Consider the following 113,849-nt stretch of genomic DNA (forward strand, 5'->3'; position numbering starts at 1 on the left):
CCTAGGCGCGCGGGCCGCCCCCACCCGCACCGCCGCCGTCTGCCTGTCGGTGGTGCTGTCCGCGGCCGCGGTGAGCGTGGCCGGTCCGATCGCTTTCGTGTCCCTGACCGCGCCGCAGATAGCGCGTCGGCTCTCCGCCGCGCCGGGACCCAACATGGTGCTGTCGGCCCTGGTCGGGGCCCTGCTGCTGGTGACGGCGGACCTGGCCGTCCAGCAGTCCCCGGTCGGCGACGGGCTGCCGGTCGGCGTCTTCACCATGGGGATCGGCGGCGTCTACCTGGGCTATCTGCTGGTTCGTGAATGGCGAAAGGGTGTGCTGTGAGTCTGGTGCTGTCCGCGGAGGGCCTGACCCTGGGGTACGGGGCCGAACCGGTCGTGCGCGACCTCGACCTGGGGGTGGCCGAGGGCGAGTTCACCGTCATCGTCGGCCCCAACGGCTGCGGCAAGTCCACGCTGCTCAAGGCCCTGGGGCGGGTGAACAGGCCGATCTCGGGGCGGGTGCTGCTGCACGGCAGGGACGTGCGGGGCCAGCGGGCCAAGGCGGTCGCGCGCCAGATGGCGCTGCTGCCGCAGAGCCCGACCGCCCCCGAGGGCATCACCGTGCGGGCCCTGGCCGCCCGGGGCCGCTTCCCGCATCACACGCTGGTGCGCCAGTGGAGCCCCCAGGACGAGACGGCGATCGGGCGCGCGCTGGAGATGACCGGGCTGGCCGACCTGGCCGACACCCAGGTGGGCTCGCTCTCGGGCGGCCAGCGCCAGCGCGCCTGGGTGGCGATGGTCCTGGCGCAGGACACCGGTGTCCTCCTGCTGGACGAGCCCACCACCTACCTGGACATCGCCCACCAGTACGACCTGATGGAGCTGTTCGCCGACCTGCACCGCCGGGGGCGCACGGTGGTCGCGGTCCTGCACGACCTGGCCCAGGCCGCCCGGTTCGCCACCCGCCTGGTGCTGATGGAGTCGGGCAGGGTGGTCGCCGACGGCCCTCCGGAGGAGGTCGTGACCGCCCGTCTGGTGGAGGAGGTGTTCGGGCTGCCCTGCGACGTGGTGCCCGACCCGCGCACCCGCACACCGCTGGTCATCCCGCACGAGAGGGGGTGCCGCGCCGGAGGCGTCGGTTGAGGGTGTCCCGCCCTCCGCGAAGCGGCTCCCGGGCGGTGGCGGGCGACGGGCGGGCCCGCCCCCTCAACCCCGCCGGGCCTTGTACTCCTCCCAGGAGGAGAGCAGGGTGTCGTGGTAGTCGTCCAGCCAGGTCATGTAGTCGTGCATGTTGCGCAGCCGGGTGCGCGCGGGCGGGCTCAGGCCGGGCAGGCGCTCCAGGGCCGATGCCGCGAGCTCCCTCTGCCGCCGCAGGTAGGAGCGCTCGTTGCGCAGGAACCCGCCCCAGACGTCCTCGTCCATGGCGACCAGCCGCGAGCGGCGCCCGGGGGAGGCGACCAGTTCCACGAAGCCCATCTCGCGCAGGCGGCGCACCGACTGCGACACCGAACCCCGGCTGACCCGGGCGCCGTCGGCGATCTCCTCGGCGCTCACGGCCTCGCGGTCGGCGACGAGCAGGTAGCCCACGATGCGGCCCTCGGCGCGGGGGCGGCCCTGCGACTGCCAGTACTCGGAGAAGCGCCCGACGAAGTCGTCGCGGAACTGCGTGTCCTCGTCCGTCTGCGCGCTCTCCGCCATGGGGGCCACGATAGCGCCTGAGACGGGGCGTTCCGGGCCCGCCCGAGGGCTTGGACCGCACCCCTCCGCCCCGCCCGGCGCCGGGCGGGGCGTTCGCGGTTCAGGTGCGGCGCAGGGACTCCAGCATGCGCGACAGCGCCGCCCACACCTGCTCCAGGTCCCCGGGGTCGTCGCTGTCGGCCAGCCACAGCGCGGCCTCGTTCATCGCCCCCGAGAGCAGGTGGGCCACGGGCGCGACCGGCCGCGGCTCCAGGACGCCCGCCTCGACCAGCGCGGAGAGCGCCTCGGCCAAGTGACGGGCCGACGCGGCCTCGTCCAGGGCGCGCCAGGCGCTCCAGCCCAGGACGGCGGGCCCGTCCACCAGCATGATCCGTCGCACGTCCGGCGCTGTGCTGGCGGTGAGGAAGGCCCGGCACCCGGAGGTCAGCCGGTCCCACGGGTCGGGGTGCGCGTCCGCCGCCCGCGCCACGGCGTCGCCGACCTCGGACTGCACCTCCTCCAGGACCGCGCGGAACAGGTCCGGCTTGCCCTCGAAGTGGTGGTACAGGGCGCCCTTGGTGACCGCGGAGTCCGCCACGATCCGGGCCAGCCCCACCCCGCCGTACCCGTACGCGGTGAACAGCCTGCGGGCCTCGCGCAGCAGGACCCGCCTGGTGCGCTCCCGCTGCCGGGCGCGGCTTCCCGGTTCCGCGGCCATGTCCGGACCCCCTCCTTGTTGACATACCGAAGGTATGCCAATAGCGTACCTTCACATACCGAAGGTACGTGAAAGGTGGGGCCATGCGGCTCAACAGCTTCTACCCGGTGGTCGGGACGCCCCGGCTGGCCGAGTCCCGGGACTTCTACGTCGGCCTGTTCGGCTTCGAGGAGACCTTCGCCGCCGACTGGTACGTGAGTCTGCGCAGGCCCGGCCCGCCCGAGTACGAGCTGGCCCTGCTCGACCCCGGGCACCCCACCGTGCCCGAGGGCTACCGCAGGCCCGTCCAGGGTCTGCTGCTCAACTTCGAGGTGGAGGACGTGGACGCCGAGTGGGAGCGCCTGGTGGTGCGCGGCGGCCTGCGTCCCGAGCTGGGGATCCGCACCGAGGACTTCGGCCAGCGGCACTTCATCGTCGCCGACCCCGGCGGGGTCCTGGTCGACGTCATCACACCCGTCGCGCCCTCGGAGGAGTACGGGGACAACTTCGTGCGGGGCTGAGGGCCGCCCCGCCCCGCGCGCCCGGTACGGTCGGCGTGACAGAGGAGGGGCGAAGGCTGTGGCGATGACGCTGGAACAGGCCTCGTGCCTGGCGGAGGAGGCCCACGCCGGGCAGGTCGACCGGGCCGGCCGGCCCTACGCCGAGCACGTGTTCGCGGTGCGCGACCTGCTCGCCGGGCACGGGGAACGCGCCCAGGCGGCCGGGGTGCTGCACGACGTGCTGGAGGACACCCCGCTCACCGCCGACGACCTGCGCGCCAGGGGCTGTCCGGAGGAGGTCGTGCGCGCGGTGGAGTCGGTGACCCGGCGCGCGGGCGAGCCCTACGAGGAGATGGTGCGCCGCGCCGCCGCCGACCCGCTGGGCAGACTGGTCAAGCTCGCCGACAACGCCCACAACTCCGACGAGCGCCGCCTGGGCCTGCTGCCCGCCGAGCAGGCGCGGAGGCTGCGCGCCAAGTACGCCCGCGCCCGGCGGATCCTGGAGGAGGGCACGGAGGAGGACCAGCTCTCCGGGACGGCGCTCCCGCGCGCCACGCTCCTGGTCCTCTACACCGACCGCGTCGAGGAGTGCCGCGCCTTCTACGCCGGGCTCGGTCTGCGCTTCGTCCGCGAGCGGCACGGTTCGGGGCCCGAGCACCACGCGGCCGAGCTGGCCGACGGCATGGTCGTCGAGATCTACCCGGCCGCCGCCGAGCGCTCCACGGGCGCGGTGCGCCTCGGGTTCACCGTGCACGGGCACCGCGCCGTCCCGCCCCTGGAACCGGGCCGCCGCGTGCTCACCGACCCCGAGGGGCGCAAGGTCGACCTGCGAGTGGTGTGACCAGTGGCACGCGTGTGCGTGGCGTCGGGTACCAGCCGGTCGGTATGCTGTCCCAGCCGGTATTTCCGGGACTGACGGGGCACGAGGTGGGGCAGCACATGGCGCGAGGACAGCAGACGGCCGAGGCCGACACACCGACCAGGTCGGTGCCCGAGCGCCTCCTGGGGGCGGCGACGCGCCTGTTCGCCTCCAACGGCTACGAGGGCACCTCCGTGCAGGAGGTCGTGGCCGCTGCGGGCGTCACCAAGGGCGCCATGTACCACTACTTCGGCTCCAAGGACGACCTGCTCTACGAGGTCTACGCGCGCGTGCTGCGCATGCAGACCGAACACCTGGTGCGGATCGCCTCCCGGGACGAGCCGGTGGCCGACCGCGTGCACGCCGCCGCGGCCGACGTCATCGTCACCAGCGTCGCCAACCTCGACGACACCGTCATCTTCTTCCGCTCCATGCACCAGCTGAGCGAGGACAAGCAGCGCGCCGTGCGCGCCGAGCGCCGCCGCTACCACGAGATCTTCCGGGACATGGTCGCCCAGGGGCAGGACGAGGGGGTCTTCCGCACCGACGTCTCCGCCGACCTGGTGGTGAACTACTTCTTCGGCTCGGTGCACCACCTGAGCACCTGGTACCACCCGGGCGGAGCGCTCAGCGGCGAGGACGTGGGGCGCCACTTCGCCGACCTGCTCGTGGCGGGGCTGCGCCCCGGGGCCTGAGTGCGGTGACCCGACCGCGAGGGGGCCGGACGCGTAGCCCGCGTCCGGCCCCCTCGCACGCTCCCGGTGCGGAGCCCCGGAGAGAGGCGTTACCGGCGGTACTTGCGCAGCTCCGCGCGGCCCAGCGAGCGCAGGTGCACCTCGTCGGGCCCGTCGGCCAGCCGCAGCGACCGCACCCCGGCCAGCCATCCGGCCAGGGGCAGGTCCTGGCTGACTCCGGCCGCGCCGTGCGCCTGGATCGCCTTGTCCAGGATCCACTCCACCGTGCGCGGGGTGGCGATCTTGATCGCCTGGATCTCGGTGTGCGCGCCCCTGTTGCCCACCGTGTCCATCAGGTAGGCGGTCTTGAGCACCAGCAGCCGCAGCTGCTCGATGGCCACGCGCGCCTCGGCGATCCACTCGCGGACCACGCCCTGGTCGGCCAGCGGCCGCCCGAAGGCCACGCGGTCCAGCACCCGGCGGCAGGTGAGCTCCAGGGCCCGCTCGGCCATGCCGATGCCGCGCATGCAGTGGTGGATGCGGCCCGGCCCCAGCCGGGCCTGGGCGATGGCGAACCCCTCGCCCTCGTCGCCGACGAGGTTCGAGACGGGCACCCGCACGTCCTCGAACACCACCTCGGCGTGGCCGCCGTGGTCGCTGTCGTCGTAGCCGTACACCGTCATGCCCCGCCTGACCGTCAGCCCGGGGGTGTCGCGTGGCACCAGCACCATGCTCTGCTGCTTGTGCCGCTCGGCGTCGGGGTCGGTCTTGCCCATCACGATGAACACGGCGCACTCGGGGTTGAGGGCCCCGGTGATGTACCACTTGTGCCCGTTGACCACGTACTCGTCACCGTCGCGGACGATGCTGGTGGTGATGTTGGTGGCGTCGGAGGAGGCCACCGCGGGCTCGGTCATCGCGAACGCCGACCGGATCCGGGCGTCGAGCAGGGGCTCCAACCAACGCTCGCGCTGCTCCGGGGTGCCGAACATCGTCAGCACCTCCATGTTCCCGGTGTCGGGTGCGGCGCAGTTGAGCGCGATCGGGGCCAGACGCGGACTGCGCCCGGTGATCTCCGCCAGCGGCGCGTACCGCAGGTTGGGCAGGCCGCCGTGCTCGGGGTGGCCCGCCAGGAACAGGTTCCACAGCCCGCGCTCGCGCGCCTCGGCCTGGAGTTCGCGCACCACCGGCGCGGTCGACCAGTGGTCCCCGCGCGCGGCCAGCTGCTCCGCCAGCACCGCCTCGGCCGGGTAGACGCGCTCGTCCATGAAGGCGAGCAGCCGCTCGCGCAGCTCCTCGGTCTCCTCGTCGTGGGCGAAGTCCATATCAGTCCTCCTTGAGCATGGTGTGTGCGCGCGCGACCAGGGGGGCGACCATCTCGCCGACCCGGTCGAAGCCCGACCCGACGGTCAGCCCCTGGCTGTGGCGGAAGTGGATGCCCTCGGCGATCACCGCGAGCTTGAAGCAGCCCAGGGCCACGTACCAGCCCAGCCGGGACACGTCGCGGCCGGTCGCGGCGGCGTACATGCCCACCAGCTCCTCGGGGGAGGGGTAGCCCTCGGCGGAGGTGGCGGGCGCGGCGCCCACGCCCACGGGCTGCGCCTGGTAGACGAGCATCAGGCCCAGGTCCACGAGCGGGTCGCCGAGCGTGGCCATCTCCCAGTCCAGGACCGCGTTGATGCGGCCCTCGGAGGTGACCAGCACGTTGTCCAGGCGGTAGTCGCCGTGCACGATCGCGGGCGCCGACTGCTCGGGCAGTGTCGCGGCGAGCCTCCCGTGCAGCTCGTCGATGCCGGGGATGTCCCGGTTGCGGGAGGCCTCCAGCTGCTTGCCCCAGCGGCGCACCTGGCGCTCCAGGAACCCCTGCGGGCGGCCGAAGTCGCCCAGCCCCACCTCCTCGGGCGCCACCGCGTGCAGCTCGCCCAGGGTGGCGATCAGCGCCTCGGCGACGCCGCGGACGGCCCCGGCGCCCAGCGGGGCGATCTCGTCGCGGGTGCGGAAGGGGGTGCCCGCCACGTGCTCCATGACGTAGAACGGCGCGCCCAGCACCCCGGTGTCCTCGCACAGCACGTGTGTGCGGGGTACGGGCACGGCGGTGTCGCGCAGCGCGCTCATCACCCGGTACTCACGGGGCATGTCGTGCGCGGTGGCCAGCACGTGGCCCAGCGGCGGGCGGCGCACCACCCAGCTGCCGGTGCCGTCGGTGACCACGTAGGTCAGGTTGGACTTGCCGCCCGCGACCACCCGGCCCTCCAGCGGGCCCGCGACCAGGCCGGGCGCGGCCGCGTCCAGGTGGGCGCGCAGGCTGGTGAGGTCCAGGCCCGGGAGCTCGTCCGTGTGCTCGCCGTTCACGCCTGCCCCTCGAAGACCCTGGCCTGGAGACGGCGCATCCCCGAGAGCCAGCGGTCGGTGTCGTCGGCCCGGGCCGCGTAGTGGTCGGCGACCTGGGGGTGCGGCAGGATCAGGAAGCGCCCGTCGGCGAGGCCGACCATCACCGCGTCGGCGACCTCCTCGGGGGTGATCGCCTCCGGGGACAGGATGGCCCTGCCGGTGTCGCCGCTGCTCTCCAGCAGGTTGGTGCGCACGCCCATCGGGCACACGCACTGCACGGTGATCCCGCGGTCGCCGTAGGTGGCCGACATCCACTCGCCGAAGGCCAGCGCGGCGTGCTTGGTCACCGAGTACGGCGCGCTGCCCAGCATCGTGAGCAGGCCCGCCGCCGACACGGTGGTCAGGAAGCGGCCCTGCCCGCGCTCCAGCCAGCCGGGCAGCAGCTCGCGGGCGGCGCGCACGTGGGCCATCACGTTGACCTGCCAGGCCAGGTCCCAGTCGGCCTCGGGGGCCTCGGGACCGCCGCCCACGCCCACGCCCGCGTTGGCCACGTACAGGTCGATGCCGCCCAGGTGCGCGCCGGCCTCGGCCACGAGCGCGGTGACGCCCGCCTCGCCGGCGGCGTCGCCGGGGACGGCCACCCCGCCGATCTCGGCGGCCACGGCCTCGGCCGCGCCCGCGTCCAGGTCGTTGACCACCACGCGCGCCCCGGCTCCGGCGAGCCTGCGCGCGATCGCGGCGCCGATGCCGTTGCCCGCGCCGGTGACCACGGCTCCGGTGTCGTTCAGCTCCATGTCACACACCTCCGGTGAGGGTCACGCCGCCGTCGAGGACGAGGGTGCGGCCGGTGATCCAGGAGGCGTCGTCGGAGAGCAGGAAGGCCACCGCGCCCGCCACGTCGCCGGGTTCGCCCAGGCGTCCCAGGGGGTACTGGGCGGCGACCTTCTCCTCGCGGCCCTCGTAGAGGGCGGCGGCGAACCTGGTCTTGACCACGGCCGGGGCGACGCCGTTCACGCGGACCCCCGGGCCCAGCTCGACGGCCAGTTCCTCGGTGACGTGGATGAGCGTCGCCTTGGTGGCGCCGTAGAAGCCGATGCCGGGGGCGGGCTTGGTCCCGGCCACGGAGGAGACGTTGACGACGGCGCCGCCGTGCTCGGCCATCCAGGCGTGGTAGGCCTTCTGCGTCCACGAGATCGCGGACAGCACGTTGACCTCGAAGATCTTGCGGGCCGCGTCCAGGTCGAGGTCGACCATCCGCCCGTAGACCGGGTTGATGCCGGTGTTGTTGACGAACATGTCGACGCTGCCGAAGGCCTCCAGGGTGGCGGCCACGGCCGCGTCCTGGTGCTCGGGGTCGTCGGCCCGGCCGGGAACCCCGATGGCGTGCTCGGGTCCGCCCAGGGCCTTGACGGCCTCCTCAAGGGGCTCGGGCTTGCGCGCCGTGACGCACACGCGCGCGCCCTCGTCGACGAGCCGCTGGGCGATGGCCAGGCCGATGCCCCGGCTCGCACCGGTGACGATGGCGGTCCGCCCGCCGAACCGGGATGTCATTCCGTTCTCCTTAGACCGACTGGTCGGTATGCCATGGCGACTCTATGTCGGGGGAGGCGCGTGCCGCAAGGGGCGAAGGGGGCGCCGAGGCGCGACAATGGCGTCGCGGGCCGACGACGTCCCCCCGCGGACCGGAAAGTGAGGGCTTCCATGACGACCGAAGTGGTCGACGTACGGGAACGGAAACGCTACGAGATCAGGGACGAGGGGGAGGTGGCCGGATTCGCCGAGTACATCCTCACCGACGAGCTGGTGACCTTCACCCACACCGAGATCGACCCCGCCTACGAGGGGCGCGGCCTGGGCGGAACTCTGGTCAGGGAGGCCCTGGACGACGTGCGTCCGCGGGGCCTGGCGGTGCTGCCCCTGTGCCCCTTCGTCAAGGGGTGGATCCAGCGCCACCCCGACTACGCCGACCTGGTCTACCGCGCCTCCGGCGAGTAGGGCCGCCCGCGCGGAGCTCCCCCCGGGGGGGTCTCGCGGAGAGGCCGCGGCGCCTGCCGTGGCGGACCGGCGGGGGCGCGGTGGGCGCCGCGCCGGTCCGCATGGGGACCGCTTGAATCCGACACGTCGGACATTTAGTGATCTACAAGGTAAAGATGGCGCTTCTCTACACAGTGGTGTCGAGGGTGAGTTTGCCGATGGTTCCCCGGGAGCGCAGCGCCTCGTGCGCCCGCGCGGCCTCCCCCAGGGGATAGGCGCCGCCCAGGACGGGCCTCAGGTGTCCCTCGGCCACCAGGGTGAACAGCTCGGCCATCGCCCGGCTCATCACGTCGCCCGGCAGCGTCCACACGTGCGGCAGCCACATGCCGCTCACGCTGGTGGAGAAGCGCATGAGGTTGGCGGGCTGCACCGGGCCGGGCAGCTCACGCGAGGCCATTCCGTAGAAGGCCAGGCGCCCGAACGGGGCCAGCGCCCGCACACTCTGGTCGGTGACCCGGCCGCCCACCATGTCCAGGACGGCGTCCACGCGCCGACCGCCGTTGGCCTCGATCAGCGCCTCGGTCATGTCGGGAGCGGCGGAGTCCACGACGGCGTCCGCGCCCAGTTCGGTGGCCAGCGCGCGCTTGTCCTCGCTGCTGGCCACCGCGACGACCCGTCCGGCGCCGAACCGCTTGGCCAGTTGGACGGCGAGCGTGCCCACGCCGCCGGCCGCCGCGTGCACCACGACCGACTCTCCCGGGTCCATCCGCACGGACCTGCGCAGCAGCACCCAGGCGGTGGCGCCCTGCACGATCAGGGCGAGCGCGTCCTCGTCCGAGACCCCGTCGGGGATGTCGAAGGCCATGCCGGAGGCGGCGGTGGCCTTCTCGGCGTAGCCGCCGCTGGTGGTCAGGGCGACCACGCGGCGGCCGTCGGGCGTGCGTCCGGCGATCTCCATGCCCGGGACCAGCGGAAGCGTGGCGGGGGCCAGGTAGCTGTTCTCGGCCTGGTGGGTGTCGGCGAAGTTGACCCCGGCGCGGGTGACGCCGACGAGGACCTCGCCGGGCCCCGCCTCGGGATCGGGCAGTTCGGTGAGGTTCAGGACCTCGGGTCCGCCGAACTCGGTGATCTGGATGGCGCGCATGGGCGACCTCTCCTTCGTCTGTTCATACCGACCAGATGGTATGTTACCGGTCGGTTGGGCTCCGGTGTCCGCGTTGTCCCGGCTGTTCGGGCGGGTGTCGCGGGCGGGGGTGCCGTCGTGCGGCCGCCACCGGGGTCTTGCGCCCGTCTGCCTAACGTTGTTAGGTGTGGGGTGCCGCGCACCGATGGGGAGGACGCACGTGGACGCCGAGTACACAGTGACGACAGCAGCCGGACGGGTCCGGGGCACCGCCTCGCCGCGCTCCGAGAGCGGCGGGGTCGCCGTCTACCGGGGCGTGCCCTACGCCGCCGCGCCCTTCCGGGAAGAGCGCTTCGCCGCCCCCGCGCCCCCGGCCCCCTGGGACGGCGTCCGCGACTGCACCTCCTTCGGCCCGCCGCCCCCGCAGGGAAACCAGATCCTGGGCGCGGCGCCCTGGACCCCGCGGACCTCCCTGGACTGCCTGTCGCTCAACGTGTGGACCGCCGCCCGCGAGGGCGACCGCGCCCCCGTGCTCGTGTGGATCCACGGGGGCGCCTACATCGTCGGAGCGGCCTCCGAGGTCACCTACGACGGCACCCGGCTCGCCGAGAGCGGCCTGGTCGTGGTGGGGGTCAACTACCGGCTGGGCTTCGAGGGTTTCGGCCACGTACCCGGACGCCCCGACAACCGCGGCCTGCTCGACCAGGCCGCCGCCCTGCGGTGGGTGCGGGAGAACGTCTCCGCCTTCGGGGGAGACCCCGACAACGTGACGGTGGCGGGGGAGTCCGCCGGTGCCGGATCGGTCGCGTGCCTGATGGCCTCTCCGCGGGCCAGCGGGCTCTTCCGGCGCGCGATCGCGCACAGCGTTCCGGGGGACATGCTCACCGTGGGCACCGCGCGGCTGGTCTCGGAGCGGATCGCCGCGGCCGCGGGTGTGCCGCCGGAGGCCGACGCCCTGGCGGCGCTGGCGCCGGAGAAGCTGCTGGAGGCCACCGACGCGGTGCTCGCCTCCGCCCCGGCCAGAGGTTCGGGGGGCGTGCGCACCAGGCCCTTCACCTGCTTCGCGCCCGTGGTCGGCGGGCCCGAACTGCCCGAGGCCCCGCTGGAGGCGGTCGCGCGCGGCGCCGCCTCGGGGGTGGACCTGCTGGTCGGCCACAACGCCCACGAGTACCGGCTGTTCACCGAGCTGGGGCAGAGCGTGGAGATCGACGACGAGTCCTCCCTGGCGGTGACCGCCTCCCGTCTGGGGCTGGGGGAGGGCGCGGTGGCCGCCTACCGGTCCGTGCACCCCGGGGCCACGCTGCGCGAGCTGTTCGCCGCGATCCAGGGCGACGCGCTGTTCTGCGAGTACACGGTGCGCTTCGCCGAGGCGCACGCCGCGGCCGGGGGCCGCGCCCACTTCTTCAGGCTGACCGCGGAGAGCCCCGCCATGGAGGGGCGCCTGGGGGCCTGCCACGCCTTCGACCTGCCGTTCGCGTTCGGCAACCTGGACACCGACTTCGGGCGGTTCCTGCTCGGCGGCGAGCCCACCGAGGCCCACCGGGCGCTGTCGGGGCGGATGGTCGCGGCCTGGCGCGACTTCGCCGCCACGGGGGACCCGGGCTGGCCCGCGGTGACGGCCGAGGCCACCGCGGTCAAGGTGTGGGACACCGACGACCTGCTGCACGCCAGTGACCCCTCGCCGGTGCGCGGGCTGTGGGCCGGGGTGGCCCTGGCTCCCCGGTAGGCGGGCCCTCCGGGGGCGGCAGGGCGTCACTCGGCCCAGGGCAGGGGAACGGACCGCTCCTGGCCCACGACGGTCGCCCGTCCCTCGGGCACCATGCACACCAGCGCCTCGCCGGGTTCGTCGGTGGTGCGCACCCTGCGGAGCGCCCCTGCGGGGATGTGGGCGGCCTGGCCGGAGGTCACGGACGCGTTCCGTCCGTCGACGCTGACCTCGAACCGCCCGGAGACGGGCATCCACACCTGGTCTCGGTCGATCACGTGCTCGGGGGAGGCCGATCCGGGATCCATGCGCACCCGCCAGGTGCTCAGCTGCCGGCTGCCCTGGCTGGGTCCGGCCAGGGCCGACATGGTCCCGGCGGGTGTCGTGGTGGTGCGGGCTTCGGTCTCGTCGATGATCCTCATGCGTTCCTGTCCTTCTCGTGCGGGTGGAGCGGGTCGACCGTCGGGTCCGCGCGCCCGGGGCGCGGGGGAGAGCCGGCGCGCGTCTGGCGGCGCCTTGTGAGTAAAGCTCCTTTACTCAGCGAGTAAAGCTGGTTTACTCAGGTGTGTCAAGATGGGGTCATGAACGACGATCCCCTGGAGCGCGCCGAGCTGACCTTCCTCCTGGGCATGGCCTTCCAACTGGTGCTGGGCGAGTTCGTGCGCGGAGTCGGCGCCGCGGGCTACCAGGAACTGCGGCCGGTCCACGGATTCGCGTTCCAGGTGCTCCGGCACGGCGGCGCGACCAGCACCGAGCTGGCCGAACGCCTGGGCGTCACCAAGCAGGCGGCCGGGCAGATCGTCGCCTACCTGGAGGAGCGCGGGTACGTGCGGCGCGTGGAGCACGCCGAGGGCGGGCGGCGCCGCCTGGTCGTCCTCACCGACCGGGCCCACGAGCACCTCGCCGTCGCGGGCCGGGTCCTGCACGCGTTGGAGGAGAGGGTCGGCGAGCGCCTCGGTACGGGTGGGCTCGCCCACCTGCGCGGCGAGCTCGCCGAACTCGTCCGGGGGCTGGCGGGGGAGGAGCTGCCTCCGCTGCGTCCCGTCTGGTGAGGCGGAGGGCGGGGCGGCGCCGCCCCGATTTGACCCGTAGCCGGTAAAGGTTCGCAAAACCCCCCGCCGTCTGACCGGGACCTGGGGAGGAGAGGGGCATTCTCACAGGTAGGAGTGGGTGGCGCCGGTGGCCGGGGCGCATCGGGTCCGCGGTGCGGGGGCGTGGCCGCCGGCTGGCACCACCCCGCCGGAGGTGCCCGATGACCACGAACGTCTTCGTCCTGGGGCTCGACGACCAGAACCGGGAGGTCCTGCGCTCGCTGCCCGCCGAACGCGGCTACCGCTTCCTCCAACTGCTCGACCTCGACGAGATCGGCCAGGACCGGCCGGTAGACCTGCCCGCGGTCCTGGCCCTGGCCGCCGGGAGGCTGGACTCCTTCGAGGCGGGGGTCGACGCGGTCATCGGGTTCTGGGACTTCCCGGTCAGCTCGCTGGTGCCGCTGCTGTGCCGGGACCGGGGGCTGTCGTGCGCGCCCCTGGAAGCCGTCGTCCGGTGCGAGCACAAGTACTGGAGCCGTCTGGAGCAGCGCGCCGTCATCCCCGAGGCCGTTCCCCGGTTCGCCGAGGTCGGCCTCGACGCCACGGTCAAACCGGAGGGGCTGTCCTACCCGCTGTGGGTCAAGCCGGTGAAGTCCTGCTCCTCCGAACTGGCCTTCCGGGCCGCCGACGACGCCGAGTTCCGTGCGGCGATGGACCGGATCAGGGCGGGCGCCGGGCGCTTCGGCACGCCCTTCCAGTGGGTGATGGACCTGCTGAGACTGCCCCCGGAGGTCGCCGGGTGCGGCGGTACGGCCGCGCTGGCCGAGGAGGAGGCCACGGGCGACCAGCTCACCGTCGAGGGCTACGTCCGCCGGGGCGTTCCCCACGTCTACGGGATCGTCGACTCCCACCGCTATCCGGGCACGTCGAGCTTCCTGCGCTACGAGTACCCGTCCACGGTGTCCGAAGAGGTCGGCGCCCGCCTGACCGAGCTGTCCGAGCGCGTGGTCTCCCGGATCGGCCTGGACGACGTCACCTTCAACATCGAGTACTTCCACGACCCGCGGAGCGGCGACCTCCGGCTCCTGGAGATCAATCCGCGCCACTCCCAGTCGCACGCCAGGCTGTTCGAGCTCGTGCGGGGGGTGTCCAACCACGAGATCTGCCTGAGGGTCGCGCTGGGGGAGGAGCCCGAGCTGGAACGCGACGGGCGGTACGCGGTGGCCGCCAAGTGGTTCATACGCCGTTTCCGCGACGGCTTCGTCGCGGCGGTGCCCACCGCCGAGGACGTCGCGCGCGCGGAGAAGACGGCGCCGGGGACGAAGGTGGAGATCGTCGCGCGCCAGGGCCAGTGGCTCTCCGACCTGCCCCTCCAGGACAGCTACAGCTTCGAGCTGGCCCACGTGTTCGTGGGCGCCGGGGACAGAGCGGAGTGCGAGCGCAGGTACCGGGCCTGCGTGGCGGAGCTGCCCTTCACGATCCGTGACACCGACGACGAGGACCGACACGAGGGGATTTGGCGATGAGGACCGTCAGTGACCTGCCCCACGAGATCCTCGAGGACGAGTACGTCCTGATCCCGATCAGTGACGGGGTCCGGCTCGCCGCGCGGATCTGGCGTCCGGTGGGGAGCGAGGGGGCCCCGGTGCCGGCGGTCCTGGAGTTCATCCCGTACCGCAGGCGCGACCTGACCGCGCAGCGCGACTCGGTGCACCACCCCTACATGGCCGGGCACGGGTACGCGTGCGTCCGCGTGGACCTGCGCGGCAGCGGCGACTCCGAGGGGGTGCTCACCGACGAGTACCTGGAACGCGAGCTCGTGGACGCCGAGGAGGTGCTCGCCTGGCTCGCCGACCAGCCCTGGTGCGACGGCCGCACCGGCATGATGGGCATCTCCTGGGGCGGGTTCAACGCCCTCCAGGTCGCCGCGCGGCGGCCGCAGAGCCTGCGGGCGATCGTGACGGCCTGCTCCACCGACGACCGCTACTCCGACGACGTGCACTACATGGGCGGGTGCCTGCTGGGGGACAACCTGTCCTGGGCCTCCACGATGTTCGCCTACAACTCCTGCCCGCCCGATCCGGCCCTGGTCGGTGAACGCTGGCGCGACATGTGGCACGAGCGGCTGGAGCGCAGCGGCCTGTGGCTCGACACCTGGCTGCGCCACCAGCACCGGGACGCGTACTGGAGGCACGGTTCGGTGATCGAGGACCTGGGCGCGATCCAGGTGCCCGTCATGGCCGTCAGCGGCTGGGCGGACGGCTACTCCAACTCGGTCTTCCGGTTGCTGGCGGGTCTGGGGGTTCCCTGCCTCGGGCTGCTGGGCCCCTGGTCGCACAAGTACCCGCACCTGGGCCAGCCCGGCCCCGCCATCGGCTTCCTCCAGGAGATGGTGCGCTGGTGGGACCGCTGGCTCAAGGGCGTCGACAACGACGTGATGGACGCACCCGCCCTGCGGGCCTGGATGCAGGAGAGCGTGATCCCCTCCACCGCCTACGAGGACCGGCCCGGGCGCTGGGTCGGTGAGCGGGAGTGGCCGTCACCGAACATCGTGTTCGAGTCACGCTCGCTGGGGGCCGGCCGGGTGCTCGGAGAGGGGGAACGGGAGAGGAGGGAGGACGCCCTGACCCTGTCCTCTCCGCTGTCCACGGGACAGCACGCGGGCAAGTGGTGCTCCTACAACGCCCCTCCGGACCTGCCCTACGACCAGCGCGAGGACGACGGCGGCTCCATCGTCTTCGACAGCGTGCCGCTCCCCGAACGGTTGGAGATCCTCGGCTCCGCGGTGGTCGAACTCGAACTCGCCGTGGACCGGCCCGACGCGATGGTCGCGGTACGGCTGAGCGACGTCACGCCCAAGGGGCAGGCCACGCGGGTGACCTACGGGCTGCTGAACCTCACCCACGCCAGCGGTCACGAGAAGCCGCAGAGGCTGGTGCCGGGGCGCAGGTACCGCGTCTCGGTCCCCCTCAACGGTGTGGCGCAGGCCTTCCCGGCCGGGCACCGGGTGCGGATCTCGGTCTCCACCTCCTACTGGCCGCTCGTGTGGCCCTCTCCCGAACCGGTGACCCTCTCCGTGTTCCAGGGCGAGCACACCCGCGTCCACCTTCCGGTACGCCCCGCCGAAAGCGGGGGCGACGGGCGCGAGGTGGCGCCCTTCGGCGAACCCGAGGGCACCGCTCCCGTCACGACGAGCCGGATCGAGGCGGGCGAGGAACGGTGGGACCTGAACCAGGACCTCGTGAACTACGAGTCCTCGCTGAACGTGGTCAAGGACCTGGGGACGGTGCGCTTCGACGACATCGACCTGGAGGTGACCCGTCGCGCGCAGGAGTGCTACAGCCGGGTCGGCGACGACCACGACTCGGTCCGGGGCGAGGCGGTGTGGACGATGGGTTTCGCACGCGGCGACTGGTCCGTGCGGACCAGGACCCACACGGTGCTCACGTCCACGGCGACCGACTTCCACCTGCACGCGACGCTCGACGCCTACGAGGGCACGAGGCGCGTGGCCACGAAGATCTACACCTCGGTGATCCCGCGGGACTGCGTCTGAGCCGGGCGGGGACCGGCCGGGGATGACCGGTCTCCGTCGCCGGACGCCCGAGGAGGGGCCGGTGCCCGTGTCGTGACCGGGCGGCGGGAACGCTGTTCCCACGGGCCCGTGCTGTGCGACCCCCTGGGACCGCCCGGCGGTGACCGGGGCCCGGCGGTGCGTCACCGCCGGGCCCCGGGTCCGGGGGCTACTTGCCCAGGCCGGCGCGGCGCAGCGCCTCGGCCATCGCGCCCTGCGGGGCGGCGCCCTCGCGGCTGTCCCGGCCGCGTCCGCCACCACCGCCGCTGCCGTTGCTCCGACGGCCGCCGCCACCGCCGCCGCTGCCCCGGCGGCGGTCGCTGCCGCCGCGGTCGCCGTTGCCGCCGCGCTCCTCGCGGCCGCCCCGGCCGCCGCGGGCGGGGGCCTCGTCGTCCAGGCGCATGGTCAGGGAGATGCGCTTGCGCGGGATGTCGACGTCCTGGACCTTGACCTTCACGATGTCGCCCGGCTTGACCACGTCGCGGGGGTCCTCCACGAACTTGTACGACAGCGCCGACACGTGCACAAGGCCGTCCTGGTGCACGCCCACGTCCACGAACGCGCCGAAAGCCGCCACGTTGGTGACCACGCCCTCCAGGAGCATGCCCGGGGTCAGGTCCTGGAGCTTCTCCACGCCCTCCTTGAAGGTGGCGGTGGTGAAGGCCGGGCGCGGGTCACGGCCGGGCTTGTCCAGCTCGGCGAGGATGTCGGTGACCGTGGGCAGGCCGAAGGTGTCGTCCACGAACTCCTGGGGGCGCACCCGCGACAGCAGGTCCTTGTTGCCGATCAGCGACGGCAGGTCGGTCCCCACCCGGTCCAGGATGCGCCGCACCACCGGGTAGGCCTCCGGGTGCACCGCCGAGGCGTCCAGCGGGTCGTCGCCGCCGGGCACGCGCAGGAAGCCCGCGCACTGTTCGAAGGCCTTGGGGCCCAGGCGCGGCACCGAGCGCAGCGCCTCGCGGGTGCGGAAGGGGCCGTTGGCGTCGCGGTGCGCGACGATGTTGCGCGCCAGGGTGGAGGTCACGCCCGACACCCGGGTCAGCAGCGGCACCGACGCGGTGTTGACGTCCACGCCCACGCCGTTCACGCAGTCCTCGACCACCGCGTCCAGGGAGCGCGACAGCTTGGTCTCGGCCAGGTCGTGCTGGTACTGGCCGACCCCGATCGACTTGGGGTCGATCTTGACCAGCTCGGCCAGCGGGTCCTGGAGGCGGCGGGCGATGGAGGCGGCGCCGCGCAGCGACACGTCCAGGTCCGGCAGTTCCTCGGAGGCGTAGGCCGAGGCCGAGTACACCGACGCGCCCGCCTCCGACACCATCACCTTGGTGAGCTTGAGCTCGGGGTGGAGCTTGATCAGGTCGGCGGCGAGCTTGTCGGTCTCGCGGGAGGCGGTGCCGTTGCCGATCGCGACCAGTTCCACGCCGTGGGCGGCGCACAGCCTGGCCAGGCTGTGGATGGCGCCGTCCCAGTCGCGGCGGGGCGCGTGCGGGAACACCGTGTCGGTGGCCACGACCTTGCCGGTGGCGTCGGTGACCGCGACCTTGACACCGGTGCGCAGGCCCGGGTCCAGACCCAGGGTGGCGCGGCTGCCGGCGGGGGCCGCCAGCAGCAGGTCGCGAAGGTTGGCGGCGAACACGTTCACGCCGTCGTCCTCGGCCCGCTGCCACAGCCGCATGCGCACGTCGATGTCCAGCCGCACCAGGATGCGGGTGCGCCAGCCCCAGCGCACGGTGTCCTGGAGCCAGCGGTCGGCGGGGCGGCCGCGGTCCACGATCCCGAAGTGGTGGGCGATGGCGTTCTCGTAGGTGCTGCGGGGCGTGGTGCCGTCGGGGTTGTCGGCCGGGGCGTCCTCCGGCTCCAGGGTGAGGGTGAGGACCTCCTCCTTCTCGCCCCGGTACATGGCCAGCACGCGGTGGGAGGGCAGTTCGGTGAGCGGCTCGGAGAACGCGAAGTAGTCGGCGAACTTGGCGCCCGACTCCTCCTTGCCCTCGCGCACGGCCGAGCCCAGACGGCCCCTCTCCCACAGCCGCTCGCGCAGGACGCCGGTGAGGTCGGCGTCCTCGGCGAAGCGTTCCACCAGGATGGCGCGGGCCCCGTCCAGGGCGGCCTTGACGTCGGCCACCTCCTTCTCGGGGTCGACGTAGGCCGCGGCCGCCTCCTGGGGGTCCTGGGTGGGGTCGGCCAGCAGTCCCTCGGCCAGTGGTTCGAGCCCCGCCTCGCGGGCGATCTGGGCCTTGGTGCGCCGCTTGGGCTTGTAGGGGAGGTAGATGTCCTCCAGGCGGGCCTTGGAGTCGGCCGCGTGGATGCTGGCCTCCAGCGCCTCGTCCAGCTTGCCCTGGGAACGGATCGACTCCAGGATCGCGGTCCGGCGTTCGGCCAGCTCACGCAGGTAGCGCAGGCGCTCCTCCAGGGCGCGCAGCTGGGCGTCGTCCAGCGCGCCGGTGGCCTCCTTGCGGTAACGGGCGATGAAGGGCACGGTCGATCCGCTGTCAAGCAGGCCGACGGCGGCGGTGACCTGGTGCGCGCCCACTCCGAGTTCCTCGGCGATGCGCTGGTCGATCGTGGGTGTCACAGGCGTCGTCACTGGTTAAACGTCCACTCTCTGGCTGTTCGGTGCGGGGACATTCTGGTGGCGGGGAAGGACATTGTCATCCCGTTGGCCCCGTGTCCCAGGTTCGCGCACCGTGGCGGTGCTCTCGTACGCGCTCCCATGTCGGCTCCCGCGCGGGGAGCGGCGGACGCGGCGCGGGGCCTTCGGCGGGGCGGCTCCGCAAAGAACGGGGCGGAACGGTCCCCGCGCACGGGGCCGGTCTCTGCGGTCGGAGGCGGGGAAGGCGGTCGGAGACGGTCGGGGCGAGGGAGCCCGGGGGTGGCGGCGCCCGGGTTCCCCGCTTCCAGGAAAGCCGAAGGGGCCGGTCGGCGCCAGCCCCCGTCACCGCCTGTGGACAACCGCGCCGCGACCCCCGCCGGCGGGCACGGGAGGTGCCCGTGCCGGGTCAGCTGTCGGTCTCGTTGAGGTAGTCGGGGGCGTAGTACTCGTCGAGGGGGAGCGGGCCCCGGTAGCCCTGGCACATGCACTGGCGGTAGGTGGAGCTGGCCTGTCCGGTCCAGCGGCCGGGGATGACCACCTGGGTCTGGCACCTCTTGGTCTGCTGGTCGTGGAAGACCAGGTGGTGGCCGCATCCGCAGAGGGGCTGGGGGTTCTGCGGCGAACCCAGGGCCCTGGCCTGTTCCTGTCTGCGCTGCTGGTCGAGCGCCTCCCTCGTCTGGCGCTTGGTCAGCAGGCGGCCGAACAGGAACCCGCCGAGAGCGATCGTGGCTCCGAAGACCATGGAGACCGGATCCATCCGGCGACACCTCATTCCTTGAGCCGGAACCCGCCCCGGAGCCCGGGGCGTACGTCCTCCATTGTCGCTCATGACGGGCTTCCGGTGGCGGGGAGGTTCCTTTCCCGCGTTCCTGGCGGTATGTGACGGCGGTGCTCCAGAAAGTAATGCAGAGAAATGTTTGCACGTGGATCTTTGCAAAGAAAGCTTTGTCTTACGGTGGTGGCACCCCGAATCCAGGAGAACCTCCATGGCAACCGAACCCTCCGCCGCACCCCCGCGCACCGAACGCCTCGGCGGGGTCTTCCACCGCTTCTGGGCGGCCGGAACCCTCACCAACCTCGGCGACGGCATGCTCGCCACCGCCCTGCCGCTGATCGCCGCCACCCTCACCCACGACCCGCTCGCCGTCTCCGGGCTGGTGGTGGCGCGGTTCCTGCCCTGGCTGCTCGTCGCACCGTTCTCGGGCGTGCTGCTGGACCGGGTCGACCGCCTCCGCGCCATGACGGTCTCCAGTACGGTCGCCGCGATCGCCGTCACCGCCCTGGCCGTGCTGGTCGCCACCGGAGGCGCCACCCTCTGGGCCCTGTACGCCACGATCTTCGTGGTGATCTGCTGTGAGACGGTCACCGACCCCGTCACCCGGATCACCGTGTCGCGGATCGTGCCCGGCCGCCTGCTGGACCGCGCCAACAGCAGGCTGGAGGGCGGCCGCCTGGTCGCCCAGGACTGTGTGGCCACCCCCGTCGCCGGGGTGCTCTTCGCGGTCGCCGCCGCCCTGCCCGTGGCCGGGACGGCCCTGTCCTACGCCCTGTGCGCCGTGCTCGTGGTGACCGTCGCCCTCATGCTGCGGCGCGTTCCCGACCCGGCCGGGCCCACCGGCGCCACGGAGGGCGGTGAGGGCACGGAGTCCGGCCAGGGCGTACTGCGCTCCCTGCGGGAGGGCTTCGCCTACGTCTTCGGACAGCCGCCGACGCGGGGCCTGGCGTTCAACAACGCCGGAATGATGATCGGCAGCCAGATGGCCACCTCGGTGCTGGTCCTCTACGCCCAGGACGTGCTGGGCGTTCCCCCGGCCCTGTACGGGCTCTTCCTGGCGTCGATCGCGGTCGGAGGCGTCCTGGGGGCGGTGCTGGCCTCCCGGCTCGTCGCGGGCCTCGGCCGCAGGACGGCCATGATGGGCGGCTACCTGGGGATGGGGGCGTGCCTGTTGGCGGTGGGCCTGGCGCCCAACGCCTGGTCCGCCGCCCTCGCCTGGGGGCTGATGGGCCTGTGCCTGACGGTGGCCAACGTGTCCGGTTCCCTGTTCTTCCAGGCCGTGGTCCCCTCCCACGTGCGCGGTCGGGCGGCCGCCGCCTTCCGCATGGTCGGGTGGGGACTGTCCCCGGTCGGCGCGCTGCTGGGCGGTCTGCTGGGCCGGATCGACCTCGCCCTGCCCTTCCTGGTCGGCGGGCTGGTCATGGTGGTCACACCGCTGGTCTTCCGCGGGTCCGTCGCCGAGTGCGCGAGGCTGTCCGACGAGGCCGCCGCGTCCGCCGCCGACGACCGCTGACGAGCGCTGATCCCGCCGCACCTCAGGAGGGCGACACGTGTGCCAGCAGTGCCAAGAAAGCTTTGCAGCGAACTGTTTGCGGAAGGGTTCCCGCAGTACGGTGAGGGCCATGACCGACGACGACCCCGACATCCCCTCCGACTCCCATGAGCAGATGCGGGTCAGCGCCCAGGCCCTGCGGGGGCTGGCCCATCCCCTGCGCGCCCGCCTGCTGGACGAGCTCAGGCTCAACGGCCCGGCCACCGCCACCATCCTGGGCCAGCGCCTGGGGGAGAGCAGCGGCGCCACCAGCTACCACCTGCGCCAACTCTCGCGCTACGGGTTCATCGAGAACGAACCCGGTCGCGCGGGCGGACGCGAGCGCTGGTGGCGGATGCGGCCCGGCGGCTGGAGCATGTCGGGGCACGAGTTCCTCAGCAACCCCGAGACCCGACTCGCCGCCCAGGCCGTCCTCGGCCGTCTCTACCAGCAGAAGCAGAAACGGTTCCGGGACTGGGCCACGCTGGTCCGTGACAGCCCGGACCTGCCCGCGGTACGGCGCTGGAAGGACGCCGCCAACGACTCCACGAGCCACGCCCGGATGACCCCGGAGGAGGCGGCCGAGTTCGCCGACGCGCTCAACGACTTCCTCAGCTCCTGGGGGAAACGCTTCCAGGGGCGGACCCCCGAGAGCCACCCCGACACCGACGTCGTCCAGGTGGACACCGCCCTCTTCCCGGTCCTGCCCGAGGCGGAGAACAGGTCGGACGGGACCGCCGCCGAGGGGGGCTGGCTGTGAGGGTGCGTGGCGGCTTCTCCGGCGCTGCTCAGGCTCCGCGCAGCCTCTTGAGCGCGGCCACGTCGGCGGCGTGCGGACCGGCCGGGCCCGGGGTCTCCAGGACGAGCGGCACCCCGGCGCTCACCGGGTGGCGGAAGAGCTCGCCGAACGGCTCCGCGCCGATGTGCCCGGCGCCGATGTTCTCGTGCCGGTCCCTGCAGCTGCCGCACGCGGCCTTGGAGTCGTTGCAGTGCACGACCTTCAGCCGGTCGGCGCCGACCGCCTCGCCGAAGCGGTCCAGGGCCGCGCGCATGCCCTCCACCGTGGAGATGTCGTGCCCGGCGGCGAACATGTGCGCGGTGTCCAGGCACACGCCCACGCGCGGGTGCCACTCCAGCACCTCCAGGTAGGCTGCCAGGTCGTCGATGGTCGCGCACAGCACCTGGCCCTGACCGGCCATCGGCTCCAGCAGCACCGGCGGCACGTCCTCGCCCAGCCTCTCCAGCAGCGGCATCAGCCGTTCGCGGGTGCGCGACAGGCCGACCTCGCGTCCGCCGGAGACGGCCGAGCCGGTGTGCACGACCACGCCCAGCGCGTCGATCTGGGCCGATCGGCGCAGCGCGTGCTCCAGGGAGCGCACCGACTTCTCGGCGGTCTCCTCGCTGGGGGTGCCCAGGTTGATCAGGTAGGGGGCGTGCACGAACACGGGCAGGTCGGTGCGCTCGCGCATCCGCGCGTCCTGCACGGGGTCGCCCCCGTTGGTCGCCCACCCGCGCGGGTTGGACACGAAGACCTGGACGGTCTCGGCGCCGATCTCCTCGGCGTAGGCCAGGCCCTTGTCGGCCATGCCGCCCGCGACCGGGACGTGTGCGCCGACCGGGGACGGGGGCCGCTGCTGCTCGCTCTTCTCCATAGCCCAACAAGCCTAGAGGCCGGTCGGAGCCTCCCGTCCGTGCCGGTGCTCACACCGGTCCGCCCACTGGGGACGGGCGGAGGGGGGCGGCCGCCGTCCGGTCCGCCCGACCCCGGCGACGGTTCCGGTGCGGTTTCGGCCGGGTCACCAGCCCCCGGGCGGGATCGGCCGGTTGGAGTGGAACACCGCGCGCGGGTCGTACTCGGCCTTGACCCGGGCGAGCCGCGCGTGGTCGCGCTCGTCGAAGGCCTCGCGGACCTCGGCCTCGTCCATCGGCCCGAAGCCCAGCGTGAACGAGCGGCCCACCGTGTGCGGCTCGAACAGCGCCGCGGCCCGCTCGCGCAGGTCGCGCATCCCCTCGGTGTCCTCGGCCTCGGCGAAGGTCAGGACCGTCAGCGCGTAGGCGGCGCCCCGGTGCCCGACCGCGTTGGCGACCCGCGGCTCCCGGGCCAGCGCCCCGCCCAGGTGGCGCAGCCAGACCACGCAGAAGAACGGCGCCTCGCCCGTCATCCGGGCCAGCTCGGCCAGCGCCTCCCCGTCCAGCCGGTCCACCAGCACGCTGCGGCCGCGGAAACCCGCCTGGTCGTGGTGCTCGTCGAAGACCGCGCCCGACTCGCCGTAGGGCAGCTCGCGCAGGGTGTCCGCCAGCACCGGGGCGGCCGAGCGCAGCGGCTCCACCACCTTCGCCCCCTCCTCGACGGGGCCCGACCAGGCCACCGACACCTGGGCCACCTGGCGCCCGCGCATCGGCTCGGGCACGCCCGCCATGTCCGGGTAGACCATGAGGGAGGCCCCCGAGGTCATCTCCTCGGGCACCGTCTCGGCCCACCGCCGCCAGGTCTCCAGCGCGCCCGGTTCGGCGCCGGCGTCCAGGAGCAGGCTTCCGCCGTAGATCCGCGGAACCGGGAACAGGTCGATCTCCATGCCGGTGACCACGCCGAACGCGCCCGCGCCGCCGCCGCGCACCGCCCAGAACAGGTCCGGGTCGCTGACCTCGGTGATCTGCCGGAGGCGTCCGTCGGCGGTGACCAGGTCCACGCGCCGCACGTGGTCGGCGGCGAACCCGTACCGGCGGGCCAGCAGTCCCACCCCGCCGCCGAGTGCGTAGGAGACCGCGCCCACCTCCGGCGAGCTGCCCGACAGGGGTGCCAACCCGTGCCCGGCGGCCGCCTCGACGACCATCCGCCAGGTGGCCCCGGCCTCCACCCACGCCGTGCCCTGTTCGGGGTCCACCCGCACTCCGTTCAGGCGGTGGGTGGCGACGAGGACGCCGCCCACCATGCCCGCGCCGAGTCCGTGCCCGGTGAGCTGGGCCGACACCCGCAGCCCCCGTTCGGACGCCCAGGCCACGGCGGCGCGCACGTCCTGGGCGCCGACCGCCTCCACCACGGCGTCGGGCCGGTGCCGGTCCAGTAGCTGCATTCCCGTGCGGGCCCCGTCGTAGGCGTCGGTCCCGGGCGCGTGCACCGGCCCGCTCACCCGTCCGGTCAGGTCCTCCAGCATGTCCGTGTCACTCGTCGTGTTCTTGGCGCTCGTGGTCTCGTCCATGTCGGCCACCGTAGGAACCCATGCGGTCACAACACGGCCGCGATCTCTGGCAGTCTGCGTCCATGGGCGGATCCGTACGCGGGGAGATGCCGCAGCGGCTGCTGCGGCTGCTGTCGCTGCTCCAGGTCAGGCGCGAGTGGAGCGGCGCGGAGCTCACCGAGCGGCTCGGCGTCAGCGCCCGTACACTGCGCCGCGACGTCGAACGGCTGCGCGGGCTCGACTACCAGGTGGAGGGCACGCCCGGGGCGGCGGGAGGTTACCGCCTGGCCTCCGGGAGGGACCTGCCCCCGCTGCTGCTGGACGACGAGGAGGCCGTCGCGATCGCCCTGGGCCTGGTCACCGCGACCGGGGTCCAGGACAGCGCGCTGCGCGCCCTGGCCAAGCTCGAGCGCGTCCTGCCCGCCCGCCTGCGCCCGAGGCTGGCGGCCGTGGGCGGGGCCGCCAGCGCGGTGCCCCACCCCGACGTCCCCGGTGTGGACCCCTCCGTCCTGGGGGTGCTGGCCTCCTCCTGCCGCGACCTCGCCGTCACCGACTTCGACTACCGCGACCGTGAGGGCAACGCCCGCGAACGCCGGGTCGAGCCGCACCACCTGGTCTCCCACGGCGGGCACTGGTACCTGGTCGCGCACGACTCCGACCGCGACGACTGGCGCACCTTCCGGGTGGACCGCGTCAGCGGCCCGCGGCCCACCCACCGGCGGTTCGAACCGAGGCCGCTGCCCGCGCCCGACCCGGCGGCCTTCCTCACCCGCCTCTTCGCCGCGGGTGTCTACAGCCACACCGCGCACATCGTCCTGGAACTGTCCGCCGAGGCCTTCCACACCCGCTTCCACGGCCCCCTGCCCGGCCGGGTCGAGCCGCTGGACGGCCACCGCTGCCGGATCCGGATCAGCGCCGACTCCCTCGACCTGGTGTGCCAGTACACGGCGGCGGTCCTGGCCCTCGGCGCCCCCTTCGTCCTGGAGGCCCCGCCCGAGGTCACCGAGCGCCTGCGGGGGATCGGCGCGTGCCTGGACCCGCCGTGAACCGCGGTCGGCCGGAGGAGCGCTAGGGTCGGGGCCGTGAACACCGATTCCGCGCACCTGACCCTGTCCGACGTGACCGCCGCCTTCGAGCGGGTCTATCCGCCCGCGTGGGCCGCCTCCTGGGACGCGGTCGGGCTGGTGGCGGGCGATCCCGCGCAGCCGGTCGCGCGGGTCCTGTTCGCCGTCGACCCGGTCGACGCGGTCGTCGACGAGGCCCTGACCTGGGGCGCCGACCTGATCATCACCCACCACCCGCTGATGCTGCGCGGTGTCACCAGCGTGGCCGCCAACACCCCCAAGGGGCGGATCGTGCACCGGCTCATCCGGTCGGGCACCGCCCTGTACACCGCGCACACCAACGCCGACACCGCCTCGCCCGGCGTGTCCGACGCGCTGGCCCGCGCGGTCGGCCTCACCGGGCCGCTGCGGCCCCTGGACCCCGACGCCACCGACCCCGAGGGGCGCCGCGGGATCGGCCGGATCGGCGCCCTGGACCGGCCGGTGCTCCTGCGCGAGTTCGCCGAGCAGGTGGCCCGAGGGCTGCCCGCCACCGCCGCCGGGATCCGTGTGGCGGGGGACGCGGACCGCCTCGTGAGCACGGTCGCGGTGTCCGGGGGAGCGGGGGACTCCCTGCTCGGCGCGGCCCGGGCCGCCGACGTGGACGTGTTCGTCACCTCCGACCTGCGCCACCACCCCGCCTCGGAGTTCGTGGAGGACCCGGGCGGCCCCGCCCTGGTCGACACCGCCCACTTCGCCAGCGAGTGGCCCTGGCTGGCCGACGGTGCGCGCCACCTGGTCGACGCGCTCGGGCGCGCGGGCGGCCCGGATGGGGCTAACGTGGAGGTCCGTGTCTCGACGACGGTCACGGACGCCTGGTCACAGGCCGTCTCACACGTCTGAGAGAGCCCACAGGCCCCGCCGGGTCGCCGACCAAACTGGACAGAGCAGAGCGCGGGCGGCGTACTCGCCCTCCCCAGCCATCACAGGAGACGTCACACGTGAAAGCCGAACCCGCCGCACAGGCCAGACTCCTCACCCTCCAGGACCTGGACACCGACCTCCAGCGCCTGGACCACCGCGCGCGTACCCTGCCCGAGGTCGCCGAGGCGGCCCGGCTCAAGGAGCGGGTGGACCAGATCGACAGCGAGCTGATCACCGCCCAGACCGGGGTATCCGACGTCGAACGCCAGCAGCGCAAGGCCGAGAGCGACGTCGACCAGGTGCGCACGCGCGCCGACCGGGACGCCAGGCGCCTGGAGTCCGGGCAGATCACCAACGCCAAGGAACTGCAGAACCTCCAGTCGGAGATCACCTCGCTGGGCCGCCGCCAGGCCGAGCTGGAGGAGATCGTCCTGGAGGTGATGGAGCGCGCCGAGGAGCTCAACGCCGAGGTGGCCCGCCTGACCGCCGAGCGCGAGCGGGTCGTGGCCGAGCACACCGAGGTGGTGGCCCGCCGCGACACCGCCGCCGCCGGGATCCAGTGGGACCGCACCCGGGCCACCCAGGACCGCGAGCGCGTGGCCGAGGAGATCCCCGCCGACCTGCTCGCCCTCTACGACAAGATGCGCGCCCAGTACGACGGCGTGGGCGCGGCGCCGCTGCGCTACGGCCGCTGCGGGGGCTGCAAGCTCGCGCTGAGCACCGTCGAGCTCAACGAGATCCGCGCCCAGGCCGCCGACGAGGTCGTGCGCTGCGAGGACTGCCGCCGCATCCTGGTCCGTACCGAGGAGTCGGGTCTGGGCGGCCGGACCGAGCAGTGAGCACCGGCTGGGGGGCGCCGCCCGACACCGCACCGACCCGGCTCGTCCTGCTGCGGCACGGGCAGACGCCGCTGTCGGTGGAGCGCCGTTTCGCGGGCCGGGGCGACATCCCGCTGACCGAGGACGGGCACGCGCAGGCCAAGGCGGCAGCGTGCCGCCTGGCCCCGCGGCCGTTCGACGCGGTGGTGTCCTCGCCGCTGCGACGCACCAGGGACACCGCGGCCCACGCCGCCGAGGCGCTCGGGCTGCCGGTGGAGATCGACGAGGGGTTCGTCGAGACCGACTTCGGCGTCTGGGAGGGGATGACGTTCGCCGAGGCGCGGGCGCAGGCCCCGGCCGAGGTGGACCGGTGGCTGGCCGACCCGGAGACGGCGCCGCCCGGCGGGGAGAGCTTCGCCGCGGCGTCCCGCAGGGTGGCCGCCGCCCGCCGGGCCCTGGTCGAACGGCACCGGGGGCGCACCGTCCTGGTGGTCACCCACGTGACCCCCATCAAGGCGGTGGTGCAGCAGGCCCTCCTCGCCCCGGTGGAGGCGCTGTACCGGATGCACCTGGACACCGCGTGCCTGACCGAGGTGGACGTGTTCGCCGACGGGCCCATGGTGGTGCGCTCCCTCAACGACACCGCCCACCTGGTGTGAGGGTTCGAGGGGGGACGAGGCCGCTGCGGCGGGCGTAGAATGGGCGGCGAGGGGAGTCGGCCAGGCGGTCGCGGACCGCGCCTGGTGCGCGTGTTCGAGGAAAGTCCGGACTCCACAGGGCAGGGTGGTCGGTAACACCGACCCGGGGTGACCCGCGGGACAGTGCCACAGAAAGCAGACCGCCACCGCTCGCGGTGGTAAGGGTGAAACGGTGGTGTAAGAGACCACCAGCGGCCGGAGTGATCCGGTCGGCTCGGTAAACCCCACCCGGAGCAAGGTCAAAAAGGGAACCTCCGGGTTCCCGCGCGGATGTTCGAGGGCGGCCCGCCCGAGTCCGCGGGTAGACCGCACCGAGGCCGTCGGCAACGGCGGTCCCAGATGGATGGCCGCCCGGTTCCTCGGAACCGACAGAATCCGGCTTACCGGCCGACTCCCCCTCACACACCCTCCTGACCAGGCGCGCAGCGCGGGGGAGACGGCCGTGTTCCGGTTCTGTTCCGGACTGCGGATCAGCCGGAGCGCAAGAGCAGGTCGATCGCTCCGCGCCCGAGTTCCTCGTGATCGGGGAACAGGTGCCCGTAGGTGTCGAAGGTTTCCGTGATCGAGGCGTGCCCCATCCGGTGTTGGATGGCCTTCGGGTTCACTCCGGCGGCGATGAGCGCCGAGGCGTAGAAGTGCCTCAGATCGTGGAAGCGCGTGCCCTGGGGAAGGCCAGCCTTGGCGACCGCCTTGGACCAGGCCGAGTTGAAGGCGGAGGGCTTGGCCACAGCCTTCCAGGTGTTGCTGATCAGTACTTGTCCCGGTGCCGGTTCGTAGAGCTCCATGTGCCGCTGGACCTCTTCGAGCACCAGGTCGTCAACGGGCACCATGCGCCGGGAGTACTTCGTCTTGAGTTCCACGAGCTTGCCCTTCTGCGCCTGGAGGCGCACGTCCACATGGCGCTTGGTGAAGTTGATCCGCGGAACCGTGAGGCCGAGCGCTTCACCACGTCGCAGCCCGGCACCAGCACCGAGGAAGACCGCCACGCGGTAGCGCGGACTGATCTCCTCCGCCAGGGCGAGGACCGCATTCACCGGAAGCGGGTCGATCACCCGGTCACTGAGCTTGGGAAGCTTCACCCGCGAGCACGGATTAGCGGTGATGATCTCGTCATCCACGGCGGCCTGCATCAGGATGCGCAGTGTCGCGAACGCCGTGTGCACCGTACTCGCCGACAGCCCTGGGTCAGCCGTCATCCGAGCCACGAAGGACTTGGCGTCAGCCCGTGTGATGCTCCCGACCTCACGACCGCCGAACGCCGCGTAGACCCGGTGTCGAAGGTGCCGATCGTACGTCTCGCGGGTGTTCTCGCTGACATGCACCAACTGGGGCAGCCAGCGCGTCTCCGCGTACTCGCTAAGTGTGATCCGGCCTGCCCGAGGGTCCACGTAGACCCCTCGGAGCCGGTCCGCCTCCATGACCGAACCGTGGTTCTCCGCGTCGATCTTGCGGCGAAAGGCCTCCGTGGCCTCCTTCCCGTCCGGGCCCATCCACACAGCTAGGTAGCGCTTGCCCTTGCCGTAACGCGTGGTCTTCTTGCCGTCGCGTGTCTTCCATAGGTCTCGCACACGAGCCATCAGTGCACCTCAGTCCTGTTCCAGGACCCAGGCGCGGACCTCGGTCGGTTCGTAGCGGACGTGGCGGCCGACGCGGTGGGACGGTGGTCCGGTGCGCAGGTAGCGCCACTGGTAGAGGGTCTTGGTGGGGACGCCGAGGTAGGCCGCGGTTTCGTCCAGGGTCCACAGCCGGTCGAGGGTCTTCATCGAGCCGCCCCCGCGTCTTCGGTGGAGCGGCCCATCCCGGCGACCATGGACGCCAGCGCCCACTCTCCCGGGGTGAGGCCCTGCCCGAGGTAGTGCCAGTTGCCCAGGGTCAGCGTCGAATCCTCTTCGCCCTGGACCACGAGCGGGGTGAAGGTCTCGGTGTCCCATGGGCGTCCGGCGGCGTAGTCAGAGCGCACCTGACGCAGCTTGCCCAGGGTGGTGGAGTAGCGCCGGGACTTGGTGGAGAAGTGGCCCCGGAACCCGAGCATGTGCGCCCACTGGCGCAGCTTGAGGTCTTCGAGCTGGGGGTACAGGCGCGTGTTACCAAGACGCCAGCAGGTGTAGATGAGCTTGCCCGCGTGCGCGCGCACCTGCGTCATGTCCACGTGGTCGATGTCGTGGATACGCCGGTCCAGGGTGCCGGTGTCCTCAGCGGCCTTGGTGGCGTACTTGGCGATGTACCCGGCCACGGCCGTGTCCGTCAGCGCCCGGTCGGGGCCGAAGTCCTCGATGGGGCGCACGTCCACCTGCTCACCCCACGCCAGAGTCCAGGTGCGGCCGTTGATCTCAGGAGAGGTGAGCGAGACCGTGCGGGCGGCCGAGTCCACGGCGGCGGTGAGCATGTCCATGCTGGCCCACACCGGAGGCGGCGGCCAGCCGGTGGGGTCCTTGGTGTAGCCGTCCAGCCGGATCACGGCGTGGAAGTGCACCGCGCCTCGGGACTGGAACTCCGCGACCTTGGCGTAGGAGATGCGCACCCGCTTGGCGAAGGCCGTGCGCGAGAGCTCGGCGGCCGAGGCGAGGTGGTTGCGCAGGTACAGGGTGAAGCGCCGCCACAACTCCCCGGTGTGGGCGTGCCAGAGCACGTGACCGACGTAGTCGTAGGCGGCCGGGTCGAGCGGCTGGCCGATGAGGGGGTCTTCGGCGCGGTGGTGGGTGAAGCAGGCCGCACCGGTGCGGCGAGGGTGGCACACCCGGGTGCGGCCGTCCTTGCCGGGGCCACGGTGGACCGCCCCGAAGGAGGGAGCGGTCAGGGTAACGAAGGCCCGGGGGTGCACGCCGACCGATGTGGGCACGCCCTTGTCCCCGCCGACGATTCCGGCCTTGACCAGGTGGTAGGTGTCGGCCCGGTACTCCTCCGAGCAGGAGGGGCAGCGCGAGGCCCGGCGGTTCTTGCACCGCATGAGCAGTTCGTTGCCGGGTTCGGTGGCGGTGGAGTAGCGCGAGAGCAGTTCCCCGGTGGAGGCGTTCACACGGGTGGTCTCGCCGGTCAGGCGCACGGGGCAGGCGCAGCCGCGCAGGGCACGGGTGCGGGTGATCCACCGGTCGAGGTGGTTCTCGTCCAGGGCGGTGATGCGGGCCAGGGCGGGGCCGAGAAGACCACCGATGTGTTCGGGTTCGGGCATGGCGAAGAGGCCTTTCGTGGATAGGTGAGGCCCCGGCGCGGCTGGTGTTGTGGAAGCAGGGCCGTCGCCGGGGCCAGGAGAAGGGGTTACAGGTGTGCGGAGGTCACCACGTCTGCTCGCAGTCGCGGCACTCGTAGCCGGTGACGGTCTTGCCACCGTCGTAGCTGTATTCGGTCATGTCGTTGCCGTGGCAGTTCGGGCACCTCATCGGGCGTCCTGGGAGCCGCTGGTGGCGATGAGCGCAGAGGCGAACAGGGCGGCGTGGTGCATGGCCTGGTCCACGTGCGGAGCGCCCCCGGCCTCGTAGAAGCCCTTGGAGCCGGTGCGGGTCATCCACCAGCGCACCGGCCAGCGGCGGTCGATCACCGAGTGCGTCACCCAGGACACCGCGACCCCGGCGGCCAGCCGGGCCGGGGAGAGCCGCAGCCCCAGGACGCGGGAGGTGAGGCCGACAGCGGCGAGCTGGGCCAAGTGGTAGGTCGCTACGTGCGCCTGGTTCGCGGTCCAGGACTCCATCTTGTGCTGGGCCTGGTGGTCGTTTTGGAGCAGGTAGTCACCCACGTGGTGCGCGGCCGTCATCGCGGCGAGCACGGCGGGGAAGGCGTGGGATGTCATAGGCTGATCGAGCCCCTTTCGTTCCTTGCATTCGCGTGTTGGGTTCGTTGGGTAGGTGAACCGGGGTGCGGCGGGTGTGTGGAAGCAGCGCCGCACCCCGGACTTGGTCTCAGGCACTGGGGCACTGGTCCGGGTGGTAGTCGGACGTGCCGTCGCGATAGACCAGGTCACCGCAGTTGCTACAGATTTCCAGCCGTCCCATGAAGAGCCTCCTGTTCGTTTCAGGCGGACCCGGTTGGTCCCCACACCGCCCCGTAGGGCGGCATGGCCATCAACCGGATGGCCGGGCGGGTTCTAGGCCGACTTGGGGCAGCTGTAGCAGCGCTCCGGAACGGTGCCGAGGGGGCCGCTGTAGCTGACCGGGTGTCCGCAGTGGCGGCAGGTCTCGGTGCGCCTCATCGGGTCGGCCTCCCCACGGTCAGCTTGTCGTTGTCGCCCTTGGTCGGCTTCTCCCAGCAGTTCACGGTGATCTCTCCTTCGTTCGGTCTCGCGTGTTGGGTTGGTTGGTCAGGCGAAGCGGGTGGCGGGTCGGCGGGTGTGTGGAAGCAGGCCGCCCACCGGGTCAGGTCGGGGTATGGCCGTAGCCGGAGCACCCGGCGCAGGTGTGGCCCTCGCTGGTGATGCCGTGGCCGTAGCAGTTCGAGCACAGGTGGCTGTCAGATGCGGTCATCGCGGGTCAGGGCCTGTAGACGACGGTCTTGCCGGAACCGTCGCACTTGCCGCAAGTCCCGTACCGGCGTCCGCCGAGGATTCCCAGCTTCTCGACCACGACTCGGCCGGTGCCGTTGCAGATGATGCAGGTCTCGTACTTGGTGTTTGCCATGGTGTTCGGCCTTCCTTAGCTCAGTTCTCGTTTGCGGGGGTCTTGCCGGTACCTATGCAGGACAGGCACCAGGCCTGCTGTCCGGGCAGGTCCTTGCGTCGCATAGGCACCTCTTCCACGACCTGTCCGGTCCCCGTGCACTGCGGGCAGTCCTTCACAGCGGCACCGTTCCGGTTCCCTTGCAGGTGGGGCAGGTGCTGTACTTGCGAATCAGGAGCCCGATCTTCTGAGTGAGCACGCGCTTGGTGCCGGAGCACTCCAGGCACATCACGGTCTTGGTCTTCATGGCGTTGGCCTTTCAGGTCGTGCCGGTTCCGTGGCAGTTGGTGCAGTCCCCGGTGCGGCTGACGCCGGTTCCCGCGCAGGTGTGGCACTGCATCGCTTCGCCTCCTCTCAGGTGGTGATCTGGTCTCGCAGGGTCGCGGCCACCGTTTCGGAGACCCCCAGGCGGGAGCGCAGCGCGGTCACGGTGATCTCGCGGCCGTGGGTGACGCGGTAGTCCTGCGCCAGTTGGGCGGCGTAGGAGGCCAGCGGATGCCCCTGTTCCACGGCGGCCGGGGCCGGTTGTGGGACGGGAGCCACCGGGGCCGGTGGGGGTTGGGGCGCGGGGGCCGGAGCGGGTTCGGTGTGCTGCCAGTGCACCTCGGTGACCCGGAACTCCTCATGCTCGGAGGTCACCGGTTCAGCAGGCGCAGGCTCCGGAGGTTCCGGGGCCGAGTGGGCGGCGCGGCGTTCCAGCATCGAGACCGCGACCAGGAACGCGGCGGCCGGAACGGCGGCCATGATCCAGCCCCACACCGTGGGTTGGGCCGTGGCCAGGTTCGCGGCCAAGGTCAGCACCACCGCGCCGACCAGGACCACGGTCGGCCAGGTCACCCCGTCCTTGACGCCCCGAGCAGCGTCACGCTGGCGTTCCCGAGCGGCCATGACGCAGGTCAAGTCGATGGAGACCGCCACGGCCCAGGCCATCCACCCGTGCTGTCCGGACTTCTCGGCCAGGTCACGGATGTGGGTGAAGGAGCCCGCGGCTGCGATTCCGGCCAGGACCAGGATCGGAGCCCAGTCCGCCGACAGCGACGCCAGTCGCTTCACCGTTCACCACCCCCTCTCGATCTCGCGGTAGTGGTTCTCACACACCCACTCGTTCGTGCTGGTGGTCTTGGTGTACGCGGGGTTGCAGCACCGCGAGCACCAGTAGGAGAGGCCCATCAGGACAGCTCCTCTTCCAGCCGGTCCCAGTCCACGGCGTCCACCGGGACGAGGTCTTCGGTCGTGCGGACCTCACCTGCAACCAGCAGGTCCCAGGCCGGGGCCATGTGGGCGAACTCGGCAGAGGCCTCTTCGGCCATCTGTTCCGTGGTCAGGTCCGACCGTCCCCGGTACCAGCGCCCGTCAGATCCCACCGTCACGGCGACCCCGGGCATCTCGGCGGGGATCTTCAACGCGGCCGACAGCGAGTCCGGGGCCAGGTCACCGAGCGCCATCTTGGCGGTCTCACCGTCGTTGACCCGGTGGCAAATGCGGCCGGTGATCTGAGCGCGCAGCGCCGTCACACCCGGGCCGAGGTCGGATCCGACCCGCTGTCCGGCCACGACCAGGTACAGGCCGAACGCGCGGCCGAGCTGGGCGTTGCGCAACAGCAGAGTCGAGGTGCGCGCGATCTCGTCCTTCTCGGACTTGTCCGTCATCAGGTACAACTCGGCGACCTCATCGACCACGGTCACCACCGGCGTGGGCCGGGCCTTTTCGGGGAGCTGCCAGATGTTGCGCACCCCAGCCTCACGGCACAGCGTCATGCGGTCGGTGAGCATGGTCATCAGGTCATCGAGCAGCCCCGCGCACTCGGTGCGGGTCGTGGCCAGCTTGGACATGCGCCGGACGTAGGGGGTCAGTTCAACCCCGCCCTTGAGGTCCAGTCCGGCCAGCGCCACCGGCTGTGGTGCGAGTTGGTACACCAGAGCGTTGATGTCGGTGGACTTGCCCGACTGAGTGGCGCCCATGATCAGCCAGTGCGGGACCGCCCGGAAGTCGATGATCCACGGGTCGCCGGTTTCCAGGGTGCCCATGCGGACCTTGAGCAGCTCCCAGTCCGCCGCGAGCGGACCAGGGTTGGTCACGGTGCCCAGCGGGTCACGTCGGGAGGCGGCCAGTTCCACCCACCCGGGGCCGGAGGTGCGCAGCCGGACCGAGTGCACCCGCCAGGCGTGCGCGAGCCGAGTGAGGGCCTGGGCGTAGTCGTCGGGGGTCTGCCCGTCGTGCAGCCGGGCGCGGACCCGGAACCCGAACGGGGTCGGACGGAACCGTGACAGACGCGGCTTCTTCTCCACGCTCACCCGCTGGATACCGCCCTTGACCTTGGTCTTGCGGCGGGTGTGCGACAGGCCGCATCCCTGGGACACGTGCTCCCAGGTCAGGTAGACCCGCAGCGCCGAGCCGACCAGTCCGGGGCCGTAGGACCAGGTGGTAGGTGACCAGTGGTGCCAGGCGGCGGCCGAGAGCGGCACCGCAGCGGCGGCCGGAGGCACCGCCCACAAAATCTCGGGGAACATCTACCGGCCCTCCCACAGCGTCGTCATCCCGGAGTTCACCGCGTCCGGCGCGTACCCGGACAGGTACGCCATCAGGTCTCGGAGTTCTTCGTAGGTGCGCTTGTCAAAGTTCAAGCGCTCCCACACGTCCTTGGGGTCCATCGGTGGTCCTTCCTCTCAGGGGGTTTCGCCCTTGCCCTTGCAGGTTGGGCACAGGGTGGTTTGGTAACCGGGCATGTGCCGGACCTCCCCGGTACCCGCACACACCGAGCAGGCGGGCATTACTCAGCGGCCTTGCGCAGGTCCATGGGCGCGACCGAGGAGGCCGCGAAGGCCACGCCGTGGCGGCCGTTGGTCTCCCACGGGATCGCGGTCAGGCCCTGCACGGTCAGCGGGGTGCCCAGGCGGGCGGTGATGGCGTGCGTGGCCGGGAAGCTGACCAGCAACGTCTCGGCGTCGTTGTCCTCCACCTGCGCCAGCACCTTGAGCTGCCACATCGGGGAGCCGTCGGCGTTGTACTTGATCTCGCCGGTGGTGCGGTCCTTGACCTTGGGGCGCGGGGAACCGGCAGCGATGAAGACCATCTGGGACGTGTCCACGGGGATGCTTCGCATCAGGAATCTCCTTAGTGCACTTGGTGTTCTAAGTTGTGAGTACTTTGTACACCAAGTTGGAGTGGGGGGCAAGGAGATCAAGGCAAGCCGCACGTCGCTTAGAGACCTAAGTGCACTAAGCTCGCAGGTCAAGGAGGGATACATGAAGTTCGCAGAAGACGAGGTCTTCTACCGGCGCATCGTGGACGACATCCGCGCGAAGATCCAGCGTGGGGACCTGAAGCCGGGAGACAAGCTGCCCTCCTTCGCTGAGATCGCCAAGGAGTACGAGGTCTCGTCCACGGTCATCAAGAACGCGGTCCAGGCGCTCAAGACCTCCGGTGACATCTACGGCCGGCAGGGCAAGGGCACGTTCGTCAGCTCTCGGAAGAAGGCACAGCGTGTCCGGCGCATCCCGTTCGACCGGGGCAAGAGCACAGGCAGCACCTTCGCCCAGGAGATGGAGAAGCTCGGGCTCGAACCGAGCGCGCGTCTGGTGAAGTGCGAGGTGGAGCCAGCGTCACCCGAGATCGCGGATCACCTCGGGGTACCTGCGGGCACCGAGGTCCTAGTTCGTCAGCGCCACATGAGCGCTTCCGGCCGCCCGGTCCAGCTGGCGACCTCCCACATTCCCATGACCGTCGCTGGAAGCATCGACATCGCCTTCCCCGATGTCGGTCCCACGGAGATGTACCGGCGCCTCGGGGAGCGAGGACACAGGCCGGTCAGGTTCACCGAGGAGATCACCATCCGCCGGCCTCTTCAGGAAGAGGCGGAGTTCCTCGGAGTCGACGGAGGGCTTCCGGTCATCGTGGTGACCCGGACGGGCATTGACGCACAGGGCACGAACGTTGAGGCGACGGTGAACGTCTTGGATGCCTACGCCTGGTCACTCGTCTACGAGTGGGAAGAGAGCCAGGATGACTGAGGCTCCACGACACTCAGTGAGCGTCACGGGTGTGGTGTTCAACGATGACGGCCAGGTCCTCGCGATCGAGCGCGACGATGATGGCCGATGGGTTCCACCCGGCGGCGTTCTGGAGCTTCACGAGGACCCGAGAGACGGGGTTGTCCGCGAGGTTTTCGAGGAGACCGGGGTGAAGGTCAGGCCGGGGCGCCTGGTCGGGATCTACAAGAACATGCCACTCGGCGTGGTGAGCATGGCCATCGCTTGCACGGTCGAATCCGGAGAACCCCAACCGTCGGATGAGGCGAAGGTGGCCCGCTGGATCAGCGTCGATGAGGCCCGTCAACGGATGCCTGAGGCGAGGTTGGTTCGTGTTCTGGACGCGCTACGAGACGACGGCCCGTTCATCCGCTGCCACGACGGCACGAACCTGGTGTGAACCAGGGAAGCGACCCGGAGGACCTTGAGTCTTCCGGGTTTCTTCATGCCCGGAACCGGGTGATGAGAAGTTTCCTTACGTCTTCAAGCCCGCACCTGCGGTGCGGGGCAGCCTGCGGCTGAGCTGGGTGGTCGGGTGCGGGACGCGGCCAGGAGGGCGGATGGCCGGGCGCGTTGCTGGCGGCTGCGGCCCTGCGGTCGCCACGGCGAGAACACTGCCTCCGGCGGGGACTCCGGGCTCCAGGAAGCGGGGGTGGCTGCGCACGGTGCAGGTCTGCTGTGGTGGTGCGCCCCTCTCCCCTTTCACCCGTCGTCCAGTCAAGGACCTACCACACCACCCAGGGGCCACAAGGTCGTTCGTACAGTGGGGCGCTCCACCTTGTGGCCCCTGGGTGGCGCGGTTGCGCTGCGCGTGGACGAAGGGTGACGGGAAGAGGGGCGGGGCGGGAGCGTGGTGGGGGAAGGGGAGGCGGGGGGTGGGCCTGGTTCCTTTGCTGGTTCGACCCGGACGGGTCGAAGCGCGAAGCGGACGAGGCAGGCCGGGCCGGGATGTGAGGGAGCGGACGCGAGAACAGGACGCGGGGCCGGCGGGGTGTTTCAGGGGACGGGCGCGAGGACCAGGGCGTGAGGCACGCGGGTGTCGCGGGGCATGAACCACCGGGGATTCTCTCCGGCGGATCAGTGCGAGCGTTTTGATGTACCGAGCAACCAAGAGTGCGCAAGCGCGGTTGCTGGACACCCTGACGGGTGTCCGGCGGTAGGCGCGCCGCGTCCGCGCTCGCCTGCGTCCCGCGCGGCGCGTCCTCGCGCGCCCCGCCGTGCCCAAGAGGTCGGGCACGGCGTTCGTCCCAGGGGGTCGAACCAAGGGCAGCAAAAGTCCAGGGACCAAGGGGTGGACTGGACCGACAAGACGGCAAGGCCGGGGCGTGCGGGTTCCAGAGGACCAGGCCAGGGCAGCGGGTGACGTGCGCAGGACACCAGGAAGCAGGGCCTCAGAGGAGCGCAGAAGGCAGAGAAGAGGGGAAGGGCGGGGGAGCGGTCGGAGAGAGGACAGGAGGGCCAGTGGGTCTGTTCCGGCTGTGTTCCGGAGTAGGCCGGGGAGCACTGAGGAACAGCGAGAAGCCGCGAGACCTGTCATCGCAGGTGACGCGGCTTCTGGTGGTATCGGTCGAGGCCAGCAGGCCGGGGGTAGTGGAATCCGGCTTACCGGCCGACTCCCCCTCACACACCTCCCTGACCAGCGGCGCAGCGCGGGGGAGACGGCCGTGTTCGCTCTCCGCTCGCTCCGGGGGACCAACCGGACCGCAGGAGCAGGTTGGTCCCCCGTGCCCGGCCCCCGCATGAGCCGGGCCGGTGCGGTCCCGTCCGCGGCGTTCCGGCGGGTGGGGACCCCCGGGCGGCGTACCGGGGCCGCGTCCTTACCGGGGCGGTGCGCCGGGACCGCCCGGGGGCCGCTCCCGGCGCACGGGTACAGTCCTACAGCCCGCCGGTGATGGCCCCGGGCCCGTGCGCACCGATAGATTGGCCCCTGCGCTCCCTATCCCGGGCGAGCTCCGGAGCGCGTACGCCCGTGGGCCGACGTCCGGGGTCGGGCCCAGCGGGCATCCGCGTTCACGGGAATGGGTGACTCTTGTTCGACTCCACCGCCTTCTGGGTGGCTCTCTTCGGTCTGCCGGTCCTGGCCATCGTGGTGATCGTCCTGCTCGCCTCCTACCAGGCCTCAGGCGTTCAGCAGGACGGACGCGACGACGCGCCCGACGAGGACTCCTCCACCAGCTGATCCCCGTGGTCCGCATCCGGCCTCGGATGGGGCACGGGGTCGTCCACGTCCTGGACGCCCTGCACGGGGGCGAACTCCCCCGTCTCGGCGTCCAGAAGGTGCACCCTCGCCGTCTCCAGGTCGTAGTACATCCCCGTCAGCGTCAGCTCGCCCGCCTCCACCCGCTCGCGGACCACCGGGTAGCTCATGAGGTTGCCGATCTGCGCCTCCACGTTGGCCTGAGCCAGGCGGCGCAGCGCCTCCGCCGTGGGCAGGCCCGCCAGGGCGCCCGACTCCTCGCCCGCCCGAACCAGGCTCTCCGAGCCGTTGGACAGCCAGCGGCACATGTGCGATGCCGCCTCGTCCGCCTCCAGGTGGGCCTTCTCCAGCAGGGCCTGCATCGCGCCGCAGTGGGAGTGGCCGCACACCACGATCGAGGGCACCCGCAGCACGTTCACCGCGTACTCGATCGCCGCTCCCACCGACCCGTTGTCGGGGGTGTCGCGCGGCGGCACCAGGTTGCCGAGGTTGCGCACGGTGAACAGGTCTCCGGGGCCGCTCGCGGTGATGAGGTTGGGCACCACGCGCGAGTCGGCGCAGGTGACGAACAGCGCGGTCGGGTTCTGGCCGTGCGACAGGCGGCTCATCACCGACCGCATCCGGTCGGTGGTGCTGGCGTGGTACTCGCGGGCGCCGGCCGCCAGCAGGCCCAGCGCGTTCACCCCGCGGTCGCCGTCACCGCGCATCCTCCAGGGGGCCCACCCGCGGGCCAGTCCGCCCGGCGCGGTCTTGGCGGCGGGCGCCGACCGCGTGGAGCTGCGCGTGTACCACTGCTCGTGCACCTCGTCGATGTCGACGCTGCCGCCGGTGCGCTCGTGGTCCACCCGCCAGGCGTGGATGGCCTCGAAGGCGGCGTGGTCCATGAAGTCCACGTGCAGGTCCAGGTCGACCCGGGAGCCCGAGGGGACGGTGCGCAGCACGTGCGCCAGCCGGGGCACGCCCAGGAAGGTGAGCGAGCCGTGCACGGTGATGTGCACCCGGTCGTCGCGCTCCTCGGTGGTCACGGTCAGCTTGGTGAGCCTGCGCAGGGAGACGATCATGGCCAGTCCGAAGCCGATGAACACGCCCTCCAGGAGCCCCAGGAACACCACGCCGAACAGGGTCACCAGGTAGACGCTGGCCTCGTGGTGGCGGCGCAGGTCGCGCAGGTGGGCGACCGAGACCATCTGCACGCCGATGAACACCAGCAGCGCCGCGAGCGCGGGCATCGGGATCAACTCGACCACGTGCGCGAACAGGGCGACGAAGAGCAGGATCCACACGCCGTGCAGGATGGTCGAGAGCGGGCTGCGCGCCCCGGCGCGCACGTTGGTGGTGCTGCGCACGATCACACCGGCCACCGGCAGCCCGCCCAGGGCGCCGCTGAGGGTGTTGGCCGCGCCCTGGCCGCACAGCTCGCGGTTGAGCATCACCCGGCGGCCGCTGTGCATGCGGTCCACGGCGATCGCGGCGAGCAGGGACTCGACGCTGGCGACCATGGCCACGGCGGCCACGCTCAGGGCGATGCCGTCCCACTGCCCCGCCTCGGGCAGCATCGGGCCGTTCCAGGCGTCGGCGAGGGAGTCGGGCAGGGCGACGGTCTGCACCTGCCAGCCGCTCGTGGTGGAGATGAGGGTCGCGGTGGCCACGGCGACCAGCGCGGCGGGCACCGCGGCGGGCCGCAGCCGCCCGAGTGAGGGCAGCCTGTTCCAGGTGAACATGATCGCGATGGTGATGACGCCGACCGCGACGGCCGGGGTGTGGTTGTTGGCGATCTGGTGGGGCAGGTCGGCGATGTTGGCCATCGCCGAGCTCTGCGGTTCGCCGCCCAGGACCACGTGCAGCTGGGCCAGGGCGATGGTGACGCCGACCCCGGCGAGCATGCCGTGCACCACGGCGGGGGAGACGGCCAGGGCCGCCCGGGCGATGCGGAAGGCGCCGAGGGCGAGCTGGACCAGCCCGGCCAGCAGGGTGATCAGGCAGGTCACCCGCCAGCCGTAGGTCATGATCAGGTCGGCGACGATGATGGTCAGACCGGCGGCGGGGCCGCTGACCTGGACCACGGACCCGCCGACGAGCCCGGCGACGATCCCGCCGACCACGGCGGCGATGATCCCGGCGATGAGAGGGGCGCCGGAGGCGACGGCGATCCCCAGGGACAGGGGGACGGCGACCAGGAAGACCACCAGTGAGGCGCCGACGTCGGCGGCGATCCCCTTGTGGCGGTCGGGACGGTGCCCGGGTGAGGCCGTGGGCGGCCTCTCGGGTGTGACTCCCTGGGCGTCGTTGCGCATGGTTACTCCGTTCGGGTTGGACCAGGCAAGTGATGCGTGGGCGCACGGGGACTGCGGTGTCCGGATCGGGGGGTGTGCGTGGATACGCGGGATGAGAGGACGTTCCTGAGGGTGTCCCCAGCATCACCAACTGTAGCCATTCTCGGCCACGGAGTGTTACGGTCTGTTGTTCGCTTGGTAACCATTTTCCTGTCTTCACATGTCCCGGGGACAAACCCGGACAGATAAAACCCCGAGGTGGCGGGATCTCCCGCTGCCTCGGGGTGTGAAGTGATGTACTTCTCGTGTGGCCTGAGGTCCGGAAAGGGCCACTACCGTGTGTTACGGACGTCCGGAAGGTCAGATGAAGCGGCCGTCCTCGTACCCGCCCTCGTAACGGTTGCGGTCGTGGCCGTGCGGGTCACGGGAGTCGGCCGGGTACGGTCCCGGAGCCTGCGGTCCGCCGGGGTGCCGCTCCTCCTCGCCGGACTGCCAGTCCCGCGCGGGCGGGAAGCCGCCGTAGCCGGGATGCCGGGGTTGCTGGGGCTGGCCGCCGGGCGGGTAGCCGGCCGGGTCCCCGGGGTAGCCGCCGGTGCCCGCGGCCGGGTAGCCGAACGGGGGCTGTCCGCCGTAGCCCGCGACGGAGTCCCCGCGCACCTGGTCCACCGGGTAGCCGCCCGTCGGGTAGCCGGGAGCCTCACCGGGGAACGCGGACGGGTGGCCGGGCTGGCCGACCGGCCCCTGGCCGAACGGCGTCGGCGGTCCCGGGGTTCCCGAACCGCCGGTCCCGCCGGGGAAGCCCGTCGTACCGGAAACGCCGTGGACGCCCGGGGCCCCGAAGGCGCCGCCGTCCTCCTGGCCGCCCCACAGCGGGGGGTTGGGGTCCGGCTGGGCCGGACGGCTGTGGTTGCCGGTGTCGTAGGAGGACCGCTGGTGTGCCCCGGTGTCGTAGGGGGAGCGGTGGTGGGTTCCGGTGTCGTAGTCGTTGCGGTTGAAGGAGTCGGTGTCGTAGGAGGGGCGGGTGTGGTTGCCGGTGTCGAACTCGGGTCGTCCGGTGCCGGGCATGCCGTAGTCCGCGTGGCTGTGGTTGCCGGTGTCGTAGGAGGACCGCTGGTGCGCTCCGGTGTCGTAGGGGGAGCGCTGGTGTGCCCCGGTGTCGTGGGACGCCTCCGACCGCGACCGGTAGCCCCCTGTCAGGGGGTCGACGGGGTCGCCCGCGCCGCCCGGGGACGCCTGGCCCGCGCCCGGTGCCGCGCCCGCGCCGCCCTGCCCGCCGCCGAAGCCGAGCTCGGAGCGCTGGTGCGCGCCGGTGTCCATGCTGGACCATATCGGCGAGCTCGTGCTGGTGTCCGGTGCCGGTGCCGGTGCCGGTGCCGAGGGCCGAAACGTCGGGTCGAGCGGGTCGCCGGGGGACGCGCCCCGCGCACCGGCGGTCCCCGGGTAGTCCGAGCGGCTCATCGACCCGCTGTCGTAGAACGATCTGCCCTGGAACGGATCTCCCGAGAACGGGACGGGGCCGGACCCGCCGAGCGGGTCGCGCCCCGAGGGGGACCCCAGCGGGTCACTCCCCGAGGCGGACCCCAGCGGGTCGTGCGCACCTGTGGAGGACCCCAACGGATCGGTTGAGGAGGGCGAGTAGGAGGAGGCGCGGGGCGACCACGAACCGGTGCCCAGGGGATCGTCGGCGGCCGAGGCCGCCGGTGCGGCGGGCTGGGAGGGCTGGGGAACCCCCTGCGGGGGTGTGGCCTCCCGCGCAGGGGGAAGCGCGGAACGCGGCGGAGCCCCCGGCGGCAGGGCGCGCTCGTCATCACCGGGCGCTTCGGCCCCGCGCCGCCTGCGGCCCCGGCTCCGCGACGGCTCCTCCTCGTTCTCCACCGGCTGGGGCCCGCTGCCCTGGCCCAGGCTGGCCAGCATGGCCAGGTCCGCGGAGGGGTCGCTGTTCCTGCGGCCTCCGGCGGCGGGCAGGACCGTGGTGGCTCCGGGAGGCCCGGACGGCTCCTCGTCCTCGTAGTCCCCGTACCCGTCGTCGTAGTCGTCGTCCTCGTACTCGTGCGCGGTCACGGTGACGGCGGAGTCCCGGTCCCCGCGCCCGTCCCGCGCCCCGGAGGGACGCTGGGCCGGGCCGTCCTCGCCCAGGCTCGACCAGAAGTCGTTGTCGGAGAGGGAGTCGTCATCGTCGTCCCAGTCCGCGTCGAGCTTGCGCCTGCCCCGGGGACGCCGCTCCGCCCTGGCGCCGCCGCCCTGGCGGGACCGGCGGCTGCGTCCGCGCGGCTCCGGTTCCCCGTCGTCCTCGTCCTCGTCCTCGTCGGGGTCGCGGCCCCGACTCCGGTCGCGGGCCCGCTCCCGGCCGCGGGCGCGGCCGCGAGGCCGATCCTCGTCGCCCTCGGCGTCCTCGTGCTCGTACTCGTCGTCGTAGTCGTCCTCGCGGGAGCCGGAGCTCAGCGCGCGCATGCCCAGCAACAGGAGTACGAGCACGGCGAGCACGACGATGACGGCGATGATGATGATGACGGTGACGGTCATGGTGTACGCACTACCTTGGGGAGGTCGGCCGCGCCCGGGTCGCACCGGTGACCGGCCAGGAGAAGGCCGGTCGAGGGGAGGCGGTGACCTCCGGGGACCGCGGTGATCCGGTGGGTTCGGCCTGCGCTTGCGGGGGGACGCAGGCGGTCCGGTGCGGTTTCGGGTCAGGGCGCCGCGCGGCGAGTGGACGAGTATCGGTCATCTGAAATGGGGCGGGGGGCACAGACCCACTGTATGCGTTGTCGTGCTCCGTGTGCAGAGGGCGACGGGAGCTTCCTCCAGGAATCACCGTGACCCCGGATCCGTCGGGTCATCCGGGGCCGATCCGGAGGGAACGCCCGCGGTGAACTATGTCACTCGCTGCGTGTGACCAGCGAACCGCGGGCGACGGCCTGCTCCGCGATCGCCTCCAGGGAGGCGCTCAGCGTCGCGCCCTCGGGCAGGTCCAGCTGGCTCCGGAGGGCGTACACGGTGAACCGGTACTCGTAGGCCTCGTCGGGTTCGGGGCAGGGCGGGTCGTAGGCGGACTCGCCGATGCTGTTCTGGCCCTGCTTGGCGTCGGCCGGCACGGTGTTCTGGCGCAGCTCGACCAGTTCCGGGTCCAGGTCGTAGACCACCCAGAACACCTGCGCCACCTGCGGGTCGTCCATCACCAGCGCGATCGACCCGGCCTCGTCGGGAAGCCCCGACCAGCTCAGCGGCGGCGAGTACGCCTGCTGGGCCTCCTCGGGGTCCTCGGAGCCGCCCGTGTCGCCCTGACCCTCCGCGGCGGTCTCGGCCGCGCCCTCGCAGGAGTAGGCCGCGGGAAGCGGTTCGCCCTCCTGCATCAGCGGGCTGGTGACGTTGATGTCGTCGGGCATGTCGCCGTTCTGCGCGGGGGAGAGGATCCCGCAGCCCGTGGTCAGGGCCACGACGGCCCCGGCCGCCACCGCGCCCGCGCGCGTACCGGGGGACGGGCGGGCCGTACGCGGTGCACCGGTGGTCCGGGGGAAGGGGAGGGCCGGGAACAATGGGACTCCTGCTTTTCGGGCCGTGGAGGCGAGCATCTCGGTGACACGGGCGCGGCGCTCGGAGGAGACCCGGCGCCGGACCGGCGGGGAACGGGCGGCTCCTCGGGCGGGCGCCGACGACACGTTCCCCAGCGAACCTTACTGCGGTCAGGCGGGCGTTCGGTCTCCCGTCCGCACCCGTGCGGTCCCTCACGGGCCGCGGACACCCGCGCCCGCGCCCCCGCGCTCCCGTCCGCGCCCCGCCGGTTCCAGCCCGGTGGGAACGGGACGCGGGCAGTGCCGTAACGGAGAGCGTTCGTCCGTACGATCGGTGATCATGGGTCGGTGCGGTTCTCCATCCTCGGGCCCCTGGCGGTCCACGACGCGTCCGGGCGGCCCGTCGCCATCGGCGGCGCGCGCCTGCGCACGCTGCTCACCCTCCTCCTGCTACGGCCCGGCCAGCGGATCGCCAACGACGAGCTCACCGACGCCGTCTGGGCGGGGAGCCCGCCCGCGTCGGCGGGCAACGCCCTCCAGGCCCTGGTCTCCCGTCTGCGCCGCGCGCTGGGGGAGGGCGTGCGCATCGACGGGGACGCCTCGGGCTACCGGCTGGCGGTCGAGCCCGGCCAGGTGGACCTGGCCGAGTTCGAGACCCTGTTCAGGCGGGGGCGGGCCGGGCTCGCCGCGGGAAGGGCCGCCGACGCCGCCCGCGACCTGGGCGAGGCCCTCGCCCTGTGGCGCGGACCGGCCCTGTCGGACCTGACCGCGCACGGCCTGGCCGAGGACACGGCGCTGCGCCTGGCCGAGACCCGCCGCGCGGCCCTGGAGGACCGCCTGACGGCCCTGGCCGACCTGGGTCTGTACACCGAGGTCCTGCCCGAGGCGGAGGCCCTGTGCCGACGCGAACCGCACCGCGAGGGCCCCCTCGTACTCCTGGTGCGCGCGCTGGCCGCCACCGGCCGCACCGCCGACGCCCTGGCCGCCTACGAGCGCTTCCGCTCCCACCTGGCCGACGAACTGGGCCTGGACCCCTCACCCCAACTGCGCGACCTGCACCTGAGGCTGCTGCGCGGCGAACTCGACGCGCCCCGCTCCGCCGAGCCCCCCGCCCCGCCCCCGCCCCCGGCCCCGCCTCTGCGCCTGCCCGCCACCCTGACCAGCTTCGTGCCGCGCGACACCGAGGTGGACACCGCCGTCGACCTGCTCACCCGCGAGCGCCTGGTCACCCTGCTGGGCCCCGGCGGCGCGGGCAAGACCCGCCTGGCGATCGAGAGCGCCTCCGCGCTGGCCGAGCGGGCGCCCTCCCTGCTCTCCCGCGGCGGCTGGTTCGTCGAACTCGCCTCCAGGACGGCGGCGGACATCCCCCAGGCCCTGGCCTCCGCGCTGGAGCTGCGCGAGCACGCCGTGCTCCAGGCACGCTCCGCGACCCCCGCCGCCCCCGCCGCGCTCGTCCCGCTCCTGGAACGGGTGGTCTCCTTCGTCGGCGACCGCCCCGTCCTCCTCGTCCTGGACAACTGCGAGCACGTCGTCGAGGAGGTCGCCCCCACCGTGGCGACGCTGCTTGCCCGGTGCCCCGGCCTGCGGATCCTGGCCACCTCCCGCGAACCCCTGGGCGTGCCCGGCGAACAGCTCCTGCCCGTTCCCTCCCTGGACCTGCCGCCCGAGGGCGCCGACGCGGACCGGGCCGCCGACTGCTCCTCGGTCATCCTGTTCGCCGAACGCGCCGCCGCCGCGCGCCCGGGCTTTCACGTCACCCCCGACAACGTCGCCCACGTCGTCCGTGTCGTCCGCGAGCTGGACGGCCTGCCACTGGCCCTGGAACTGGCCGCCGCGCGCCTGCGCTCCATGAGCACCGCCCAGCTCGCCGACCGGCTCCGCGACCGCTTCCGGCTCCTCACCGGGGGCACCCGGTCCGCGCTGCCGCGCCACCGCACCCTGCGCGCCGTCGTCGACTGGAGCTGGGACCTCCTCGACGAACCCGAGCGCCGCCTGCTGCGCCGCCTGTCGATCTTCGCCGGGGGAGCCACCCTGGAGGCCGTCGAACGGGTCTGCGCGGACCCCGGCACCGAGGGGGAGATCGGCGGCCACGACGCGTGGACCGTCCTGTTCACCCTGGTCGACAAGTCCCTGGTGGTCGCCGACAACCCCGAGCGGGACGACACCCCGCCCCGCTACCGGCAGCTGGAGACCGTGCGCGCCTACGCCGCCGAACGCCTGGCGCACAGCGGGGAGGAGGAGCGCGTCCGCGACGCCCACGCCCGCCACGTCCGCGACCTGTGGCGCTGGGCCGACCCGCTGCTGCGCGGTCCGCGCCAGGGGGAATTGCTCGCCCGCCTGGCCGCCGAGGCCGACAACTGCGGCGCCGCCGTACGCTGGGCCGTCGAGCGGCGCGACGCCGGACTGGCCCTGGACCTGGTCGAGTGCACCCAGTGGTACTGGACCCTGTGCGGCTCCTGGCGCCAGCTCCACCAGTGGGCCGTGGACGTCCTGGACATGGTCGGCGACCGGGCTCCCGAGGGGCGCGCCGTCGCCTACGCCAGCTGCCTGTTCCAGCGGGCCGACACGACCACCGACCACGGGGCGGTGCTGGAGCGCATACGCGAGGCCGAGGCCGTCCTGGAACAGGCCGGGCATCGGGCCGAGGAACACCACATGCTCGTCTACGGCCTGGTGTACAAGGCGCTGCTGGAAGGGACCACCGGCGCCGCCCACGAGCGCCTCGCCGCCGCGGCCGACCAGCCCGACCCGTGGATGCGGGCCCTCGTGGGACTGCTGCTGTCCCTGTTCGACGCGGTCAACGGGCGCATCGGACGCTCCACCGAGCGCGCGAACGCCGCTCTGGAGCAGTTCCGCGCGTGCGGCGACACCTGGGGCGAGTGCCAGGCGCTCGTCCAGGTCGTGGACGTGTACCGGTTCGAGGACCTCGACCGCTGCCGCGACCTGCTCTCCCTCGGCGTGCGCAGGGCCGAGGAGTCGGGGTTGGAGGCGCTGGCATGGGTGTTCCGCGTCCGCCGGGCCCAGGTCCTCACCGATCTCGGCGACCTGGAGGCCGCGCGCGAGGACCTGTGGGAGCTCCTCGGCTCCGAGCGGCCCGTGGAGAAGGAGCGCATGGTGCTGCTGCGCCTGGCCGAGGGCCAGTGGCTGCGGGACGCGGGGGAGCCGGACGCGGCCCGCGAGGCCCTGGACCGGGCGGGCGAGGACCTCAAGGGCCTGGGCGGGTTCTCCCCCGTCTACGTGGAGGCGGGCTGGCGGACCCTGTACACCACCGTCGCCTGGAAGGCCGGTGACACCGGGGAGGCCTGGGAGCACGTCCGGCGCGCGTGGCGGCTGGTCCACCACGGTCTGGGCCCCGTGCGCGCGGAGGTCCTGGACACCCTCGCGGTGATGGTCGTCGGGCGGGACCCGCGGCGCGGCGCCTGGCTGCTGGCCTGCGCCGAGACACTGCGCGGTATGGCCGACACCGCCACGCCCCTCGTGGTGCGGGCCCGCGAGAGCGCGCGCCGGGAGCTGGGCGTGCGGGAGTACGACCTCGTCGTCGCCGGGGTCCGGGACACCCGCGCCGACCTGATCCACGGGCTCGTGGACGCGTGGCTGGCCGCGGACGCGCCCGGCGGCGCGGAGCGTCCCTGACCCCCCGCCCGCCGTGTCCGGAGCCGCCCCGGCGGCCCCGGACGGGGAGGCGTCCCCGGACGGCGCGCGGCCGCCCCGGATGGTCCGGAGCGGCCGCGCGTGCGTTCGGCCTCGTCGGGAGGCGGGTCAGGTGCGGCGCCGGTAGGCCCACACGGCCAGCGGGAAGAAGACCGCGGTGATGATCGCGGCCCACACCACGGTCCACAGCACCGGGCCGGTGGCCTCGCCCGAGCCCAGCATCAGGGCGCGCATGGCGTCCACGACGTGGGTGACCGGGTTGTTGGCGGCCACCACCCGCAGCCAGCTGGGCATGTCGTCGGGGCTGACGAACGCCGAGCTGCTGAAGGTCAGCGGGAACATCAGGATCATCCCGAACGCCTGCACCGCCATGGGGGTGCGCACGATCATGCCGATGAAGGCCGACATCCAGCACAGCGCGAACGCGAACAGCAGCACCAGGGCGGCCGCGACGACCACGCCCACCACACCGCCCCCGGGGCGGAACCCGATGGCCAGGCCCACCACCAGCACCATCACGACGGTGATCGAGTACCGGACCAGGTCGCCGAGGATGGCGCCCGTCAGCGGGGCCGAGCGGGCGATGGGCAGGGACCGGAACCGGTCGAAGATGCCCTTCTCCACGTCCTCGCTGAGGGAGAAGCCGGTGCCCAGCGTGGCGAAGATGACCGACTGGGCGATGATGCCGGGCATCAGGAAGTCGCGGTAGGTCTGCCAGTCGCCCATCATCGCCTGTCCGAAGACGAAGACGAACAGGGTCACGAACATGACCGGCTGCAACATCAGCCCGAAGACCTCTTCGGGGTTGGCCCTGATCTTCAGCACGCTGCGCGAGGCCAGTTGCAGGCCGTTGCGCACGGTGATCAGCGGACTGATCCGCTCGGGGGTGGTCGGTGCGTCCTCCGGCCGCGCCGACGGCGTCCGGGTCGTCACGGCACTCACGCTCGTGTCCCTTCGTCAACGGACCCCCGCGGGGTCTCCTCCTCGGCGGCGTGCCCGGTCAGGGCGAGGAAGACCTCGTCCAGGCTGGGCTTGCGCAGTGACAGTTCGGCGACGGTCACGCCCTGCTCGTCCAGGCGGCGCACCACCTCGGGCAGGATCCCCGAGTCGGTGACCGGGACGCTGGCGAGCAGCCCGTCGGAGGACACCGGCGTGCTGGTGACCGCCTCGATGATCCTGGTGGCCAGGGACAGCTGCCCGGTCTCGACGGTGCGCACCTCCAGCACCTGGTTGCCCGCACGGCTCTTGAGCTCCTCGGGTGTGCCCTCGCTGATCACCCGGCCGTGGTCGAGCACCATGAGGTCGTCGGCCAGCTGGTCGGCCTCCTCCAGGTACTGGGTGGTGAGCAGGACGGTCACACCGTCGTCGACCAGGCCGCGCACCACGTCCCACAGCCCGTTGCGGCTGTGCGGGTCCAGGCCGGTGGTCGGCTCGTCCAGGTACAGCAGCGAAGGGCGGCCGACCAGGCTCGCGGCCAGGTCCAGCCGTCGGCGCATGCCGCCCGAGTAGGTCTTGGCGGGGCGGTCGGCGGCGTCGGCGAGCTCGAAGCGCTCCATCAGCTCGGCCGAGCGCGCCCTCGCCCCGGCCCGGTCGAAGCCCAGCAACCGGGCGATGAGCACGAGGTTCTGGGTTCCGGTCAGGTCGGCGTCGACCGCCGCGTACTGGCCGGTCAGCCCGATCAGGCGGCGCACCTGGTGGGGTTGGCGCGCCACGTCGAAGCCGCCCACCTCGGCGTGCCCCTCGTCGGGGCGCAGCAGGGTCGCCAGGATGCGCACCGTCGTGGTCTTCCCGGAGCCGTTGGGTCCCAGGACGCCCAGCACGGCCCCCGTCCTGGCCCTCAGGTCCACGCCGTCCAGGGCCCGTTTGCCCTTGAACTGCTTGACCAGGCCCTCCGCGCGGATGGCGTCAGTCATCGCTCCTCCATGTGTCAACGTCTGCTGTCAAGTCTGACCAACCGGTCTGACAGAACGCTGACAGCGCCCGACGGAGAAACCCTGAGGAAACGGGCGCCGGTGTCAGCGGGTGTCAGGGCGCGCGCCCCGCCGGCGAACCGCCGGGAGGGCGGCGCCGCCGTCGTGTACAGCGGCCCCGCGGCGGAGGGGCGGACGGAGGACGAGGCCCTAGACTCGTGCGCGTGATGGACACCCCCGCAACCCCCGGCCCCCAGGAGCCGCCGCGACCGCCCGGGACCGAAGCGGTCGTGCGGCTGCGCCCCCCGCTGCGCCGCGTGAGCGGTCGGGCGATCGGCGTGTGGACCCTGCGCCTGCTGTTCGCCAGCGTGGTCCTCCTGCTCCTGCTGTCGGCGGCCGCCTGGGCGGTCTCGTCGCTGGGCTGGACGTGGATCCCGCCGTGGGCGCGGGACAACGCCTGGCTGCTGCCGGCCGTCTACGCGCTCTACGCCCTGGTCAGGGTCGCCGTCGTCCCCTCCTGGAGGTACCGGGTCCACCGTTGGGAGGTGGCGGGGGACGTCATCTACACCCGGGCGGGCTGGGTCAGCCGCTCCTGGCAGCTGGTCCCGGTCAACCGCCTACAGACGGTCGACCACACGCAGGGGTGGTTGGAGCGCGTGTTCGGCGTGGCGACGCTGGAGGTGCAGACCGCCTCCTACGCCGGGTCGTCCACGATCGAGGGGCTGGACGCGGAGGAGGCGCGCCTCCTGAGCGAGGAACTGGCCGTGCGCGCCGGCGCGCTGCGGGACGACGCGACCTGATGGACGGACACGGCGAACACCACGGCCCGCCGGACCCGGCCGCCCCCGACGACCACGGCGGCTGGGTCGCTCCCGGAAGCAGCCCCGCGCCGTGGGACCGGCGCACCGGGGGGACCGCCGACCAGAGCCCGAACGTCGGTCCCCAGGTGCCCTGGAGCCCCGGCGCCCACGCGCCCCGGGACCCCGGCTCCGAGACGCCCCCGGACCCCGGCGCCCACGCGTCCGGGGGCCCCGGGGAGGACCGCCCGGACGGCCCCCGCGACTGGTGGGACGGGCAGGGCGGTGACGGCGCGGAGCTCTTCGGGGCCGAGCGCGCCCGCCGCCTCAGTCCCCGCAGCGTGGTGGTGGGCCCCATCAACCAGATCAGGGGCCTCCTGGTGCCGATCGCCGCCGGGCTGGTGCTCGGCGGGTTCAACGCCTGGGTGCTCGCCGCCACGGGAGCGACCGTCGTGGCCCTGCTCGTGGGCGGGATCATCACCTGGCGCACCACCCGTTACGAGGTCGCCGGGGACCGGCTGGAGATCCGCCGGGGCCTGCTCCGCCGCTCCCAGCGCACCATCCCGCTGGAGCGGGTGCGCGGCGTGGACGTCACCAGCACCCTGCTGCACCGGCTGCTGGGCGTGGCCGTGGTCCGGGTCGAGGCCGCCGCGGGTTCCGCGGGCGGCACCGAGGACGGCAAGCTCGACGCCGTGTCGGCGGGCGAGGCCGACCGCCTGCGCCGGGTGCTGCTGCACCGCAGGGCGGTGCTCACGGGCCGCGGGGCCGCCGCGTCGCCCGCCGCGCCAGGCGACCCCGGCGCGGGGGAAGGCGCCCCGGGGCCCGGGGAGGCGTCCGGCGTCCCCGGGGACGCCGACACCGTCACCCACTTCGCCATGCCCCGCTCGTGGTACCTGTACGGGGCGCTGAGCCTGGGGTACCTGCTCACCCCGTTCGCGGTCCTGGCCACGCTGTTCGGGATGGTCCAGCAGACCGCCGGGGAACTGGCCACCGACTACCTCGTGGACTGGGTGACCACCTCCGACCACAACCTGATCCTGCTGTCCGTGGCCCTCTTCGCCGGTGCGCTGGTGCTGTTGATGCCGGTGTTCGCCGTGGTCTCCTACGCGCTCACCCACTGGGGCTTCACCCTCCGGGAACGGGACGGCTCCCTGGTCGCCGAGCGGGGGCTGCTCACCCGGCGCAGCGTGACGCTGGAGAAGCGCCGTATCCGCGGGTACGAGTTCCTGGACAACCCCCTCGAACGCCTGCGCGGGGCGGTGCGCCTGCGCGCCATCGTCACCGGGCTGGGCGACGCCGCCAACCGCGCGGTGCTGCTGCCCATCGGTCCCCGCACGGTGGTCGGGGACGTCGTCGACCGCGCGCTGGCACGGTACCGGGGCGGCCTGAACCGGCATCCGCGCGCCGCACTGTACCGCCGCCTGACCCGTTCCTCAGGGCCGTTCGTGCTGGTCCTGGCGGTCGCCCTGGCCGTGGACGCGGCGTGGCTGGCCTGGGCGGCCGGAGCCCTGGCGGTGCTGGGCGTGCCCCTGGGCGTGGACCGGTACCGTTCCCTGGGCCACGGCCACGACGGCGAGCGGGTGAGCGTGCGCTCGGGTTCGCTGCGCCGCTCCCAGGCGACGGTGGAGTACTCGGCGGTGATCGGCTGGACCTGGACCCAGACCCTCCTCCAGCGCCCGTCCTCGCTGGCCGACCTCCAGGTCACCGTCGGCGCGGGCGCGGGAGGCTACACCGCGCAGGACGCGTCGTTCGAGGACTCGGTGGCCTTCGCCGCCCGGGCCACCCCCGAGATGGTGCGCCCGTTCCTGGTCGGCCCGGAGGACGCGGAGCCGGACGGCGGGGACGGGGCCGCGCGGCGGGCCCCGCACGGGCCGGAGCACAAGTGAGGGAGGGGCCGGCCGCACCGTGCGGCCGGCCCCTCCCCGCGGGCCTCTCCTACCTCTCCCCCGTGAGAGGGCGACCGGCTTCATGGCTGGATCCTCCCGCCTTCAGACGGGAGGGGATGTCAATCGTCCTTCTTGGAGCCGAACATGATCTCGTCCCACGACGGGACCGAGGCGCGTCGGCCGCGGCCCTTGCGCTTGGCCGCGGAGGGACCGCTGTTGGCGGCGGCCGGGAGCGCGGCCGCGGGCGGCTGCTCGGCGGCGCGGCGCGGGACGCCGTTGTCGTTGAGGTCGATGGTGGCGCGGCGTCGGCGCGGGGCCGGTCGCTGCTGGGCGGGGCTCTCCGCTGCGGGCGGGGCGGCCTCGGGCTCGACCGGCCTGGCGGGACGGGCCTCCAGCCAGTCCGTCCGCCGCTCTGCGCGGCGGCGCTCCTCGGCCGCGGGCTCGTCGTAGGCGGCCGGCTCCTCCCTCCGCTCGGGACGGCGGCGCTCCCGCACAGGGGGCTCGTCGCGGGCGGCGGTCTCCGGCCAGCGCTCGGACTCGGCCCACTGTTCGGGCTCGGACCGGCGCTCGGACTCGTGCCACCGTTCGGGCTCCGTCCGCCGTTCGGGCTCGGCCCCGCGCTCGGATCCGGGCCACCGCTCGGGCTCGGTCCGCGGGGCGGGCCTCTCCTGACGCGGTCGCTCGTACCGCTCCGCCTGCGGTTCCGGGGACCGGTCCCACTCCGGTGACCGGTGTCCGGCGGTCCGCTCGCGCTCGGCGGGCCGCTCCGGGGCCCGCTCCCGCTCGTCGGGACGGCGCTCGGCGGGGTGGTGCTCCGCGGCGGCCGGACGCGCGGGCGGCGCCGAGCGCAGCGGCTCGTTCCGGTGCGCGGCGGACGACGGACGCAGGGGCGCGGGACGTTCGCGTTCGGAGAACGGCTGGGACCCGGACCGGGGCAGGTCCGCGGTGGTCTCGGTGCGGCGCGGGGCGAAGGGCGTCACGGTCGCGCCGGGGGAGGACACGGGTTCGGGGTCGGGGGAGGAGAACCGGGCGGCCTCCTCGTCGGCGGGGGCCACGCTGTTGTGTCTGGGCTCGTACAGCCAGTGGGCGACGCGCTCCTCGCCGCCGTGCAGGAAGACGAGCTTGAGCTGCCAGGACCGGTCCTCGCGCTTCCACGAGTCCCACGCCGCGTCACCGGTCTCCAACTGGTGCGCGCCGATCCGCTTGGTGACCAGCTCCTCCAGGGAGGGGCCCGGGGCGGCGTCGCCGTGCGCGCGCACGCTCGCGCGCTGGGCCTGCTGGGCGATGTACTCGCGTTCCTGGAGGACGGGGCCCTCGAACCAGCGGACCCGTTCGATCGGGATGCCGGAGATCTCGGAGATGGCCTCCGCGGTCTCGCCGGACCGGATGCGGGCCTGGATTTCCTTGGGGCGCAACGGATTCTCCACTTCGATCTCGTACTGGCCGAGCCGGGAGAACTGGCCGCGTACTGCGGCGCGGAGGCGGTCGTCGACGGGCAGCGTGAAACGGGTTCCACGGCCGGCGCTGGCGAGCACCAGGTAGGTGCCGTCCTCGCTCACGGCCACGAGGCGAAGCTCGTGCATCGCCCTCCCTTTCGCGTCCCGTCGAGGGCAGGTCCCGCGACCCACCCCCGCGTTCTCCAAGTCTGGTCGGCCGACAACTGTTCGGCCAGTACCGCGCCCGGCATGTCCGAACTGTGTGCCCGCCTCCCGGTCCGCGGCTGTCGCCGCGGTGGGAGCCGCCCCGGGGGTACCCGGGGCCCTCACGGTCGCTTCGTTGCCAATCTTGGCACGCTTACCCTTCCGCGACCGGGAGCGATCGCGGGGGAATGTCGCCGATCCCGCACGAGGGCTCAGCCGTGATGGTATCCCGCGTCTCCCGAATCCCCCCAGGTCTGGGAAAAACTCCGATCCCGGACCGTTCCGCGGGTAGGCGGACCCTCTGGGGCGCAACTCGACACGCCGATGTGTACCAGAGAGTGATGCTTCTTATTTCATGGCGTTATCGGAAACCTGTCGCCCTTAGCCTGAGTTATCAAGCTATGGGCGAAATGTGAAGTTCGGGGTCTGTGGGGCTGTATGCCCCACCACACGCCCATCCCGCGCTGACAGTTCCCGTCGCGCCCGCGCGCGGCCGACGAAGGGGGGACGACCGGATGGGTCGGACCGCACACCACGACGACCAGGAAGAAGGGGAGGAGGGCGCCAAGAGGAAGAAGTTCGACCTGAGCGTCTCCCAGGTCGCCGGTGCCGGCGCCGCGACGTTGGCCGCGGCCACCGCGGCCTCCTACCTGAACGTGTACGGCACGGTCATCGGCGCCGCCGGGATGGCCGCGCTCAGCACACTCGTCAGCCCCCTGTTGCAGCACTGGTTCTCGCGCGGGGGCGAGCAGGCCAGGCAGCTGGCCGGACGGGCCTCCGGCCACCAGGGCGCCGCGGCGGTGCCGGACGCCCCGGGGGCGCCGGTGGCGCCGCCGCCCGAGGGCATCTCCGAGACCGCCCTGCTCAGGCAGGTATCCGAGACCGGGACCCCGCCCCCTTACCGGGGTGAGGAGGACGCCGACGCCACCCGCACCATGGCCCTGCCCGTGCTGGACGGCCGCACCCGGACACAGGCCGATCCCGGCGCCACCGCGCGGATGCCCGCGGTCGGCCCGCGGCGCCCGGACCCGGTCGTCCCCGACGAGCACGGCGGCTCCGACGGCGCGACCGGCGCCCGTGAGGACGGTCGGCGGCGCGGCTGGCGCTCCCTGGCCGTCCCGGCCGCCGCGGTCTTCGTCCTGGTCATGCTGGTCATCCTGTTGTTCGAGCTGTTCACCGGGCGCTCGCTGACGTCCTGGACGCAGGGCTCGGAGGAGCCCAGCGCGCCCACCCTGTTCGGCGGCAGCACCTCCGCGCCCCCGGCCGAGGAGGCCGAGCCCGAGAACCAGGGGACCGGCGACGACACCCCCGACCCCTCGGTCGGGGACCGGGAGGAGGCCCCCGGTGCCGACCAGCCGACCGAGCCCGCCCCCGAGACCGGCGCGCCCGGAGACGAGGGGACCGGCGGCGGTACGGAGGAGGACGCCCCCGACGGCACCGGCGGGACCACCGAGCCCACCGCACCGCCGGAGGGCGACGGCGGGACCCCGGACCCGGGCGGGCAGACGCCCGGCCCCGGGACCGGCGAACAGGGCGGCGGGGAGGCCGTCCCCGAGCCCCCGCCCGCCGTGCCCCAGACGGGCTGAGCACGCCTCGCGGCGGCCGGGCCCCTCAGCGGTCGAGGACCGCCGGGTCCAGCCGCCGCAGGCGCTCGGGGTCGGCCAGCACGTCGATGGCGGCGATCCTGCCGCCCGTGACGGTGAAACCCATGACGGACACCGCGCGCCCCCGCACGACCACGACCACCCCGGCGGCCCCGTTGACCAGCACGGGCCGGGCGAACGGCGACAGGCCCCCGAAGGTGACGGCCTGACCGGCCACGGCCCGCGCGCCGGTGACCACCAGCGTGTGCCGGGCGCGCGCGGCGCCGCCGTCCGAGCGCAGCACGACGTCGGCGTCCAGCACGCTCACCAGGCCGTCGATGTCGCCGTCGCGGGCCGCGGCGAAGAACGCGTCGACGACCTGGCGCTGGAGGGCCGGGTCGGGGTCGGGGACCGGCGCCCGCCCGCGTACCCGCCTGCGCGCCCGGCTCGCGAGCTGCCTCGCCGCGGCCGGGGAACGGTCGATCATCGGGGCGATCTCCTCGAAGGGCACGGCGAACATGTCGTGCAGCACGAAGGCGAGCCGCTCGGCGGGCTTCAGCGTCTCCAGCACCACCAGCAGCGCCAGCCCCACGGTGTCGGCCAGCACCGCCTCCCGCTCGGGATCGCCGCCCTCCTCACGGCTGACGACGGGATCGGGCACGCGCACGTCGAGGGGCTCCTCGCGCCGCCGCTCCCGCGAGCGCAGCGTGTTCAGGCACACCCGCGCCACCACGGTGGTCAGCCATCCGGCGAGGTTGTCGATCTCCTCGGCGCCGCCGCGGTGCAGGCGCAGCCATGCCTCCTGCACGGCGTCGTCGGCCTCGCCCGCCGAGCCCAGGATCCGGTAGGCCACCGCGCGCAGGCGGGGCCGGTGCTCCTCGAAGAGTCCGGCCAGCCGTGCGTCCTCGTCCATCTCTCACGTTCCCCTTCGACGCGGCGTCACGTGGACGACCCCGCGGGCGCTGCCGATGTTACCGATTCCCGGACGGGGCGCGCGGTCCCGCCCGGTCGCCGGTACCGTCGGCCCGTCGTCCGAACCGGTCATTCCAGCACCCGCTCCAGGTAGGCGTTTCCGAACCGGCGCCCGGGGTCCACGCGGTCCCGCACCGCCAGGGCCCGGTCCAGCATCGGGTAGACCCCCTCCAGGTACGAGCGGTCGCGGGTGTGCATCTTGCCCCAGTGCGGGCGCCCGCCCACGGAGGTGAACAGCGCCTCCAGGTCGGCGAAGTAGGCCTCGTAGGGGGTCCCCCCGTACATGTGCACCGCCACGTAGGCGGTGTCGCGCCCGTAGGCGGTGGACAGCCACACGTCGTCGGCCGGGGCGAAGCGCACCTCCACCGGGAAGCTCACCCGGTGGCCGCCCCGGTCCACGATCGACCCGGCCTCACGCAGCACGTCGGCCAGGTGCTCGGCGGGGACCGCGTACTCCATCTCCACGAACCGCACGTCGCGCACCGAGGCGAACACCCGGTACGAGGCGTCGGTGTAGCTGCGCGCCGACAGGGCGCGAGAGCTGATCCGGTTCACCGCGGGCACCGCGCGGGGGAAGCGGCGGCAGACCCGGTTGACGCCCTCGAAGAGCGTGTTGGACAGGAACTCGTCGTCCAGCCACGCCCGGAAGGGCGACAGCGGTTGGGCCGGGCCCGCACTGATGTTGTTGCGCTTGGTGTTGGTGTTGCCGGTATGCGGAAACCAGAAGAACTCGAAGTGGTCGTTGTCGGCGCGCAGCTCCGGCAGGCGCTCCAACACCTCCTCCAACCGCATCGGCTCCTCGCGCGCGTGCAGCAGGAAGGCCGGGCGCACCGCCATGGTCAGCGCGGTGACCACGCCGAACGCGCCCAGGCCCACCCGCGCCGCGTGGAACAGCTCCGGCTCCCGCTCGGCCGAGCACTCCACCACCGAACCGTCGGCGAGCACCATCTCCATGCCGACCACCTGGGCGGCCAGCCCGCCCGCGTCCCGGCCGGTGCCGTGGGTGCCGGTCTGCACCGCGCCCGCCATGGTCTGCACGGCGATGTCGCCCATGTTGGCCAGGGCCGTCCCGTGCCGGGCCAGCACGTCGTTGAAGTCGCACAGGGGCAGGCCCGCCTCGACGGTGGCCGTGCCCGCGGCGGGGTCGACCGAGCGCACCCGGGTCAGGGAGGTGGGGGAGAGGAGGAGGCCGTCGGTGACGGCCACGTCGGTGAAGGAGTGACCCGTGCCGACCATGCGGACCCGCAGGTCCTCGGCGGCGGCCGAGGAGACCGCCGCGGCGACCTCCGCGGTGCTCCCCGGAGCCGCCGTGCGCCTGGGGTGGGCCCGGTGGGTGCCCGCCCATGTGTGCCACGTCACATCTGTCATGCGGCGACATTACCGACCGGTCACCCGCGCGGCCAGAGCCGGGTGCCCTCCGGACGCGGCACCCGGACACGAGGAGGCCAAGACCACAGGACACGCATCCGGGGGGTCGCGCGAGCGGGTCCGGAGGAGCTGGTTTCATAAGAGCTGTGAGCTACTACGACGCGTTTTTGCTGATCTCCTTCGGCGGCCCGGAGGGGGAGGACGAGGTCATCCCGTTCCTGGAGAACGTCACCCGGGGCCGCAACATCCCCCGTGAACGGCTCGCCGAGGTCGGCGAGCACTACTTCCTCTTCGGCGGTGTCAGCCCGATCAACCAGCAGTGCCGCGACCTGCTCGCCGCGGTCACCGCCGACTTCGCCGCCAACGGGATCGACCTGCCCGTCTACTGGGGCAACCGGTTCTGGGCCCCGATGCTCACCGACACCCTCGCCCGGATGAAGGAGGACGGTGTGCGCCGCATCCTGGCGCTGCCCACCTCCGCGTACTGCAACTGGTCCAGCCGCACCGCCTACGAGGAGGACATCGCCCGCGCCCGCGCCGCGCTGGGCGAGGACGCCCCCGAGGTGGACCTCATCCGGCCCTTCTACGACCACCCCGGGTTCGTCGAGCCGCTGGCCGATCACACCCGCGCCGCCCTGGACGCCCTGCCAGACGGGCAGCGCGAGGGCGCGCACCTGCTCTTCTCCGCGCACTCCATCCCCACGACGATGGCCGAGGCCAGCGGCGGCCCCGGCCAGGCCTTCGGCCCCGAGGGCGCCTACGGCGCCCAGCTGGCCGAGGTGGCGCGCCTGGTGGTCGGGCGGCTCGACCGCGACTACCCCCACGAGGTCGTCTACCAGAGCCGCAGCGGCCCGCCCAGCCAGCCCTGGCTGGAGCCCGACGTCAACGACCGCATGGAGGAACTGGCCGCCGAGGGCGTGCCCGCCGTGGTCGTGGTCCCGCACGGCTTCGCCTCCGACCACATGGAGGTCAAGTTCGACCTCGACGTGGAGGCCCGCGACACCGCCAAGAAGCTCGGCATCGGCTACGAGCGCGCGCTCAGCCCCGGCACGCACCCCGCGTTCGTGTCCATGGTGACCGACCTGGTCCGCGAGTACGCAGAACGGGCCGAGCCCCGGCGCCTGAGCTCGCTTCCGCGCTGCACCGACTGCTCGTGCCCGGCCTGAGGCGCCGAACCACGCGGTCGACGGACCCCCGCCGTCGGCCGCGGTCGACCCCGGCCGGTCGGCACGGGGTTGTCCACAGGCCTGGAAAGGGGCTTTGTGCGGCGGTCCGCGGCGGGCCATCCTGGAGCGGGGGCCTCCCGCGGTCCCTCGCGGACGCGCGCCCCGACCGGGCCCGCCGCCCCGGACGTGTGGGAAGGTGAGTAAACACTGCTGACACCGCCCGCGGGAGGGCGGGGAACCACAGTTGCCCCACGGCCCGCTCGACAGTGTCCGCCCCGACCACACGTCGACGTTCAGGGAGTATGTGTCTTGGTCCGTTCCTGGTATGAACTGCCGGAGTACGTCCGACTTCGCCGCGTCAACGGACTGCGCCTGTCGCCGGACGGAACCCGTCTGGTCGCGCCCGTCAGCGGCCTCGCCCCCGACGCCAGGTCCTTCCGCAGCGCCCTGTGGGAGATCGACACCGCCCCCGGGTCCGAGGGCGGGCGCGCCCCCAGGCGCCTCACCCGCTCGGCCAAGGGCGAGAGCGGCGTCGGCTTCCTCCCCGACGGTTCGGTCCTGTTCACCACCGGCCGACCCGACCCCGAGGCCGAGGCCGACACCAAGGCCCGGACCGCCCTGTGGCTCCTGCCCGCCGACGGCGGCGAGGCCCGCCAGGTCGCCTCCCGACCCGGCGGCATCGGCTCCTTCACGGTCGCCCGCGACTCCGGCCTGGTCGCCCTCACCTCCGACACCCTCGCCCGCAGCGAGGACGAGGAGGCCGACAGGGAGGCGCGCAAGGCCCGCGAGGAGGCCGGAGTCACCGCCATCCTGCACGAGGCGCTGCCCGTGCGCTCCTGGGACAGCGACATCGGCCCCGGACACCCCCGCTACCTGGTCGCCGAACCGCCCGCGGACGAGGACTCCCGGCTCGGCGAGCCGAGGGACCTGACTCCCGACGCGGGCATGGCGCTCCTGGGCGCGAGCGGCGACCTCACCCCCGACGGCACCACCCTGGTCACCGAGTGGCAGGTCCCCGTCGGCCGGGGCGCCCGCCGCCGCGACGTCGTCGCCATCGATACCGCCACCGGCCGCCGCCGCACCCTGGCCACCGACCCCGACCACGACTTCGACAACCCGCTCGTCTCCCCCGACGGCCGCCACGTCCTGCTCGTGCGCAGCTCCCAGGGCGACTACGACGGCGAACCCCGGGACGAGACCGCCTGGCTGGTCGACCTGGCCACCGGACAGGGCCGCGACCTGCTCGCCGACCACGAACTGTGGCCCCGCGAACTCGCCTGGGCCGCCGACTCCGGCGCGGTGTTCCTCGTCGCCGACCAGGGCGGCCGCCGCCCCGTCTTCCGGATCGACCTGGCCAGCGGCGCGCTCACCCGCCTCACCGGCGACCACGGCGCCTACGGCAACCTCAACCCGTCCCCCGACGGCCGCCACGTCTACGCCCTGCGCGACGCCTGGGACTCCCCGCCCGCGCCCGTGCGCCTGGACGCCGACGCCGCCGACGGCCGGCCCGTACGCCTGCGCACCCCCGGCTCCGAGCTGACCATGCCCGGCACCCTCACCGAGATCGAGGCCACCGCCGACGACGGCACCCCGATCCGCTCCTGGCTGGTGCTGCCCGAGGAGGCCTCGGCCGACTCGCCCGCCCCGCTCATGCTCTGGGTCCACGGCGGCCCCTACATGAGCTTCAACGGCTGGTCCTGGCGCTGGAACCCGTGGCTGCTCGCCGCGCGCGGCTACGCCGTCCTGCTGCCCGACCCCGCCCTGTCCACCGGCTACGGCCAGGACATGCTCCGTCGCGCCTGGGGCAGGTGGGGGCCGCGCACCTTCGCCGACGTCATGGCCGTCACCGACGTCGCCGAGGCGCGCGAGGACATCGACGCCGAGCGCACCGCCATGATGGGCGGCTCCTTCGGCGGCTACATGGCCAACTGGATCGCCGGGCACACCGACCGGTTCAGGGCCATCGTCTCCCACGCCTCCCTCTGGGGCCTGGACGGCTTCAACGGCACCACCGACTACCCGCCGGTGTGGGAGCGCGAGTTCGGCACCCCGCTGGAGCGCCCCGAGCGCTACACCCTCAACTCCCCGCACCTGCACGCGGACCGCATCCGCACCCCGATGCTCGTCATCCACGGCGACAAGGACTACCGGGTGCCCATCTCCGAGGGCCTGCGCCTGTGGCGCGACCTGCTGCTGCACGAGGTGGACGCCAAGTTCCTGTACTTCCCGGACGAGAACCACTGGATCCTCACCCCCGGGAACGCCCGGATCTGGTACGAGACGGTCTTCGCCTTCCTCGACCACCACGTGCACGGCAAGGAGTGGAGCAGGCCCGAACTGCTCTGAGCCCGCACACGACCGGCCGGGGCCGCGCCCGCGGCCCCGGCCGGACCCGCGTCCGGGACGCACCCCGGCGCGCGACACCACGCCACGGAGGACAGCCAGTGAGTACCACCCACGCCGCATCCGACCGCGAGAGCCTGCGCGACCTCGCCGTGAGCGTGGCCGCGGAGGCGGGGGAGCTCGCCGCCAAGGGGCAGGCGGGCATCACCGTGCTCGACACCAAGTCCAGCCCCACCGACGTCGTCACCGAGATGGACCGGGCCACCGAGGAGCTCATCCGGACCCGCCTGCTCGCCGCGCGCCCCGACGACGCGTTCCTGGGTGAGGAGGGCGGCGGCGAGGGCGGCACCAGCGGGGTGCGCTGGGTGGTCGACCCCATCGACGGCACCGTCAACTACCTGTACGGCCGGTCCGACTGGGCCGTGTCCGTCGCCGCGGAGGTCGACGGCGTGGTGGTGGCCGCCGCGGTGAACGTCCCCCGGCTCGGCGAGGCCTACGAGGCGGTGCTCGGCGGCGGCGCGCGCCTGAACGGCCGCGTCCTGGAGGCCCCGCCCGCCGTGCCGCTGGAGCAGGCCCTGGTGGCCACCGGCTTCGGGTACTTCCCCGAGCGCCGCGTCCAGCAGGCCAGGGTCCTGCTGGAGGTGGTCCCGCACATCCGCGACATCCGCCGCGGCGGGTCGGCCGCGGTGGACCTGACCGGGCTCGCCCTCGGCCGCTGCAACGCCTACTACGAGCGCGGCCTCCACCCCTGGGACTGGTGCGCACCCGGCCTGGTGGCGAGCGAGGCGGGCCTGCGGCTGGGAGGCCCGCGCTCGGGACCGCCCAGCAACGACCTGGTCATCGCGGCCCGCCCGGAGCTCTACGGCGCCCTGGAGGCCCTCCTGGCCCCGCTGGGCGCCGACACCGACGGCTGACGGGGACCGGCGTCCCGTGACAGCTGCCGGGACCGACACCCCCGGAACACACGGGGGCGCGGCGGGCCGTGGGCCCGCCGCGCCCCCAGTGCTTCTCGTGCTTCTCAGGCGCAGGTGTCGACGCCGTTGCGAGCCGCGATGCGGTACAGGTCCTCAAGCTCCGACGCATGCGTGTCGGCGAGGAAGTCGTCTCCGGCGGCCTGAGCGGCCTGGAACGACCGGTAGGTCTCGTTGATGCGGACCTTGATCTCCGCGAGGAACTCGCCCATTGCACCTCTTCCAGGGGTAAGCGCCGGGGCACGGCGGTGCTCCGGCGCGGAATCCGTTCGCGCACGCCATGGCGTCCGCACGGTCGAAGTGTCACGTCCCTGTGACATGCGTGCACGTCGCGGTCCGGCCCGGGGCCGGTGTCCACGCGCGCATCTTCCCTCTGTACCCCCGCGGCACCTCGGCCCAAACCACCGAACCCCGGCGTGATCCTTCCGTGACCCGACCCTCGGCCGTCCCCGCCACAAGGCGACCGGCCCCGCCGCCCCGGGCGGGGGGAGCATCCCGGAGACCGGGGGGGAGCGTTCCGGGAACCGCCCTGCCGGGGCGGGCGCCGGGTCGTCCGATGCGGATTACACCACGTGTCGGACAAGGGTGTCCCATGACACATTTTCCCGGGAGGGCTGGTGCTTACTTGTTTCTTATTCTTGATGTGTCAGATTTGAGATGTGCGGGGTTAAGTCGCTGCCGGCGGTTGGGGGATTCGCCGGCAGCGGCTCCCCGTGCTCAGGGGAGCGTGAAGCTCCCGGCCCAGCGCCCGCGTTCACGCGGGGCGAGGAGAGAGGGCGGTTCGCGAAACCGCCCCGACGGGTTTACCGTCTCCTTACCCCGACTGTGAAAGAACGGATGACGCGGCCGGGACCAAGAACGCCGCTGCCGGTGTGTTGGGGGATGCGCCGGCAGCGGCCCCCTTTCTTTGCGGACCAACGCTCAAGAAGGACAACGTGCGCGTACTCGTGGTCGAAGACGAACGGGTCCTGGCCGACACAGTGGCGGTGGGACTGCGGCGCGAGGCGATGGCCGTGGATGTGGTCTACGACGGCGACGCCGCCCTGGAGTACACCGCGGTCAACGACTACGACGTCGTCGTGCTGGACCGGGACCTGCCGGGAACCCACGGCGACGACGTGGCCCGCACCCTGGTCCAGGAGAGCTACAACGGCCGCATCCTGATGCTCACCGCCTCCGACGGCGTCCAGGACAAGGTCGAGGGCCTCACCATCGGCGCCGACGACTACCTGGCCAAGCCCTTCGCCTTCGCCGAGCTCATCGCCCGGGTCCACGCCCTCGGCCGCCGCTCGGCGCCCCCGCTGCCCCCTGTCCTGGAGCGCCACGGCATCACGCTCGACCCGGCCAACCACCGCGTCCACCGCGACGGCCGCGAGGTCACCCTCACGCCCAAGGAGTTCGCCGTCCTCCAGGTGCTCATGCGCGCCCAGGGGACCGTGGTCAGCGCCGAGGGGCTGCTGGAGAAGGCCTGGGACGAGAACGCCGACCCCTTCACCAACGTGGTCCGCGTCACCGTCATGACCCTGCGCAAGAAGCTCGGCGACCCGCCCGTCATCCAGACCGTCCCCGGCGCCGGGTACCGGCTGTGAGACCGGCGGAGCGGCCCGAGCCGGGACAGGTCGAGCCGACCCGCCCCGGCGACACCGGTACGTGGCGGCGCCTGAACACCCTGACGCCCGAGGGCGCGGGAACCGAGCGCTCCGCGGCCGCCGCCCGGGTCCACCACTTCACCGACAACCTCAGCCTGCGCGCGCGGCTCACCCTCATCTACGGGATGCTGTTCTTCGCCGCGGGCTCCGTGCTGGTCCTGGTCAACTACCTGATCGTCGCGGTCCTGCTCAACGCGCTCCTGGTCGAGCAGAGCTTCGCGGAGCTGCGGGCGCACAGGGACCTCATCGAACAGGTGCTCACCCACGTCACCCGGTTCTCGCTGCTCGCGCTGTTCCTGGTGGGCCTGCTCGCGGTCGCCCTGGGCTACGCCGTGGCCGGAAGGGCGCTGTCCCCGCTCCAGAAGATCACCCGCATCGCCCGGCGCCTGTCGGAGCGCTCCCTGCACGAGCGCATCGCCCTGTCCGGGCCCGACGACGAGATCCGCGAGCTCGCCGACACCTTCGACGGCATGCTGGAGCGCCTGGACCGTGCCTTCGACGGCCAGCGCCGCTTCGTCGCCAACGCCTCGCACGAGCTGCGCACGCCGCTGGCGATCAACCGCACCCTGCTGGAGGTGGCGCTCAGCGCCCCCGACGTCTCGGCCGACCTCAAGAGCGTCGGACAGACCCTGCTGGAGACCAACGCCCGCCACGAACGCCTCATCGAGGGCCTGCTCCTGCTCGCCAAGAGCGACCGGGAGCTGGAGGTCCGAGCCAAGGTCGACCTGGGCGAGGTGGCCGGGACGGTGCTCAGCCAGATCAGCGGACCGGTGGCCGACTCCGGTCTGAGCCTGCGCCAGGACCTGCGCCCCGCCACGGTGGTCGGCGATCCCGTCCTGCTGGAGCGGCTCGTGGGCAACCTGGTGGAGAACGCCCTCAAGTACAACGTCGAGGAGGGCGAGATCACCGTGCGCAGCGGGATGTACGAGGGCATGCCCGCCATCCAGGTGGAGAACTCCGGCAAGGTCATCCCCGCCTACGAGATCGAGGGCCTGTTCGAGCCGTTCCGCCGCGGCTCCGGCGACCGGGTGGGCTCGGGCCGCAGCGCGGGGCTGGGCCTGTCCATCGTCCGGTCCGTGGTGCGCGCGCACGAGGGCGCGGTGACCGCGTGGCCGCGCGCAGGGGGAGGACTGGTCATCACCGTCCGCTTCCCCCCGGCTCCGGGAGAGGGCGCGGAGCGGCGCTGAACCCGCCCACCGGGCCAAGCTGCGTTTGGCCGGTCTTCGTGGTATCTATACGTGTCCGATGACACGCTGACCCGTGTCACGGGTGCCGACCCCGGGTGGGTATGCTTCCCCGGGCGTGGACACGGAGGGAATCCCTCCTGACGTGGGCATGTCCTGCTTTTCGTCCGCCCTTGGGGGAGTGTCCCGCGCTTTGTCCGGAGTGGGCGAAAACGGATTTCCCAGGTCTACGAGGCACCCGACGTTGGGTAGTACACAGGGGGGCGACCCCGGCGCAGCCACACGTGGCCGCCTTCGGTCACGAGGCAGTGAAAGTACTGCTGACCTGTGGACAGTGGCCCGGGAGGGGACACGGTCCGCCGACATCGGGAAAACTCATCGGCCGAACCGGGCACAACCAAGGTCTCTCAAGCGTTACACCCGCGCGACGAGGCACTGAACGAGGGGGATGGAGTTAGCAGAGATGGCCACCGACTACGACAGCCCGCGCAAGACTGACGAGGACATCAACGAGGACAGCCTCCAGGAATTGCAGGCGCGGCGTGTGGACAAGGGCACCGGCACGATCGACGTCGACCCCGACGAGGTCGCCGAGGGCATGGAACTGCCCGGTGCCGACCTGTCGGGCGAGGAACTCGCGGTGCGCGTGCTCCCGCGCCAGGCCGACGAGTTCACCTGCTCGCGCTGCTTCCTGGTGCACCACCGCAGCCAGCTCGCCGAGCAGCGCGCCGGTCAGCTGGTCTGCAAGGAGTGCGCCTGATCGGACGGGACGGCCCCTGAACCGTCCCGTCCCGGGCGGCTCCCGTCCGCACGGTCGGACCCCACCGCCGTCCGACGGGAGCGCGTGAGGCCTTGCGGGCTCCCGAGGGGGAGCGCGGTGGAACACGACGGCGGACGGCCGACCACACCCCGGTGCGGTCGGCCGCCCGCCGTCGTCGCCTCTGCGGCGTCAGACGTCCAGCTCGCCGGGGCCCGCGCCGAACATCCTGGCGCGGGCGGCGCGCACGGCCAGCACCCGGGCCACCTCGGTGCCGACACCGGCCACCACGGCCCAGCTCAGCGCCGTGCCGAGGCTGATGTCGGGGGAGTCCACGTCCGTGGGCGGCTCCTCGCCGGTCACGCGGGTCCAGGCAAAGTTCAGGGCCTGGCGCATGACGTACTGCGCGGCGAACCCGGCCGCGAAGCCCACGAGGGCGGGGCCGAAGTCACCGCCGTCCTTCTTAGCCATCGAATCCTTCACCGTTTTCCGTTGGGGTGTACGGAGGATGCGCGGCCGGCGCACACCCTCCCGTGTGTACGGGGAGATCCTTTCACGTCCCTCCACGGGAGTCGGGAGCGAACCCCGCGCCAGCGTGCCAGAGGGTCGCCGGCCCCCGCTGTGACGACCCGAAACCCGGAACGACCACGGCCCGGAGAGCACTACCATTGCCCCATGACCAACGGCTCTCATTCCTTCCGCATGCCCGACAAGCCCTCGCTGGACGGTATCGAGGCGAAGTGGGTCGACGTATGGGATGAGTCCGGCGTCTACCACTTCGACCGCACGGCCGACCGCGCGGACGTCTACTCCATCGACACCCCGCCGCCCACGGTGTCGGGCTCGCTGCACATCGGCCACGTGTTCTCCTACACGCACACCGACACCGTCGCGCGCTTCCAGCGCATGAACGGCAAGGCCGTCTTCTACCCCATGGGCTGGGACGACAACGGCCTGCCCACCGAGCGGCGCGTCCAGAACTACTACGGCGTGCGCTGCGACCCGTCGATCCCCTACGACCCGGACTTCCAGCCGCCCGCCAAGCCCGACCCCAAGCGGCAGGTCCCCGTCTCGCGGCGCAACTTCATCGAGCTGTGCGACCGGCTCACCGCCGAGGACGAGAAGGTCTTCGAGTCCATCTGGCGCCGCCTCGGGCTGAGCGTCGACTGGCGCCACACCTACGCCACCATCGACGACAACTCCCGCTCCGCCGCCCAGCGAGCCTTCCTGCGCAACCTGGCCCGCGGCGAGGCCTACATGTCCGAGGCCCCCACCCTGTGGGACGTCACGTTCCGCACCGCGGTCGCCCAGGCCGAGCTGGAGGACCGCGAGCGCCCCAGCGCCTACCACAAGGTGGCCTTCCACAAGCCCGACGGCGCCCCGGTCCACATCGAGACCACCCGCCCCGAGCTGCTGGCCGCCTGCGTCGCCCTGGTCGCCCACCCCGACGACGAGCGCTACCAGGACCTGTTCGGCACCACCGTGCGCACCCCGGTCTTCGGCGTCGAGGTCCCCGTGCGGGCCCACCGCCTCGCCGACCCCGAGAAGGGGTCCGGCATCGCCATGATCTGCACCTTCGGCGACACCACCGACGTCACCTGGTGGCGCGAGCTCCAGCTGGAGACCCGGCCCATCATCGGCTGGGACGGCCGTGTCATGGCCGACCCGCCCAAGGGGCTGGAGAGCGGCGCGGCCCGCGAGGCCTACGACACGCTCGTGGGCGCCACCGTCCACACCGCGCGCGAGCGCACCGTCGCCCTGCTGCGCGAGAGCGGCGACCTGGTCGGCGAGCCCGCGCCCATCACCCACCCGGTGAAGTTCTACGAGAAGGGCGACAAGCCCCTGGAGATCGTCACCACCCGCCAGTGGTACATCCGCAACGGCGGGCGGGACGAGGACCTGCGCCAGCAGCTCCTGCGGCGCGGACGCGAGCTCACCTGGCACCCCGAGCACATGCGCGCCCGCTACGAGAACTGGGTCGAGGGCCTCAACGGCGACTGGCTGATCAGCCGCCAGCGCTTCTTCGGCGTGCCCTTCCCCGTCTGGTATCCGCTGGACGCCGACGGCAACCCGCGCTACGACGAGCCCATCGTCCCCGCCGAGGACCAGCTGCCCGTCGACCCCAGCTCGCAGGCGCCCGAGGGCTACACCGAGGACCAGCGCGGGCGTGCGGGCGGGTTCATGGGCGACCCCGACGTCATGGACACCTGGGCGACCTCCTCGCTGTCCCCGCAGATCGCCTCCGGCTGGGAGCGCGACCCGGACCTGTACCGGCGGGTGTTCCCCATGGACTACCGGCCCCAGGGCCAGGACATCATCCGCACCTGGCTGTTCTCCACCGTGGTCCGGGCCCACTTCGAGAACGGCACCCTGCCCTGGAGCACCACCGGCATCTCCGGCTGGATCCTGGACCCCGACCGCAAGAAGATGTCCAAGTCCAAGGGCAACGTCGTCACCCCGCTGGCGCTGCTGGAGAAGTACAGCTCCGACGCGGTCCGGTACTGGGCCGCCAGCGGTCGCCTGGGCACCGACACCGCCATGGACGAGGGCCAGATGAAGGTCGGCCGCAGGCTGTCCATCAAGATCCTCAACGCCAGCAAGTTCGTCATGTCCGTGGCCGGTGAGGGCGCCGCCGCCGACCCCGCCCACGTGGTCCAGCCGCTGGACCGGGCGATGCTGGCCGCCCTGGCCGACGTCGTGGAGGACGCCACCGCCGCCTTCCGCGCCTACGACCACACCCGGGCCCTGGAGCGCACCGAGCGCTTCTTCTGGGACTTCTGCGACGACTACCTGGAGCTGGTCAAGACCCGCGCCTACGACACCGAGTCCGCCGAGGGCGCCTCCGCCCGCGCAGCGCTGCTGATCGCCCTGGGTGCCCTGCACAGGCTCTTCGCCCCCTTCGTGCCCTTCGTGGCCGAGGAGGTCTGGAGCTGGTGGCAGGAGGGTTCGGTCCACGCCCAGCGCTGGCCCGACACCGCGGAGTACCGCGCGGCCGCGGACGACGGCGACCCCGCCGTCCTGGCCGCCACCGCCGAGGTGCTGCGTGCCGTGCGCAAGGCCAAGTCCGAGGCCAAGCTGTCCATGAGGGCCGAGGTCGAGCACGTCAGCGTCTCGGGCAAGCGGGTCGACGCCGCCCGCGCCGCCCGCGCAGACATCGCCGCCGCGGGCCGTGCCGCCGGGATCGACTTCCGCACCACCGACGACGCCGAGCTCACCGTCGAGGTGACCCTGCCCGAGACCCCCGCGGAGTAGGGCGGGTCGGCCGGTGTCTGCTTCAGCCCGCGGGTTTCTGGAGGCGCCGGAGGCGGGTTTTCGCGGAAGGACTGCGCCGTAGGCGTCGTTCGAGGATGGCGGCGGGCGACGGGTGGGCACGAGCCGACCCGGTGCAGGCGCCGAAGGTTTCCGCTCCTTGGGCGTCCGAACACGGGGCGAAGCGGAGCGGAGCCCCAAAGAAGAGGCACAGGCGGAGCGGGGGCGGCCACCGGAGGGAATCCGGCAGGGCCGCCCCCGTTCGGCTGTCGGCGGTGCTGGACACCGGTTCATCGCCCGGGGAGCGATAGGCTCGGCCGATGTGAGTACCACATCCCTGGAAGGCGGACGGATCCCTGTCACGGTCCACCGCCTGGACCCCGGCCTCCCCCTGCCCGAGTACGCCCATCCCGGTGACGCGGGCGCGGACCTGTACACCGCCGTCGACGTCACCCTGGACCCCGGGCAGCGGGCCACGGTCCCCACCGGCCTGGCGATCGCCCTGCCCGACGGGTACGCGGCCTTCGTGCACCCGCGTTCGGGCCTCGCGGCGCGCTGCGGGGTCACGCTCGTCAACGCGCCGGGCACGGTCGACGCCGGGTACCGCGGCGAGATCAGGGTGACCCTGATCAACACCGACAGGGACACCCCGGTGAAGCTGACCCGGGGCGACCGGATCGCGCAGCTGGTGGTCCAGCGCGTGGAACGGGCGGTGTTCGTCGAGGCCGACTCCCTTCCGGAGTCGGTGCGGGGAACGGGTGGTTTCGGTTCGACCGGGGGGCACGCCGCACAGCGGTGACGGCGCCCCGAATCCCCGGAGTCATCCGGGACCGACGGAAGCGAAGAGGTGAAGGCGTGTTCGGACGCCGACGCAAGAAGCGGGACGAAGAGACCGAGAGAACGGGGACGGAGGCCGCCCCCAGGCGCGAGGGCGCCGCCGGAGCGGTCTCCTTCGGCAACGAGATCGAGCCGGAGCGCTCCCGGGAACAGCAGCCCAAGGACGCGGACCGCCACCGCTCCTCCGGGCCGTGGGACTCCACCGAGGACGCCCCCGAGGCCAATCGGATGGACCTGGGCAGCATGCGGCTGCCCATGGAGCAGGGCACCGAGATCCAGGTGAACGTCGCCCAGGACACCCAGGGCAAGCAGAAGATCATCGGCGTCACCCTGGTACGCGGAAAGAGCGCCCTACAGGTGCAGCCCTTCGCCGCCCCCAAGTCCTCGGGGCTGTGGGACGAGATGCGCGAGGAGCTGCGCGAGCAGGTCGTCAAGCAGGGCGGCAAGGCCGAGGAGCACGACGGCACCTTCGGCCCCGAGCTCAAGGCCCTCGTTCCGGTCAAGGGCCGCACGACCGAGGACGGCAAGCAGCTCGCCCAGCGGGTGCGCTTCATCGGAGTGGACGGACCGCGCTGGGTGCTGCGCGGCGTGATCCGCGGCGAGGGCGCCTCCAAGCCCGAGGTGATGGCCGAGGTCGAGCACCTCTTCTCCAACATCGTGGTGGTGCGCGGAGACCACCCGGTGCCGCCCAGCGAGCTGCTGCCCATCACCGTGCCCAAGCAGATCCAGGAGAAGATGGCCGAGGCCGCCAAGACGCGCGCCGCCCAGCAAGCGGCCCAGCGCGGCAACGCGGGCCGCTCTCCCAACGGCGCCGCGCCCGGTGCGCAGCCCGGAGGGGCCGGCGGCCAGCCGGGTCAGTCCGGCGGCGCCGCGGGCGCTCCGGGGGAGTAGGTCCCCGGCGGGAACAGGGCCCCGCATCGCCGGGGAGGCGCAGGGCAGGGCGCGCCGTCTTCCGTAGTCTGTGGCACATGACGCAGACGACGGAGAACAGCGCGCCCCGGCCGCTCCCCGAGGACTGGAACCGAGCCCTGGCGGTGGTGGCCCACCCCGACGACCTGGAGTTCGGCAGCTCCTCCGCGATCGCCCGCTGGACCGGTCAGGGCAAGGACGTGGTGGAACTGCTGGTCACCCGGGGCGAGGCGGGCATCGACACCATCGCCCCCGAGGAGTGCGCCCCGCTGCGCATGGCCGAGCAGCGCGCCTCGGCGGCGGCCGTCGGGGTGGCCGCCGTGGAGTTCCTCGACTTCCCCGACGGCACCCTGGAGTACGGGATCCCGCTGCGCGCCGCGCTGGCCGGTGCGATCCGGCGCCACCGCCCCGACGTGATCGTCTCCATCAACTTCCGCGACCACTTCCCGGGCTCGGGCGCCTTCAACCACGCCGACCACCGGGTGCTCGGCCCGGCCCTGCTGGACGCGGTCCGCGACGCCGCCAACCGGTGGGTGTTCCGCGAGCAGCTGGAGGAGGGCCTCCACCCGTGGTCGGGCGTGCGCTTCGTGGCCTTCGGCGCCTCGCCCCTGGCCGCCCACTACGTCGAGCTGGGCGAGGCCGACCTGGCCGCGGGCGTGGCGTCGCTGGACGCCCACGCCCTCTACCTGTCCAACCTGGAGGGGTTCGACCAGAAGTCCTTCCTGCCCCAGGCCGCCGCCCGGGCGGGGGAGTGGGCGGGGGTCCCCCTCGCCACCGCCTTCGAGGTGTTCGAGGTCTGAGGCGCCGCCCGCGAGCGCGGGCGGCGGTGCGGCCCCGGCGGGGTCAGGAGGCGGGGCCCGGGTCCACGGGGTCGGTGACGCGGCCCAGGAACAGGACCGCCCCGCCGCGGCGCAGCGCGAACACGAACGGCCGGTCCACGGTGAACCTCACCGGCTTCGGCGCCACCGCGGCCGCCCGGAGCATCATCACGGCGGTCGCGGCGGCGCCCTCGGCGCCCTTCTCGTCCACCCGCAGCACCGACTGGTGCAGGATCTCGTCGGCCCGCAGCGGCTCCGGGCTGATCCCGTCGAAGCGGGCCGAGTCCGTGGCCAGGTCACGCGCGCCCAGCGCCGCCAGCGGTTCGAGGAGGGAGGTGTCGCTCTCCACCCGGAAGCGCGGCAGGGCCAGGTCCACCTGCTGGGAGGAGCGGCCGCCGTACAGGTCCGCGAGCGCGTCGGCCGTCACCGGTGCGGGGGTGGCGGAGCGCTCGTCGGGCAGCAGCACGTCCAGGGTCAGGCCGTGGTCGCCCTCCAGGCTCACCATGCTCCACCCCTGGGTCCGCGCGTGGGGCAGGCGGGCCGAGCGGTGCATGGTGGGCACCTTCCGCCTCCCCGACGGGGTGTGGAAGGGCTTGTCCAGGGTCCGGGCCGGGTCGAAGGGGTCGGGCCAGGCCAGCTTCACCCACAGTGCGTTGACCAGCAGCAGCCGCACGCCCGGGTGGATGCTGCCCGCCGGGAGCAGCTCCTCGATCAGGCCGCAGGTCACCTCCGCCACCCTGGCGTTGACCCGTGAGCGCACCCCCTCGGAGTCGTGCTCGAAGTCGGCGTGCTCCACCTCGGCGCCGGCGCGCTCGCGCACCCGGGCCGTGAAACCCGGCAGGACCTCCAGGTCGGCGGGCACGTACAGGCCGTTGAGGCTGGCCAGGTCGAGCCCGGGTTCGGCGGCCACGGCCGCGTCCAGCTCCTCCAGCTGGCCCCGCACGTCCGCGCCCAGCAGCGCCTCCAGTTCGGTCAGGGTGCGCTCCCGGGCGCCGGTGGCCAGCAGCGCCAGCACCGTGCCCACCGAGTGGGGAGACCACACGTGCGACTCTCCGGGCCGGGTCAGCACCCGGTCCAGGGCGGCGGCGAACTCCAGGTGGTCCCGGCGCGGGGACGTGCTCGTCTGCATGGGCTCCTGCTCGCTCTCGGCTCCGGTGTCCGCTCGCCAGCGTACGGAAGGCGTTCCCCGGCCGCCAGGGTGCGCCGCCGGGTGAGAAGCCGCACGCGACAAGCCCGGACCCAAGGGGACAAAGGCGGGCGGAGCGCGTTCGCGTGACCACCGCGCGTACCCCGCGACCGGTCGCACGTCACATAGGCTTGGGCCATCATGGCGTGCGGAACCGCGTTGGACGCCCCGCGCGGCGACGACCGAACACCGATCCGACCGGGAGCAGGATGACTGAGCACCAGCGGGCCACCGAGGGGGCCGCCCCGGCCGCCGGGGCGGACGACAGGGCAGAGGCGCCCGCGGCGGACAACCCGGACCCCGGGGACGCCCCCGCCCCGGAGCGGGACGACGGCGAGGGCGCCACGGCGGTGGACCGCCCGGCGGTCACCGAGGACACGGTCGAGGCGCTCGTGCGCTCACAGCTGTCCAAGGCGCTGGGCGGCAAGCGCGGCATGGTCGAGGCTGCGGTGCCCACCCTGACCTTCACCGTCTCCTACATCGTGAGCTCGGAGCTGCAGCTGTCGATCGTCCTGGGAGTGGTCGCGGCCCTGCTCCTGGGCGCGGTCCGGCTCGTGCAGCGCTCCTCGGTGCAGTACGTGCTCACCAGCCTGTTCGGCATCGGCATCGCCGCGGTCTTCGCCATGCGCAGCGGCAACGCCGCCGACGCCTTCCTGCCGGGCATCGTCTACAACGCCGTCTACGCCGTGGTGCTGAGCCTGTCGGTGCTGGTGCGCTGGCCCGCGATCGGGCTGATGATCGGCCCGTTCATCGGCGACAAGGAGGACTTCACCTCCTGGCGCGCCAACCCGGCCGTGGTCACCCTGGCCTCACGCCTGACCTGGCTGCTGGTCCTGCCCTGCGTGATCCGCGTGCTCGTGCAGTACCCGCTGTGGATGGCCGACACCTACGGCTGGGCCGACACCTTCGCCCTCCTGGGCTTCTCCAAGGTCGCCATGGGCTGGCCCCTCCAGGTCGCGGCGTTCGCGGCCATGGTCTGGGTACTGGCCCGGGGCCGCACCCCGTTGGAGGAGCGGGAGCGCTCGGCCCGGGACGAGGCGGGCGACTAGCGGCGGTCCGGTCGGAAGCGTTGCCGGTGTGATGCGTGAGGCCCTGACCTGCAATGATCTTGTACTTATGGCCGATGTCGGCGCTCGAACCTCGCTACAGGCACAAGATCACGGCGAAGGGGGTTAGTCGGCGTCGTCCGCCGAGCCCAGCAGGGACTCCAGGGCGCCCAGGACCTCGGGTTCGGCCAGGAACACCACGGTGTCGCCCACCGACAGGGTCCGGTCGGGGTCCGGCGGGCGCACCCCGCCGGGGCCCACGACCGCCACCAGCGCCACGCCCTCGGGCAGCGACTCCGCCAGAGCCCCTTCCGGTCCGCCCGCGAACGGGCTCCTGGCGTGCAGCACCGACTCGGCGATCTCGGCGCCCGGCAGCGGCGGCAGGGAGTCCTCCCCGTCCGGGTCCTCCTCGGGGACCCCCTCGACCAGGTCGGCGATCAGCCGCGGCGGGGAGACCGCCAGGTCCACGCCCCAGGACTCGGTGAACAGCCACTCGTTGTCGGGGTCGTTGATACGGGCGATCACCCGGCCCACCCCGAACTCGGTCTTGGCCAGCAGGGACACCACCAGGTTGACCTTGTCGTCGCTGCTGGCGGCGACGACCACGTCGAAGCCCTCCAGGCGTGCGTCCTCCAGAGTGGCCAGTTCGCAGGCGTCGGCCAGCAGCCACTCCACCTGGGGCAGGTCGTCCACGCCGATGGCGCGGGTGTCCCGGTCGATCAGCAGCACGTCGTGGCCGCTGCCCGCCAGCTCCGTGGCGATGGAGCGCCCCACGCTCCCGGCTCCCGCGATGGCGATCCGCATCTCACCCACGCCCCGTCTCGTCGTCCAGCCGCAGCCCGTCCAGGTCGCGGCCGCGGGCGACCACGTGCAGGACGTCGCCCTCCTCCAGGAGGTCACCGGACCCGGCCAGGAGGATCCGGCCCTCACGCGTCAGGTAGACCACCCGTACCGGCGCCCGCTCCTCCAGGTCGGCGACGCGGCGCCCGGCCCACCCCCGCGGCAGGTTCAGCTCGTTCATGGCCAGGGTCCCGGACGCGTCCTGCCACTCCGGCCCGGTGGTGAGCCGCCCGTCGCCCGGCACCATCCGGCGCAGGACCGCGTCGGCCGTCCAGCGCACCGTCGCCACCGTGGGGATGCCCAGCCGCTGGTAGACCTCGGCCCGGCGGGGGTCGTAGATCCGCGCGACCACGTTGTCGACGCCGAACGCCTCGCGGGCCACCCGCGCCGAGATGATGTTGGAGTTGTCCCCGTTGCTGACCGCGGCGAAGGCCCCCGCGCGGTCGATCCCGGCGGCGAGCAGGACCTCCCGGTCGTGGCCCGGGCCGCGGACCGCGTGCTTGGCCACGGAGCCGCGCAGACGCCGGAACGCCTCGGGGTCCTGGTCGATCACCGCCACCGTGTGCCCCAGGTCCACCAGGGTGTGCGCGAGAGTGGACCCCACCCGACCGCACCCCATGATCACGATGTGCACCTCGCCCGCACTCCCGTCGAGATAGCCGCCGCGCACGCCGTGGTTCCGCGTGCGCACAGTGACACCTTGGCACAGATGCGGCCGACACGCTCGGTCGCCCCGGCCGTCCACAGGCCCGACCAGGGGGTGGGTTCCGGCAGGTAGATTGGGAACGGTTGGTGGCTGTGCGCGCAGGGTCACCCGTCACGTGACCCGACCATCTTTTGAGGACGACCGCCATGAACCGTGTGGGACAGGATTTCGAGCTGACCGTGGACGACGTCGCGCACGGGGGCTGGTGCGTGGGACGCCACGACGACCAGGTGGTCTTCGTGCGCCACGCCCTGCCCGGCGAGCGGGTCCGCGTCCGCGTCACCGAGCAGACCTCCCGCTTCCTGCGCGGCGACGCCGTCGAGGTCCTCCAGGCCTCCCCCGACCGCGTCCAGGCCCCCTGCCCCGCCGCCGGGCCGGGCAAGTGCGGAGGCTGCGACTGGCAGCACGCCGCACCGGAGGCGCAGCGGGCCCTCAAGGGCAAGGTCGTCGCCGACCAGCTGCGGCGCATCGCCGGGATCGACCGCGAGGTCGCGGTGGAGGAGCTGCCCGGCACCCCCGACGGCCTGGGCTGGCGCACCCGCGTGCGCTTCGCCGTGGACTCCGGCGGCCGCGCCGGCCTGCGCCGCCACCGCTCCCACGACATCGAGCCCGTCGAGCGCTGCCTCATCGCCCACCCCGGCGTGACCGAACTCGGTGTGACCGATGTCAAGTGGGAGGGCGTCCGTGACGTGGAGGCGGTCGCCTCGGCCGCCTGCGCCGACCGCGCCGTCGTCGTCACACCGACCGGGGCCAAGCTGGACGATCTGCCCGAACTGGGCACCTCCAGCGCGGTGCTGCGACGGTTCAAGGGCGGCCGCGTCCAGCAGGTGCGCGGACGCAGGGGCGTGCGCGAGAACGCGAACGGCCGTGAGTACCGCGTCAGCGCGGGCGGGTTCTGGCAGGTGCACCCGGCGGCCGCCGAGGTGCTCACCGCCGCCGTGCTGGACGCCCTGGAGCCCAAGCCCGGTGAGACCGCCCTGGACCTGTACTGCGGGGCGGGGCTGTTCACCGGCGCGCTGGCCGCCGCCGTGGGTCCCGAGGGCCGCGCCATGGGCGTGGAGAGCGGGGCCGAGGCCGTGCGCGACGCCCGGTACAACCTCAAGGACATGGAGCAGGTCCGCGTCGAGCAGGGCGACGTCGCCGCCCAGCTGCGCGAGTGGGCGGACGTGCGCGCCGACGTGGTCGTGCTGGACCCGCCCCGGGCCGGTGCGGGCGCCGAGGTGGTGCGCTCCCTGACCGGGACGCGTCCTCGCAGGGTGGCCTACGTCTCGTGCGACCCCGCCACGCTCGCCCGCGACCTGGCCTCGTTCGAGCGGGCCGAGTACCGCCTGGTGGACCTTCGCGCGTTCGACGCCTTCCCGATGACCCACCACGTGGAGTGCCTGGCGGTGCTGGAGCCGGTCCGTCCGGCCCGCCGTCACCAGGAGCGCTGACCGCGGCCTCCGCGGCCTGGCGGGGCCGTACGACCCCGCCGGGCCGCTCCGCGTGGGGCGCCGAACTGCCTGGTGCGGGGCCGGGCCCGGCCCCGCACCGATGACGCTATCCGCGCCCGGGGCGCCTGGCGGGTGCCCGCAGGACCGCCAGGCCCAGGGCGAGCACGGCCAGCCCCGCCCACGACACGGCGGGCAGGCGCTCGCCGACCACCACCACGCCCAGCAGCGCGGCCACGGCGGGTTCGGCCAGGGTCAGGGTGGTGGCCACCGAGGCGGGGGTGTTGCGCAGCCCCTGTCCGAACAGCCGGTAGGCCAGGAACACGGTGAACACCGCCAGGTGCAGGGTCACCAGGGCGCCCTCGACCGTGGCCAGCCAGGCCGTTCCGGTGGCCAGGACCACGGGCAGCACGGCGATCCCGCCGCCGGCGAACATCGTGCCCATCACGGCGTTCGAGGAGTGGCCGCGCTGGATCAGCCGCTCGGCGATGAGCGCGTAGGCGGAGTAGGACAGTCCGGCGAGCAGGGCCAGCAGCACCCCCGCGGGGTCGGCCGCGGACTGTGCTCCGGTCAGTTCGGAGCCCAGCACGAGCACGGCGCAGCCCAGTACCGCGGCCAGGGTCGCCGCGGTCCAGCGCGCCGTGGGCCTGGCCTGCCCGGTCAGCCAGGCCAGGAGCCCGGCGAAGACCGGGGCGCTGCCCAGGGTGATCACCGTGGCGACGGCGACGCCCGTCTGGGCCACCGCGGGATAGAAGGCCAGCGGGTACCCGGCCACGGCCAGGGCGCCCAGGGCGAGCGACCAGCGGGTGGTCCGGTCGCCCCGGCGCACCAGGGCCAGGGAGCCGCGCCCGGTGAGGAACAGCAGCAGGCCGCCCAGGACCAGTCCGGCGGAGCCGATGGCCGCAGCCGGGGCGCTCTCCGGGGCGAAGGAGCTGGCGGTGCCGGTGGTGCCCCACAGCACGGCCGCGGCCAGGATCGGCAGCGGACCCCGGGTCAGGGCGGTGGTGGAGGGGGCGGGGGCGGGTGTCCGGGAGCCGGACACGGAACGGGAACGTTCTGACACGGTCGTGGAGTCCTTCGTCGTCGCGTCTTGCGAGTGGTCGCGGAACGCGGGCGCACGACGAGGGCCGACCCGGTGGCGGCCACCGGGACGTGTCGGCCGGGCTCTTCAGGAAGAGGTGGTGGTGCGCCCGGTCAGGCGCGCAGAGGGGGGAGCACGACGTGCCAGTACGGGTTCTTCATGCCTTCCATCCTACGACCGGATGTGTGTGCTGGTCGCGCGCGGGCCCCGATACGGCGGAGGCGTGTGCGGGATCGGGGCCCCGCCCGGGTGGCGAAGGCGTCCCATGAACGCGGGGTGGCGCGCGATTGCGGGCTGCGCAAGCACGCCTACCGGCAGTTGCGTGAGGCCGGGGCGGGCGCGCAAGCGGCACAGCACGTGGTCACGCAGGTGTGCGACGCCTACCGCAACCGCTCCTCCTCGGTGTAGCCGTCGCTGAGGACGACCGGGTCGAAGCGTTCGCGGGGTTGTCAGCCGTTGGATCGGAAGGCCATTCCAACGCGCACGAGGGCACAGGAGTGATCCTCTGCTGCTGTCGGAAAGCGGTGTGTGGTGTGTGCGCCCACCCCCGCGCATGATGCGACGAGGAAGACCCACCCGACAAGTCCGCTGACGGGCCATAGGCGTTTCGATAACCCGGCCTCGGCTCAGCCGCACACGGGCTGCGCCCTCCACCCCGGGCCCTCCTCGTAGGTGTGGTACTCGTGCTCGGGGTACAGCCGCTCCCAGTCCCCGGACCCGGCGGGTGCGGTGGAGGTCTCCCGCAGCGGCGCGTCCAGCAGCCGCGCCAGCTCCAGGCTGGTCGTGCGCGGGTCGGTCAGCCTCTCCCAGTTCCGCGCCAGGACCCGGCTCACCCGCTCCTCCGGCAGGTCGGCCAGGGCCAGGGAGAGCTCCAGGTCCACCGGGGAGGGCCGGTAGGCGTACAGGTTCGCGGCCAGCGTGTCCAGCGTGTCGTAGCGGGACATGCCCTCCACGCCGGCGGCCAGCCACGCCGCCAGCAGCACGCGCGCCTGGCCGGTGCCCAGGCAGCCGGTCTCGTGGTGGTCGGGCAGGCCCAGGACCACCCGGGCCGCGCTGCCCACCAGCTCGGTCCGCCAGTAGTGCTCCCCGCCCCCCGTGTACGCGTGGACCACCACGTCCCGGTCCCGGGGGACGTCCAGCTCCCGCTGGTAGGAGTAGCTCTCCTGCCACACCACGGGCATGCGCTCGCGCGGGACCTCGGGCAGCAGGTCCATGGCCGGCCCCAGTGCGCCGTGCCAGCGCTCCACCCACGGTTCGAAGCCGGGCAGGGGACAGTAGGTGACGCCCTCCCTGGTCTGGCAGGAGGGCCCCTGCGCGCCGTGGACCCGGCTGTCGGGGATGGGGGAGTACAGCGGCTGGGTCAGGCGGCCGTGGGCGACGGTGCCCACGGTGGCGGCCAGCAGCACGGCGGCCGCGCCCAGGCATGCCGCCCTGTGGGCACGGCGGCCCCGCGCGGCCGCGGCCAGGACGGCCAGGAGGGCCACGACCAGCACCGAGTAGACCAGGTAGACGGCGGCCACGTCGGTGACGGAGGGGGCGCGCACGTTGAAGGGGTGCAGGGCGACGCGGGCCGCCCACTCCACCCGCAGCACGGCGCTCGACAGGCCGCTGTCCGCCGTCGAGACGCCGTACAGCCAGTAGGCGGGCAGGGCCAGCAGGGTCACGACCAGCGGCAGGTAGGAGCGCGTCCACGCCACCAGGGCGATGGACAGCAGCGGGCCCGCGGCCGCCAGCAGGAGGGGCGCTGGATAGGCGTACGGGCTCAGTGTGCCCAGCAGGGGAGGGGACAGCCAGCGGTCCACCCCGGCCCACAGCACGACCAGCGCCGTGCTGACCAGTGAGGACGCCGCCATCAGCGCCAGCAGCCGTCCCGTCCGGCCCAGCGGGGAGACCAGGCGGGGGGAGTAGCGGGCCTCGCGCATGGCGGGGAAGGCGACCACGGCGAACAGCATCGCGCCCACGGCCGACGCGGCGGAGTTGGCGTTGTCGTACCAGCCCTCCAGGGTGGCCGTCCGGCCAGCCCAGTCCGGGGCCGCGAGCACGTACAGGCCCACGAGGACGCCCGGGGCCAGGACCGGGTTGCGGGCCAGGCGGAGCGCGTTGAACCAGGTCAGGCGGGCGAACGTGGCCGTGCTCCGGGCGGCGTGCCTTCGTGCGGCGCGCCGGCCCGGGGCCGCGGCCTCCTCCCCGGCGGGTGTCCCCTCCTCCGGGGCGGCGCCGGCCGTGTGCCGGGTGAGGCTCACCGCTCCCCCTGTTCCACGCCGGTGAGCAGCAGGTAGGCGTCCTCCAGGCTGGGCTCGACCGGCTCCAGGCCGTCCGCGGGGCCGGGCGCGGCGCCGTCCGCGGGGGTGAGTACCCGGTAGCGCCCGTCGGCCAGGCGCCAGGCGGTGTACTCCCGACCGGGGTGGCCGTCGCGCTCCCACACGTGCCCGCGCGCCCGGTCCACCAGCGTGCGGGGGGTCCCGTCGAAGACCACCCGGCCCCTGTCCAGGCACACCACGCGCTGGCACAGGGCGGCCACGTCCTCGATCTGGTGGGTGGACAGCACCACGGTGCTGCGCACGGCCAGCTCCGAGACCAGGCCGCGGAACCGGATGCGCTGCTCGGGGTCCAGGCCGATGGTCGGCTCGTCCAGCAGCAGCACCCGGGGGTCGCCGAGCAGGGCCGAGGCCAGGCCCAGCCGCTGGCGCATACCGCCGGACAGGCGGCGGACCCGGCTGTGGCGGCGGTCGTGGAGACCGACCCGTTCCAGGACCCGGCGCACCTCGTCGTGGCGGGCGCGGCGTCCGCCCAGCTCCTTGAGCACCGCCATGTAGTCCAGCAGGCCGAACGCGGTGAAGTACGGGTAGAACTCGGGGTTCTGCGGCAGGTAGCCCAGGTGGCGGCGGATCTCGGTGCGCTCGGCGGCCCGAGCGGGGTCGTGTCCGAGCACGCGCAGTTCGCCGTCGTCGGCCTCCAGGTCGGTGGCCAGGCAGCGCAGCAGGGTGGTCTTGCCCGCGCCGTTGCGCCCCAGCAGCCCGGCCACGCCGGGGCCAAGGTCCAGGTCGATCCCGGCCAGGGCGGTGCGGGTGCCGTAGCGGTGCCCCAGCCCGCGGACGCTGACGGCGGCTTGTGCGGTCGTCGCGCTCACGCCGTCCTCACCCGCAGCAGGAGCGCGCCGAGCAGGGCGGTGAGCGCGCCCGCCCACCACATCTGGGCCTGGGGCGCGAGCAGATGCAGGGGCGTGGCGTCCTCGGAGGTGGTCAGGACGCCCAGGGCGGTCAGCCACAGCAGCCCCACCGCGGCGCTGGCCGCGCCCAGGTGCATCCAGCGGCTGAGCACGAGGGACCCGGCGACCAGGGTGAGGGCGGGCAGCAGCCAGAACACCGCCTTCCACGGGGTGTGGGCGTGGGGCAGCAGCAGCGCCGCCGACATGCACAGGGTCAGCGCGGGCACCAGCACCGCGCAGGTGCGCAGGAACAGCAGCCGCTGGCCCGCCAGCGGCGTGACCGAGGTCAGGGAGTGGGCCGGGTCCACCCCGCGCCCGTAGGCCAGGGCCACCCCGGCCAGGGGCACCACCGGGGCGGTGAAGGTGAACATCAGCGAACCGTGCGGCAGGTGGTGGGCGGCCAGCAGGGCGGCCGTCAGCACCACGACCGTGGCCAGCAGCCAGGCCCGGTACAGGGAGGGGGTGGCGGCCAGCAGCTTGGCGGTGCCCTCGCCCAGCCCCAGCGAGGACAGCAGGGACTCGACGGGCCCGCGCCGGGGGCGGTCCACGACGTCGCGCAGGTCCTCCCAGCTCCGGGCCAGCCAGGGCTCGTCGGCGGGCAGCAGGCCGCGGCAGGGCGCGCAGTGGGTGATGTGGGCCTCCACGGACATGGCGGTGACGTCGTCGGAGCGGTGGTGGGCGTACTCGTGTGCCTGGGCAGGGGTCAGGTGCCAGCTCATGTCAGTGCCTCCCGTAGTCGCGCCTTGGCGCGCATGACCCGTGTCTTGACGGTTCCCTCCGGGATCTGGAGGATCTGCGCGGCCTCCCGGACGGTGAGTCCGTCGAGCACGGTGGCCTGGATGGCCGAGCGCAGTTCTGGCGAGAGGGAGTGCAGGGCGGCGCCCAACGGGCCGTGCTCGATGTTGAGCAGCACGGTGTCCTCGGCGGAGGCGTCGCCGATGGTCTCGTAGGGTTCGGTGTCGCTGTCGGCTATCCAGCGGTTGGCGCGTTTGCGCAGCTGGGAGATGAGCTGGCGGATCGCGATGGTCCACAGCCAGGCCCCGGCGTCGGTGTCGCCCGGGCGGGGGGTGAAGGAGCCCGCGCTCCTCCACACGGCCAGGAAGGTCTCCTGGAGGGCGGCGTCGAGCTGGTCGGGGTCCGAGCACCGGTAGCGCAGCCGGGCCCGCAGCCAGGTGGCGTGCCGGCGGTGCAGGAACTCCAGCGCACGGGTCTCGCCCGCGGCGACGGCGGCCAGCAGCACCGGGTCGGTGCTGTCCGGGTCGTAGGAGGGCGCGCGGCGGCGCGCGCGGCGGAGCAGCTTCACGTGGAGGTCTATCGCGGGAGGCGCGTGTTTCGGTTCGGCGGACGGCGGGGCGCGGAGGCGTCTTTTCCACGGTAACCGCGCGGCGGTTTCGGTCTGGTCCCCGGTGTGGGAGAAAATGGGGCTTATGCGTCTGAGGATCTTCCTTGAGCCCCAACAGGGGGCCACCTACGAGGACCAGCTCACCGTCGCCAGGGCCGTCGAGGACCTGGGTTTTGACGCTCTGTTCCGGTCTGACCACTACCTGCACATGGGGGATCACGTCAGCGGCCTCCCCGGGCCCACCGACGCCTGGATCACTCTCGCCGGGCTCGCCCGGGACACCTCCCGTATCCGCCTGGGCACGCTGATGACCGCGGCGACGTTCCGCTACCCCGCTCCCCTGGCGATCTCCGTCGCCCAGGTCGACCGCATGAGCGACGGCCGGGTGGAGTTCGGCTTCGGCTCGGGCTGGTTCGAGGAGGAGCACGCGGTCTACGGGATCCCCTTCCCCGCCACCGCCCGTGAGCGCTTCGACCGCTACGAGGAGCAGCTGGACATCATCACCGGCCTGTGGTCGACCCCGGCGGGGGAGACCTTCCGCTACGAGGGCAAGCACTACCGCCTGGCGGAGGGGCCCGCGCTGCCCAAGCCGCAGCAGGGTCCGCGTCCGCCGGTGCTGATCGGCGGCACCGGACCCAAGCGCACGCCGCGCCTGGCCGCCAAGTACGCCGACGAGTACAACGTGCCCTTCAGCTGGGTCGAGGACACCTCGGCCGCCTTCGAACGGACCCGGGCCGCCGTGCGGGCCTCGGGGCGCGGCACGCCGATGGTCTACTCCGCCGCGCAGGTCCTGTGCGTGGGCAGGGACGAGGCGGAGGTGGCCCGGCGGGCCGAACGGATCGGCCGAGAGGTGCCCGAGCTGCGGGAGAACGGCCTGGCGGGCACCCCGAACGAGCTGGTGGACAGGATCGGCCGCTTCGCCGAGGCGGGCGCCGAGCGCATGTACCTCCAGATGCTGGACATGTCCGACCTGGACCACCTGGAGCTGGTGGCGTCGCAGGTCGCGCCGCAGCTGGACTGATCCGCGGCCCCGGGCGTCCGGACGTCCGGACGCCCGCGGGGTCGCTGGAGAGGCGGCGGAGGCGGGGCCGCGAGGAACGGGCCGCCTCACTGCGGGCGCCACCGTGCCCGCTTCAACCCGGTTTCCGCTCCCCGGGTGCCCGAACGCAGGAAGGGCTGCGCGCGGCGTCCGTTGAGGGCGGTGGCGGTCGAGGGGTGGGCGAAGCCGAGCGGGGCCCAGGAAGGCACAGCGAGGGGGCGGTCGCACGCCGTTGGCGGCCGCCCGATAACTTGATATCGAGATACAAGTTAGATACCTTGACATCAAGATAACAGCGGGGTTCCCCTCGGCCCGCTCCCGGTTCGGGTGTGTGAAGTTGACCGCTTGACCGCACCCGGGCCGGACAACGTGGGCGCCCGCTACCAGTGGGTCGCCCGGCCGGTGGCGAGTGGTGTCGTCGCAGGCCACGGCGGGCCTGACGGAGGCCGGGAGGCAGGCGGAGGTCACCCCCGCGGCCCTTCGCCCCCGGTATCCGGTCAGGGCGGCCTCAGTAGGTCCCGCATCCGCCCCATGAGGCAGGATGCTGGGAACGTAAGTGGCGAGATCAGGAGGCAGACACCGTGTCCGCGAACAGCTTCGGCGCCCGTGACACGTTGCGCGTTGGCGACGAGTCGTACGAGATCTTCCGTCTGGAGACCGTTGAGGGTTCCAGGCGGCTTCCCTACAGCCTGAAGGTGCTGCTGGAGAACCTCCTGCGCACCGAGGACGGTGCGAACGTCACCGCCGACCACATCCGGGCCCTGGGCGGCTGGGACCCCAAGGCCCAGCCCAACCAGGAGATCCAGTTCACCCCCGCGCGGGTGATCATGCAGGACTTCACCGGCGTCCCCTGCGTCGTCGACCTCGCCACCATGCGCGAGGCCGTGCGCGACATGGGCGGCGACCCGGACAAGATCAACCCGCTCGCCCCCGCCGAGCTGGTGATCGACCACTCCGTCGTCGTCGACCTCTTCGGCCGCCCCGACGCCTTCGAGCGCAACGTCGAGATCGAGTACGAGCGCAACTACGAGCGCTACAAGTTCCTGCGCTGGGGCCAGACCGCCTTCGACGAGTTCAAGGTCGTCCCGCCCGGCACCGGTATCGTGCACCAGGCCAACATCGAGCACCTGGCGCGCGTCACCATGAGCCGCGGCGGCCAGGCCTACCCCGACACCTGCGTCGGCACCGACTCGCACACCACCATGCAGAACGGCCTGGGCATCCTGGGCTGGGGCGTGGGCGGCATCGAGGCCGAGGCCGCCATGCTCGGCCAGCCGATCTCCATGCTCATCCCGCGCGTGGTCGGCTTCAAGCTGACCGGTGAGCTCCAGCCCGGCACCACCGCCACCGACCTGGTGCTCACCATCACCGAGAAGCTGCGCCAGCACGGCGTGGTCGGCAAGTTCGTCGAGTTCTACGGCGAGGGCGTGGCCTCCGTGCCGCTGGCCAACCGCGCCACCATCGGCAACATGAGCCCGGAGTTCGGCTCCACCGCCGCGATCTTCCCGATCGACGACGAGACCATCCGGTACATGAAGCTGACCGGCCGCTCCGAGCAGCAGGTGGCCCTGACCGAGGCCTACGCCAAGGCCAACGGCTTCTGGCACGACCCGGCCAACGAGCCCGAGTTCTCCGAGTACCTGGAGCTCGACCTGGCCGAGGTGGTCCCCTCCATCGCCGGTCCCAAGCGCCCGCAGGACCGCATCGCGCTGTCGGAGGCCAAGAGCACCTGGCGCCACGACGTGCGCAACTACGTCGAGGACGAGGTCGACGAGGCGGGCGAGGAGTCCTTCCCGGCCTCCGACGCCCCGTCCCCGGCCGCCAACGGCGCCCGTCCGCACAAGGCCGTCAAGGTCACCATGGCCGACGGGACCGAGACCGAGATCGACCACGGCGCCGTGGTGATCGCCGCGATCACCTCCTGCACCAACACCTCCAACCCCTCGGTCATGCTGGGCGCCGCCCTGCTGGCCAAGAAGGCGGTGGAGAAGGGCCTGACCCGCAAGCCGTGGGTCAAGACCTCCATGGCCCCGGGCTCCAAGGTCGTCACCGACTACTACGAGCGCTCCGGCCTGACCCCGTACCTGGACAAGCTGGGCTTCAACCTGGTCGGCTACGGCTGCACCACCTGCATCGGCAACTCCGGCCCGCTGCCGGAGGAGATCTCCCAGGCCGTCCAGGACAACGACCTGGCCGTCTCCGCGGTCCTGTCCGGCAACCGCAACTTCGAGGGCCGGATCAACCCGGACGTGAAGATGAACTACCTGGCCTCGCCGCCGCTGGTGGTCGCCTACGCGCTGGCCGGGTCGATGGACGTGGACATCACCACGGAGCCGCTGGGCGTCGACAAGGACGGCGAGCCCGTCTTCCTGGCCGACATCTGGCCGAGCGCCGAGGAGATCCAGCAGGTCATGGACTCCGCGATCGCCTCGGACATGTACGAGTCCGCGTACTCGGACGTGTTCGCCGGTGACGAGCGCTGGCGCTCGCTGCCCACCCCGACGGGCAACACCTTCGAGTGGGAGGGCGAGTCGACCTACGTCCGCAAGCCCCCCTACTTCGAGGGCATGGAGACCACCCCGGCCCCGGTCACCGACATCACCGGCGCCCGGGTCCTGGCCAAGCTGGGCGACTCGGTCACCACCGACCACATCTCCCCGGCCGGCGCCATCAAGCCGGGCACCCCCGCGGCCGAGTACCTCAAGGCCAACGGTGTGGAGCGCCGCGACTTCAACTCCTACGGTTCGCGCCGCGGCAACCACGAGGTGATGATCCGGGGCACGTTCGCCAACATCCGCCTGCGCAACCAGATCGCGCCGGGCACCGAGGGCGGCTACACCCGCGACTTCACCCAGCCCGAGGGCCCGGTGTCGTTCATCTACGACGCCGCCCGCAACTACGCCGACCAGGAGATCCCGCTGGTCGTCCTGGGCGGCAAGGAGTACGGTTCGGGCTCCTCGCGCGACTGGGCGGCCAAGGGCACCAGCCTGCTGGGCGTGCGCGCGGTCATCACCGAGTCCTACGAGCGCATCCACCGCTCGAACCTGATCGGCATGGGCGTCCTGCCGCTCCAGTTCCCCGAGGGCCAGTCCGCCGACTCCCTCGGCCTGACCGGCGAGGAGACCTTCTCCATCACCGGCGTGACCGAGCTGAACGAGGGCGGTATCCCGGAGACGGTGAAGGTCAGCACCGACACCGGCGTGGAGTTCGACGCCGTGGTGCGCATCGACACCCCCGGTGAGGCCGACTACTACCGCAACGGCGGCATCCTGCAGTACGTGCTGCGCCAGCTGATCGCCAAGTAGGCGGGTCCGCGCGCGGGAGATCCCGCGTGCGGGCACCCCACGCGGCTGCGCGGGGCCGCCACCGTCCGAACGACGGTGGCGGCCCCGTTCGCGTTCGCCCCTCCCTCCACAGAAGGTAACGAAAAGGTATAGCCACCGTGGTTTGCCCGCGTCGGGTCGGGTAGCGGCACCGGTAGGGAACGAACGCAAGCTACGGCGAAGGAACCGGATCAATGTCAGAGATCATCGAGACGGTGGAGGTCGACGTCCCGGTCACCGCCGCCTACGCCCAGTGGACGAGGTTCGAGGAGTTCCCCGCCTTCATGGAGGGGGTCGACAAGGTCGTCCGCACCGGTGACGGGCACATGCTCTGGACCATCGAGATCGGCGGCCAGAAGAGGGACTTCGAGGCCGTGGTCACCGAACAGGTCCCCGGGGAGCGGATCGCCTGGAAGACCACGGACGGTACGACCCACGCCGGGGTGGTGACCTTCCACCGCCTGTCCGACACCAGCAGCAGGATCACCCTCCAGCTCAAGACGGTCCCGGAGGGCGTGGTCGAGCAGCTCGGCGACAAGCTCGGCCTGGTCAAGACCCGGGCCAAGGGCGACATGAAGCGCTTCAAGGCCTTCGTCGAGCCCGGCAGGGAGAACCCGACCGGCTGACACGGCGCCGGGCCCGGCCCCGCCCGGCGCTTGCCCCGGTCCCCCCACCGCCGCGGAGGCGGTGGGGGGACCGGTCCGTGTCCCGGGACGGGAACGCCCCGCGACACCGGGGCGCCCGCTCCGCGCCCCGGACACGCGAACTCCCGGCGCCGCCGTGCGGCACCGGGAGCCGTCCCTTCCACCCGGTGTGTCAGTGGCTGCCGCTGCTGACGCTGGAGTGGTAGGCCCCGTGGGGGCCGGCGTGGGACCAGGAGTGGTAGTACCAGGAGTGGCCGTGGCCGGAGCCGGACTTGACCACGTAGCTGTACGCCCCGTCGGAACCGGCCCCCGACCAGCTGGACGAGTAGTAGCTGTCCGCCGAGGCCAGGGCCGGGGCCCCGAGCGCCAGGACGGGTGCGGCGACGACGGTGAACGCGAATCGGCGCAGGGTCTTCCTCTGCATGGTGGCGGGTTCCCTTCGAAGCTCGGGTTGGGGAGCGGTCGTGCGGACGCGGTCGCGTCCAGTCGTGCTGTCGGCGCATCGCTGGACGCGTGGCACCGCCCGACTTTGTCCTCTTTGTCACTTTTGTCTTCCTCGTTCATCCTGACGCCGGAGCAACCCAAGAGGGAACACCAGGGACCTGTGTAAACACCAAAATCGAGGTGCCGCGCCCCCGGGTGCGCGCGAGGCACGGCCGGGGGGCCGGGGCGGCGGCGGCATCCGCGTGGTGGCCCGGGTTCCGCACGGCAGGACGTTCGGGAGCGCTCGCGAGTGCGCCGGAAGGAGGGCCCGCGGCGGTGCCGAAGGGTAAATCCCGGACATCTCGCCCCCACTGGGGGTGTCGGTAAGGAGCGCGTCACCAAGTGCCAAGTAACCCGCGAGTAACTTAGTCGACGCTTGCGGCGGATGCCCGTACTTCTGGAAATCAGCGTTCCCGGAAGTAGCCTGAGGACATGATTTCTGGAAACACACCTCCTGTCGGAGGACAGCCCCCGGTTTCCACTTCTGGAAACACACGCACCGGTCGGCCGCGCCGAACCCTCGACCTGCCCGACGACCTGGCGGATGAACACCGTGCCTTCGGCGAGAAGCTGGCCGCCTCCACCGATTTGGGGACGGCCACCCGCGACAAGTACCGGCGCAACGCCGCCCACTTCCTGGCCTGGCTCGCCCAGGCGCGCGAGGCCGGCGCCCTGGACGGCGACCCGCTGTGCGATGCGGCCGCGCGGGACTGGGCGGTGCGCGACTACCGCCGCACGTTGAAGAACACCCGCACCGCCCGGGGAACCCACCTGTCGGCGGCCACCATCAACAACCGCCTCGCCGCCATCGACGCCTTCTTCGCCCTGCGCGGCTCGGGACGGCCCGACGTGGTCCGCGAGCACCTGGCCCGCCCCAGCGCTCCACGCGCGCTCGAGGCCCGCGCCAAGCTGAGGTTCCTGCGCACCGTGGCCCGCGACGCCTCCGCCCGGGACCGGGTGATCTGCCACCTGGCCTACTACACGGGGTTGCGCATCGCCGAGATCGTCGCCCTGGACGCGGCCGACATCCGCCTGTCCGCGCGCCGGGGCAGCGTGCGGGTGCGCGGCAAGGGACGGTTGGGCGGCAAGGACCGCACCGTCCCGCTGCACGCCGAGGCCCGCGCCTCCCTCGAACTCCTCCTGGACGAGCTCGGCCGCCCTGCTGCCGGTCCGCTGGTGCGCAACCGCGACGGCCAGGCGCTGTCGACGCGGGCGGCGAACGCGGTGGTGTGCGAGTTGGGGTCAGCGGCCGGAATCGGACCGGGCGACGACGGGGAGGCGTTCGGCCCACACGTGCTACGGCACACCTTCGGCACCGACCTGGTGCGCGGCTGCGGCGACCTGGCGAAGGAGCCGGTGGACCTGGTGACCGTGGCCGAGTTGATGGGGCACGCCGACATCAACACCACCCGCCGCTACGCTCTGCCCACCGAGGCCGACAAGGCCGCCGCCCTGGAGGTGCTCACCGTCGACCGGTGAGGCCCGCAGCGCCGCACGATGCCTCATGCGTGCCCTAGGACAGCAGGAAGGCGCCGACGACCACCAGGGTGGCGGCGCTGATGGCCACGACGAGGACCAGCGCGATCGTGCCGGTGCGCTCTTCTTCGGGGGTGGGGTCCTGGTCGCTCGGGGTGCAGCAGCCGCTCATCGGGGTCCCTTCGTGGTGGTGTGGTCGGTGAGGCGGCCGATCCCGGGCAGGAAACGGCCGGTGCGCGCGGCGTAACCGGAGTAGGCGGCGCCGTGGATGCGCCGCAGGTAGGGTTCCTCGATCGCCCTGACCTGCATTTGAACGCCGATGAGGACGGCGGCTGCGCCGAGTACGGCGATGGGGTTGGGGACCGTCAGGGCCAGGCCCAGCGACATCGCGGTGTAGGCGGTGTAGATGGGGTTGCGGGCGATGCGGAACGGGCCGCCGGTCACCAGGTGCGGGCGTTCGGTCTCATCGGGTGTGGTTCGCCAGGCCTGGCCCATGGCGAGCTGGGTGGCGAAGGTCCCCGCCACGCCCAGGGCGGCCAGGGCCGCGCCGGCGGTGCGCAGGGCGGGCTGGTCGAGGCCGGGCAGCGGCGTGAGGCCGGCCAGTTCGGCGATGGGTGCGGCGACGCCGGTGGCCAGGCTGCCCAGTGCGAGCGGGAGTCGGGCGGCCCAGGCCAGCGGGCTGGCCGGGCGTCGGATCCCGGTGTCGGTGCCGTGGCGTCGTTGGAGTTGCGTCTTGGTCGCGGTCAGGACGATGAAGACGCCGTAGAGCACCAGTGCGGTGATGGCCATCGTGCTCACCTGCCCTTTTGGGTGCGGGTGGCGACGCCGAGGAGGTAGTCGCTACCGATGCGGGTGCGCCAGTTCTCGCCGATGTGCAGGCCGTGGCGGGGCAGCTCGGCGAGGAACTCGCCCGCGCTGAACCGGTCGGCGGTGGGGTGGTCGAACAGGGCCTTGTAGGTGGGGCGGGCCAGGGCGGTGGCGGTGACCTCGTCGAAGAAGAACCGGCCACCCGGTGTGAGAACGCGGGCGACCTCGGCCAGGGCCTCTCTCCAGTTCGGGATGTGGTGGATGATCGCGAAGTCGAACACCGCGTCGTAGGAGGCGTCCTTTCCGCCGTCGATGGGGCCGAAGGCGGCGGCCAGGTCGGTGGCCGAGCCGCGCGCGAGGTAGACGCGCTCGCCGTGGCGCTGAAGGCGGCGCCGTGCTTTGGCCAGCATTTTGGGGTCCAGGTCCACGGCGTCCACGGACGCGGCGCCGAAGGTGTCCAGGATGAGTTTGGTGCCGTATCCGGGTCCGCATCCCAGCTCGGCGGTGTGGGCGCCTGGCGTGCGCCCGCCCAGTTCGACCAGCACTGCGGCCTCGTAGTGCTGCAACCAGCGCCGGGGCGGTGAGTCGATCAGCGCCGACTCCACGCGGTTCATGAGCATGCCCACACCTTTCAACATCGCCAACATGGGATATGATCGCTATATGACGATGAATAGCACGGATGAGTGCGTAGCCACAACTACGGGCTTGGGCGCTGCCGAGGCGCTCTTCCACAGCCTCTCCGACGGCACCCGGCTGGCCATCGTGCGCCGCCTGGCCCAAGGTGAGGCGCGGGTGTCCGACCTGGTGGAACAGTTGGGACTGGCCCAGTCCACGATCTCCAAGCACGTGGCATGCCTGCGCGACTGCAACCTGGTCGACGGGCGTCCCGAGGGACGGCAGGTGTTCTACTCCCTGACCCGCCCCGAGCTGCTGGACCTGCTGGCCTCGGCCGAGATCCTGCTGGCCGCGACCGGCAGCGCGGTCGCACTGTGCCCCAACTACGGAACCGACAGCACGACGATGACGGAGGTGCGCGGTGAGTGACGCGTGCGGATGCGGTGGCGACGAGCCCCGCGCAGGGGAAGCAGCCGAAGAGCACGAACCGGAGGCGTTGTGGCAGGTGAGCGAGATCCGCTTCGCCGCCGTCGCCGCGGCGCTGCTGCTGGCCGGGTACGGCGCGGGCTGGGTCGGCGCCGGCGACCTGGTGGGGTTGGTTCTCAAGGCCGCCGCGCTGGCGGTCGCGGGGTGGACGTTCGTCCCCTCCACCGTGCGCCGCCTGGCTAAGGGCAGGATCGGCGTGGGCACGCTGATGACCATCGCCGCCGTTGGCGCCGTGCTGTTGGGTGAGGTGGGCGAGGCCGCGATGCTGGCGGTGCTCTACACCATCGCCGAAGGGCTGGAGGAGTACTCCGTGGCCCGCACCCGCCGCGGCCTACGCGCCCTGCTGGACCTGGTCCCCGACCAGGCCAGAGTGCTGCGCGACGGAACCGAGCGCACCGTCGACCCGGCCGAGCTGGTCGTGGGCGACACGCTGGTGGTGCGCCCCGGGGAGCGCCTGGCCACCGACGGCCGTATCGCCTCCGGGCACACCAGCCTGGACACCTCGGCCATCACCGGCGAGTCCGTCCCCGTCGAGGCCGGACCCGGGAACGAGGTGTTCGCCGGCTCCATCAACGGCACCGGCGTCCTGGAGGTGACCGTCACCTCCACCGCGGCCGACAACTCCCTGGCCCGCATCGTCTCCATCGTGGAGGCCGAGCAGTCCCGCAAGGGCGCCGGACAGCGCCTGGCCGACAAGATCGCCAAACCGCTGGTGCCCGGGGTGATGATCGCCGCCGCCCTCATCGCCGCCCTCGGGGCGCTCTTCGGTGACCCGCTGATGTGGATCGAACGCGCCCTGGTCGTGCTGGTGGCCGCCTCCCCCTGCGCGCTGGCCATCTCCGTCCCGGTCACCGTGGTCGCCGCGATCGGCGCCGCCTCCAAGCACGGCACCCTGGTCAAGGGCGGCGCCGCCCTCGAAGCCATGGGCCGGGTCAAGACCGTCGCGTTGGACAAGACCGGCACCCTGACCCGCAACCGCCCGGCCGTCATCGAAACCGCCCCGGCGCCCGGCCACACCGCAGAGCAGGTACTGGCGGTGGCCGCCGCGCTGGAGGAGCGCAGCGAACACCCCCTCGCCCGCGCCATCCTGGCCGCCGCCCCCGCACCCCAGCGGGCCGAGCACGTGGAGGCGGTCACCGGAGCCGGGCTCACCGGAACCCTGAACGGCCGCAGTGTCCGGTTGGGCCGACCGGGCTGGATCGAGGCCGACCCACTGGCCGGGGACGTGAAGCGGATGCAGCACGCCGGGGCCACCGCCGTCCTGGTCGAGGACGACGGCGCGCTGCTGGGCGCCATCGCGGTGCGCGACGAGCTGCGCCCCGAGGCGGGCGAGGTCGTGGCCTCCCTGCGCGGTGCGGGCTACCGGGTGGTGATGCTCACCGGCGACAACCACGCCACCGCCACCACCCTGGCCGCCCAGGCGGGCATCGATCCGGGTGACGTGCACGCCGAGCTGCGCCCCGAGGACAAGTCCCGCATCGTCGGCCAGCTACGCGAACACGGCCCGGTGGCGATGGTCGGCGACGGCGTCAACGACGCACCCGCCCTGGCCACCGCCGACCTCGGGATCGCCATGGGCGCCATGGGCACCGACGTGGCCATCGAGACCGCCGACGTCGCTTTGATGGGCGAGGACCTGCGCCACCTGCCCCAGGTCCTGGGCCACGCCCGCCGCTCTCGGGTCATCATGTGGCAGAGCGTGGGACTGTCGCTGGCCATCATCATCGGCCTGATGCCCCTGGCCCTGTTCGGCATCCTGGGCCTGGCCGCGGTCGTGCTGGTGCACGAGGTGGCCGAGGTCGTGGTCATCGGCAACGGCATCCGCGCCGGACGCACCCGCCGCCTGGGACTGGCTCCCGGTGGTCCCGCCACCGCCGCACCACGCGAGCGTGCGGGGGCGACGGCGTGAGGCCGACGACACCGACTGCGGCCGGCACGCTCCCCCGTTGGGGCGTGCTGGCCGCCGCCCTCACACTCACAGCCGCCGACCTGGCCCTGAAGGCCCTAGCCGAAGACCGGCTGACCGGCGGGCCCGGACCACAACTCCTGGGGCTGCTGGAGTTGCGCCTGACCTACAACCCCGGCGTCGCTTTCAGCCTGGGCGCGAGCATGCCCACATGGGTCATCGTGGCCCTCACCGGGCTCATCACCGCCGCCGTGGCCGCCTACGCCTGGCGCACCGCCCCTACCACCCCGCTCGCGGGCCGCGTCGGTCTGGCCGGGATGTTGGGCGGTGCGCTGGCCAACCTCATCGATCGCGGCCTGGACGGTGTGGTCACCGACTACCTGCACAGCGGCTGGTGGCCCACCTTCAACCTCGCCGACGCCTTCATCGTCGCAGGGGCGGTACTGCTCGTGCTCACGTCCGCCCGCCAGGGCGCACCGGCACCGCCCGGTAAGGACTCCGACCCGTGGACCTGATCATCATCGCCCAGGCGGCCGGCCTGTTCGCCCTCACCAACATCGACGACATCGTGGTGCTCGCGCTGTTCTTCGCCCAAGGCGCCGGGCACCGCGGGGCCACCGCCAAGATCGTGGCCGGGCAGTACCTGGGCTTCATCGCGATCTTGGCCGCCGCGCTGGCCGCCACCTTCGGCGCGAGTTTCCTGCCCGAGGAGGTGCGCGCCTACTTCGGGCTGCTGCCGCTGCTGCTGGGCCTGCGCGCGGCCTGGAACCTGTGGCGCGGCGATGACGACGATGAGGCCCCCGACAGCGACAACGGCCCGGCCCTGCTCACCGTCGCCACCGTCACCTTCGCCAACGGCGGCGACAACATCGGCGTTTACGTCCCCGTCTTCGTCACCGTCGGCTACGCCAGTCTGGCCGTCTACGCGACGGTCTTTCTGATCCTGGTCGGTGTGCTGTGCGCGGCCGGCAAGTTCCTGGCCACCCGCGCTCCCATCGCCCGCGCGCTCAGCCGCTGGGGTCACATCCTGCTGCCTCTGGTCCTCATTGTCCTGGGTGTGGTCATCCTCATCGAGGGCGGCGCCTTCGGACTGTAGGCACACCCACCGGTTCCCGCACCCGGTCCGGACACCGTCTCGGTCTCATCCACCCAGGGCCAGGCGGTTGCCCATGTTCAGACGGATGTCGCCATAGGGGTTCATGTTCGAGGAGAACAGCGGGGTGAGCCCGCGCCGGTCCTCGGCCGTCAGCGTGTTCTCCCACTCGGGTTCGGCCAGCACCTGCTGGAGCATCAGCGTGTTCACATACACCAGGCACGCCTGGAGGATGTGCAGGGCGAGCATGGTCAACTCCTGCTCCTCGCGGCGGTTGGAGGACAGCTCCCCCGTCTTGCCGTAGAGGATCTCGCCGTGGATGCCGTGGGAGTTCTCCACCACGTTCAGCCCCGACCCCACCTCGTACTGCAAATCGCGATCGCGCAGGTAGCGCGCCGCAAACGCGGTCTTCTCGGCCCGGCCCACCTCCAGCATCGCCGCGTAGGTGGGGTGGGAGGCGGCCCGGGTGAAGCGGCGCAGGATCGCCTCGGTGGAGGCGGTGCCCAGCCGGATCGCGGTGGCGTACTTGATCATCTGGTCGTACTGCTGGGCGATCAGGTCCCAGCGGATCGGCCGGGTCATCGCAGGCCGCAACAGCGGGTAGGTTTCCAGGTCGCCGCGGTCGGGCTGGTAGAGCTTGACCCGGTTGATCTGCTTGATGCGCGGCAACAGCTTGAACCCCAGCAACCGCGTGATACCGAACCCGATCTCGGACTGGCCGTGGGAGTCGACGTAGTTGGCCTCCACGTTCATCGAGGTGCCGTGCCGCATCGCCCCCTCCACCATGGCGTGCACCTCCGAGGCCGAACACGACAGCAACTGGGAGTGCACGGCCATCGACCGCTCCTCGATGTGCCAGTAGATGAGCACACCCCGGCCCCCGTACCGCGAGTGCCACTCGGTGAACAGGTTCTGGTCGAACGCCTTCACATGCGTGGAGTCCGACCCCACCGCGGTCGACCCCTGCCCCCAGAGCGCTTCGGAGCGGATGGCGAAGGTCGCGTTGGCGATCGCGCGGGCGGCGCCCCGGGCCCCCTCGATGGTGAAGTAGCGGCGCCGGATGTAGCGCAGGTCGTCCTCGGAGTAGGCGTGCTCGCCCGCAGCCGCCCGACGCAGCCCGGTGTTGGTGCCATAGGCGTAGATCACCAGGATCAGCCGCTCCCACAGCTCCTCGGTGGTGATGGCCTCGCGGGTGCCGACCCCGGTGAAGGCCTCCAGCATCCCGGTGCGCAGCGCGGTCTCCTTGAGCATGTCCAGCAAAGGGACCACACCCCACTTGGCGCGCACCGCCTTCTTCAACCTGCGCAGGTTGCGCGGCTCAGCACGCGCCTCCAACGGCGTCAGGCTGATCGCCCCCGCCTTGCGCTCGGCGACCTCCACCCACCCCAGGCGGGGCAGCGCGTCGTTGAGGTGGGCCAGCTCGGTCACCATGTCGCCGCGCAGGCGCGCGATGAACTCATCCGGATCCAGGGGCTGGTTCAACTTCCGGTAGTTCTCCACGCGCTTGTCCGCGAAGTCGGCGGGCAGGTCCTCATCCGGATTGCGCCACCGGTCCGCGCCCACCACCCAGATCTCCTTGCAGCGCAACTGCTCGCGCAGGCTCTGGAACACCCCGCACTCATAGACGGTGCGCAGCACCCGCACCCGGCCGCGCTGGTCGGTGCGGTGCAGCAGCTCGCGCAGCTCGAAGGGGATCACCCCGTCGACGGGGACGTGCTCACCGGCGTCGTAGTAGGGGCGGTTGTTGGCCACCTCCCGGTAGCGGCAGATCAGCTCCAGGGCCTTGACCAGCGGGCGGTGCACGTCGTTGGAGGAGTGGAACTCCAGCACGTCCAGCAGTTGGAGCAGCCCCACGCGGTAGTGGTTGGAGTAGGAGGACTTGAACACCCGCTGCTTGTGCTGGCGGTAGCTGGTGCCCTTGGACCGGAACTCGGCCAGCAGGTCCTTCAGCGTCTGCTCACCGCCGGCGGCCGGGTAGACCACCTCGCGCACCAGCGACTCCGGCGAGCCCACGGACGCCTCGGCGATCCGGAAGAGGATGTCCTCCTTGCCCGAGACCCGCTTGAGGTCGCGAACGAACTCGGCGGTCACGACCTTCTCCGCGCGGGCGTTGATCTTGTGCACGGTCGAGATCACCAGATCGACCAGGGTGTCGGTGATCTCCCGCTCACGTGAGAACAGCAGCGCTCCCAGCAGGCACACCTTGATCTGGTGCGGGTGGCCGCGCAGGTGCGAGGGAGCCTCGGCCGCGGCCCGGTCCCGCCACGCGGCCACCATCGTGGCCGGGAGGCGCGCGAAGGCCCGGTGCGGCACCCCGACAGCGCGCACCGCTTCCAGCTTCGTCTTCTCCGCGATCAGCGTCTTGAGGCTGACATTGCCCGGGGCGTCCTTGATCCGCGCATACACCTCGGGGCCCTCCCCTGCCGCCGGCGCCTCGTCGGGGTCGTCGCTGGCCTGACCGATCAGCGTGAGCATCCGCTCCACGACCTCGGCGGGCACCTCGCCCACCGCGCGGGCCATCATCTGATCCTCGGCCTGGCTCAGCGCCGAGCGCACGATCCGCTCGATGCGGGTCTTCTCCGGCGGCTCGATCAGCTCCTCTTTGCAGTGCTCCAGCAGGCGCTGGCGTACCCGGTCGGGGTTGCGCTCCTGGTCGCACACGTTCTCGGCCAACCACAGCGTGACCTTCTCGGCGTCGGGAACCGAGCACTCGCCGAAGCCGGTGAACTCGCGGATCTCGGTGCGGTTCCGCTTGGCCGAACGCCCCTGCCAGTCGTAGAAGGCGATCTCGGAAGGCTCGACCTTGACCTGCCTGGCCACGTGGACGACGGCGTTGTCGGGCACCTCACCGCGGCCGCGCGGGAACCGGCCGCGCCAGAGCAGGAAACGCAGGGTCAGCGCGAACCCGAGCCGGGTCGCCCCGGACTTGTTCCGCAGCAGCCTCAACTCGTCGGCGGTGAGGGTGAAGGCGTCGAGGAGTTCGTCCAGGTCCAGATCACGCGCCACCCGACCGTCCCCTGCCCGCTCGTGTCCCTGGCCGAGCGGTACGCCCGGCTATCCACGATCTTCCGGGGCGCTGGGGCTGGTTGTCCGGAGAACCCGTAAGTTACTCGCGGGTTACTTGGCACCTGGTGACACGCTCCTTACCGACACCCCCACTGCGAACCCACGGAACCCCGCGTGTGCGGGGCGGACGGCCCCGGGTGGCGTCGCGCCCGCTCCGCGCCCCGGACACGCGAACTCCCGGCGCCGCCGTGCGGCACCGGGAGCCGTCCTCGGGAGTCGGCGACCCTAGCCGGCGCCGCTCTCCGTCTCGGAGGAGTAGGCGCCGCCCTCACCGGCGACGCTGAAGGACTCCTCGAACCAGGACTTGCCGTCACCGGCGAAGGCCTCGAGCTCGTGGTGGAAAGCACCGTTGGAGCCGGCGCCACTCGTCTCCGTCTCGTAGTACGCGTCAGCCGAGGCCAGGGCCGGGGCCCCGAAGGCCAGAGCGGGTGCGGCGACGGCCGTGATCGCGATGCGGCGCAGGGTCTTCTTCTGCATGACAGTGGGTTTCCCTTCGTGGCTTGGTGCGGGGACTCCGACGCCGTGCGGGCGGTCGCAGGTCGACGCTGTCCGCGAGGTGCGAAAGCGCGTGGAACCACCGGGCGTTCTCCCCGCTTCCCAGCCTGCGGCCGGGCAGGCCAAGGGGGAACACCAGAAAGCTGACTAAAATCCAAAATCGAGACATTCAGCAAAAAAGCGTGTGCGGAGCGTGCGGAAGCCGACGGGTGCGGCGGCCGGATCCCGGGCGGGGCGGGCTCTCCCGGGCCTCCCGCCCCGGCGGCGTCCGGGGCCGCGGACGGGTCCCACCCCGGCTGATGTCCGTAAACCTCCGCTATGCTCACCGCATGCCCGGCCCCACCAGCCCCCGCTCACGGCTCATTTCGGCCGTCGTTCTCCCGGTGCTGCTGATCCTCCTCCCGGTCCTCGGCGCCACCACCCCCGCCTCGGCGCAACCCGAGCCCGGGGCCGGGGCCCACGAGGAGCGTGCCACCCCCGCGGAGCACTACGCCGCCCTGCTGGCCGAGCAGCGCGAGGGCGCCGCCGTGGTCGTGGACGACGCCCTGGTCGGCCGGTACGACCTGGAGGAGCTGGAGGCCGACCTCCACGACTCCTTCGGCGCCCTGGACGTGCCCTACCACGTCGTGGCCAGCCCCTTCCCCGGCACGGAGCCGCAGTGGGGAGGGGACATGCTGCCCGCCCTGGCCGACCGCGTCGGGGCGGACGGCCTCTACGTCCTCCTCCAGCCCGACAGCGTTCCCCTGGCCCGGGCCGCGGGCGTCGACCTCCCGGTGGAGGCCGCCTCCGACGCGGTTCGCTACTCCCCCGAGCTGAACTACTACGGCGCCCCCCTCGACGAGGTCGCCGACGCCTTCGCGCTGGCCCTGGCCGACCCGGACGCGCAGGCCACGGCCGACCGCCTCCGGCAGGAGTACTCCGCCGAGCAGGACGCCTACCGGACCCCCACGGCCTGGGAGGAGTTCCTGGAGGACCTGGACCCGACGAGGTCGGTCGGGCCCAGCAACCTGGGCTTCCTGGTGAGCACCGCGACCGGCGCGCTGCTCACCCTGTCCCTCTTCCACGTGTGGTGGACGCGCCGCAGGGGAGGCAGCACGGTCGCCGCGGTCGCCGTCGCCGCGGTGTTCGGGCTGGCCCTGCCCGCCGCCGGTGTGGCCGGGGCCCTGCACTACATGGACAGCGTGCCCCTGGACGCGAACGAGCTCCCCGACCCCCTGGAACAGGCCCGGTCGGAGCCGCCCTACGTGCCCTCCACCGTGCGCGTGGAACGGGTGCTGGACGGGCTCGGCGACGGCCCCCTCTACGTGGACCCCCTGAGCCCGCTGCCCCGCGAGGGGCTCGCGGAGGTCGCCGAGCGCGCGGAGCGGTCCTCCGTCCCGGTGTACGCGGTCGTCCTGCCGATGGCCGCCACCGACGAGAGCGAGGGCGAACCGGACCGGTTCGCGCACGCGATGCACCACGTCCTGGGTGAGGACGGCGTCTACGCGATCATCACCCAGGAGTCCTACGAGGAGACGCCCGAGACCACCGTGCTCGCCTTCGGGACCGGCCTGGAGTCCTACTACCTGGACCGGGAGCTGGACGAGGGCGGCGCCACGACCCCGGCGCAGGAGCTCGGCCTGCTGCTGGACGCGATCGAGCAGCTCCCGCGCGAACCGGAGGCGGGGGACCCGCTGCCCCCCGAGACCCCCACGACCGTTCCAGAACCGCGGACGGAGCGCTTCTGGGAGGACTTCTGGGCCGGGGCGCTGTTCCTGGGCCCCATGCTCGGCGCGATCCTGCTGGGCACGGTGCTGGGAACGGCGCTCCTGGTACGGGGTTCGCGCGGGGTACGCGAACGCCAGCCCTCATCGCGGGCCCTGCGCCGCACCGCCGAGCGCGAGCGCGCGCGACTGGCCGCCCTGGTCTCCTCCGACCGGTCCACGAGCCTCCCCGGATCGATGATGCCCCCGGTCGAGGCGGCTCTGATGGTCATGGACGCCGACCCCGACGACCTGGACCTGGTCGGCGTGGCGGTCGTCTCCCGCAGGGCGCACGCCGCGCTGGACGACCCCGGCTCCGCGAACGCCTCTCCGTGCATGGTCAACCCCCTGCACGGCCCCGCCACGGCGTTCAAGCGCACCGGTCCACGGGACCGGCGCGGCCTGTTCCCCGTGTGCCGGGAGTGCGCCGACCTGACCGACCAGCAGCGCACGGCCGCCCTGTTGCGGGTGCGCGACGGTGCGGGGACGCGGCGGGACCACCTGTCGATGAACGAGCGCGCGTGGGTCGAGTACCGCTTCGGGGCCAAGAACCCCGCGCGTATGGCCGAGAGGCTCCTGGAGGAGATCGATGCCCGCTGATTCCCCGCAGGCCCGGTACACGGCGCGGGCGCTGGCCGCGACCTGCGCCGTGCTGCTCCTGTGCCCCGCGACCGCCGCCCTGGCCCAGGACCTGGACGCGCAGGACCGCACCCAGGCCATCGCCGACGCGCTGGAGGAGTCGCCGGTCTACGTCGACCCCGCCTACGAGTCCGCCTTCCCGGCCGAGGACCAGGAGCGCGTCGCCGGGGTCATCGAGTCCTCCGACCTGGACCTGTACGTGATCGCGGTGCCCCTGACGGTCGGTGACGCCTGGAACGGGGACGCGGCCACGCTCGTGTCGGTCGTGCACGACCGCAGGGGCGGCGGCGAGGGGCACTACCTGGCCTACGAGGAGGCGTCGGGGTTCCACGGGGAGGACTACGGTCCCGGTGTCCAGGAGGCGGCCCCCGCGCACCACGGGGCCCTGGCCGCCTCCTACGGGACGGACTTCGACGGCTCCATGCTCCAGCAGGCCGACGCGGCCGTGGAGGCCGCGCTGTCCGACGACCCGCGCGCGGCCTACGAGGCGGCCCTCCAGGCCTACGAGGAGGCCAATCCCCACATCACCGGCATGGGCGGGGGCGCCGGGCAGGGGAGCGGCACGGGATCCGGCCCGCTGTTCGCGGTCGGGGCCGTCATCGCGGTCCTGCTCGTGATCATGTCGGCGCTGTTCGTGCGCGGCCGCCTCACCGCACGCGTGGGCAGGCGCAGGGCGGCCTCCATCACCCAGCACGCGGCCTTCGACAACGCCGACCGCGCCCAGCTGGACTCCCTGGTCGAACAGGGCGAGCGCGACCTCATCGAGGTGGGGGAGCGTCTGAGCCTCATGGACGCGGACCCGGGGGCCGACGCCAAGTCGGGCCAGAGCCTCCAGCGCGCCCTGGACGCCCGGTCCGCCGCCGCGGCCGTCCACGACCGGATGGCCGCCGAGGGAGCCACCCTGCCCGACGCCGTGGGCGTGCTCGTGCTGCTCGACATCGCCGAGGACGCGCTGGAGAGCGCGGCCAGGGGCTCGCGCTCCGCCGTCCGGCGCCGCCACTGCTACGCCAACCCGCTGCACGGCACGAACACCAAGGTGACGCCCTGGCGGGAGTTCGGCGGCACGCGCACCATCCGCGTCCCGCTGTGCGCCGACTGCGCCAAGGCCGTCCGCAACCGGGCGCGTCCCGTGGTCCTGCCCGCCGAGCACGAGGGCGCGCAGGTGCCCTACTACGAGGTGCCCGCGGAGGAGAGCGTGTGGGCCGCCACCGGCTACGGCACGCTCACCGACGACCTCGTCCAGCGCGTCCAGCGCGGCGACCACCGGCCCCGGGGGCGGGCCCGCTGACGGTCCGGCCGTGACGCGGGAAGGTATTCGGACGGGCACGGGGAGAGAACGTTTCGCCCCCGCAGGGCATCGGACCAGAGGGGACGGGACTTCGGTGCCCGCCCATGTCCCCGGGTCCGGGCCGACCGAAACGTGGCTATAGTTCCCACGGGCCCGTCATGGGTTCGCCGGGGGAAGCGATGACGACGGATACGGGGTGGCCTGGTGGAGGACCAGCACGTCCAGAAGGGTAGCGGCGGGGCGGGCCAGCCCTCCGGCCGCACGGCGGGGAAGTACCGGCTGGTGCGGTCGCTGGGGCGCGGCGGTTTCGGGGAGGTGTTCCTCGGAGAGGACCCCGACGGCGGTCGCGCCGCGGTCAAGATCCTGCACGCCAGCTGGGCGGGGGATCCGGAGATGCGCCGCCGCTTCAGCACCGAGGTCGAGCAGGCCCGGCGGGTGAGCGGGTTCTGCATCGCCGCGATCCTGGACGCCGACCCCGGGGCCGCCGAGCCGTGGATCGCCACCGAGTTCATCGACGGACCCACGCTCCAGCGCGCCGTGGCCACCGCGGGCCCGCGCGGCGGCGTCGAACTGCACCGCCTGGCCGTCTCCACGGCCACCGCGCTGGCCGCGATCCACGCGGCCGGGGTCGTGCACCGCGACCTCAAACCCGACAACATCATGCTGGCCGCGGACGGGCCGCGGGTGATCGACTTCGGCATCGCCCGCGCGGTCGAGACCACCTCGGTCACCGCCAGCGGTGTGGTGGGCACGATCGGGTACATGGCGCCCGAGCAGCTGGAGGGCATGCGGCTGACCTCGGCGGTGGACATCTTCTCCTGGGGCTCGGTGATGGTCTACGCCGCCACCGGGCACGAGGCCTTCCCCGGGCCGACCCAGGCCTCCCGCATCGCCCGCATCCTGGGCGGCGAGCCCGACCTCGGCCCCCTCACCGAGCCGCTGGCCGGGATCGTCCGAGCCTGCCTGGACAAGGATCCCGACCGGCGCCCCGACGCCACCACCCTGCTCAACCAGCTGATCTCCGCACCCGCCGAGGGCACGGCCGCGCGCTCGGCGGCCCCGGCGCGGCCGGGCGACGGCGGCACCCGGGTCCTGCCTCCGCCCGACGCGCGCACCCGGGTGGAGACCGGCCCCACCCGGGTCGCCCCCGACGAGCACCCGCGGGCCCACCCCACCCGAGTGGCTCCTTCGGTTCCGGTGGACGCGACCCGCGCCTACACGCAGATGGCCCCGGGCGCCGCCGCGGCCGGTCTGGCGCCGCCGTCCGCGCCGTCGTACTCCACGGCTCCGCCGCCCTACTCCCCGCCCTCCGAGACGGGTGCGGTGAACGGTGCCCACACGCCGCCGTCCCGTCTCCCGCTGTCCGGGGCGGGTCCGGCCAGCGGCCTCCACACCTCGCCGCCGTACCGGCCGGGCGTACCCCCGTACCACTTCCACGGCATCCGGTTCACCGATCCGGGAGACCTGGCCGAGGCCATGCAGCAGAACTGGAGCGCGGCCGTCCAGGTCTTCAGCGACCCGGCCGAACGGGCGGCCCTGGGCGCCTGGCTCGTCGACGACCTCGGCGACACCACGGTGGACCGCTCCCTGTTCCGGGGGCACGTCAACAACGACGCCAACCTGGCGCTGGCCTCGTTCGTCTCCCAGCTGCGCCCCGACCTGCCGCCGATCTTCCGCGGCCGGGGCGCCACCGTGGCCGAGCTGGGCGAGATGTTCGACGACCCGCGCCCCCTGCTGACCGGTGCGCCCAAGGCCAACGAGATGGTCCTGATGGCCCGCCCGAGCGTGCTCAGGACCATGGGCGCCCACCACGGTGCCGACTCCGCCGACCTGATGCGCCTCGCCGAGCAGCTCGACGAGGCCGAGCGGGCCGCCAACGCCTTCCAGGAGCAGCTCACCGGCGAGCTGGAGGGCTGGCGCGCGGCGCGCATCAGCGTGAGCGCGGGCCTCATCCTGGCCTTCCTGCTGCGCCCCGAGCGCCTGGTGCCGCCCGGCGACGGCGGTGACACGGGTCTGGGGGAGTGGGTGTCGATCCTCTGGAGCCGTGTCGAGGGGGCGCCGGTCCCCGTCAGCGCCGGGTACGCGGCCGTGGTCTACGGCGCCCTGTCGACCATGCGGTCGCTGGCCGAGCAGCGGCGGAGCTGGGAGACCCGGCACAACGAGGTCAGCACCGACCACGCCGCCCTGCGCCGCGGGGTGAGGCTCCAGGAGCAGCTGCTCCTGAGCCTGCGGATCTGCCGGTTCGCCATCTTCGGCATCCCCGCCGGTCTGCTCGCCGGGATGGCGACGGGCAACGGCGTGGAGGGGGCCGCGGGCCTGCTCATGTCCGTGGGCGTGCTCGGCCTGGTCGGGGCGATCGCCCTGGAGGTGACCGTGCGGGTCGTCTCCGGCGGCGTGGCCCGGCGCAACCAGCGCTCCCACGAGCTCAACGGCGCGGCGGCGCAGCTGCCGCAGCTGACGTCGGGCGTCGCCCGCATCCAGGACGACCTGCGCAGGGCCAGGGAGATCTGCGGGCGGCGCTGACCCGCGCGCCGCGCCGACCGCGCTTCGGACTTCGCCTTCACCATCGACGGCTTCGCCGCGGCACTCGACCTGGGCCCACGGGCCGTCTCGGCCCTGCGCCGGGCGGTCGAGGAGTACCACTTCGGGGGCGATCCGACCGTGTGGACCCGCTTCTCCGTGGCCGAGGGGGCCTCCGGCCTCACCCAGCCGCTCCTGTTGCTGCACGACGAGCACGACGCCGTCGTGCCAACGGCGCAGTCGCACCTGACGCTGGCCGCCCACCACGGGCGCGCGCGTCTGGTCACCACCTCAGGCCTGGGGCACAGCGCGCTGCTCTCCGACGCGGCCGTGCTCGACACCATCACCGGGTTCGTCCGCGAGGCCCGCGAACCGGTCCGCGACGGTGGGCGACCGCCGGGAGGGGCCGGGGCCTGAGCGGTCCGGCGGCCGGTCACCGGGCGGGGTTGGCGACCACCACGTCAGCGTGCTCCCGGGGGCGGTCGCGCCGGTGGAACGCCTCCTCCTGCTCCGCCCACGCCTGCCGGTGCGGAGCGTAGACGGACGCGTCCCACCGGCCGTCCAACCGCCGCGTGCGTTCACCGTCGGGCGCGTCCACCCACACCAGCAGGTCCAGCAGGCCGCGCCCGGCGGCGGCGCCGGAGCCGCCGCCCTCCACCACGAGGACCCCGCCCGCCGCCACGTCGCCGGGCAGCGCCGTCCACTCCCGCGCGAACGCCCCCCGCCCCCAGTCGTAGCGCCGCCAGGCCGCCCGCTCCCCGCGCGCGAGCGGGGCCAGCACCCGCTCACGCAGCAGCTCGGAGCCCTCGTCCAGGCCGCGCCAGCCCGGATAGAGGTCCTCCATGGTCAGCACGGCGGCGGCCTCGCCCCGCCGGATCAGGGCCGCGCGCAGCGCGTCGGCCACCGTGCTCTTGCCCGCGCCCGATCGGCCCTCGACCGCCACGACGCGCGTTCGGGCCGAGGCCCGGACGGGCGGTGGGACAGCCCGCGCCAGGAGGTCGGCCCACCCGGGCTCGGCGGTGCTGATGCGTGCTCTGCTCACCTTCGGACCCTAACGCGGCGGATGCGAAGTTCCGGCTTGCGTTCATTGCTTGTAGCATTCCTCGCAACAGTGCCGAAACTCGGCCGCGAAAGCAGGGGGAGGGCACCTGGTGACCGAGGCCGCCGCGACACCGGGATCACAGTCAGCCCTGCGCCGGGCCAACGAGCGGCGGGTCGTGGACGTGCTGCGCAGCGAGGGCACCCGCACCCAGGCCGAGCTGGCCCGGGCCACCGGCCTGTCCGCGGCCAGCGTCTCCAACATCGTCCGCGGCCTGCGCGCCGCCGGGACGGTCCTGGTGCGCAACACCTCCTCCAACGGCCGCCGGGCCAAGGCGATCACCCTCGTGCGCCAGCCCGGGGCGGTCGTGGCCGTGGACTTCACCGCCGGGGGCGTCCGCGTCGCGGTGGGCGACAGCGACGGCAACATGCTGGCCCGCGAGGAGATCGGCTACGACGTGGCCTCCGACGCCGAGCGCGGGGTGCGCCGGGCCGCCTGGCTGGCCGAGACCATCCTGCTGCGCAGCCGGGTCGACCGGGGCGCCGTCTCCTCCGTGGTGGCCTCCATCCCGGGGCCGATCGACCCCGGCACCGGCGAGGTCGGCGGCATCTCCTGTCTGACCCGCTGGGCGGGCTTCCGCCCCGCCAAGGCGCTCACCGAGCGGCTGGGCCTGGAGGTGCTGGCCGAGAACGACGCCAACCTCGCGGTCCTGGCCGAACAGCACCGGGGCGCGGGCGTGGGCGCCGAGCACGTGGTCCACCTGGTCATCAGCGACGGCGTGGGCGCGGGCATCATGATGTCGGGCCAGCTCTTCCGCGGCGCGGGCGGCACGGCCGGGGAGATCGGGCACATCGCGCTGGACCCGCGCGGGCAGGTGTGCCGGTGCGGCAACCGGGGTTGCCTGGAGACCTTCGTCGGCGCGAGCTACCTGCTGGACATGCTGCCGCAGAACGCCGACGTGGCCCGCGGCCCCGGCCCCGCCCGGATCCCGGACATGGTGGCCGCGGCGCTGGAGGGCGACCCCGGCAGCCGCCGCATCATCGCCGAGGCGGGCACCGCGCTGGGCCAGGGCACCGCGATCGTGGCCAACCTGTTCAACCCGGACCGGGTCGTCGTGGGCGGTGACCTGGCCGAGGCCGGTGACCTGCTGCTGGAGCCGATGCGCCGGTCGATGGAGCTGGGTTCGCTGGGCAGCGCCCTGGAGCGGCTCGAACTGCTGCCGAGCGTGCTGGGCAGGGACGCCTCGCTGTACGGGGCGCTGCGCATGGCCGCCCAGCAGGCGAACTGACTTCTTGTGCCGCCGGTGACGGGGAAGCGCCGTGCGGTCGCACCGCGTTCCCGCGGTGGGCGTGCGGGCCTCCAGCGAGGGAACGCGGCAGGTCGGGCTGCGGACCGGGCCGCGGCCGGGTCCTTCGCTGAACAGGGCCCGCACGTAGGCTGACGGGGCGGCGAACACCGAGGTCAGTGCCGGAGCGGGCCGTCGTTCGGTAAAAACCGAAACTCCTTCACGTGAGCTCACACGTCCAGAACGCCGCTCTGGCCTGGGTTTTCCGTGGTTTCACAATCTGAACGCAAGGTCCGTGATGTTTCGGTTATGTGTTCAGGAGTTGACGGCAAGGTGGCGGCGGGGTTTGACTTCACTCCACCACTCGCGAGTTCCACCGTCCGCATCCCCCGTCATGAGAGGTACCTAGCGTTGAACGCACGACGCTTCACACCGCGGCACACGGCCGTCGGCTTCGCCGCCGCGGGAGCCGCTCTCGCCCTCCTCGTCTCCGGTTGTGGCTCGCTCACGACCACCGGCGGCGAGGCCGAGCAGGAGACCCACACCGTGGAGGAGGGCTTCCACGTCGGGCTGCTCCTGCCCGACCTCCACACGGCCCGCTACGAGGCCTTCGACCGCCCCTTCTTCGAGGAGGCGATGGGCGAACTGTGCCCCAACTGCGAGATCTCCTACGCCAACGCGGACCAGTCCGTGAGCGAGCAGCAGACCCAGGCCCAGGCCATGCTGACCGACGGTGTGGACGTGCTCGTCCTGGACCCGGTGGACGCCGCCGCCGCGGCCGGAACGGTCAACGAGGCCAAGTCCCAGGGTGTGCCGGTGATCGCCTACGACCGCCTCGCCGAGGGCGGCGCGGACATGTACGTCTCCTTCGACAACAACCGCGTCGGCCAGGTCCAGGCCGAGTCGCTGCTGGAGGCCCTGGAGGAGGAGGGCAGCACCGGTGACGGCTCGATCGTCGTCATGCACGGCTCGCCCACCGACCCCAACGCCGCCAGCTTCAAGGCCGGGGCCATGGGCGTCTTCGAGGAGCAGATCGAGATCGGCCAGGAGTTCGACACCCCCGAGTGGTCGCCGGACGAGGCCAACGCCCAGATGGAGGGCGCCATCACCTCCCTGGGCCTGGACGAGATCACCGGCGTCTACGCCGCCAACGACGGCATCGCCTCCGGTGTCATCTCCGCCCTGCGCAGCGCGGGCGTGGACGTGGCGGACCTGCCCCCGGTGACCGGACAGGACGCCGAGCTCGCGGGTATCCAGCGCATCATCGCCGGTGAGCAGTACATGACCGTCTACAAGGCCATCCAGCCCGAGGCCCAGGTCGCCGCCGCCATGGCCGTCGGCCTGGCCACCGGTGAGGACCCCGAGCTGGGCGAGCACACGCTCACCGAGGTCGAGGACGGAGGCGGCGAGACCGTTCCCGCCGTCCTGCTGGAGCCGATCGCGGTCACCGCGGAGAACGTCGGCGACACGGTCGTCTCGGACGGGATCTACAGCATCGAGGAGATCTGCACCGACGACTACGCCGACACGGACTTCTGCCAGGAAGCCCTGTAGAGCCGGTGCGGACGTCCCAGACCCGGGACGGCCGGGCGCCCCGCCGCCCCGCCGTCCCGGGCCAGGGCGAGAGAAGAGAAGCGAACGCATGAGCACACCAGTCCTGGAACTGTCCGGGATCTCCAAGACCTTCGGTGCGGTCCGCGCCCTGAGCGACGTCGACTTCCACGTCGGCGAGGGCGAGGTCGTCGCCCTGCTCGGTGACAACGGCGCCGGCAAGTCCACGCTGGTCAAGGTCATCTCCGGAGCCCACCCCGCCGACAGCGGCGGTGCCATCACCTGGGACGGCAAGCCGGTCAGCATCAACGCCCCCTCCGACGCCCAGCGCCTGGGGATCGCCACCATCTACCAGGACCTCGCCCTGTGCGACAACCTGGACATCGTCGGCAACCTCTTCCTGGGCAACGAGAAACTGCACTTCCCCGGCACCCTCGACGAGGTCGAGATGGAGGGCCGGGCCATGGAGCTGCTGGACTCGCTGTCCGTGCGGATCCCCAGCCTGCGCGTCCCGGTGGCCTCCCTCTCCGGAGGCCAGCGCCAGATCATCGCCATCGCCCGCTCCCTGCTGGGCAAGCCGCGCGTGGTGATGCTCGACGAGCCCACCGCCGCACTGGGCGTCGCCCAGACCGCCCAGGTCCTCGACCTCATCGAGCGCCTGCGCGACCAGGGCCTGGGTGTGCTGCTGATCAGCCACAACATGGCCGACGTGCGCGCGGTGGCCGACCGCGCCGTGGTCCTGCGCCTGGGCCGCAACGCCGGGAACTTCCCCGTCGCGGAGACCAGCTACGAGGAGATCGTGGCCGCCATCACCGGTGCCGCCGACAACCCGGTCAGCCGCCGCTCGGAGCGCACCGGCGCCTCGGCCCTGGCCACGGAGGACAAGTGATGACCCAGCAGACCCCCGTCTCCAAGGCACCCGCCACGGGTGCGGGCGGCTCCGCCGAGTCCAGGCGCGACCCGCGCCTGCTGACCACGGCGGCCTCGCCCAAGGGCTGGCTCGACGCCCTGCGCCGCAACCTGCGCGGCGGCGAACTGGGCCCGATCCCCGTGGTCATCGGCCTGATCCTCATCGCCGTCGTCTTCCAGTCGGCCAACGACCGGTTCCTGTCGCCGCAGAACCTGTCCAACCTCACCGTGCAGATCGCCGCCATCGGCCTGATGACCACCGGCGTGATCATGGTCCTGCTGCTGGGCGAGATCGACCTGTCCATCGGTTCGGTCGCCGGACTCGCCGCAGCGGTCCTGGGCGTGCTGGCCGTCAAACAGGGCGTCTCGGAGTGGATTGCGATCGGCGCGGCCCTCGTCGTCGGCCTCGTGGTGGGCCTGATCCACGGCGTCGTCTTCGCCAAACTCGGGGTACCGGCCTTCGTGGTCACCCTCGCCGGCCTGCTGGGCTGGCAGGGCCTGCACCTGTACCTGATGGGCGCCGACGGCACCATCAACACCAGCCCGAGCGGGCCGATCTCGCTGCTGACGCAGACCTTCTTCGTCCCGGTGGTGGGGTGGGCGCTCGCCGTCCTGGCCGTCGTCCTGTACGTGGTCTCCGTGGCCGCGGTGGAACGGCGCAGGCGCCAGGCGAACCTGCCCTACAAGCCCTGGACCGAGATCCTCTTCCGGGCGGCCCTGCTGTTCGTGCCGATCCTCGTCGCCGTGTGGGTGCTCAACCAGTACAAGGGCGTGCCGCTGGCCTTCCTGATCTTCGTGGGCTTCGTGGTCGTGCTCGACCTGGTCCTGCGCAAGACCCGCTACGGCCGCATGGTCTACGCCGTCGGCGGCAACGCCGAGGCGGCGCGCCGCGCCGGCATCAACGTGGACATGATCCGCATCTCGGTGTTCGGCATCGCCTCCGTCCTGGCGGCCCTGGGCGGGATCATGCTGACCTCGCGCAACTTCGCGGCGAGCGTGGCCACCGGTGGCGGCGAGGAGCTGATGATGGCCATCGCCGCCGCGGTCATCGGCGGCACCAGCCTCTTCGGCGGCCGCGGCAACGCCTACTCCGCTCTGCTGGGCGGCCTGGTCCTGGGTGCGATCACCTCCGGCCTGCTGCTGTTGCAGATGGACACCTCGGTCCGGTTCATGATCACCGCCGCCGTCCTGCTGGTCGCGGTCATCCTGGACTCCGTCTCCCGTCGGGGCCGTAAGACCCACGCCAGGGGAGGAGCCTGACCGGCGCGGCGACGCGAGCCATCCCCGGGCGGCGGACGGCGCCCACTCCCCGCCGTCCCCGCCCCTCCCACCCGGTCCGGCGCCCCAGGCGCCGGACCGGGCCTTCGCGCTGCCCGTTGCCGCTCGCCCGCTGCCCGCGCGCCGTCGGGGTTGGTGCAGGGCGTGCGGCGGTGGTGCACCGAAGGGGGCCGGGCTCTCACAAGGCGCAACCATGCGACCATGCGCGCGTAGAGCCCGGGCTGGTGCCGGGTGCAGCGGGGTTGGCGCAGAACCTCCAGCAGACCCCGACCACGCACCCGTGGGGCCCGATCTGGCGGGCGACCACAGGCCGTGTGGCTGATGGCGTGCCGGAGGCTTTACCTCAGCCCCGGTGGGGTTGGCGCTTCCAGAGCGTTCTGCCTCTCACTCCCTTGCGGCGGGCGCGGCTCAGGGGCGCACCTCTCACCCCTCACCTCTCGGGGACGCAGGACCGCTGAAAGTCCCCTCTCACCCCCCCCGGGACGAAGCGCGGCTGGAGACCGGACCCGCAACCCCATCAACCTGCTGGCGCGGGGAGGCTCTACCGCGGCGCGCCACCGCCGTGCGTTCTACGCCGACTCACCGTCCCCGGGAGCTGAACGGCCGCCGAGCCCGTGCGGTCATCCCATCCACCTACCTCCTGAACCCGGTCGGGACGGTGGGAATGTAGCGTCGCACGCCGTGCCCGTAGAACTCTCCGCCGCCTCCTTCCTCGCGCCCAGCGGCCACGGCCTGCTCGCCCCCACCGACGTGGTGGCGTTCGTCGTCGCCGCGGTGGCCGCCGTCGTCGTCGGGGCCGCGGTGCAGAGCACCGTGGGCCTCGGACTCGGGATGGTCGCCGCGCCCGTCCTGTCCTTCCTGGACCCCACCCTCGTGCCGGGGGCGCTCCTGGTCACCGTGATCGTCCTGCCCGGGCTCACGCTCCTCCAGGAGTGGCGGCACGTGGACTGGCGCGGCATCGCCTGGGGGCTGCCCGCGCGCCTTCCCGGGACCGCCCTGGGCGTGTGGGTGGTGGCCGCCCTGGAGCCCCGAGCCCTCGCCGGCGCGGTCGGGGCGATGGTGCTGGTGGCCGTCGTCCTCTCGGTCTGGTCCCTGCGGGTGCGCATCACCCCGGTCTCGCTCGTGGCGGCGGGGGCCCTGTCCGGGCTCACCGGCACCGCCACCACGATCGGCGGCCCGCCCATGGCGCTGCTCTACCAGTACGAGGAGCCCGCCCGGGTCCGCGCCACCCTGGCCGCGTTCTTCCTCCTGGGCGGCGCGGTCTCCCTGACCGCCCTCGCCCTGGGCGGCCAGATGGACGCCCGGACCGCCGTCGTCGGGGCCTGCGCGATCCCCTTCGTCGTCGCGGGCTTCCTGGCCGGAACAGTGCTGCGCCGCCGCGTCGACGCCGGGTGGCTGCGCGTGGCCCTGCTGGCGGTGGTGTCGGCCTCCGCGCTGGGCCTGCTCGCCCAGGCCGCGCTGGGATGACGCGCGGCCAGGGGCGATACCGCTTCGGGGACCGAGTAATGTACGCGAAAACCCGGTAACCGGACGGCGTGGGCGCGCCGGGGGCCGCTCCCACGCGGGGTTGGGTAGGACCCGTGGACGTACGCCCATAAACTCGGGTATGCATACCTGCCGGTAGCCAAGTCCGGCCCACGTCAGGGGCCCGGAACGGCAAACTCAACGGACACGCGGGACGAGGGGACTGACGAGACAGTGGCACTGTTCGAGTCGATACACAATCCGGAAGCGCTCAAGAGGCTTCCGGCCGACCAGCTCCCTGCGCTGGCACAGGAGATCCGGGACTTCCTGGTCGACTCCTGCTCCCAGACCGGCGGGCACCTGGGCCCCAGCCTCGGCGTCGTCGAGCTGACCATCGCGCTGCACCGGGTCTTCGACTCCCCGAAGGACCCCGTCATCTTCGACACCGGGCACCAGGCCTACGCGCACAAGATCCTCACCGGCCGCCACGACTTCACCAACCTCAAGTCCGAGGGCGGCCTGTCCGGTTACCCCTCCCGCGCCGAGTCCGAGCACGACTTCGTCGAGAACTCCCACGCCTCCACCGCGCTGTCCTACGCCGACGGCATGGCCAAGGCCAACGAGGTGCAGGGCCGCACGGACCGCACCGTGGTCGCCGTCATCGGCGACGGCGCCCTCACCGGCGGCATGGCCTGGGAGGCGCTCAACAACATCGCCGAGCGCCGGGACCGGCGCCTGGTCGTCGTGGTCAACGACAACGGTCGCTCCTACTCGCCCACCATGGGCGGTCTGGCCGACCACCTCGCCTCCCTGCGCATGGCCCCCGGCTACGAGCAGGCCCTGGACCTGGCCAAGACCACCCTCAACCGCACGCCCGTGGTCGGCCAGCCCCTCTACGAGGCGCTGCACGGCATCAAGAAGGGCCTCAAGGACGCCATCCAGCCGCAGATGATGTTCGAGGACCTGGGCCTGAAGTACCTCGGTCCCATCGACGGCCACGACGAACAGGCCCTGGAGAAGGCGCTGCGCCGCGCCCGCGACTTCGGCGGCCCGGCGATCGTCCACTGCATCACCCAGAAGGGCAAGGGCTACGCACCGGCCGAGAACCACGACGAGGACCAGTTCCACGCCCCCGGTCCCTTCGACGTGGCCACCGGCCAGGCCAAGCCCGGCCCCAAAGCCGTCAAGTGGACCTCGGTCTTCGCCGACACCATGGTGGAGATCGGCGCGGAGCGCCCCGACGTGGTGGCCATCACCGCCGCCATGCTCCACCCCACCGGCCTCAACAAGTTCGCCGAGGCCTACCCCGAGCGCACCTTCGACGTGGGCATCGCCGAGCAGCACGCCGCCACCTCGGCCACCGGCATGGCCATGAACGGCCTGCACCCGGTCGTGGCCGTCTACGCCACCTTCCTCAACCGCTGTTTCGACCAGGTGCTCATGGACGCCGCCCTGCACCGCCAGGGCGTCACCTTCTGCCTGGACCGCGCCGGGATCACCGGCAACGACGGCGCCAGCCACAACGGCATGTGGGACATGTCCATCCTCCAGGTGGTCCCGGGCCTGCGCCTGGCCGCGCCCCGCGACGCCGAGCGCCTGCGCACCCTGGTGCGCGAGGCCGTCGCCGTCGAGGACGCCCCCACCGTCGTGCGCTACCCCAAGGGCGCGGTCGCCGAGCAGCTGGACGCCGTGGGCAAGGTCGGCTCCATGGACCTGCTGCGCCGCGCCGCCGACGGCGGCAACTCCAAGGACCTGCTCATCGTGGGCGTGGGCACCATGGCCCAGGTCGCCTGCGAGGTCGCCGACCGGATGGCCGCCCAGGGCCTGGGCGTCA

The 113,849-nt window shown here is 72.8% G+C and carries 100 protein-coding genes, 1 other RNA gene and 1 pseudogene (1 of these 102 running past the window's edge); 55 read left to right on the plus strand and 47 right to left on the minus strand.

All coding sequences use genetic code 11. The features are described 5' to 3' along the window. A partial coding sequence (locus HGB44_RS20870; RefSeq protein ID WP_168444089.1) for an iron chelate uptake ABC transporter family permease subunit occupies window positions 1-322 on the plus strand: 322 nt, incomplete at its 5' end. Then, the gene (locus tag HGB44_RS20875) at window positions 319-1,122 is read left to right on the plus strand and encodes an ABC transporter ATP-binding protein (RefSeq protein WP_061082402.1); all 804 of its coding nucleotides are present in this window, start codon (window positions 319-321) and stop codon (window positions 1,120-1,122) included. The genes HGB44_RS20870 and HGB44_RS20875, both read left to right, overlap by 4 nt. A 63-nt stretch (window positions 1,123-1,185) precedes the next feature. Here the strand turns inward: HGB44_RS20875 and HGB44_RS20880 are convergent, their stop codons facing one another. Both HGB44_RS20880 and HGB44_RS20885 read right to left on the minus strand, forming a co-directional pair. Further along, window positions 1,186-1,677, minus strand: a complete 492-nt coding sequence (locus tag HGB44_RS20880) for a GbsR/MarR family transcriptional regulator (protein ID WP_061082401.1) — start codon at window positions 1,675-1,677, stop codon at window positions 1,186-1,188. 100 nt (window positions 1,678-1,777) lie between these two features. Continuing rightward, window positions 1,778-2,374, minus strand: a complete 597-nt coding sequence (locus HGB44_RS20885) for a TetR/AcrR family transcriptional regulator (protein WP_061082400.1) — start codon at window positions 2,372-2,374, stop codon at window positions 1,778-1,780. A gap of 83 nt (window positions 2,375-2,457) precedes the next feature. Here HGB44_RS20885 and HGB44_RS20890 point away from each other — a divergent pair, with 83 nt between their 5' ends. The 3 genes from HGB44_RS20890 to HGB44_RS20900 all read left to right on the plus strand — a co-directional run bounded on the left by HGB44_RS20890 (window position 2,458) and on the right by HGB44_RS20900 (window position 4,407). Beyond that, the gene (locus HGB44_RS20890; RefSeq protein ID WP_061082399.1) at window positions 2,458-2,874 is read left to right on the plus strand and encodes a VOC family protein; all 417 of its coding nucleotides are present in this window, start codon (window positions 2,458-2,460) and stop codon (window positions 2,872-2,874) included. A gap of 64 nt (window positions 2,875-2,938) precedes the next feature. Further along, complete coding sequence (locus tag HGB44_RS32865; protein ID WP_061082398.1) at window positions 2,939-3,694, plus strand: HD domain-containing protein; 756 nt, start codon at window positions 2,939-2,941, stop codon at window positions 3,692-3,694. Window positions 3,695-3,792: 98 nt separating this feature from the next. Further along, window positions 3,793-4,407 carry a TetR/AcrR family transcriptional regulator gene (locus tag HGB44_RS20900; RefSeq protein ID WP_061082397.1) on the plus strand — a complete coding sequence of 205 codons (615 nt, stop codon included), beginning with the start codon at window positions 3,793-3,795 and terminating at the stop codon, window positions 4,405-4,407. Window positions 4,408-4,496: 89 nt separating this feature from the next. Here HGB44_RS20900 and HGB44_RS20905 read toward each other — a convergent pair whose 3' ends face one another. The 4 genes from HGB44_RS20905 to HGB44_RS20920 are packed head-to-tail and all read right to left on the minus strand — an operon-like array spanning window position 4,497 to window position 8,268. Further along, window positions 4,497-5,711, minus strand: a complete 1,215-nt coding sequence (locus HGB44_RS20905) for an acyl-CoA dehydrogenase family protein (RefSeq protein WP_061082396.1) — start codon at window positions 5,709-5,711, stop codon at window positions 4,497-4,499. Window position 5,712: 1 nt separating this feature from the next. Continuing rightward, window positions 5,713-6,738, minus strand: a complete 1,026-nt coding sequence (locus tag HGB44_RS20910; RefSeq protein WP_061082395.1) for a phosphotransferase family protein — start codon at window positions 6,736-6,738, stop codon at window positions 5,713-5,715. Next, window positions 6,735-7,511 (minus strand): SDR family oxidoreductase, encoded by a 777-nt coding sequence (locus tag HGB44_RS20915; RefSeq protein WP_061082394.1) that lies wholly within the window; start codon window positions 7,509-7,511, stop codon window positions 6,735-6,737. Before HGB44_RS20915 ends, HGB44_RS20910 begins: the two co-directional genes overlap by 4 nt. 1 nt (window position 7,512) lies before the next feature. Then, a complete protein-coding gene (locus HGB44_RS20920; RefSeq protein WP_061082393.1) occupies window positions 7,513-8,268 on the minus strand; it encodes an SDR family oxidoreductase in 756 nt (251 codons plus the stop codon). 150 nt (window positions 8,269-8,418) lie between these two features. On the opposite strand from HGB44_RS20920, the gene HGB44_RS20925 reads away from it, so the two are divergent. After that, window positions 8,419-8,712 (plus strand): GNAT family N-acetyltransferase, encoded by a 294-nt coding sequence (locus HGB44_RS20925; RefSeq protein ID WP_061082392.1) that lies wholly within the window; start codon window positions 8,419-8,421, stop codon window positions 8,710-8,712. 166 nt (window positions 8,713-8,878) lie between these two features. On the opposite strand, the gene HGB44_RS20930 is transcribed toward HGB44_RS20925, so the two are convergent. Then, window positions 8,879-9,835: a quinone oxidoreductase family protein gene (locus tag HGB44_RS20930; RefSeq protein WP_061082391.1), complete on the minus strand. Its 957-nt coding sequence runs from the start codon at window positions 9,833-9,835 to the stop codon at window positions 8,879-8,881. Window positions 9,836-10,034: 199 nt separating this feature from the next. Here HGB44_RS20930 and HGB44_RS20935 point away from each other — a divergent pair, with 199 nt between their 5' ends. Beyond that, window positions 10,035-11,540, plus strand: coding sequence for a carboxylesterase/lipase family protein (locus tag HGB44_RS20935; protein ID WP_061082390.1), 1,506 nt, complete (start codon window positions 10,035-10,037; stop codon window positions 11,538-11,540). 26 nt (window positions 11,541-11,566) lie between these two features. Here HGB44_RS20935 and HGB44_RS20940 read toward each other — a convergent pair whose 3' ends face one another. Further along, window positions 11,567-11,941, minus strand: a complete 375-nt coding sequence (locus tag HGB44_RS20940; protein WP_061082389.1) for a cupin domain-containing protein — start codon at window positions 11,939-11,941, stop codon at window positions 11,567-11,569. 159 nt (window positions 11,942-12,100) lie between these two features. Here HGB44_RS20940 and HGB44_RS20945 point away from each other — a divergent pair, with 159 nt between their 5' ends. From HGB44_RS20945 to HGB44_RS20955, 3 genes are all read left to right on the plus strand, one after another. After that, complete coding sequence (locus tag HGB44_RS20945) at window positions 12,101-12,571, plus strand: MarR family winged helix-turn-helix transcriptional regulator (protein ID WP_061082388.1); 471 nt, start codon at window positions 12,101-12,103, stop codon at window positions 12,569-12,571. A 200-nt stretch (window positions 12,572-12,771) separates the two neighbouring features. After that, window positions 12,772-14,076: an ATP-grasp domain-containing protein gene (locus tag HGB44_RS20950; protein ID WP_061082387.1), complete on the plus strand. Its 1,305-nt coding sequence runs from the start codon at window positions 12,772-12,774 to the stop codon at window positions 14,074-14,076. Further along, a complete protein-coding gene (locus tag HGB44_RS20955; protein WP_061082386.1) occupies window positions 14,073-16,106 on the plus strand; it encodes a CocE/NonD family hydrolase in 2,034 nt (677 codons plus the stop codon). The genes HGB44_RS20950 and HGB44_RS20955 overlap by 4 nt, the downstream gene beginning before the upstream one ends. A gap of 187 nt (window positions 16,107-16,293) precedes the next feature. On the opposite strand, the gene HGB44_RS20960 is transcribed toward HGB44_RS20955, so the two are convergent. Then, window positions 16,294-18,696 carry a Tex family protein gene (locus HGB44_RS20960; RefSeq protein ID WP_231972564.1) on the minus strand — a complete coding sequence of 801 codons (2,403 nt, stop codon included), beginning with the start codon at window positions 18,694-18,696 and terminating at the stop codon, window positions 16,294-16,296. Window positions 18,697-19,120: 424 nt separating this feature from the next. Next, window positions 19,121-19,471, minus strand: a complete 351-nt coding sequence (locus tag HGB44_RS20965; RefSeq protein WP_061082384.1) for a hypothetical protein — start codon at window positions 19,469-19,471, stop codon at window positions 19,121-19,123. A 229-nt stretch (window positions 19,472-19,700) separates the two neighbouring features. Here HGB44_RS20965 and HGB44_RS20970 point away from each other — a divergent pair, with 229 nt between their 5' ends. Further along, window positions 19,701-21,002, plus strand: coding sequence for an MFS transporter (locus HGB44_RS20970; RefSeq protein ID WP_061082383.1), 1,302 nt, complete (start codon window positions 19,701-19,703; stop codon window positions 21,000-21,002). 109 nt (window positions 21,003-21,111) lie between these two features. After that, on the plus strand, window positions 21,112-21,780 hold the full coding sequence (locus tag HGB44_RS20975; RefSeq protein WP_061082382.1) for a transcriptional regulator: 669 nt from the start codon (window positions 21,112-21,114) through the stop codon (window positions 21,778-21,780). 28 nt (window positions 21,781-21,808) lie between these two features. Here HGB44_RS20975 and HGB44_RS20980 read toward each other — a convergent pair whose 3' ends face one another. After that, a complete protein-coding gene (locus HGB44_RS20980) occupies window positions 21,809-22,672 on the minus strand; it encodes a deoxyribonuclease IV (protein ID WP_061082381.1) in 864 nt (287 codons plus the stop codon). A gap of 144 nt (window positions 22,673-22,816) precedes the next feature. Beyond that, window positions 22,817-24,220, minus strand: coding sequence for an FAD-binding oxidoreductase (locus HGB44_RS20985; protein ID WP_210751942.1), 1,404 nt, complete (start codon window positions 24,218-24,220; stop codon window positions 22,817-22,819). 62 nt (window positions 24,221-24,282) lie between these two features. Between HGB44_RS20985 and HGB44_RS20990 the strand changes: the two genes are divergently transcribed. From HGB44_RS20990 to rnpB, 5 genes are all read left to right on the plus strand, one after another. Next, entirely contained in the window at window positions 24,283-25,245 is a 963-nt protein-coding gene (locus tag HGB44_RS20990; RefSeq protein ID WP_061082379.1) for a helix-turn-helix transcriptional regulator, read from the plus strand. Between the two features lie 36 nt (window positions 25,246-25,281). Further along, complete coding sequence (locus HGB44_RS20995; RefSeq protein ID WP_061082378.1) at window positions 25,282-26,145, plus strand: Nif3-like dinuclear metal center hexameric protein; 864 nt, start codon at window positions 25,282-25,284, stop codon at window positions 26,143-26,145. A 98-nt stretch (window positions 26,146-26,243) separates the two neighbouring features. Beyond that, window positions 26,244-27,005 (plus strand): zinc ribbon domain-containing protein, encoded by a 762-nt coding sequence (locus HGB44_RS21000; protein ID WP_061082377.1) that lies wholly within the window; start codon window positions 26,244-26,246, stop codon window positions 27,003-27,005. Next, complete coding sequence (locus tag HGB44_RS21005; protein ID WP_061082376.1) at window positions 27,002-27,643, plus strand: histidine phosphatase family protein; 642 nt, start codon at window positions 27,002-27,004, stop codon at window positions 27,641-27,643. The genes HGB44_RS21000 and HGB44_RS21005 overlap by 4 nt, the downstream gene beginning before the upstream one ends. Before the next feature lie 52 nt (window positions 27,644-27,695). Further along, window positions 27,696-28,081, plus strand: an RNA gene (gene rnpB, locus HGB44_RS21010) — RNase P RNA component class A. Window positions 28,082-28,152: 71 nt separating this feature from the next. On the opposite strand, the gene HGB44_RS21015 is transcribed toward rnpB, so the two are convergent. The 10 genes from HGB44_RS21015 to HGB44_RS21060 form a co-directional block, all read right to left on the minus strand. Continuing rightward, a complete protein-coding gene (locus tag HGB44_RS21015) occupies window positions 28,153-29,259 on the minus strand; it encodes a tyrosine-type recombinase/integrase (RefSeq protein WP_061082375.1) in 1,107 nt (368 codons plus the stop codon). Between the two features lie 9 nt (window positions 29,260-29,268). Continuing rightward, window positions 29,269-29,445: a helix-turn-helix transcriptional regulator gene (locus HGB44_RS21020; protein WP_061082374.1), complete on the minus strand. Its 177-nt coding sequence runs from the start codon at window positions 29,443-29,445 to the stop codon at window positions 29,269-29,271. Then, on the minus strand, window positions 29,442-30,851 hold the full coding sequence (locus tag HGB44_RS21025; protein ID WP_061082373.1) for a replication initiator: 1,410 nt from the start codon (window positions 30,849-30,851) through the stop codon (window positions 29,442-29,444). Before HGB44_RS21025 ends, HGB44_RS21020 begins: the two co-directional genes overlap by 4 nt. A 204-nt stretch (window positions 30,852-31,055) precedes the next feature. Continuing rightward, window positions 31,056-31,466, minus strand: coding sequence for a DUF3307 domain-containing protein (locus tag HGB44_RS21030; RefSeq protein WP_061082372.1), 411 nt, complete (start codon window positions 31,464-31,466; stop codon window positions 31,056-31,058). A 676-nt stretch (window positions 31,467-32,142) separates the two neighbouring features. Beyond that, complete coding sequence (locus HGB44_RS21035; RefSeq protein ID WP_168444090.1) at window positions 32,143-32,289, minus strand: molecular chaperone DnaJ; 147 nt, start codon at window positions 32,287-32,289, stop codon at window positions 32,143-32,145. Window positions 32,290-32,443: 154 nt separating this feature from the next. Beyond that, on the minus strand, window positions 32,444-32,575 hold the full coding sequence (locus HGB44_RS21040; RefSeq protein ID WP_061082371.1) for a hypothetical protein: 132 nt from the start codon (window positions 32,573-32,575) through the stop codon (window positions 32,444-32,446). Between the two features lie 107 nt (window positions 32,576-32,682). Then, complete coding sequence (locus HGB44_RS21045; protein WP_061082370.1) at window positions 32,683-33,381, minus strand: DUF2637 domain-containing protein; 699 nt, start codon at window positions 33,379-33,381, stop codon at window positions 32,683-32,685. Window positions 33,382-33,497: 116 nt separating this feature from the next. Next, entirely contained in the window at window positions 33,498-34,838 is a 1,341-nt protein-coding gene (locus tag HGB44_RS21050) for an FtsK/SpoIIIE domain-containing protein (protein WP_061082369.1), read from the minus strand. Next, complete coding sequence (locus HGB44_RS21055) at window positions 34,839-34,979, minus strand: hypothetical protein (protein ID WP_168444091.1); 141 nt, start codon at window positions 34,977-34,979, stop codon at window positions 34,839-34,841. 119 nt (window positions 34,980-35,098) lie between these two features. Next, window positions 35,099-35,431 carry an SCO3933 family regulatory protein gene (locus tag HGB44_RS21060; protein WP_061082368.1) on the minus strand — a complete coding sequence of 111 codons (333 nt, stop codon included), beginning with the start codon at window positions 35,429-35,431 and terminating at the stop codon, window positions 35,099-35,101. 142 nt (window positions 35,432-35,573) lie between these two features. Here HGB44_RS21060 and HGB44_RS21065 point away from each other — a divergent pair, with 142 nt between their 5' ends. The 3 genes from HGB44_RS21065 to HGB44_RS21075 all read left to right on the plus strand — a co-directional run bounded on the left by HGB44_RS21065 (window position 35,574) and on the right by HGB44_RS21075 (window position 38,535). Beyond that, window positions 35,574-36,338, plus strand: coding sequence for a GntR family transcriptional regulator (locus HGB44_RS21065; protein WP_061082367.1), 765 nt, complete (start codon window positions 35,574-35,576; stop codon window positions 36,336-36,338). Then, window positions 36,331-36,756 carry an NUDIX hydrolase gene (locus HGB44_RS21070; RefSeq protein ID WP_061082366.1) on the plus strand — a complete coding sequence of 142 codons (426 nt, stop codon included), beginning with the start codon at window positions 36,331-36,333 and terminating at the stop codon, window positions 36,754-36,756. The genes HGB44_RS21065 and HGB44_RS21070 overlap by 8 nt, the downstream gene beginning before the upstream one ends. 1,629 nt (window positions 36,757-38,385) lie before the next feature. After that, window positions 38,386-38,535, plus strand: a complete 150-nt coding sequence (locus HGB44_RS21075) for a hypothetical protein (RefSeq protein ID WP_017567933.1) — start codon at window positions 38,386-38,388, stop codon at window positions 38,533-38,535. Here HGB44_RS21075 and HGB44_RS21080 read toward each other — a convergent pair. The 3 genes from HGB44_RS21080 to HGB44_RS21090 form a co-directional block, all read right to left on the minus strand. After that, window positions 38,484-40,847: a SulP family inorganic anion transporter gene (locus HGB44_RS21080; RefSeq protein ID WP_061082365.1), complete on the minus strand. Its 2,364-nt coding sequence runs from the start codon at window positions 40,845-40,847 to the stop codon at window positions 38,484-38,486. The genes HGB44_RS21075 and HGB44_RS21080 overlap by 52 nt on opposite strands. Window positions 40,848-41,186: 339 nt before the next feature. Next, on the minus strand, window positions 41,187-43,349 hold the full coding sequence (locus HGB44_RS21085; RefSeq protein ID WP_168444092.1) for a hypothetical protein: 2,163 nt from the start codon (window positions 43,347-43,349) through the stop codon (window positions 41,187-41,189). Window positions 43,350-43,702: 353 nt separating this feature from the next. Next, window positions 43,703-44,359 (minus strand): YbhB/YbcL family Raf kinase inhibitor-like protein, encoded by a 657-nt coding sequence (locus HGB44_RS21090; RefSeq protein WP_061082600.1) that lies wholly within the window; start codon window positions 44,357-44,359, stop codon window positions 43,703-43,705. Window positions 44,360-44,683: 324 nt separating this feature from the next. Here HGB44_RS21090 and HGB44_RS21095 point away from each other — a divergent pair, with 324 nt between their 5' ends. Beyond that, the gene (locus HGB44_RS21095) at window positions 44,684-47,968 is read left to right on the plus strand and encodes an AfsR/SARP family transcriptional regulator (RefSeq protein WP_061082601.1); all 3,285 of its coding nucleotides are present in this window, start codon (window positions 44,684-44,686) and stop codon (window positions 47,966-47,968) included. 126 nt (window positions 47,969-48,094) lie between these two features. Here HGB44_RS21095 and HGB44_RS21100 read toward each other — a convergent pair whose 3' ends face one another. After that, window positions 48,095-48,928 carry an ABC transporter permease gene (locus HGB44_RS21100; protein ID WP_061082602.1) on the minus strand — a complete coding sequence of 278 codons (834 nt, stop codon included), beginning with the start codon at window positions 48,926-48,928 and terminating at the stop codon, window positions 48,095-48,097. Next, window positions 48,925-49,899: an ATP-binding cassette domain-containing protein gene (locus HGB44_RS21105; RefSeq protein WP_061082603.1), complete on the minus strand. Its 975-nt coding sequence runs from the start codon at window positions 49,897-49,899 to the stop codon at window positions 48,925-48,927. The genes HGB44_RS21100 and HGB44_RS21105 overlap by 4 nt, the downstream gene beginning before the upstream one ends. 224 nt (window positions 49,900-50,123) lie before the next feature. Between HGB44_RS21105 and HGB44_RS21110 the strand changes: the two genes are divergently transcribed. Both HGB44_RS21110 and HGB44_RS21115 read left to right on the plus strand, forming a co-directional pair. Further along, on the plus strand, window positions 50,124-50,696 hold the full coding sequence (locus HGB44_RS21110; RefSeq protein ID WP_082768551.1) for a PH domain-containing protein: 573 nt from the start codon (window positions 50,124-50,126) through the stop codon (window positions 50,694-50,696). Continuing rightward, window positions 50,696-52,579: a PH domain-containing protein gene (locus HGB44_RS21115; protein ID WP_061082604.1), complete on the plus strand. Its 1,884-nt coding sequence runs from the start codon at window positions 50,696-50,698 to the stop codon at window positions 52,577-52,579. Before HGB44_RS21110 ends, HGB44_RS21115 begins: the two co-directional genes overlap by 1 nt. Window positions 52,580-52,698: 119 nt before the next feature. Here the strand turns inward: HGB44_RS21115 and sepH are convergent, their stop codons facing one another. Next, window positions 52,699-54,162 (minus strand): septation protein SepH, encoded by a 1,464-nt coding sequence (gene sepH, locus HGB44_RS21120; RefSeq protein WP_061082605.1) that lies wholly within the window; start codon window positions 54,160-54,162, stop codon window positions 52,699-52,701. Window positions 54,163-54,734: 572 nt separating this feature from the next. On the opposite strand from sepH, the gene HGB44_RS21125 reads away from it, so the two are divergent. Next, window positions 54,735-55,805, plus strand: a complete 1,071-nt coding sequence (locus tag HGB44_RS21125; protein WP_061082606.1) for a hypothetical protein — start codon at window positions 54,735-54,737, stop codon at window positions 55,803-55,805. Between the two features lie 25 nt (window positions 55,806-55,830). Here HGB44_RS21125 and HGB44_RS21130 read toward each other — a convergent pair whose 3' ends face one another. Together HGB44_RS21130 and HGB44_RS21135 are read right to left on the minus strand one after the other, a co-directional pair. Continuing rightward, complete coding sequence (locus HGB44_RS21130) at window positions 55,831-56,715, minus strand: sigma-70 family RNA polymerase sigma factor (protein WP_061082607.1); 885 nt, start codon at window positions 56,713-56,715, stop codon at window positions 55,831-55,833. Window positions 56,716-56,843: 128 nt separating this feature from the next. Beyond that, window positions 56,844-58,142 (minus strand): D-arabinono-1,4-lactone oxidase, encoded by a 1,299-nt coding sequence (locus HGB44_RS21135; protein ID WP_061082608.1) that lies wholly within the window; start codon window positions 58,140-58,142, stop codon window positions 56,844-56,846. 146 nt (window positions 58,143-58,288) lie between these two features. Here HGB44_RS21135 and HGB44_RS21140 point away from each other — a divergent pair, with 146 nt between their 5' ends. The 3 genes from HGB44_RS21140 to HGB44_RS21150 all read left to right on the plus strand — a co-directional run bounded on the left by HGB44_RS21140 (window position 58,289) and on the right by HGB44_RS21150 (window position 62,565). Beyond that, window positions 58,289-59,308 carry a ferrochelatase gene (locus HGB44_RS21140; RefSeq protein ID WP_082768550.1) on the plus strand — a complete coding sequence of 340 codons (1,020 nt, stop codon included), beginning with the start codon at window positions 58,289-58,291 and terminating at the stop codon, window positions 59,306-59,308. A gap of 309 nt (window positions 59,309-59,617) precedes the next feature. Continuing rightward, window positions 59,618-61,654 (plus strand): S9 family peptidase, encoded by a 2,037-nt coding sequence (locus HGB44_RS21145; RefSeq protein WP_061082609.1) that lies wholly within the window; start codon window positions 59,618-59,620, stop codon window positions 61,652-61,654. Window positions 61,655-61,752: 98 nt separating this feature from the next. Then, entirely contained in the window at window positions 61,753-62,565 is an 813-nt protein-coding gene (locus HGB44_RS21150; RefSeq protein WP_061082610.1) for an inositol monophosphatase family protein, read from the plus strand. Window positions 62,566-62,669: 104 nt separating this feature from the next. On the opposite strand, the gene HGB44_RS21155 is transcribed toward HGB44_RS21150, so the two are convergent. Then, window positions 62,670-62,834 carry a hypothetical protein gene (locus HGB44_RS21155; RefSeq protein WP_013153904.1) on the minus strand — a complete coding sequence of 55 codons (165 nt, stop codon included), beginning with the start codon at window positions 62,832-62,834 and terminating at the stop codon, window positions 62,670-62,672. A 723-nt stretch (window positions 62,835-63,557) separates the two neighbouring features. Here HGB44_RS21155 and HGB44_RS21160 point away from each other — a divergent pair. From HGB44_RS21160 to HGB44_RS21170, 3 genes are all read left to right on the plus strand, one after another. After that, window positions 63,558-64,211, plus strand: coding sequence for a response regulator transcription factor (locus HGB44_RS21160; protein ID WP_061082611.1), 654 nt, complete (start codon window positions 63,558-63,560; stop codon window positions 64,209-64,211). Next, window positions 64,208-65,458 carry a sensor histidine kinase gene (locus HGB44_RS21165; protein WP_061082612.1) on the plus strand — a complete coding sequence of 417 codons (1,251 nt, stop codon included), beginning with the start codon at window positions 64,208-64,210 and terminating at the stop codon, window positions 65,456-65,458. Before HGB44_RS21160 ends, HGB44_RS21165 begins: the two co-directional genes overlap by 4 nt. 460 nt (window positions 65,459-65,918) lie before the next feature. Further along, complete coding sequence (locus tag HGB44_RS21170; RefSeq protein ID WP_013153901.1) at window positions 65,919-66,215, plus strand: DUF4193 domain-containing protein; 297 nt, start codon at window positions 65,919-65,921, stop codon at window positions 66,213-66,215. 189 nt (window positions 66,216-66,404) lie between these two features. Here HGB44_RS21170 and HGB44_RS21175 read toward each other — a convergent pair whose 3' ends face one another. Further along, window positions 66,405-66,683, minus strand: a complete 279-nt coding sequence (locus tag HGB44_RS21175) for a DUF4235 domain-containing protein (RefSeq protein WP_061082613.1) — start codon at window positions 66,681-66,683, stop codon at window positions 66,405-66,407. Window positions 66,684-66,887: 204 nt separating this feature from the next. On the opposite strand from HGB44_RS21175, the gene valS reads away from it, so the two are divergent. From valS to HGB44_RS21195, 4 genes are all read left to right on the plus strand, one after another. Beyond that, window positions 66,888-69,464: a valine--tRNA ligase gene (gene valS, locus HGB44_RS21180; protein WP_061082614.1), complete on the plus strand. Its 2,577-nt coding sequence runs from the start codon at window positions 66,888-66,890 to the stop codon at window positions 69,462-69,464. 319 nt (window positions 69,465-69,783) lie between these two features. Next, window positions 69,784-70,260 (plus strand): dUTP diphosphatase, encoded by a 477-nt coding sequence (gene dut, locus HGB44_RS21185; RefSeq protein WP_061082615.1) that lies wholly within the window; start codon window positions 69,784-69,786, stop codon window positions 70,258-70,260. Window positions 70,261-70,316: 56 nt separating this feature from the next. Beyond that, the gene (locus tag HGB44_RS21190; RefSeq protein WP_061082616.1) at window positions 70,317-71,189 is read left to right on the plus strand and encodes a DUF3710 domain-containing protein; all 873 of its coding nucleotides are present in this window, start codon (window positions 70,317-70,319) and stop codon (window positions 71,187-71,189) included. A gap of 77 nt (window positions 71,190-71,266) precedes the next feature. Next, window positions 71,267-72,007 carry a PIG-L deacetylase family protein gene (locus HGB44_RS21195; protein WP_061082617.1) on the plus strand — a complete coding sequence of 247 codons (741 nt, stop codon included), beginning with the start codon at window positions 71,267-71,269 and terminating at the stop codon, window positions 72,005-72,007. Between the two features lie 43 nt (window positions 72,008-72,050). On the opposite strand, the gene HGB44_RS21200 is transcribed toward HGB44_RS21195, so the two are convergent. After that, window positions 72,051-73,154, minus strand: coding sequence for a serpin family protein (locus tag HGB44_RS21200; RefSeq protein WP_061082618.1), 1,104 nt, complete (start codon window positions 73,152-73,154; stop codon window positions 72,051-72,053). A 266-nt stretch (window positions 73,155-73,420) separates the two neighbouring features. Here HGB44_RS21200 and HGB44_RS21205 point away from each other — a divergent pair, with 266 nt between their 5' ends. Then, the gene (locus tag HGB44_RS21205) at window positions 73,421-74,260 is read left to right on the plus strand and encodes a DUF3159 domain-containing protein (RefSeq protein WP_061082619.1); all 840 of its coding nucleotides are present in this window, start codon (window positions 73,421-73,423) and stop codon (window positions 74,258-74,260) included. Between the two features lie 123 nt (window positions 74,261-74,383). Here the strand turns inward: HGB44_RS21205 and HGB44_RS21210 are convergent, their stop codons facing one another. After that, a complete protein-coding gene (locus tag HGB44_RS21210; RefSeq protein ID WP_061082620.1) occupies window positions 74,384-75,070 on the minus strand; it encodes a potassium channel family protein in 687 nt (228 codons plus the stop codon). Further along, window positions 75,063-75,731, minus strand: a complete 669-nt coding sequence (locus HGB44_RS21215; protein ID WP_061082626.1) for a potassium channel family protein — start codon at window positions 75,729-75,731, stop codon at window positions 75,063-75,065. Before HGB44_RS21215 ends, HGB44_RS21210 begins: the two co-directional genes overlap by 8 nt. Window positions 75,732-75,949: 218 nt before the next feature. Here HGB44_RS21215 and HGB44_RS21220 point away from each other — a divergent pair, with 218 nt between their 5' ends. Next, window positions 75,950-77,236 (plus strand): class I SAM-dependent RNA methyltransferase, encoded by a 1,287-nt coding sequence (locus tag HGB44_RS21220; protein WP_061082621.1) that lies wholly within the window; start codon window positions 75,950-75,952, stop codon window positions 77,234-77,236. Window positions 77,237-77,342: 106 nt separating this feature from the next. On the opposite strand, the gene HGB44_RS21225 is transcribed toward HGB44_RS21220, so the two are convergent. Beyond that, window positions 77,343-78,275 (minus strand): DMT family transporter, encoded by a 933-nt coding sequence (locus HGB44_RS21225; protein ID WP_061082622.1) that lies wholly within the window; start codon window positions 78,273-78,275, stop codon window positions 77,343-77,345. Between the two features lie 315 nt (window positions 78,276-78,590). On the opposite strand from HGB44_RS21225, the gene HGB44_RS32515 reads away from it, so the two are divergent. Beyond that, window positions 78,591-78,722: a hypothetical protein gene (locus HGB44_RS32515; protein ID WP_267909107.1), complete on the plus strand. Its 132-nt coding sequence runs from the start codon at window positions 78,591-78,593 to the stop codon at window positions 78,720-78,722. A 218-nt stretch (window positions 78,723-78,940) separates the two neighbouring features. On the opposite strand, the gene HGB44_RS21230 is transcribed toward HGB44_RS32515, so the two are convergent. The 4 genes from HGB44_RS21230 to HGB44_RS21245 are packed head-to-tail and all read right to left on the minus strand — an operon-like array spanning window position 78,941 to window position 82,825. Further along, the gene (locus tag HGB44_RS21230; RefSeq protein ID WP_061082623.1) at window positions 78,941-80,557 is read right to left on the minus strand and encodes a hypothetical protein; all 1,617 of its coding nucleotides are present in this window, start codon (window positions 80,555-80,557) and stop codon (window positions 78,941-78,943) included. Further along, on the minus strand, window positions 80,554-81,444 hold the full coding sequence (locus HGB44_RS21235) for an ATP-binding cassette domain-containing protein (protein ID WP_168444093.1): 891 nt from the start codon (window positions 81,442-81,444) through the stop codon (window positions 80,554-80,556). The genes HGB44_RS21230 and HGB44_RS21235 overlap by 4 nt, the downstream gene beginning before the upstream one ends. Beyond that, complete coding sequence (locus HGB44_RS21240; protein WP_061083628.1) at window positions 81,441-82,241, minus strand: hypothetical protein; 801 nt, start codon at window positions 82,239-82,241, stop codon at window positions 81,441-81,443. The genes HGB44_RS21235 and HGB44_RS21240 overlap by 4 nt, the downstream gene beginning before the upstream one ends. Beyond that, window positions 82,238-82,825, minus strand: a complete 588-nt coding sequence (locus HGB44_RS21245) for an RNA polymerase sigma factor (protein ID WP_061083627.1) — start codon at window positions 82,823-82,825, stop codon at window positions 82,238-82,240. Before HGB44_RS21245 ends, HGB44_RS21240 begins: the two co-directional genes overlap by 4 nt. A gap of 124 nt (window positions 82,826-82,949) precedes the next feature. Between HGB44_RS21245 and HGB44_RS21250 the strand changes: the two genes are divergently transcribed. From HGB44_RS21250 to HGB44_RS21260, 3 genes are all read left to right on the plus strand, one after another. Then, window positions 82,950-83,885 (plus strand): LLM class F420-dependent oxidoreductase, encoded by a 936-nt coding sequence (locus HGB44_RS21250; RefSeq protein ID WP_061083626.1) that lies wholly within the window; start codon window positions 82,950-82,952, stop codon window positions 83,883-83,885. Window positions 83,886-84,484: 599 nt separating this feature from the next. Then, window positions 84,485-87,208, plus strand: a complete 2,724-nt coding sequence (gene acnA, locus HGB44_RS21255) for an aconitate hydratase AcnA (protein WP_061083625.1) — start codon at window positions 84,485-84,487, stop codon at window positions 87,206-87,208. A gap of 212 nt (window positions 87,209-87,420) precedes the next feature. Beyond that, the gene (locus HGB44_RS21260; protein WP_061083624.1) at window positions 87,421-87,852 is read left to right on the plus strand and encodes an SRPBCC family protein; all 432 of its coding nucleotides are present in this window, start codon (window positions 87,421-87,423) and stop codon (window positions 87,850-87,852) included. A 190-nt stretch (window positions 87,853-88,042) separates the two neighbouring features. Here HGB44_RS21260 and HGB44_RS21265 read toward each other — a convergent pair whose 3' ends face one another. After that, on the minus strand, window positions 88,043-88,294 hold the full coding sequence (locus HGB44_RS21265; RefSeq protein ID WP_061083623.1) for a hypothetical protein: 252 nt from the start codon (window positions 88,292-88,294) through the stop codon (window positions 88,043-88,045). A 491-nt stretch (window positions 88,295-88,785) separates the two neighbouring features. On the opposite strand from HGB44_RS21265, the gene HGB44_RS21270 reads away from it, so the two are divergent. Continuing rightward, a complete protein-coding gene (locus tag HGB44_RS21270; RefSeq protein ID WP_061083622.1) occupies window positions 88,786-89,832 on the plus strand; it encodes a tyrosine-type recombinase/integrase in 1,047 nt (348 codons plus the stop codon). A gap of 34 nt (window positions 89,833-89,866) precedes the next feature. Here the strand turns inward: HGB44_RS21270 and HGB44_RS32520 are convergent, their stop codons facing one another. Genes HGB44_RS32520 through HGB44_RS21280 form a run of 3 tightly spaced genes read right to left on the minus strand, consistent with a single transcriptional unit; the run spans window position 89,867 to window position 91,256 of the window. Beyond that, the gene (locus HGB44_RS32520) at window positions 89,867-90,001 is read right to left on the minus strand and encodes a hypothetical protein (RefSeq protein ID WP_017611624.1); all 135 of its coding nucleotides are present in this window, start codon (window positions 89,999-90,001) and stop codon (window positions 89,867-89,869) included. After that, a complete protein-coding gene (locus tag HGB44_RS21275) occupies window positions 89,998-90,618 on the minus strand; it encodes a methyltransferase family protein (RefSeq protein WP_017611623.1) in 621 nt (206 codons plus the stop codon). The genes HGB44_RS32520 and HGB44_RS21275 overlap by 4 nt, the downstream gene beginning before the upstream one ends. 5 nt (window positions 90,619-90,623) lie before the next feature. Next, window positions 90,624-91,256 (minus strand): class I SAM-dependent methyltransferase, encoded by a 633-nt coding sequence (locus HGB44_RS21280; protein ID WP_017611622.1) that lies wholly within the window; start codon window positions 91,254-91,256, stop codon window positions 90,624-90,626. Window positions 91,257-91,299: 43 nt separating this feature from the next. Between HGB44_RS21280 and HGB44_RS21285 the strand changes: the two genes are divergently transcribed. From HGB44_RS21285 to HGB44_RS21300, 4 genes are read left to right on the plus strand one after another with little or no spacing between them, the layout of a single operon-like run. Beyond that, window positions 91,300-91,683: an ArsR/SmtB family transcription factor gene (locus HGB44_RS21285; RefSeq protein ID WP_026118041.1), complete on the plus strand. Its 384-nt coding sequence runs from the start codon at window positions 91,300-91,302 to the stop codon at window positions 91,681-91,683. Then, window positions 91,676-93,649, plus strand: coding sequence for a heavy metal translocating P-type ATPase (locus tag HGB44_RS21290; protein ID WP_168444094.1), 1,974 nt, complete (start codon window positions 91,676-91,678; stop codon window positions 93,647-93,649). The genes HGB44_RS21285 and HGB44_RS21290 overlap by 8 nt, the downstream gene beginning before the upstream one ends. A 44-nt stretch (window positions 93,650-93,693) precedes the next feature. Then, window positions 93,694-94,161, plus strand: a complete 468-nt coding sequence (locus HGB44_RS21295; RefSeq protein ID WP_017611619.1) for a signal peptidase II — start codon at window positions 93,694-93,696, stop codon at window positions 94,159-94,161. Beyond that, a complete protein-coding gene (locus HGB44_RS21300; RefSeq protein WP_017611618.1) occupies window positions 94,152-94,742 on the plus strand; it encodes a cadmium resistance transporter in 591 nt (196 codons plus the stop codon). The genes HGB44_RS21295 and HGB44_RS21300 overlap by 10 nt, the downstream gene beginning before the upstream one ends. 45 nt (window positions 94,743-94,787) lie before the next feature. On the opposite strand, the pseudogene HGB44_RS21305 reads toward HGB44_RS21300, so the two are convergent. Together HGB44_RS21305 and HGB44_RS21310 are read right to left on the minus strand one after the other, a co-directional pair. Then, window positions 94,788-97,754: pseudogene (locus tag HGB44_RS21305) on the minus strand (Tn3 family transposase); the annotation flags it as partial. Between the two features lie 276 nt (window positions 97,755-98,030). Then, window positions 98,031-98,282, minus strand: a complete 252-nt coding sequence (locus tag HGB44_RS21310; protein ID WP_061083482.1) for a hypothetical protein — start codon at window positions 98,280-98,282, stop codon at window positions 98,031-98,033. Window positions 98,283-98,629: 347 nt separating this feature from the next. On the opposite strand from HGB44_RS21310, the gene HGB44_RS21315 reads away from it, so the two are divergent. The 4 genes from HGB44_RS21315 (at window position 98,630) to HGB44_RS32065 (ending at window position 104,906) form a co-directional block, all read left to right on the plus strand. Next, window positions 98,630-100,642, plus strand: coding sequence for a hypothetical protein (locus HGB44_RS21315; RefSeq protein WP_061083481.1), 2,013 nt, complete (start codon window positions 98,630-98,632; stop codon window positions 100,640-100,642). Beyond that, window positions 100,632-101,969, plus strand: a complete 1,338-nt coding sequence (locus HGB44_RS21320) for a hypothetical protein (protein WP_061083480.1) — start codon at window positions 100,632-100,634, stop codon at window positions 101,967-101,969. The genes HGB44_RS21315 and HGB44_RS21320 overlap by 11 nt, the downstream gene beginning before the upstream one ends. A 204-nt stretch (window positions 101,970-102,173) precedes the next feature. Further along, the gene (locus tag HGB44_RS21325) at window positions 102,174-104,492 is read left to right on the plus strand and encodes a serine/threonine-protein kinase (protein ID WP_061083479.1); all 2,319 of its coding nucleotides are present in this window, start codon (window positions 102,174-102,176) and stop codon (window positions 104,490-104,492) included. A 138-nt stretch (window positions 104,493-104,630) separates the two neighbouring features. Next, window positions 104,631-104,906, plus strand: coding sequence for an alpha/beta hydrolase (locus HGB44_RS32065; RefSeq protein WP_231972660.1), 276 nt, complete (start codon window positions 104,631-104,633; stop codon window positions 104,904-104,906). Between the two features lie 16 nt (window positions 104,907-104,922). Here HGB44_RS32065 and HGB44_RS21335 read toward each other — a convergent pair whose 3' ends face one another. Continuing rightward, complete coding sequence (locus HGB44_RS21335) at window positions 104,923-105,531, minus strand: uridine kinase family protein (protein WP_061083478.1); 609 nt, start codon at window positions 105,529-105,531, stop codon at window positions 104,923-104,925. Between the two features lie 109 nt (window positions 105,532-105,640). On the opposite strand from HGB44_RS21335, the gene HGB44_RS21340 reads away from it, so the two are divergent. The 6 genes from HGB44_RS21340 to dxs all read left to right on the plus strand — a co-directional run. Further along, entirely contained in the window at window positions 105,641-106,816 is a 1,176-nt protein-coding gene (locus HGB44_RS21340) for an ROK family transcriptional regulator (RefSeq protein WP_061083477.1), read from the plus strand. 408 nt (window positions 106,817-107,224) lie between these two features. Beyond that, window positions 107,225-108,367 carry an ABC transporter substrate-binding protein gene (locus HGB44_RS21345; protein ID WP_061083476.1) on the plus strand — a complete coding sequence of 381 codons (1,143 nt, stop codon included), beginning with the start codon at window positions 107,225-107,227 and terminating at the stop codon, window positions 108,365-108,367. An 88-nt stretch (window positions 108,368-108,455) separates the two neighbouring features. Further along, window positions 108,456-109,253 (plus strand): ATP-binding cassette domain-containing protein, encoded by a 798-nt coding sequence (locus tag HGB44_RS21350; protein WP_061083475.1) that lies wholly within the window; start codon window positions 108,456-108,458, stop codon window positions 109,251-109,253. Continuing rightward, entirely contained in the window at window positions 109,253-110,533 is a 1,281-nt protein-coding gene (locus HGB44_RS21355; protein ID WP_061083474.1) for a sugar ABC transporter permease, read from the plus strand. Before HGB44_RS21350 ends, HGB44_RS21355 begins: the two co-directional genes overlap by 1 nt. A gap of 699 nt (window positions 110,534-111,232) precedes the next feature. Further along, on the plus strand, window positions 111,233-112,018 hold the full coding sequence (locus tag HGB44_RS21360) for a sulfite exporter TauE/SafE family protein (protein ID WP_061083342.1): 786 nt from the start codon (window positions 111,233-111,235) through the stop codon (window positions 112,016-112,018). A 231-nt stretch (window positions 112,019-112,249) separates the two neighbouring features. Continuing rightward, window positions 112,250-113,849, plus strand: the 5' portion of a protein-coding gene (gene dxs, locus HGB44_RS21365; RefSeq protein ID WP_061083341.1) for a 1-deoxy-D-xylulose-5-phosphate synthase. 329 nt of this gene lie beyond the right edge of the window; only the first 1,600 of its 1,929 coding nucleotides appear in the window; its start codon is at window positions 112,250-112,252; the stop codon falls past the right edge of the window.

The organism is Nocardiopsis alborubida (genome assembly GCF_012396365.1).
GTDB lineage: Bacteria > Actinomycetota > Actinomycetes > Streptosporangiales > Streptosporangiaceae > Nocardiopsis > Nocardiopsis alborubida.

Excerpts from the sequence above, each read along its gene's own strand:
- HGB44_RS21320 (WP_061083480.1), top strand. The coding sequence starts at position 100,632 with ATGCCCGCTGATTCCCCGCAGGCCCGGTACACGGCGCGGGCGCTGGCC.
- HGB44_RS21280 (WP_017611622.1), bottom strand. The coding sequence starts at position 91,256 with ATGCTCATGAACCGCGTGGAGTCGGCGCTGATCGACTCACCGCCCCGG.
- HGB44_RS21175 (WP_061082613.1), bottom strand. The coding sequence starts at position 66,683 with ATGGCTAAGAAGGACGGCGGTGACTTCGGCCCCGCCCTCGTGGGCTTC.
- HGB44_RS21250 (WP_061083626.1), top strand. The coding sequence starts at position 82,950 with ATGCGTCTGAGGATCTTCCTTGAGCCCCAACAGGGGGCCACCTACGAG.
- HGB44_RS20940 (WP_061082389.1), bottom strand. The coding sequence starts at position 11,941 with ATGAGGATCATCGACGAGACCGAAGCCCGCACCACCACGACACCCGCC.
- HGB44_RS21135 (WP_061082608.1), bottom strand. The coding sequence starts at position 58,142 with ATGACAGATGTGACGTGGCACACATGGGCGGGCACCCACCGGGCCCAC.
- HGB44_RS21260 (WP_061083624.1), top strand. The coding sequence starts at position 87,421 with ATGTCAGAGATCATCGAGACGGTGGAGGTCGACGTCCCGGTCACCGCC.
- HGB44_RS20885 (WP_061082400.1), bottom strand. The coding sequence starts at position 2,374 with ATGGCCGCGGAACCGGGAAGCCGCGCCCGGCAGCGGGAGCGCACCAGG.
- HGB44_RS21085 (WP_168444092.1), bottom strand. The coding sequence starts at position 43,349 with ATGACCGTCACCGTCATCATCATCATCGCCGTCATCGTCGTGCTCGCC.
- HGB44_RS21315 (WP_061083481.1), top strand. The coding sequence starts at position 98,630 with ATGCCCGGCCCCACCAGCCCCCGCTCACGGCTCATTTCGGCCGTCGTT.
- HGB44_RS20900 (WP_061082397.1), top strand. The coding sequence starts at position 3,793 with ATGGCGCGAGGACAGCAGACGGCCGAGGCCGACACACCGACCAGGTCG.
- HGB44_RS21240 (WP_061083628.1), bottom strand. The coding sequence starts at position 82,241 with ATGAGCTGGCACCTGACCCCTGCCCAGGCACACGAGTACGCCCACCAC.
- HGB44_RS20930 (WP_061082391.1), bottom strand. The coding sequence starts at position 9,835 with ATGCGCGCCATCCAGATCACCGAGTTCGGCGGACCCGAGGTCCTGAAC.
- HGB44_RS21170 (WP_013153901.1), top strand. The coding sequence starts at position 65,919 with ATGGCCACCGACTACGACAGCCCGCGCAAGACTGACGAGGACATCAAC.
- HGB44_RS20945 (WP_061082388.1), top strand. The coding sequence starts at position 12,101 with ATGAACGACGATCCCCTGGAGCGCGCCGAGCTGACCTTCCTCCTGGGC.
- HGB44_RS21030 (WP_061082372.1), bottom strand. The coding sequence starts at position 31,466 with ATGACATCCCACGCCTTCCCCGCCGTGCTCGCCGCGATGACGGCCGCG.
- HGB44_RS21275 (WP_017611623.1), bottom strand. The coding sequence starts at position 90,618 with ATGGCCATCACCGCACTGGTGCTCTACGGCGTCTTCATCGTCCTGACC.
- HGB44_RS21350 (WP_061083475.1), top strand. The coding sequence starts at position 108,456 with ATGAGCACACCAGTCCTGGAACTGTCCGGGATCTCCAAGACCTTCGGT.
- HGB44_RS21070 (WP_061082366.1), top strand. The coding sequence starts at position 36,331 with ATGACTGAGGCTCCACGACACTCAGTGAGCGTCACGGGTGTGGTGTTC.
- HGB44_RS20980 (WP_061082381.1), bottom strand. The coding sequence starts at position 22,672 with ATGGAGAAGAGCGAGCAGCAGCGGCCCCCGTCCCCGGTCGGCGCACAC.
- HGB44_RS20920 (WP_061082393.1), bottom strand. The coding sequence starts at position 8,268 with ATGACATCCCGGTTCGGCGGGCGGACCGCCATCGTCACCGGTGCGAGC.
- HGB44_RS21285 (WP_026118041.1), top strand. The coding sequence starts at position 91,300 with ATGACGATGAATAGCACGGATGAGTGCGTAGCCACAACTACGGGCTTG.
- HGB44_RS20880 (WP_061082401.1), bottom strand. The coding sequence starts at position 1,677 with ATGGCGGAGAGCGCGCAGACGGACGAGGACACGCAGTTCCGCGACGAC.
- HGB44_RS32520 (WP_017611624.1), bottom strand. The coding sequence starts at position 90,001 with ATGAGCGGCTGCTGCACCCCGAGCGACCAGGACCCCACCCCCGAAGAA.
- HGB44_RS21035 (WP_168444090.1), bottom strand. The coding sequence starts at position 32,289 with ATGGCAAACACCAAGTACGAGACCTGCATCATCTGCAACGGCACCGGC.
- HGB44_RS21020 (WP_061082374.1), bottom strand. The coding sequence starts at position 29,445 with ATGAAGACCCTCGACCGGCTGTGGACCCTGGACGAAACCGCGGCCTAC.
- HGB44_RS20965 (WP_061082384.1), bottom strand. The coding sequence starts at position 19,471 with ATGGATCCGGTCTCCATGGTCTTCGGAGCCACGATCGCTCTCGGCGGG.
- HGB44_RS21130 (WP_061082607.1), bottom strand. The coding sequence starts at position 56,715 with ATGGACGAGGACGCACGGCTGGCCGGACTCTTCGAGGAGCACCGGCCC.
- HGB44_RS21065 (WP_061082367.1), top strand. The coding sequence starts at position 35,574 with ATGAAGTTCGCAGAAGACGAGGTCTTCTACCGGCGCATCGTGGACGAC.
- sepH (WP_061082605.1), bottom strand. The coding sequence starts at position 54,162 with ATGCACGAGCTTCGCCTCGTGGCCGTGAGCGAGGACGGCACCTACCTG.
- HGB44_RS21270 (WP_061083622.1), top strand. The coding sequence starts at position 88,786 with ATGATTTCTGGAAACACACCTCCTGTCGGAGGACAGCCCCCGGTTTCC.
- HGB44_RS21200 (WP_061082618.1), bottom strand. The coding sequence starts at position 73,154 with ATGCAGACGAGCACGTCCCCGCGCCGGGACCACCTGGAGTTCGCCGCC.
- HGB44_RS32865 (WP_061082398.1), top strand. The coding sequence starts at position 2,939 with ATGACGCTGGAACAGGCCTCGTGCCTGGCGGAGGAGGCCCACGCCGGG.
- HGB44_RS21060 (WP_061082368.1), bottom strand. The coding sequence starts at position 35,431 with ATGCGAAGCATCCCCGTGGACACGTCCCAGATGGTCTTCATCGCTGCC.
- HGB44_RS21050 (WP_061082369.1), bottom strand. The coding sequence starts at position 34,838 with ATGTTCCCCGAGATTTTGTGGGCGGTGCCTCCGGCCGCCGCTGCGGTG.
- HGB44_RS21195 (WP_061082617.1), top strand. The coding sequence starts at position 71,267 with ATGACGCAGACGACGGAGAACAGCGCGCCCCGGCCGCTCCCCGAGGAC.
- HGB44_RS20915 (WP_061082394.1), bottom strand. The coding sequence starts at position 7,511 with ATGGAGCTGAACGACACCGGAGCCGTGGTCACCGGCGCGGGCAACGGC.
- HGB44_RS20990 (WP_061082379.1), top strand. The coding sequence starts at position 24,283 with ATGGGCGGATCCGTACGCGGGGAGATGCCGCAGCGGCTGCTGCGGCTG.
- HGB44_RS20955 (WP_061082386.1), top strand. The coding sequence starts at position 14,073 with ATGAGGACCGTCAGTGACCTGCCCCACGAGATCCTCGAGGACGAGTAC.
- HGB44_RS21355 (WP_061083474.1), top strand. The coding sequence starts at position 109,253 with ATGACCCAGCAGACCCCCGTCTCCAAGGCACCCGCCACGGGTGCGGGC.
- valS (WP_061082614.1), top strand. The coding sequence starts at position 66,888 with ATGACCAACGGCTCTCATTCCTTCCGCATGCCCGACAAGCCCTCGCTG.
- HGB44_RS21080 (WP_061082365.1), bottom strand. The coding sequence starts at position 40,847 with ATGCGCAACGACGCCCAGGGAGTCACACCCGAGAGGCCGCCCACGGCC.
- HGB44_RS21310 (WP_061083482.1), bottom strand. The coding sequence starts at position 98,282 with ATGCAGAAGAAGACCCTGCGCCGCATCGCGATCACGGCCGTCGCCGCA.
- HGB44_RS21265 (WP_061083623.1), bottom strand. The coding sequence starts at position 88,294 with ATGCAGAGGAAGACCCTGCGCCGATTCGCGTTCACCGTCGTCGCCGCA.
- HGB44_RS20970 (WP_061082383.1), top strand. The coding sequence starts at position 19,701 with ATGGCAACCGAACCCTCCGCCGCACCCCCGCGCACCGAACGCCTCGGC.
- HGB44_RS21125 (WP_061082606.1), top strand. The coding sequence starts at position 54,735 with ATGGGTCGGACCGCACACCACGACGACCAGGAAGAAGGGGAGGAGGGC.
- HGB44_RS21025 (WP_061082373.1), bottom strand. The coding sequence starts at position 30,851 with ATGCCCGAACCCGAACACATCGGTGGTCTTCTCGGCCCCGCCCTGGCC.
- HGB44_RS21055 (WP_168444091.1), bottom strand. The coding sequence starts at position 34,979 with ATGGACCCCAAGGACGTGTGGGAGCGCTTGAACTTTGACAAGCGCACC.
- HGB44_RS21205 (WP_061082619.1), top strand. The coding sequence starts at position 73,421 with ATGACTGAGCACCAGCGGGCCACCGAGGGGGCCGCCCCGGCCGCCGGG.
- HGB44_RS21015 (WP_061082375.1), bottom strand. The coding sequence starts at position 29,259 with ATGGCTCGTGTGCGAGACCTATGGAAGACACGCGACGGCAAGAAGACC.
- HGB44_RS21220 (WP_061082621.1), top strand. The coding sequence starts at position 75,950 with ATGAACCGTGTGGGACAGGATTTCGAGCTGACCGTGGACGACGTCGCG.
- HGB44_RS20890 (WP_061082399.1), top strand. The coding sequence starts at position 2,458 with ATGCGGCTCAACAGCTTCTACCCGGTGGTCGGGACGCCCCGGCTGGCC.
- HGB44_RS21110 (WP_082768551.1), top strand. The coding sequence starts at position 50,124 with ATGGACACCCCCGCAACCCCCGGCCCCCAGGAGCCGCCGCGACCGCCC.
- HGB44_RS20950 (WP_061082387.1), top strand. The coding sequence starts at position 12,772 with ATGACCACGAACGTCTTCGTCCTGGGGCTCGACGACCAGAACCGGGAG.
- HGB44_RS21105 (WP_061082603.1), bottom strand. The coding sequence starts at position 49,899 with ATGACTGACGCCATCCGCGCGGAGGGCCTGGTCAAGCAGTTCAAGGGC.
- HGB44_RS20975 (WP_061082382.1), top strand. The coding sequence starts at position 21,112 with ATGACCGACGACGACCCCGACATCCCCTCCGACTCCCATGAGCAGATG.
- HGB44_RS20905 (WP_061082396.1), bottom strand. The coding sequence starts at position 5,711 with ATGGACTTCGCCCACGACGAGGAGACCGAGGAGCTGCGCGAGCGGCTG.
- HGB44_RS21040 (WP_061082371.1), bottom strand. The coding sequence starts at position 32,575 with ATGAAGACCAAGACCGTGATGTGCCTGGAGTGCTCCGGCACCAAGCGC.
- HGB44_RS20985 (WP_210751942.1), bottom strand. The coding sequence starts at position 24,220 with ATGGACGAGACCACGAGCGCCAAGAACACGACGAGTGACACGGACATG.
- HGB44_RS21115 (WP_061082604.1), top strand. The coding sequence starts at position 50,696 with ATGGACGGACACGGCGAACACCACGGCCCGCCGGACCCGGCCGCCCCC.
- HGB44_RS20925 (WP_061082392.1), top strand. The coding sequence starts at position 8,419 with ATGACGACCGAAGTGGTCGACGTACGGGAACGGAAACGCTACGAGATC.
- HGB44_RS21155 (WP_013153904.1), bottom strand. The coding sequence starts at position 62,834 with ATGGGCGAGTTCCTCGCGGAGATCAAGGTCCGCATCAACGAGACCTAC.